Annotated in this window: 107 protein-coding genes, 2 tRNA genes and 10 pseudogenes (2 of these 119 cut by a window edge); 77 read left to right on the forward strand and 42 right to left on the reverse strand. The window is 72.7% G+C overall.

Features of this window, described 5'->3' with window-relative positions:
• Together QQK26_RS00570 and QQK26_RS00575 are read left to right on the forward strand one after the other, a co-directional pair.
• Positions 1 to 102, forward strand: partial view of a hemolysin family protein gene (locus QQK26_RS00570; RefSeq protein WP_284228974.1) — the end only. The gene continues 936 nt to the left of window position 1, outside the view; only the last 102 of its 1,038 coding nucleotides appear in the window; the start codon falls outside the window, past its left edge; the stop codon is at positions 100 to 102.
• Positions 103 to 188: 86 nt separating this feature from the next.
• Positions 189 to 1,058, forward strand: coding sequence for an ADP-dependent NAD(P)H-hydrate dehydratase (locus tag QQK26_RS00575; protein ID WP_284228976.1), 870 nt, complete (start codon positions 189 to 191; stop codon positions 1,056 to 1,058).
• A gap of 40 nt (positions 1,059 to 1,098) precedes the next feature.
• Here the strand turns inward: QQK26_RS00575 and QQK26_RS00580 are convergent, their stop codons facing one another.
• The 3 genes from QQK26_RS00580 to QQK26_RS00590 are packed head-to-tail and all read right to left on the reverse strand — an operon-like array spanning position 1,099 to position 3,549.
• Entirely contained in the window at positions 1,099 to 1,836 is a 738-nt protein-coding gene (locus QQK26_RS00580; RefSeq protein ID WP_284228977.1) for an amino acid ABC transporter ATP-binding protein, read from the reverse strand.
• A complete protein-coding gene (locus QQK26_RS00585; RefSeq protein WP_284228981.1) occupies positions 1,833 to 2,708 on the reverse strand; it encodes an amino acid ABC transporter permease in 876 nt (291 codons plus the stop codon). Before QQK26_RS00585 ends, QQK26_RS00580 begins: the two co-directional genes overlap by 4 nt.
• A 10-nt stretch (positions 2,709 to 2,718) precedes the next feature.
• Entirely contained in the window at positions 2,719 to 3,549 is an 831-nt protein-coding gene (locus tag QQK26_RS00590) for an ABC transporter substrate-binding protein (RefSeq protein ID WP_284228983.1), read from the reverse strand.
• A 114-nt stretch (positions 3,550 to 3,663) separates the two neighbouring features.
• Between QQK26_RS00590 and QQK26_RS00595 the strand changes: the two genes are divergently transcribed.
• On the forward strand, positions 3,664 to 4,944 hold the full coding sequence (locus tag QQK26_RS00595) for a hypothetical protein (protein WP_284228984.1): 1,281 nt from the start codon (positions 3,664 to 3,666) through the stop codon (positions 4,942 to 4,944).
• Between the two features lie 83 nt (positions 4,945 to 5,027).
• Positions 5,028 to 6,266 carry an MFS transporter gene (locus QQK26_RS00600; RefSeq protein ID WP_284228986.1) on the forward strand — a complete coding sequence of 413 codons (1,239 nt, stop codon included), beginning with the start codon at positions 5,028 to 5,030 and terminating at the stop codon, positions 6,264 to 6,266.
• Between the two features lie 99 nt (positions 6,267 to 6,365).
• On the opposite strand, the gene QQK26_RS00605 is transcribed toward QQK26_RS00600, so the two are convergent.
• From QQK26_RS00605 to QQK26_RS00635, 7 genes are all read right to left on the reverse strand, one after another.
• Positions 6,366 to 7,034: a response regulator transcription factor gene (locus QQK26_RS00605; RefSeq protein WP_284228992.1), complete on the reverse strand. Its 669-nt coding sequence runs from the start codon at positions 7,032 to 7,034 to the stop codon at positions 6,366 to 6,368.
• 40 nt (positions 7,035 to 7,074) lie between these two features.
• Entirely contained in the window at positions 7,075 to 8,310 is a 1,236-nt protein-coding gene (locus QQK26_RS00610; protein WP_284228994.1) for a hypothetical protein, read from the reverse strand.
• The gene (locus tag QQK26_RS00615) at positions 8,307 to 9,473 is read right to left on the reverse strand and encodes a sensor histidine kinase (protein WP_284228996.1); all 1,167 of its coding nucleotides are present in this window, start codon (positions 9,471 to 9,473) and stop codon (positions 8,307 to 8,309) included. Before QQK26_RS00615 ends, QQK26_RS00610 begins: the two co-directional genes overlap by 4 nt.
• Positions 9,474 to 9,522: 49 nt before the next feature.
• Positions 9,523 to 10,155 (reverse strand): helix-turn-helix transcriptional regulator, encoded by a 633-nt coding sequence (locus QQK26_RS00620; RefSeq protein WP_284228997.1) that lies wholly within the window; start codon positions 10,153 to 10,155, stop codon positions 9,523 to 9,525.
• A gap of 64 nt (positions 10,156 to 10,219) precedes the next feature.
• On the reverse strand, positions 10,220 to 11,422 hold the full coding sequence (metX, locus tag QQK26_RS00625; protein ID WP_284228999.1) for a homoserine O-acetyltransferase MetX: 1,203 nt from the start codon (positions 11,420 to 11,422) through the stop codon (positions 10,220 to 10,222).
• A gap of 76 nt (positions 11,423 to 11,498) precedes the next feature.
• Entirely contained in the window at positions 11,499 to 12,821 is a 1,323-nt protein-coding gene (locus QQK26_RS00630; protein WP_284229001.1) for a bifunctional o-acetylhomoserine/o-acetylserine sulfhydrylase, read from the reverse strand.
• A 158-nt stretch (positions 12,822 to 12,979) separates the two neighbouring features.
• A complete protein-coding gene (locus QQK26_RS00635; protein WP_284229003.1) occupies positions 12,980 to 14,080 on the reverse strand; it encodes an acyltransferase family protein in 1,101 nt (366 codons plus the stop codon).
• Positions 14,081 to 14,155: 75 nt separating this feature from the next.
• Between QQK26_RS00635 and QQK26_RS00640 the strand changes: the two genes are divergently transcribed.
• The 5 genes from QQK26_RS00640 (at position 14,156) to QQK26_RS00660 (ending at position 17,664) form a co-directional block, all read left to right on the forward strand.
• Positions 14,156 to 14,932 (forward strand): SDR family NAD(P)-dependent oxidoreductase, encoded by a 777-nt coding sequence (locus QQK26_RS00640; protein WP_284229005.1) that lies wholly within the window; start codon positions 14,156 to 14,158, stop codon positions 14,930 to 14,932.
• A 58-nt stretch (positions 14,933 to 14,990) separates the two neighbouring features.
• Complete coding sequence (locus QQK26_RS00645) at positions 14,991 to 15,464, forward strand: phosphoribosyltransferase (protein ID WP_284229008.1); 474 nt, start codon at positions 14,991 to 14,993, stop codon at positions 15,462 to 15,464.
• Positions 15,465 to 15,471: 7 nt separating this feature from the next.
• The gene (locus QQK26_RS00650) at positions 15,472 to 16,146 is read left to right on the forward strand and encodes a uracil-DNA glycosylase (RefSeq protein WP_284229010.1); all 675 of its coding nucleotides are present in this window, start codon (positions 15,472 to 15,474) and stop codon (positions 16,144 to 16,146) included.
• Positions 16,147 to 16,162: 16 nt separating this feature from the next.
• Positions 16,163 to 16,816, forward strand: a complete 654-nt coding sequence (locus tag QQK26_RS00655; protein ID WP_284229012.1) for a GNAT family N-acetyltransferase — start codon at positions 16,163 to 16,165, stop codon at positions 16,814 to 16,816.
• A 71-nt stretch (positions 16,817 to 16,887) separates the two neighbouring features.
• On the forward strand, positions 16,888 to 17,664 hold the full coding sequence (locus QQK26_RS00660; RefSeq protein ID WP_284229014.1) for a hypothetical protein: 777 nt from the start codon (positions 16,888 to 16,890) through the stop codon (positions 17,662 to 17,664).
• Positions 17,665 to 17,688: 24 nt separating this feature from the next.
• Here the strand turns inward: QQK26_RS00660 and QQK26_RS00665 are convergent, their stop codons facing one another.
• Complete coding sequence (locus tag QQK26_RS00665) at positions 17,689 to 17,904, reverse strand: hypothetical protein (protein ID WP_284229016.1); 216 nt, start codon at positions 17,902 to 17,904, stop codon at positions 17,689 to 17,691.
• A 92-nt stretch (positions 17,905 to 17,996) separates the two neighbouring features.
• On the opposite strand from QQK26_RS00665, the pseudogene QQK26_RS00670 reads away from it, so the two are divergent.
• Positions 17,997 to 19,425: pseudogene (locus QQK26_RS00670) on the forward strand (amidase).
• Positions 19,426 to 19,432: 7 nt separating this feature from the next.
• Here QQK26_RS00670 and QQK26_RS00675 read toward each other — a convergent pair.
• The gene (locus tag QQK26_RS00675) at positions 19,433 to 20,239 is read right to left on the reverse strand and encodes an arginase family protein (protein ID WP_284229017.1); all 807 of its coding nucleotides are present in this window, start codon (positions 20,237 to 20,239) and stop codon (positions 19,433 to 19,435) included.
• 68 nt (positions 20,240 to 20,307) lie between these two features.
• Between QQK26_RS00675 and QQK26_RS00680 the strand changes: the two genes are divergently transcribed.
• Positions 20,308 to 20,667, forward strand: a complete 360-nt coding sequence (locus QQK26_RS00680) for an SIP domain-containing protein (protein WP_284229019.1) — start codon at positions 20,308 to 20,310, stop codon at positions 20,665 to 20,667.
• Between the two features lie 4 nt (positions 20,668 to 20,671).
• Here the strand turns inward: QQK26_RS00680 and QQK26_RS00685 are convergent, their stop codons facing one another.
• From QQK26_RS00685 to QQK26_RS00695, 3 genes are all read right to left on the reverse strand, one after another.
• Positions 20,672 to 21,466 (reverse strand): crotonase/enoyl-CoA hydratase family protein, encoded by a 795-nt coding sequence (locus QQK26_RS00685; protein WP_284229021.1) that lies wholly within the window; start codon positions 21,464 to 21,466, stop codon positions 20,672 to 20,674.
• A gap of 113 nt (positions 21,467 to 21,579) precedes the next feature.
• Positions 21,580 to 22,284 (reverse strand): hypothetical protein, encoded by a 705-nt coding sequence (locus QQK26_RS00690; protein WP_284229023.1) that lies wholly within the window; start codon positions 22,282 to 22,284, stop codon positions 21,580 to 21,582.
• A complete protein-coding gene (locus tag QQK26_RS00695; RefSeq protein WP_284229024.1) occupies positions 22,281 to 22,865 on the reverse strand; it encodes a SigE family RNA polymerase sigma factor in 585 nt (194 codons plus the stop codon). The genes QQK26_RS00690 and QQK26_RS00695 overlap by 4 nt, the downstream gene beginning before the upstream one ends.
• Before the next feature lie 111 nt (positions 22,866 to 22,976).
• On the opposite strand from QQK26_RS00695, the gene QQK26_RS00700 reads away from it, so the two are divergent.
• Both QQK26_RS00700 and QQK26_RS00705 read left to right on the forward strand, forming a co-directional pair.
• Positions 22,977 to 24,413, forward strand: a complete 1,437-nt coding sequence (locus tag QQK26_RS00700; RefSeq protein ID WP_284229026.1) for a sugar porter family MFS transporter — start codon at positions 22,977 to 22,979, stop codon at positions 24,411 to 24,413.
• Positions 24,414 to 24,442: 29 nt separating this feature from the next.
• Complete coding sequence (locus QQK26_RS00705) at positions 24,443 to 25,258, forward strand: CPBP family intramembrane glutamic endopeptidase (protein WP_284229028.1); 816 nt, start codon at positions 24,443 to 24,445, stop codon at positions 25,256 to 25,258.
• Positions 25,259 to 25,318: 60 nt separating this feature from the next.
• Here the strand turns inward: QQK26_RS00705 and QQK26_RS00710 are convergent.
• Together QQK26_RS00710 and QQK26_RS00715 are read right to left on the reverse strand one after the other, a co-directional pair.
• A tRNA-Arg gene (locus QQK26_RS00710) sits at positions 25,319 to 25,390 on the reverse strand.
• Positions 25,391 to 25,433: 43 nt separating this feature from the next.
• Entirely contained in the window at positions 25,434 to 26,063 is a 630-nt protein-coding gene (locus QQK26_RS00715; RefSeq protein ID WP_284229030.1) for a hypothetical protein, read from the reverse strand.
• 70 nt (positions 26,064 to 26,133) lie between these two features.
• On the opposite strand from QQK26_RS00715, the pseudogene QQK26_RS00720 reads away from it, so the two are divergent.
• The 25 genes and pseudogenes from QQK26_RS00720 (at position 26,134) to QQK26_RS00840 (ending at position 49,408) form a co-directional block, all read left to right on the forward strand.
• Positions 26,134 to 27,797: pseudogene (locus QQK26_RS00720) on the forward strand (arginine--tRNA ligase).
• The gene (locus QQK26_RS00725) at positions 27,794 to 28,573 is read left to right on the forward strand and encodes an LmeA family phospholipid-binding protein (protein ID WP_284229032.1); all 780 of its coding nucleotides are present in this window, start codon (positions 27,794 to 27,796) and stop codon (positions 28,571 to 28,573) included. Before QQK26_RS00720 ends, QQK26_RS00725 begins: the two are co-directional and overlap by 4 nt.
• 21 nt (positions 28,574 to 28,594) lie before the next feature.
• The gene (gene lysA, locus QQK26_RS00730) at positions 28,595 to 29,998 is read left to right on the forward strand and encodes a diaminopimelate decarboxylase (RefSeq protein ID WP_284229034.1); all 1,404 of its coding nucleotides are present in this window, start codon (positions 28,595 to 28,597) and stop codon (positions 29,996 to 29,998) included.
• Between the two features lie 59 nt (positions 29,999 to 30,057).
• Positions 30,058 to 31,340: pseudogene (locus QQK26_RS00735) on the forward strand (homoserine dehydrogenase).
• A gap of 2 nt (positions 31,341 to 31,342) precedes the next feature.
• Positions 31,343 to 32,421, forward strand: a pseudogene (thrC, locus tag QQK26_RS00740) (threonine synthase).
• Entirely contained in the window at positions 32,418 to 33,353 is a 936-nt protein-coding gene (gene thrB, locus QQK26_RS00745; RefSeq protein ID WP_284229036.1) for a homoserine kinase, read from the forward strand. Before thrC ends, thrB begins: the two are co-directional and overlap by 4 nt.
• Positions 33,354 to 33,533: 180 nt before the next feature.
• The gene (gene rho, locus QQK26_RS00750) at positions 33,534 to 35,558 is read left to right on the forward strand and encodes a transcription termination factor Rho (protein WP_284229038.1); all 2,025 of its coding nucleotides are present in this window, start codon (positions 33,534 to 33,536) and stop codon (positions 35,556 to 35,558) included.
• 2 nt (positions 35,559 to 35,560) lie between these two features.
• A complete protein-coding gene (prfA, locus tag QQK26_RS00755; RefSeq protein WP_284229044.1) occupies positions 35,561 to 36,640 on the forward strand; it encodes a peptide chain release factor 1 in 1,080 nt (359 codons plus the stop codon).
• Positions 36,637 to 37,497 (forward strand): peptide chain release factor N(5)-glutamine methyltransferase, encoded by an 861-nt coding sequence (prmC, locus tag QQK26_RS00760; protein ID WP_284229046.1) that lies wholly within the window; start codon positions 36,637 to 36,639, stop codon positions 37,495 to 37,497. The genes prfA and prmC overlap by 4 nt, the downstream gene beginning before the upstream one ends.
• Positions 37,498 to 37,726: 229 nt before the next feature.
• A complete protein-coding gene (locus tag QQK26_RS00765; protein ID WP_284229048.1) occupies positions 37,727 to 37,978 on the forward strand; it encodes a hypothetical protein in 252 nt (83 codons plus the stop codon).
• Positions 37,975 to 38,412: a hypothetical protein gene (locus QQK26_RS00770; protein WP_284229050.1), complete on the forward strand. Its 438-nt coding sequence runs from the start codon at positions 37,975 to 37,977 to the stop codon at positions 38,410 to 38,412. Before QQK26_RS00765 ends, QQK26_RS00770 begins: the two co-directional genes overlap by 4 nt.
• A complete protein-coding gene (locus tag QQK26_RS00775; protein ID WP_284229052.1) occupies positions 38,409 to 38,711 on the forward strand; it encodes a transcriptional regulator in 303 nt (100 codons plus the stop codon). The genes QQK26_RS00770 and QQK26_RS00775 overlap by 4 nt, the downstream gene beginning before the upstream one ends.
• Positions 38,712 to 38,774: 63 nt before the next feature.
• Positions 38,775 to 39,458, forward strand: a complete 684-nt coding sequence (locus tag QQK26_RS00780; RefSeq protein WP_284229054.1) for an L-threonylcarbamoyladenylate synthase — start codon at positions 38,775 to 38,777, stop codon at positions 39,456 to 39,458.
• Positions 39,458 to 40,636, forward strand: a complete 1,179-nt coding sequence (locus QQK26_RS00785; RefSeq protein ID WP_284229056.1) for an MraY family glycosyltransferase — start codon at positions 39,458 to 39,460, stop codon at positions 40,634 to 40,636. The genes QQK26_RS00780 and QQK26_RS00785 overlap by 1 nt, the downstream gene beginning before the upstream one ends.
• Complete coding sequence (locus QQK26_RS00790; RefSeq protein ID WP_284229059.1) at positions 40,633 to 41,079, forward strand: Cg1360 family ATP-synthase-associated protein; 447 nt, start codon at positions 40,633 to 40,635, stop codon at positions 41,077 to 41,079. Before QQK26_RS00785 ends, QQK26_RS00790 begins: the two co-directional genes overlap by 4 nt.
• Positions 41,080 to 41,237: 158 nt before the next feature.
• Complete coding sequence (atpB, locus tag QQK26_RS00795; RefSeq protein ID WP_431307971.1) at positions 41,238 to 42,071, forward strand: F0F1 ATP synthase subunit A; 834 nt, start codon at positions 41,238 to 41,240, stop codon at positions 42,069 to 42,071.
• Positions 42,072 to 42,120: 49 nt separating this feature from the next.
• The gene (atpE, locus tag QQK26_RS00800) at positions 42,121 to 42,342 is read left to right on the forward strand and encodes an ATP synthase F0 subunit C (protein ID WP_284229063.1); all 222 of its coding nucleotides are present in this window, start codon (positions 42,121 to 42,123) and stop codon (positions 42,340 to 42,342) included.
• 14 nt (positions 42,343 to 42,356) lie between these two features.
• A complete protein-coding gene (locus QQK26_RS00805; protein WP_284229065.1) occupies positions 42,357 to 42,905 on the forward strand; it encodes a F0F1 ATP synthase subunit B in 549 nt (182 codons plus the stop codon).
• 2 nt (positions 42,906 to 42,907) lie between these two features.
• A complete protein-coding gene (locus QQK26_RS00810; RefSeq protein WP_284229067.1) occupies positions 42,908 to 43,702 on the forward strand; it encodes a F0F1 ATP synthase subunit delta in 795 nt (264 codons plus the stop codon).
• 52 nt (positions 43,703 to 43,754) lie between these two features.
• Complete coding sequence (atpA, locus tag QQK26_RS00815; RefSeq protein ID WP_284229070.1) at positions 43,755 to 45,380, forward strand: F0F1 ATP synthase subunit alpha; 1,626 nt, start codon at positions 43,755 to 43,757, stop codon at positions 45,378 to 45,380.
• A gap of 94 nt (positions 45,381 to 45,474) precedes the next feature.
• Positions 45,475 to 46,374 carry a F0F1 ATP synthase subunit gamma gene (locus QQK26_RS00820; protein WP_284229072.1) on the forward strand — a complete coding sequence of 300 codons (900 nt, stop codon included), beginning with the start codon at positions 45,475 to 45,477 and terminating at the stop codon, positions 46,372 to 46,374.
• Positions 46,375 to 46,397: 23 nt separating this feature from the next.
• Positions 46,398 to 47,861 carry a F0F1 ATP synthase subunit beta gene (gene atpD / locus QQK26_RS00825; protein ID WP_284229074.1) on the forward strand — a complete coding sequence of 488 codons (1,464 nt, stop codon included), beginning with the start codon at positions 46,398 to 46,400 and terminating at the stop codon, positions 47,859 to 47,861.
• A gap of 2 nt (positions 47,862 to 47,863) precedes the next feature.
• Entirely contained in the window at positions 47,864 to 48,124 is a 261-nt protein-coding gene (locus QQK26_RS00830; RefSeq protein ID WP_284229076.1) for a F0F1 ATP synthase subunit epsilon, read from the forward strand.
• A gap of 16 nt (positions 48,125 to 48,140) precedes the next feature.
• The gene (locus tag QQK26_RS00835) at positions 48,141 to 48,656 is read left to right on the forward strand and encodes a P-loop nucleotide/nucleoside kinase family protein (RefSeq protein ID WP_284229078.1); all 516 of its coding nucleotides are present in this window, start codon (positions 48,141 to 48,143) and stop codon (positions 48,654 to 48,656) included.
• Positions 48,653 to 49,408 (forward strand): YaaA family protein, encoded by a 756-nt coding sequence (locus tag QQK26_RS00840; protein WP_348519974.1) that lies wholly within the window; start codon positions 48,653 to 48,655, stop codon positions 49,406 to 49,408. Before QQK26_RS00835 ends, QQK26_RS00840 begins: the two co-directional genes overlap by 4 nt.
• A gap of 354 nt (positions 49,409 to 49,762) precedes the next feature.
• On the opposite strand, the gene rsmD is transcribed toward QQK26_RS00840, so the two are convergent.
• Positions 49,763 to 50,329: a 16S rRNA (guanine(966)-N(2))-methyltransferase RsmD gene (gene rsmD / locus QQK26_RS00845; protein WP_284229080.1), complete on the reverse strand. Its 567-nt coding sequence runs from the start codon at positions 50,327 to 50,329 to the stop codon at positions 49,763 to 49,765.
• A gap of 210 nt (positions 50,330 to 50,539) precedes the next feature.
• Between rsmD and QQK26_RS00850 the strand changes: the two are divergent.
• The 4 genes and pseudogenes from QQK26_RS00850 to QQK26_RS00865 all read left to right on the forward strand — a co-directional run bounded on the left by QQK26_RS00850 (position 50,540) and on the right by QQK26_RS00865 (position 55,090).
• Positions 50,540 to 52,725 (forward strand): annotated as a pseudogene (locus tag QQK26_RS00850) (ATP-dependent DNA helicase RecG).
• A 111-nt stretch (positions 52,726 to 52,836) separates the two neighbouring features.
• A complete protein-coding gene (gene coaD / locus QQK26_RS00855; protein WP_284229083.1) occupies positions 52,837 to 53,313 on the forward strand; it encodes a pantetheine-phosphate adenylyltransferase in 477 nt (158 codons plus the stop codon).
• Between the two features lie 29 nt (positions 53,314 to 53,342).
• Positions 53,343 to 54,314 carry a TIGR03557 family F420-dependent LLM class oxidoreductase gene (locus QQK26_RS00860; protein ID WP_284234372.1) on the forward strand — a complete coding sequence of 324 codons (972 nt, stop codon included), beginning with the start codon at positions 53,343 to 53,345 and terminating at the stop codon, positions 54,312 to 54,314.
• Positions 54,311 to 55,090 (forward strand): coenzyme F420-0:L-glutamate ligase, encoded by a 780-nt coding sequence (locus QQK26_RS00865; protein ID WP_284229085.1) that lies wholly within the window; start codon positions 54,311 to 54,313, stop codon positions 55,088 to 55,090. Before QQK26_RS00860 ends, QQK26_RS00865 begins: the two co-directional genes overlap by 4 nt.
• Positions 55,091 to 55,572: 482 nt before the next feature.
• On the opposite strand, the gene QQK26_RS00870 is transcribed toward QQK26_RS00865, so the two are convergent.
• The gene (locus QQK26_RS00870; protein ID WP_284229087.1) at positions 55,573 to 56,997 is read right to left on the reverse strand and encodes a dihydrolipoyl dehydrogenase family protein; all 1,425 of its coding nucleotides are present in this window, start codon (positions 56,995 to 56,997) and stop codon (positions 55,573 to 55,575) included.
• Between the two features lie 104 nt (positions 56,998 to 57,101).
• Here QQK26_RS00870 and QQK26_RS00875 point away from each other — a divergent pair, with 104 nt between their 5' ends.
• From QQK26_RS00875 to QQK26_RS00895, 5 genes are all read left to right on the forward strand, one after another.
• Positions 57,102 to 57,923 carry an ABC transporter ATP-binding protein gene (locus tag QQK26_RS00875; protein ID WP_284229089.1) on the forward strand — a complete coding sequence of 274 codons (822 nt, stop codon included), beginning with the start codon at positions 57,102 to 57,104 and terminating at the stop codon, positions 57,921 to 57,923.
• Positions 57,920 to 58,600, forward strand: a complete 681-nt coding sequence (locus QQK26_RS00880; protein WP_284229090.1) for an ABC transporter permease — start codon at positions 57,920 to 57,922, stop codon at positions 58,598 to 58,600. Before QQK26_RS00875 ends, QQK26_RS00880 begins: the two co-directional genes overlap by 4 nt.
• Positions 58,597 to 59,295: an ABC transporter permease gene (locus tag QQK26_RS00885; RefSeq protein WP_284229092.1), complete on the forward strand. Its 699-nt coding sequence runs from the start codon at positions 58,597 to 58,599 to the stop codon at positions 59,293 to 59,295. Before QQK26_RS00880 ends, QQK26_RS00885 begins: the two co-directional genes overlap by 4 nt.
• A gap of 37 nt (positions 59,296 to 59,332) precedes the next feature.
• Positions 59,333 to 60,241, forward strand: a complete 909-nt coding sequence (locus tag QQK26_RS00890) for an ABC transporter substrate-binding protein (RefSeq protein WP_284229094.1) — start codon at positions 59,333 to 59,335, stop codon at positions 60,239 to 60,241.
• A 68-nt stretch (positions 60,242 to 60,309) separates the two neighbouring features.
• Positions 60,310 to 60,930 carry a glycosyltransferase family protein gene (locus QQK26_RS00895; RefSeq protein ID WP_284229099.1) on the forward strand — a complete coding sequence of 207 codons (621 nt, stop codon included), beginning with the start codon at positions 60,310 to 60,312 and terminating at the stop codon, positions 60,928 to 60,930.
• Here QQK26_RS00895 and cofD read toward each other — a convergent pair.
• From cofD to QQK26_RS00915, 4 genes and pseudogenes are all read right to left on the reverse strand, one after another.
• A complete protein-coding gene (cofD, locus tag QQK26_RS00900; protein WP_284229101.1) occupies positions 60,874 to 61,815 on the reverse strand; it encodes a 2-phospho-L-lactate transferase in 942 nt (313 codons plus the stop codon). The genes QQK26_RS00895 and cofD overlap by 57 nt on opposite strands.
• A gap of 346 nt (positions 61,816 to 62,161) precedes the next feature.
• Positions 62,162 to 62,602: pseudogene (locus QQK26_RS00905) on the reverse strand (ABC transporter ATP-binding protein); the annotation flags it as partial.
• Positions 62,599 to 63,621, reverse strand: coding sequence for an iron chelate uptake ABC transporter family permease subunit (locus QQK26_RS00910; RefSeq protein WP_284229103.1), 1,023 nt, complete (start codon positions 63,619 to 63,621; stop codon positions 62,599 to 62,601). The gene QQK26_RS00910 and the pseudogene QQK26_RS00905, both read right to left, overlap by 4 nt.
• Positions 63,622 to 63,632: 11 nt before the next feature.
• Entirely contained in the window at positions 63,633 to 64,589 is a 957-nt protein-coding gene (locus QQK26_RS00915) for a putative F420-0 ABC transporter substrate-binding protein (protein ID WP_284229104.1), read from the reverse strand.
• Between the two features lie 385 nt (positions 64,590 to 64,974).
• On the opposite strand from QQK26_RS00915, the pseudogene QQK26_RS00920 reads away from it, so the two are divergent.
• From QQK26_RS00920 to mutM, 4 genes and pseudogenes are all read left to right on the forward strand, one after another.
• A pseudogene (locus QQK26_RS00920) lies at positions 64,975 to 65,214 on the forward strand (YceD family protein); the annotation flags it as partial.
• 299 nt (positions 65,215 to 65,513) lie between these two features.
• Positions 65,514 to 65,633 (forward strand): annotated as a pseudogene (gene rpmF, locus QQK26_RS00925) (50S ribosomal protein L32); the annotation flags it as partial.
• Positions 65,634 to 65,750: 117 nt separating this feature from the next.
• Entirely contained in the window at positions 65,751 to 66,449 is a 699-nt protein-coding gene (rnc, locus tag QQK26_RS00930; RefSeq protein WP_284234374.1) for a ribonuclease III, read from the forward strand.
• Between the two features lie 3 nt (positions 66,450 to 66,452).
• The gene (gene mutM, locus QQK26_RS00935) at positions 66,453 to 67,574 is read left to right on the forward strand and encodes a bifunctional DNA-formamidopyrimidine glycosylase/DNA-(apurinic or apyrimidinic site) lyase (RefSeq protein WP_284229107.1); all 1,122 of its coding nucleotides are present in this window, start codon (positions 66,453 to 66,455) and stop codon (positions 67,572 to 67,574) included.
• Positions 67,575 to 67,590: 16 nt separating this feature from the next.
• On the opposite strand, the gene QQK26_RS00940 is transcribed toward mutM, so the two are convergent.
• The gene (locus QQK26_RS00940) at positions 67,591 to 67,989 is read right to left on the reverse strand and encodes a type II toxin-antitoxin system VapC family toxin (protein WP_284229109.1); all 399 of its coding nucleotides are present in this window, start codon (positions 67,987 to 67,989) and stop codon (positions 67,591 to 67,593) included.
• The gene (locus QQK26_RS00945; protein WP_284229111.1) at positions 67,986 to 68,267 is read right to left on the reverse strand and encodes a type II toxin-antitoxin system Phd/YefM family antitoxin; all 282 of its coding nucleotides are present in this window, start codon (positions 68,265 to 68,267) and stop codon (positions 67,986 to 67,988) included. Before QQK26_RS00945 ends, QQK26_RS00940 begins: the two co-directional genes overlap by 4 nt.
• 50 nt (positions 68,268 to 68,317) lie before the next feature.
• Between QQK26_RS00945 and QQK26_RS00950 the strand changes: the two genes are divergently transcribed.
• From QQK26_RS00950 to smc, 3 genes are all read left to right on the forward strand, one after another.
• Positions 68,318 to 71,530: a DEAD/DEAH box helicase gene (locus QQK26_RS00950; RefSeq protein WP_284229112.1), complete on the forward strand. Its 3,213-nt coding sequence runs from the start codon at positions 68,318 to 68,320 to the stop codon at positions 71,528 to 71,530.
• 255 nt (positions 71,531 to 71,785) lie between these two features.
• Positions 71,786 to 72,508 carry a hypothetical protein gene (locus QQK26_RS00955; RefSeq protein WP_284229115.1) on the forward strand — a complete coding sequence of 241 codons (723 nt, stop codon included), beginning with the start codon at positions 71,786 to 71,788 and terminating at the stop codon, positions 72,506 to 72,508.
• Positions 72,490 to 76,179: a chromosome segregation protein SMC gene (smc, locus tag QQK26_RS00960; RefSeq protein WP_284229117.1), complete on the forward strand. Its 3,690-nt coding sequence runs from the start codon at positions 72,490 to 72,492 to the stop codon at positions 76,177 to 76,179. The genes QQK26_RS00955 and smc overlap by 19 nt, the downstream gene beginning before the upstream one ends.
• Before the next feature lie 6 nt (positions 76,180 to 76,185).
• Here smc and QQK26_RS00965 read toward each other — a convergent pair whose 3' ends face one another.
• Positions 76,186 to 77,298 carry a winged helix DNA-binding domain-containing protein gene (locus tag QQK26_RS00965; RefSeq protein ID WP_284229119.1) on the reverse strand — a complete coding sequence of 371 codons (1,113 nt, stop codon included), beginning with the start codon at positions 77,296 to 77,298 and terminating at the stop codon, positions 76,186 to 76,188.
• A gap of 100 nt (positions 77,299 to 77,398) precedes the next feature.
• Positions 77,399 to 78,490, reverse strand: a complete 1,092-nt coding sequence (locus QQK26_RS00970) for a TerC family protein (protein WP_284229120.1) — start codon at positions 78,488 to 78,490, stop codon at positions 77,399 to 77,401.
• 218 nt (positions 78,491 to 78,708) lie between these two features.
• On the opposite strand from QQK26_RS00970, the gene ftsY reads away from it, so the two are divergent.
• Complete coding sequence (gene ftsY / locus QQK26_RS00975) at positions 78,709 to 79,581, forward strand: signal recognition particle-docking protein FtsY (protein WP_284229123.1); 873 nt, start codon at positions 78,709 to 78,711, stop codon at positions 79,579 to 79,581.
• Positions 79,582 to 79,592: 11 nt separating this feature from the next.
• The gene (locus tag QQK26_RS00980; protein WP_284229125.1) at positions 79,593 to 80,081 is read left to right on the forward strand and encodes a hypothetical protein; all 489 of its coding nucleotides are present in this window, start codon (positions 79,593 to 79,595) and stop codon (positions 80,079 to 80,081) included.
• Positions 80,082 to 80,144: 63 nt separating this feature from the next.
• On the opposite strand, the gene QQK26_RS00985 is transcribed toward QQK26_RS00980, so the two are convergent.
• On the reverse strand, positions 80,145 to 81,644 hold the full coding sequence (locus tag QQK26_RS00985) for an MFS transporter (protein WP_284229127.1): 1,500 nt from the start codon (positions 81,642 to 81,644) through the stop codon (positions 80,145 to 80,147).
• Positions 81,645 to 81,784: 140 nt separating this feature from the next.
• Between QQK26_RS00985 and QQK26_RS00990 the strand changes: the two genes are divergently transcribed.
• Positions 81,785 to 82,444 (forward strand): TetR/AcrR family transcriptional regulator, encoded by a 660-nt coding sequence (locus tag QQK26_RS00990; protein WP_284229129.1) that lies wholly within the window; start codon positions 81,785 to 81,787, stop codon positions 82,442 to 82,444.
• A 15-nt stretch (positions 82,445 to 82,459) separates the two neighbouring features.
• Here QQK26_RS00990 and QQK26_RS00995 read toward each other — a convergent pair whose 3' ends face one another.
• Positions 82,460 to 82,981 carry a gamma carbonic anhydrase family protein gene (locus QQK26_RS00995; RefSeq protein WP_284229131.1) on the reverse strand — a complete coding sequence of 174 codons (522 nt, stop codon included), beginning with the start codon at positions 82,979 to 82,981 and terminating at the stop codon, positions 82,460 to 82,462.
• A 60-nt stretch (positions 82,982 to 83,041) separates the two neighbouring features.
• Here QQK26_RS00995 and ffh point away from each other — a divergent pair, with 60 nt between their 5' ends.
• Positions 83,042 to 84,604 carry a signal recognition particle protein gene (ffh, locus tag QQK26_RS01000; RefSeq protein WP_284229133.1) on the forward strand — a complete coding sequence of 521 codons (1,563 nt, stop codon included), beginning with the start codon at positions 83,042 to 83,044 and terminating at the stop codon, positions 84,602 to 84,604.
• 60 nt (positions 84,605 to 84,664) lie between these two features.
• On the opposite strand, the gene QQK26_RS01005 is transcribed toward ffh, so the two are convergent.
• A complete protein-coding gene (locus tag QQK26_RS01005) occupies positions 84,665 to 86,830 on the reverse strand; it encodes a metallophosphoesterase family protein (protein WP_284229135.1) in 2,166 nt (721 codons plus the stop codon).
• 145 nt (positions 86,831 to 86,975) lie between these two features.
• Between QQK26_RS01005 and QQK26_RS01010 the strand changes: the two genes are divergently transcribed.
• Positions 86,976 to 87,755: an LLM class F420-dependent oxidoreductase gene (locus tag QQK26_RS01010; protein WP_284229137.1), complete on the forward strand. Its 780-nt coding sequence runs from the start codon at positions 86,976 to 86,978 to the stop codon at positions 87,753 to 87,755.
• 124 nt (positions 87,756 to 87,879) lie between these two features.
• Here QQK26_RS01010 and QQK26_RS01015 read toward each other — a convergent pair.
• Positions 87,880 to 89,030, reverse strand: a pseudogene (locus tag QQK26_RS01015) (glutamate--cysteine ligase).
• A gap of 223 nt (positions 89,031 to 89,253) precedes the next feature.
• Between QQK26_RS01015 and rpsP the strand changes: the two are divergent.
• From rpsP to trmD, 4 genes are read left to right on the forward strand one after another with little or no spacing between them, the layout of a single operon-like run.
• Positions 89,254 to 89,676 carry a 30S ribosomal protein S16 gene (gene rpsP / locus QQK26_RS01020; RefSeq protein WP_284229139.1) on the forward strand — a complete coding sequence of 141 codons (423 nt, stop codon included), beginning with the start codon at positions 89,254 to 89,256 and terminating at the stop codon, positions 89,674 to 89,676.
• 38 nt (positions 89,677 to 89,714) lie between these two features.
• On the forward strand, positions 89,715 to 89,951 hold the full coding sequence (locus QQK26_RS01025; protein ID WP_284229141.1) for an RNA-binding protein: 237 nt from the start codon (positions 89,715 to 89,717) through the stop codon (positions 89,949 to 89,951).
• Positions 89,944 to 90,543, forward strand: a complete 600-nt coding sequence (rimM, locus tag QQK26_RS01030) for a ribosome maturation factor RimM (protein WP_284234376.1) — start codon at positions 89,944 to 89,946, stop codon at positions 90,541 to 90,543. Before QQK26_RS01025 ends, rimM begins: the two co-directional genes overlap by 8 nt.
• A gap of 10 nt (positions 90,544 to 90,553) precedes the next feature.
• Positions 90,554 to 91,267, forward strand: a complete 714-nt coding sequence (trmD, locus tag QQK26_RS01035; protein ID WP_284229143.1) for a tRNA (guanosine(37)-N1)-methyltransferase TrmD — start codon at positions 90,554 to 90,556, stop codon at positions 91,265 to 91,267.
• A 63-nt stretch (positions 91,268 to 91,330) separates the two neighbouring features.
• Here trmD and QQK26_RS01040 read toward each other — a convergent pair whose 3' ends face one another.
• Positions 91,331 to 91,609: a DUF4031 domain-containing protein gene (locus tag QQK26_RS01040; RefSeq protein WP_284229145.1), complete on the reverse strand. Its 279-nt coding sequence runs from the start codon at positions 91,607 to 91,609 to the stop codon at positions 91,331 to 91,333.
• Positions 91,610 to 91,762: 153 nt separating this feature from the next.
• Here QQK26_RS01040 and rplU point away from each other — a divergent pair, with 153 nt between their 5' ends.
• The 9 genes from rplU to rsfS all read left to right on the forward strand — a co-directional run bounded on the left by rplU (position 91,763) and on the right by rsfS (position 99,103).
• Positions 91,763 to 92,071, forward strand: coding sequence for a 50S ribosomal protein L21 (gene rplU / locus QQK26_RS01045; protein ID WP_284229146.1), 309 nt, complete (start codon positions 91,763 to 91,765; stop codon positions 92,069 to 92,071).
• Between the two features lie 13 nt (positions 92,072 to 92,084).
• On the forward strand, positions 92,085 to 92,342 hold the full coding sequence (rpmA, locus tag QQK26_RS01050) for a 50S ribosomal protein L27 (protein WP_284229148.1): 258 nt from the start codon (positions 92,085 to 92,087) through the stop codon (positions 92,340 to 92,342).
• Between the two features lie 182 nt (positions 92,343 to 92,524).
• The gene (obgE, locus tag QQK26_RS01055; protein ID WP_284229155.1) at positions 92,525 to 94,087 is read left to right on the forward strand and encodes a GTPase ObgE; all 1,563 of its coding nucleotides are present in this window, start codon (positions 92,525 to 92,527) and stop codon (positions 94,085 to 94,087) included.
• 69 nt (positions 94,088 to 94,156) lie between these two features.
• Positions 94,157 to 94,942, forward strand: a complete 786-nt coding sequence (gene proB, locus QQK26_RS01060; protein ID WP_284234378.1) for a glutamate 5-kinase — start codon at positions 94,157 to 94,159, stop codon at positions 94,940 to 94,942.
• A 50-nt stretch (positions 94,943 to 94,992) separates the two neighbouring features.
• On the forward strand, positions 94,993 to 96,258 hold the full coding sequence (locus QQK26_RS01065; protein ID WP_284229157.1) for a glutamate-5-semialdehyde dehydrogenase: 1,266 nt from the start codon (positions 94,993 to 94,995) through the stop codon (positions 96,256 to 96,258).
• A 63-nt stretch (positions 96,259 to 96,321) separates the two neighbouring features.
• Complete coding sequence (locus QQK26_RS01070; protein WP_284229159.1) at positions 96,322 to 96,546, forward strand: hypothetical protein; 225 nt, start codon at positions 96,322 to 96,324, stop codon at positions 96,544 to 96,546.
• A 16-nt stretch (positions 96,547 to 96,562) separates the two neighbouring features.
• Positions 96,563 to 97,192 (forward strand): nicotinate-nucleotide adenylyltransferase, encoded by a 630-nt coding sequence (nadD, locus tag QQK26_RS01075; RefSeq protein ID WP_284229161.1) that lies wholly within the window; start codon positions 96,563 to 96,565, stop codon positions 97,190 to 97,192.
• 392 nt (positions 97,193 to 97,584) lie between these two features.
• Positions 97,585 to 98,700 carry a hypothetical protein gene (locus QQK26_RS01080; protein ID WP_284229163.1) on the forward strand — a complete coding sequence of 372 codons (1,116 nt, stop codon included), beginning with the start codon at positions 97,585 to 97,587 and terminating at the stop codon, positions 98,698 to 98,700.
• A 19-nt stretch (positions 98,701 to 98,719) separates the two neighbouring features.
• Positions 98,720 to 99,103 carry a ribosome silencing factor gene (gene rsfS / locus QQK26_RS01085; RefSeq protein ID WP_284229165.1) on the forward strand — a complete coding sequence of 128 codons (384 nt, stop codon included), beginning with the start codon at positions 98,720 to 98,722 and terminating at the stop codon, positions 99,101 to 99,103.
• Between the two features lie 56 nt (positions 99,104 to 99,159).
• On the opposite strand, the gene QQK26_RS01090 is transcribed toward rsfS, so the two are convergent.
• Positions 99,160 to 100,785, reverse strand: a complete 1,626-nt coding sequence (locus tag QQK26_RS01090; protein ID WP_284229167.1) for a PH domain-containing protein — start codon at positions 100,783 to 100,785, stop codon at positions 99,160 to 99,162.
• A gap of 79 nt (positions 100,786 to 100,864) precedes the next feature.
• The gene (locus QQK26_RS01095) at positions 100,865 to 101,350 is read right to left on the reverse strand and encodes a PH domain-containing protein (protein WP_284229169.1); all 486 of its coding nucleotides are present in this window, start codon (positions 101,348 to 101,350) and stop codon (positions 100,865 to 100,867) included.
• A gap of 138 nt (positions 101,351 to 101,488) precedes the next feature.
• Here QQK26_RS01095 and QQK26_RS01100 point away from each other — a divergent pair.
• Positions 101,489 to 101,564, forward strand: a tRNA-Ala gene (locus QQK26_RS01100).
• Positions 101,565 to 101,621: 57 nt separating this feature from the next.
• Here the strand turns inward: QQK26_RS01100 and bioB are convergent.
• Both bioB and QQK26_RS01110 read right to left on the reverse strand, forming a co-directional pair.
• Entirely contained in the window at positions 101,622 to 102,692 is a 1,071-nt protein-coding gene (gene bioB / locus QQK26_RS01105; RefSeq protein WP_431307972.1) for a biotin synthase BioB, read from the reverse strand.
• Positions 102,689 to 103,246, reverse strand: coding sequence for a biotin transporter BioY (locus QQK26_RS01110; RefSeq protein WP_488798485.1), 558 nt, complete (start codon positions 103,244 to 103,246; stop codon positions 102,689 to 102,691). Before QQK26_RS01110 ends, bioB begins: the two co-directional genes overlap by 4 nt.
• A 236-nt stretch (positions 103,247 to 103,482) precedes the next feature.
• Between QQK26_RS01110 and QQK26_RS01115 the strand changes: the two genes are divergently transcribed.
• A complete protein-coding gene (locus QQK26_RS01115; protein WP_431308023.1) occupies positions 103,483 to 103,995 on the forward strand; it encodes a TetR/AcrR family transcriptional regulator C-terminal domain-containing protein in 513 nt (170 codons plus the stop codon).
• Entirely contained in the window at positions 103,992 to 104,225 is a 234-nt protein-coding gene (locus tag QQK26_RS01120; RefSeq protein ID WP_284229175.1) for an alpha/beta fold hydrolase, read from the forward strand. Before QQK26_RS01115 ends, QQK26_RS01120 begins: the two co-directional genes overlap by 4 nt.
• An 8-nt stretch (positions 104,226 to 104,233) precedes the next feature.
• On the opposite strand, the gene QQK26_RS01125 is transcribed toward QQK26_RS01120, so the two are convergent.
• The 4 genes and pseudogenes from QQK26_RS01125 to QQK26_RS01140 form a co-directional block, all read right to left on the reverse strand.
• A complete protein-coding gene (locus QQK26_RS01125) occupies positions 104,234 to 104,509 on the reverse strand; it encodes a hypothetical protein (RefSeq protein WP_284229177.1) in 276 nt (91 codons plus the stop codon).
• A gap of 94 nt (positions 104,510 to 104,603) precedes the next feature.
• The gene (locus tag QQK26_RS01130; protein WP_284229179.1) at positions 104,604 to 105,305 is read right to left on the reverse strand and encodes an SOS response-associated peptidase; all 702 of its coding nucleotides are present in this window, start codon (positions 105,303 to 105,305) and stop codon (positions 104,604 to 104,606) included.
• 5 nt (positions 105,306 to 105,310) lie between these two features.
• Positions 105,311 to 106,374: pseudogene (locus QQK26_RS01135) on the reverse strand (NADH:flavin oxidoreductase/NADH oxidase).
• A gap of 124 nt (positions 106,375 to 106,498) precedes the next feature.
• Positions 106,499 to 106,702, reverse strand: a complete 204-nt coding sequence (locus QQK26_RS01140; protein ID WP_284229181.1) for a cold-shock protein — start codon at positions 106,700 to 106,702, stop codon at positions 106,499 to 106,501.
• 362 nt (positions 106,703 to 107,064) lie between these two features.
• On the opposite strand from QQK26_RS01140, the gene QQK26_RS01145 reads away from it, so the two are divergent.
• Positions 107,065 to 108,432, forward strand: a complete 1,368-nt coding sequence (locus QQK26_RS01145) for an MFS transporter (protein WP_284229183.1) — start codon at positions 107,065 to 107,067, stop codon at positions 108,430 to 108,432.
• A gap of 3 nt (positions 108,433 to 108,435) precedes the next feature.
• Here the strand turns inward: QQK26_RS01145 and QQK26_RS01150 are convergent, their stop codons facing one another.
• Positions 108,436 to 109,041 carry a hypothetical protein gene (locus QQK26_RS01150; RefSeq protein WP_284229185.1) on the reverse strand — a complete coding sequence of 202 codons (606 nt, stop codon included), beginning with the start codon at positions 109,039 to 109,041 and terminating at the stop codon, positions 108,436 to 108,438.
• A 180-nt stretch (positions 109,042 to 109,221) separates the two neighbouring features.
• Positions 109,222 to 109,641 carry a DUF3592 domain-containing protein gene (locus QQK26_RS01155; protein WP_284229187.1) on the reverse strand — a complete coding sequence of 140 codons (420 nt, stop codon included), beginning with the start codon at positions 109,639 to 109,641 and terminating at the stop codon, positions 109,222 to 109,224.
• A gap of 92 nt (positions 109,642 to 109,733) precedes the next feature.
• Between QQK26_RS01155 and QQK26_RS01160 the strand changes: the two genes are divergently transcribed.
• Positions 109,734 to 110,857 carry the 5' portion of a DUF7059 domain-containing protein gene (locus QQK26_RS01160; RefSeq protein WP_284229189.1) on the forward strand. The gene runs 421 nt beyond the window's last position, so 1,124 of the gene's 1,545 nt are visible here — the first part of the coding sequence; the start codon lies at positions 109,734 to 109,736; its stop codon lies off the right edge, out of view.

The raw sequence follows: 110,857 nt of genomic DNA on the forward strand, positions 1-110,857 counted from the left end.
CGCGTCTTCGATCAGGAGGGCACGACCACGGGCGTCATCTTCCTCGAGGACGTGCTCGAGGAGCTCGTCGGCGAGGTGCAGGACGCCACCCGCCGTCGCTGAGCGGAGCGAGCGGCGGCGAGCGGATGCGGCCTGGACGCGGCCGGGGAGCAGGCGCGCCGCATCCGCTCGCTCGCTAGCGTGAGCGCATGAGCAGCGCCGACGTGACCGTGCCCTTCCGCAGCTGGAGCGCCGAGCGCGCGGCCGCGTGGATCCGCGTGCCCGCGCGGGACGACCACAAGTACACGCGCGGCGTGCTGGGCGTGGTGAGCGGGTCGCGCCGCTACCCGGGCGCCGCGGTGCTCGGCGTCGAGGCGGCGCTGCACACGGGCCTCGGCATGGTGCGCTACCTCGGCCCTCGCACGGTCGGCGACGCGGTGCTGGCGCGGAGGCCCGAGGCGGTCACGAGCGACGGCCGCGTCCAGGCGTGGCTGCTCGGCTCGGGGCAGGACCCCGCGGACCGCGGCAAGGCGACCGCCAGGCGTCTCGACGCGGCCATCGCCGACGGCCGCCCGCTCGTCGTCGACGCCGGCGCGCTCGACCTGCTGCCGCGCGCATCCGCCCCCGTCGTCATGACGCCGCACCACGGCGAGCTCTCGGCGCTGCTCGGCAGCCGCGGCATCGACGCCCCGCGCGAGGCCATCGACGCCGACCCGGACGGCTGGGCGCGCGCGGCCGCCCGCGAGCTGGGGGCCGCGGTGCTGCTCAAGGGGCCGGTCACCTGGGCCGCGGCACCGGGCGGCGAGCTGCTGCGCATCGCGGGCGGTCCGGCCTGGCTCGGCACGGCTGGTGCCGGCGACGCCCTGGCCGGGGTGCTCGGCGCGCTGCTCGCCGGGCACGGCGACCGGGTGCTCGACGACCCCACCGCGCTCGCGCCGATCGCGGCGACCGCCTCCTGGGTGCACACCCGCGCGGCCGAGCTGGCGAGCGCGGCGAACGGCGGCGGTCCCTTCACGATCCTCGGCCTGGTGGAGCGGCTGCCGCACGCGGTCGGCGAGCTCGCCGCGCTCGGCCGCTGAGCAGCGGCGAGCGCCCCCGGCGGTGCGCCGCGCTCGCTCGCTAGCCCAGGAAGCGCGCCAGGAAGGCGCACGTGCGCTCCTCGCGCGGCGCCGCGAAGACCTCGGCGGGCGGGCCCTGCTCGACGATCACGCCGCCGTCGAGGAAGACCACGCGGTGCGCGACGTCGCGCGCGAAGGCCATCTCGTGGGTGGCCATGAGGATCGTGGTGCCGCCCTCGGCGAGGGTGCGCACGAGGTCGAGCACCTCGCCGACGAGCTCCGGGTCGAGGGCGCTGGTGATCTCGTCGAGCAGCAGCAGCTCCGGCTCGGTCGCGAGCGCCCGCGCGATGGCGACGCGCTGCTGCTGGCCGCCGGAGAGCCGATCGGGGAAGTCGTCGGCCTTGTGCGCCAGCCCCACGCGGTCGAGCAGCTCGAGCCCGCGGGACTTCGCCCGGGCGCGCGGCACGCGGTGCACGTGCCGCGCGGCGAGCGTCACGTTGTCGATCACACTGAGGTGCGGGAACAGGTTGAACTGCTGGAACACCGTGCCGATGCGCGAGCGGATGCGGTCCGCATCCGTCCGGGGATCGGCGATGTCGTCGCCGCGCAGCTCGATGACGCCGTCGTCGATCGTTTCCAGGAGGTTGACGGTGCGCAGCAGGGTCGACTTGCCCGATCCGCTCGCGCCGATGAGCGCGACCACCTCGTGCGCGTGCAGCTCGAGGTCGATGCCGCGCAGCACCTCGTGCTCGCCGAAGGACTTGCGCAGGCCGGTGAGGCGCAGCAGGGGCGCGCTCATACGACCGCCCCCATCTGCTCGCGGCGGCGCACCCGCGCCGTGTACCAGTCCGTCAGCCGCACGGTCGGGATCGCCAGCAGCACGAAGAGCACGCCGGCCACGACGTACGGGGTGAAGTTGAAGCTCGCCGCGGTGGCGATCTGCGCGCTGCGCACCGCGTCGACGGCGCCGAGCACGGAGATCAGCCCGACGTCCTTCTGGAGGGCGACGAAGTCGTTCATGAGCGCCGGGGTCACCTTGCGCACGGCCTGCGGGATCACGACGAGGCGCAGGGTCTTCGCGTGGCTGAGGCCCATCGCGCGGGCGGCGAGCCGCTGCGACGGGTGCACGGCCTCGATGCCGGCGCGGAACACCTCCGACACGTAGGCCGAGTAGGTGAGCACGAGCGCGGCCGTGCCGAGCACCTCGCCGGGGATGAAGTCGTCGGTGATGCGCAGGCCGGGGATGCCGAAGCCGACCAGGTAGAGCACCAGGATCAGCGGCACCCCGCGGAACACGTCGGTGTAGGCGGCGGCGAGGAAGCGGATGGGGAAGAACACCGGCCCGCGCAGCGTGCGCAGCAGCGCGATGGCGAGCCCGACGATCAGCACGAGCACGGAGGCGATCGCGAGCACCCGCAGGTTGAGCAGGAAGCCCTCGGCGACGGCCGGGAACGCCCGGACCGCGTGCTCCCAGCTGAAGAAGGTCTCCTGCACGCGAGGCCAGCCCGGGGTGTTCGCGAGGGTGATCCACATGACCACGGCGAAGGCGACCGTGCTCAGCGCGGCGACGAGCACCGAGCGCTGCTGCCGCCCGCGACGGTACGCCCGGCGGCCCAGCTCGACCTCGCTGAGGTCGGCCGGGCCGCCGGGTTCGCGCAGGAGCCTGCTCACGCGCTGCAGGCTAGTTCAGGATGGGCGCGTCGGCGCCGTCGGTCAGCCACTCCTGCACGAGCGCGTCGAGGGTGCCGTCGGCGCGCAGCGCGTCGACCGCGGCGGTGACCTCGGCGGTCAGCGGGCTGTCCTTCTCCAGCACGAAGCCCCAGCCCTCGCTCTCGTCGGCCGTGCCGTCGAGCTGGCCGATGAGCACGCCGCCCTCGACCTGCACGCTCGAGACGAACAGCGCCGTCGGCAGGTCGACGACGATCGCGTCGACCTGGCCGTTCTGCAGCGCCAGCACGAGGTCGTCGTTGCTGTTGAAGACGAGCGCGTCGCTGGACGGGTCGACGACCTCGTTCAGCGCGGTCAGGCTCGAGGTGCCGGTCATCGCGCCGAGGCGCACGTCCCGCAGGTCGGCGAGGCTGCTCGCGTCCGCCGCGGGCGAGCCCTCGATGGACACGACGGCCTGGTTGGCGTTGTAGTACGAGCTCGAGAAGTCGACGGCCTCGGCGCGCTCCTCGGTGATGGTGAACTGCTGCAGGTTGAGGTCCCAGTCCTTGGCGCCGGGCGCGATGCCCTGGTCGAAGGTGCTGCGCACCCACTCGACCTGCTCGGCGTCGTAGCCGAGCTCCTCGGCCACGGCGTAGGCCACCGCGGACTCGAAGCCCTCGCCGCTCTCGGGGGCGTCGTCGATGACGTAGGGCGGGTACGCGGGCTGGCCGGTCGCGATCGTCAGCACGTCGGCGGATCCCTCGGAGGCGCCGGGTGCGGCCTCGCCGGTGGAGCACGCGGCCAGCGCGGTGACGGCGACGGCGGCGCCGAGCAGGGCGACGGGGCGGAAGCGGTTGCGGGGCATGGCGGCTCCTCGGGATCGAGCGGTGGGCAGGGGTGCTGTGGGGTCCATGATGCCCGAGCGGATGCGCATCCGCCCCCGTTCGATGACGCCCCGTGTCGAAGTACGCTGAAGCGCATGACGACGGATGCGGGCGCGCGCACGCGCGGCGCGCTGCTCGCGTTCACGGGACGCCCCGTGCCGCTGTGGATCGCGTTCGTGCTCGTGCACCTCTGGCTCGGGGCGCTCAACCTGCGCGGGCCGGGCTGGCCGCTCGGCGACGTCGTCTCCGTCTACCCCTTCTGGGCCCAGCAGGGTCTCGAGGCGGGGTACTGGCAGGGCATCCACGCGGCGTGGGTGTACCCGATCCTGGCGATCGTGCCGATGCTGCTCAGCGTGGCCCTCGGCGCGGGCTGGGCGGCGAGCGTCTGGCTCGGCATGATGATGGCGCTGAACGCGATCGCCCTGGCGGTGCTCACCGACGCGGGGCGCTCGGCGGCCCGCATCCGCTACGGCTGGTGGTGGGTGCTCTTCCTGCTCGCCCTGGGCCCGATCGCCCTCGGCCGCATCGACGCGGTGACGGTGCCGCTCGCGATCGCGGGACTCGTGCTGCTGACGCGGCGGCCCCGCGCCGCGGCGCTGCTGCTCACGATCGGCGCGTGGGTGAAGGTGTGGCCCGGCGCCATCCTCGCCGCCGCCGTCGTGACGATGCGCGCGCGGCCGACCATGCTCTCCATGGCCGTCGGCCTCTCGGGCGCGATCGTCATCGTCTGCCTGTTCCTCGGCAGCGGCGCCAACGTGCTCGGTTTCGTCACGCAGCAGACGGGGCGCGGTCTGCAGGTCGAGGCCGTGGCGGCGCTGCCGTGGTTCTGGGCCGCGGCGCTGGACGCGCCCGGTGTGAGCATCTACTACGACACCGAGATCCTCACCAACCAGATCGCCGGGCCCGGGGTCGACGCCGTCGCGGCCGCGCTCACCCCGCTGCTCGGTGTCGTCGCCGCGGTGCTGCTCGCGCTCGGCGGGCTCGCGGTGCGGCGGGGCGCCGCAGCCCAGGCCGTGCTGCCGCCGCTCGCGATGGCGCTGGTGACGGCCTGCATCGTGTTCAACAAGGTCGGGTCGCCGCAGTTCGAGTCGTGGCTGGCGGCGCCCGTGATCGCCGCGATGCTGGCGGGCGGATGGCGGGCCGCGCGCCTGCCCGCGGCCCTCGCGCTCGCCGCGGCCGGGCTCACGCAGGTGATCTACCCGGTGCTCTACGGGTGGTTCCTGGCCGCGCATCCGCTCATGGCCCTCGCGGCGACGCTGCGCGACGGCCTGCTCGTCGCGCTGCTCGTGCACGGCGTGCACGGCGTCGTGCGCGAGTTGCGCAACCCGGCCGCCGCACCCGTCGGCGCCCGCAGGACGGCACCGGTCGCGCGGTAGCATCGAGGGGTGGCCGTCGCCGGCCCGACTCAGCGCGGAGCAGTCCTCCCCACCCCCTCGCACCGTCTCCAGGAAGCCGCTCCATGTCGCTCTCGCCAGCCCGCGTCCGTCTCGCGCTCATCGCCCTCGCCCTCGGCGGTTTCGGCATCGGCTCGACCGAGTTCGTCGTGATGGGCCTGCTCTCCAACATCTCCGCCGACCTGCTGCCGGAGCTGTGGGCGAGCGACCCCGAGGCCGCGATCGGCCGCAGCGGCCTGCTCATCTCGGCCTACGCGCTCGGCGTCGTCGTCGGCGCGCCCCTCATCGCCGCGCTCGCGGCGCGGATGCCGCGCAAACGGCTGCTGCTCATCCTGCTGGTGGCCTTCACGCTCGGCAACCTCGCCTCGGCGCTGCTGCCGACGTTCGAGTGGGTGCTCGCGGCCCGCTTCGTGGCGGCCCTGCCGCACGGCGCCTACTTCGGCGTCGCATCGCTCGTCGCCGCGAACCTGCTCGGTCCGGGCAAGCGCGGCCAGGGCATCGCCTTCGTGCTCGGCGGACTCACCATCGCCACGCTCGCGGGCGTGCCGCTCATCACCGCGGTCGGCCAGGCTGCCGGCTGGCGCGCCGCCTACCTCTTCGTCACCGCGATCTTCGCGCTCACCGTGGTCGCCGTCGCGCTCGCCGTGCCCGCGCAGCCCGGCAACCCGAACGCCAGCGTCGCGAGCGAGCTGAGCCTCTTCAAGCGCAGCGCCGTCTGGCTGACGCTCGCCATGGGTGCCATCGGCTTCGGCGGCTTCTTCGCCGTCTACAGCTACGTCGACCCGCTCACGACCGAAGTCGCGGGTCTGCCGCTGTCGGCCGTGCCGCTGCTGCTCATCGTGATCGGCGCCGGCATGACCATCGGCAACTTCGTCGGCGGATGGGCGGCCGACCAGAACCTGCGGCTCACGATGTACACCGGCTTCGGCCTGCTGCTCGCCTCGCTGCTCGGCACCGCGCTGTTCGCGTCCTCGCCGATCGCGCTCGGCGTCTGCCTCTTCCTCGTCGGTGCCGCGTCCTCCGGTCTCTCGCCCACGATCCAGACGCGGCTGCTCGACGTGGCCGGCGAGAGCCAGACCCTCGCCTCGGCGCTCAACCACGCCTCGCTCAACCTCGGCAACAGCCTGGGCGCCTACCTCGGCGGCGTCGTCATCACCGCCGGGCTCGGCTACGCCTCGACGGCGTGGGTCGGCATCGCGCTCGGCGGCATCGGCCTGATCATCGCGGTCTACGCCCTGCAGCTCCACCGCACGGCGAAGATCGAGCACACGCAGCCGATCGCGTGGAGCCCGCCGGCGGGCTGACCGCATCCGCTCGTCCCGCCGCGGGGCGGGCACCCCCGAGGGCGCGCGGCCGTCGTCGTCAAGTCCGCCGCTGCGGACGAGCGCGGGAGCGGCGGCGTGCTAGAACGTGCGCGGCGCGGCCTGCTCGACGAGGATGCCGTCCTGGATGGCGCGCTTGCGCAGCGCCACCTTGGTGCCGACGTCGATGCCGGCCACGCGGTACTTCTCGCGGATGCGCTTGAGGTAGCTCTTCGCGGTCTCCTCCGAGATCGAGAGCTGGAAGGCCACGGCCTTCACGGGCTCGCCGGCGCCGTAGAGCGCCATCACGCGGCGCTCCTGCGCGCTGAGCTTCGGTGCGCCGCCGACCTCGCCGGCGTTGATCGCCAGGTCGAGCTCGGCCGAGATGTAGGACTCGCCGCGGGCCGCGAGGCGGATGGCCTCGACGATCATGTCGGCGTCCTCGCTCTTGACGATGTAGCCGAGGGCGCCGGCGGCGAGGGCGTCGCGCACGACGTTCGCCTCCGAGTAGGTGCTCATCAGCACCGTCTTCACGCCCGTCGTCTTCAGCGTCGAGATCTTCAGCGAGACCGGGATGTTGTCCTTGAGGTCGAGGTCGAGCAGCACGACGTCGACGGGGAAGTTCTCGTGGGTCAGGAGGGCGGGCCAGGTGTCGACCGCCGCGACCATCTCGATGTCGGCGGCGGCGCCGCGGATCCACTCGGTGAGCGCGCCGAGGAGCATCTTGTGGTCGTCGACGAGGGCGATGCGGATGGGAGTGGTGTCGGTCACGTTCGCTGTCCTCGGATCTCGGTAACGGTCGTCGTCAATGTTAGGGCTCCGCCGGGTCGGCCACCCAGCAGTCGATCTCGACACGCAGGACCTGCTGCCGCACGGAGTCGCGGAAGGTGCCGACCTTGCTGAGCTCGTCCCAGGTGGCGGGGTCGACGCCGCCGCGGCTGGAGTCCTCCACCTCGACGACGATCGGCACGAGCCTGCCGTTCGCGGCATCCGCGTCCTGCGGGCGCACGGGGCCGAGCGTGATCGAGATGCCGGAGCGCTGCAGTTCGCTGGAGAGCAGCCAGACGGCGGTGAGCAGCCCATCGCGCTGGTGCTGGTCGAGCAGGCCGGCGAGCGTGTGCGGGTCGCTCAGCCGCACGGTCGGCCCCAGCACCTCCGACTCGCTGACCGCGTGGTAGAGCCAGGTCTGCTTGCGGCCGTCGAGCAGGTGCAGGCGCAGCTCGGTCGCGATCGTCGCCGCGCGGGAGGCGCTGGCCGGGTCGAGCGGCAGCGGGCGACGTCCGTCGGCGACGGACTCGAGCATCTCCTCGGCCGCCGCGTCGAGCCGGGCGAGCTCCTCGGACGCCAGCATGCCGAAGGCCAGTCGCGGGCCGGCGATGGTCGACTGCACGAGCACGCGGTCGAGCGCCCGCTGCACGATGGCGCGGAAGCCGCCGACGACGACCAGCCCGATCACGGCCGGCAGGCAGGCGAGGCAGAGCGCGATGAGCTGCGCGGGCAGGGTCGCGGTCGTCAGCGGCGTCGTGGCGAGGATCGCGCCGAGCAGCACGGCGCCCAGCACGGCGACCGCGATGACGATCTCGCGCCGGCTGCGCTGCGCGATGGTGAGCAGCAGCGCGAACCCCGCGCCGATGGAGGCGCTGGCGTAGCCGCCGAGGTCCTCCACCGACCAGATGGAGACGAGGTCGAGCAGCACGGCCGTGCCGAGGGCCACGAGGAAGAAGACGAAGAGCCCGTTCGGCAGCCGCTCGCCGTTGTAGCTGACGATCACCGCGAGGGTCGCCTCGGCGAAGAGCAGCACGGCCCAGGCGGCGGCGGCCAGGAGGGGCAGCGGATGCGCGCTCCAGTTGGCGACGAGCACCGCGACCCCGAAGACCACCTGCAGACCGCAGATGATCGCCGCGAGCACGATGGGGGAGGCGCTGCCGACGCCGGCGCTGTGCACGCGGCGCGCGGCGATGGTGCTGCGGGTGCGCACGCGCCGCCGTCCGACGCCGGTGCGGCCCCCGACGCCGGTGAGGGTGGACTCGTCGATGCCGAGGCTCATGGTTTGGGGACCTCCAGGACCACCGTGGTGCCGCTGCCGGGGGCGGAGAACAGCCGCGAGCTGCCGCCGACCTCGCGCAGCCGGGCCACGACCGACTCCTTCAACCCGAGCCGGCCCTCGTCGACGAGGTTCTGGTCGAAGCCCACGCCCTGGTCCATGATCATGGCCCGCACGACGTGCTCGTCGTCGCTGATCGTCACGTGCGCCTCGGGCACGCCGGCGTGCCGGCGCACGTTCTCGAGGCATTCGCTGATGGCGCGCAGGAAGGCGTCGAGCACATCCGCCGGCAGCAGCAGACGGCCGGAGCCGTGCCAGTTGACCTGCAGGCCCATGCGGCCGAACCGCTGCTTCACGGACTCCAGCGTGTGGCCGAGCGGGGTCTCGTCGACGGGCTCCGCCGGGTTCAGGACCGTCACCGCCGAGTCCGGGACCGAGCCGGTCTTCAGCTGACGCAGCAGGCGGGCGTCGTCGCCGGCCTGGCTGCGCATCGCCTCGGCGTTCACGCCGTGCCCCGAGTGGGCGAGCAGGGTGAGGCTCGCCAGCACCGTGTCGTGCAGCAGACGGGCGTTCTGCCGGCGCTGGGCCTCGCGCTCGCTCGCCTGCCGCTCGGCGCGGTAGGCGCGGCCGATGCTCTCGATGCGCCCGGTGATGCGGGTGAGGCTGACCCGCAGCCAGTAGCCCAGGATGGCGAACATCAGCCATCCGAGACCGACCGCGACGGAGTAGGGCGTCAGCAGCGCCGAACCACCGGTGAGCAGCTCGACGAGGACCACGCTCGAGGCGGTGGCCGAGACGAGCAGCACGGCGCGGACGGCGCCGGCGGCGAGCACCAGCGCGAAGGCGGGCATGGCCCCTCCGGCGAGTGCGGCCACCGCGACCGCCACCCCCTCGGCGAGCGGCAGGGGCTCGAGCAGCAGCAGCGCGACGAGCACGAGCGTGCCGCCGACGAGGCCGACGATGGGCCAGGCGATCGAGCCGCTGCGCTCGACGGCGAGCAGCGCCAGGGCGAGCAGCAGCCAGCCGGGACCGGTGGCGACCCAGGTGGTGGGCTGGACGCCACCGCCGAGCAGCAGGCAGAGCAGCGCGATGATCGTGCTCGCGAGTCCGACGAAGCGCACCGATCGCTGCGCCAGACGGTCGCGCTCCTTCCCCATGAGCTCCATAGGGGCCTCAGCCTAGCGTCGGCGGGCGACCGGATCAGGGCCGCGCCGGTCAGTCCGGGGCGAGCCAGCCCTGCTTGATGCCGTGGCGGCGCAGCTCGATCTTCGTGCCGAGCTGCAGGCCGGCGGCGCGGTACTTGCGACGGGCGCGCTTGATGTACGACTTGACGGTCTCCTCCGTCGTCGACATCTCCGACGCCGCCTCGCGGATCGTCAGACCCGAGGCGAAGAGGCGCAGAGCCTCCTGCTCGCGCGCCCCGAGGGTGGGCTCGCCGGTGCGGGTCGGCGGGTCCGTCTCGAGCCCGGAGGTCGCGGTGCGGCCGGTCCCGGCGACGGACGCGACCGCCGCGACGAGGTCGTCCGCGCCGTCGAAGCGGGTCACCACGGCGTTGGCGCCGGCGTCCGTGGTGGCCTGCAGCCAGGCGGGATCGCGGCGCGGGCTGATGGCCACGATGGGGAGACCGCGTTCGGCGAGCGCGCTCACGCCGTCGAGCCCCCAGGTCACGTCGCCGGCGCCGAGCTCGACGACGACGACGTCGGGACGCGAGCGCATGCGGCGCTCCAGGTCGCGCCAGTCGAAGGCCGTCGCGACGACGTCGACCTCGGTCGAGCCGGCGCGCACCATGGCGACCAGCCCGTCGAGCGACAGCCTGCTGCCGCTCATCACCGCTACATCGATGGTCATCTCCACGCTCCTTGGGGAGTGTACTGCCCGGCTCGGACCGCCTCGGACCCCCGAAGGGGCTCGCTCAGCTGGCGAGCAGCCTCCGCAGCTGCTCGCCGACGAGCGCCTCCTCGATGAGGAAGCCGTCGTGGCCGTACTCCGACGAGATGACGACGGGGCTGCGCCCGTCGAGGCCGTTGGGCAGGTGCGACGCCAGCAGCTCCTGGTCGGACGGTGGGAACAGCCGGTCGCTGTCGATCGCGAGCACCAGGCTGCGGGCCGTGACCCGGCTCAGGGCGGACGCGAGGCCGCCGCGGTCGCGGCCGACGTCGTGCGAGTTCATCGCCTCCAGCAGCACCAGATAGCTGTTCGCATCGAAGCGACGGGTGAACTTGTTGCCGTGGAAGTCGAGGTAGCTCTCCACCGCGAACCGGCCCTCGCCGCCGTAGGGCGAGACCGCGCTCTGCCAGCTGCGGCTGAACCTGCCGCCCAGCTCGGCGGCGGAACGGTAGCTGAGCAGCGCCATCCGGCGGGCGAGCGCGAGGCCGCGGTGCGGGCCCTCGCCGTCCGGCAGGTCGTAGTAGTCGCCGCCGCGGAAGGCGGGGTCCATCCGCACGGCCTCCGACTGCGTCGTATTGGCGGCGATCTGGTCGGCGCCCGTGAGCGCGGCGGAGGCCAGCACGCCGAGGCGCTCGACGCGGTCGGGGTGCGTGGCCGCCCACTCGACGGCCTGCATCCCTCCGGCGGATCCGCCGATGACGGCCGCCCAGCGGTCGATGCCCAGCCGATCGCTCAGCGCCGCCTGCGCGGCGACCTGGTCGCGCACGGTGAGGTACGGGAACCGCGAGCCCCACTCGGTGCCGTCGGGCGCGAGCGAGCTGGGGCCCGTGGAGCCCTGGCAGCCGCCGAGCATGTTGCTGCAGACGACGAACCAGCGGTCGGTGTCGATCGCCTTGCCCGGGCCGACGATGCCCTGCCACCAGCCCGCCGTGGCGTGCCCGGGTCCCGCGGCGCCGAGCACGTGGCTGTCGCCGGTGAGCGCGTGCACGATGAGCACGGCGTTGTCGCGCGCCTCGTCGAGCGTGCCCCAGGTCTCGTAGGCGATGCGGGTGCCCGGCAGCTCGCCGTGCTCGAGCCGCAGGGTGCCGAGGCTCGCGAATCGCCGCTCGCCCTCGGGGTCCCCGATGCGCCACGCGCCGCTCGCGGCCGGCTTGCCGAGCAGCGAGCGGCGGTTCGCCTCGGTGATGATGCCGCTGGGGACGCTGTCCTCGGGTGTCTGCCAGTCCATGTCCCCTCCATTCTGGCGGAGACGGACGAGGGCCCGCGCGTGCGTTACGCGCGGGCCCTCGCCGGACGGGGACGGCTCAGACGGTCACTGCCGAGAGCGCTCGCGCCGCGGCGAGACCCGCCGCGAGATCGGCCTTCAGGTCCTCGACGTTCTCGAGGCCCACCGACAGGCGCACCAGGCCGGGCGTGACGCCGGCGGTGAGCTGCTGCTCCGGGGTGAGCTGCGAGTGGGTGGTCGAGGCGGGGTGGATGACGAGGCTGCGCACGTCGCCGATGTTCGCCAGGTGGCTGAAGAGGTCGAGGCCGTTCACGAAGGCCCGGCCCGCGCCGACACCGCCCTTGAGCTCGAAGCTGAGCACGGCGCCGACGCCCTTCGGCGCGTAGCGGTTCGCCGCGGCGTACCAGGGGCTGGACGGCAGACCCGAGTAGTTGACGTCGGCCACGTCAGACTGCGCCTCGAGCCACTCGGCGATCTCCTGCGCGTTCTGCACGTGGCGCTCCACGCGCAGCGAGAGCGTCTCGATGCCCTGGATGAGCGAGAACGCGCTGTCCGGCGAGATGGACGCGCCGAGGTCGCGCAGCAGCTGCACGCGGGCCTTGATGACGTACGCGATGCCGTCGCCGAGCGCGCCCGTGTAGCTGACCCCGTGGTAGGACGGGTCCGGCTCGGTGAGCCCCGGGAAGCGGTCGGCGTGCTGCGACCACGGGAACGTACCGCCGTCGACGATGACGCCGCCGATGACCGTGCCGTGACCGCCGAGGAACTTGGTGGCGGAGTGCACCACGATGTCCGCGCCGTGCTCGAACGGGCGGATGAGGTACGGCGTCGCGATCGTGTTGTCGACGATGAGCGGCACGCCCGCCTCGTGCGCGACGTCGGCGACCGCGGCGATGTCGAGGATGTTGATCTTCGGGTTGCCGACCGTCTCGCCGAAGAACAGCTTCGTGTTCGGGCGCACCGCACGGCGCCACTCGTCGACGTCGTCCTGGTTCTCGACGAAGGTCGTCTCGATGCCGAGCCTCGCGAGGGTGTACTTGAACAGGTTGTAGGTGCCGCCGTAGATCGACGAGCTGGAGACGATGTGGTCGCCGGCCTGCGCGATGTTGAGGATCGCGTAGGTCTCCGCCGCCTGGCCCGAGGCGACCAGCAGCGCGGCGGTGCCGCCCTCGAGGGCGGCGACCCGCTCCTCGACGACCGCCTGGGTGGGGTTCTGGATGCGCGTGTAGATGTTGCCGAACTCCGCCAGCGCGAAGAGGTTCTGCGCGTGATCGGCGTCGTCGAAGACGTAGGAGGTCGTCTTGTAGATCGGCGTCGCCCGGGCCTTCGTGACCGGGTCGGGCTGGGCGCCGCTGTGGATCTGCTTCGTCTCGAAGCGCCACTCCGTCGTGTTGTCGCTCATGCTGGCTCCCTCGGGTGCTCTGGCCGTCTCGGGTGGATCCGGCGCGGTCTGGTCTCGCGTGCTCGGCACGCTGTCCCTCGCGCCGCGCTGCGAGCCTAGGCAGACGCATCCCGCCGGGCAATCCGGGCGACATCACGCGTCATGCGCGGCGTCGCGGGTCAATCCTCCCGGGGACCGGCGCCGCTCGTCGGTCGGGCGCGCGGGGCGCCGCCGCGCGGCGGCAGCCCGTCCGCGAAGAGCCAGCTCGGCCGGGGTTCGATGAGCGGCCGCACCAGCCGCGCGACGGGCTCGGTCGCCAGCGCGGCGGAGAGCGCGAGGCAGAAGGCGACCACCGGCAGCACCCACCACTGCGCGGCGGCGTCGGACTGCAGGAATCCGCTCTCCCGGATCGGGTAGAGCACGAAGGAGTGCAGCAGGTACACGACCATGGTGCGCCGCCCCAGGGCGGTGGTCCAGTTGCGGCCGCGCGGCAGCAGCACCAGGAAGGCGGCCGACAGCAGCACGGCCAGCGCCATGAGCCCGAGACGCACGAAGCCCGCCCACCAGACGTCCTCGCCGAGCCCGTGGTAGCTCTCGCTGTAGAAGAACCAGAAACGCAGGTCGACGTCGCGGAACGTGTCGCGGTGCGCGATCACGATCGCCGTCCACGCCGCGAGCACGATGCCGGCGAGGATGCGGATGAGGGTCGAGCCGGTCGGCCTGCGCAGCCATTCGTCCACGAGGGCGCCCTCCCGCAGCTTCCAGCCGAGCACGAAGAACGGGAGGATGCCGATCGCCCGCGAGAGCGAGAACGTCGAGTCGACGTTGGCGAAGTAGCCGACGCCCACGGAGAGCACCACCGAGATGAGCAGCGGCCAGCGCAGCAGCGCGAGGTACGGCAGCACGAGGCGGAAGATCGCGAGCGCGAGCAGGAACCACAGCGTCCACGAGGGCTGGGACGGGTTGAACTCGCTGCTGCCCTCCACCAGGAACTGCACCAGGGTCCAGATCGACTCCATGATCACGTACGGCAGCACGATGTCGGTGAGCACCCGGCGCATCGCCTTCACGCTCGGCGGACCGGCCTTCGAGAAGTAGCCGCTGATGATGGCGAACGCCGGCATGTGGAAGGCGTAGATCACGAGGTACAGCACGAGGGCGCCGTCGAAGTCGGCGATGAGACGCTGCACGCCGTGCCCGATCACGACGAGCGTCACGCAGGCGAAGCGCGCGTTGTCCCAGAACGGCACGCGCTGCGTCTGGCTGGCGGCGGCGGTCATCTCGTTAGGGTGGCAGACAGCTGGTGGAGGGCGTGGCGCTTCCGGGCGCGCGTCGAGTGAGCGGATGGAGCGGGAATGGTTCTTCGGCGTGCGGTCGTGACGGGTGCGAGCTCGGGCATCGGCGAGGCGACGGTGCGGCTGCTGCGCGAGCGCGGCTGGGAGGTGCTCGGCGTCGCGCGGCGCGCGGAGCGGCTGGCGGCGCTCGCCGAGGAGACCGGTGCCGAGGTGCTCGCCGCCGACCTGACGGTCGCGGCCGATGTCGCCGCGCTGCGCGAGCGGGTCGAGGCGTGGGGGCCGATCACGACGCTCGTCAACAACGCCGGCGGGGCGAAGGGATCGGACCGGGTCGAGGACGGCGACGTCGACGAGTGGCGCTGGATGTACGAGATCAACGTGATCGCGCTGCAGCAGGTCACCGCGGCGCTGCTGCCGTCGCTGCGCGCCGGAGCGCGCGAGGCGGGGCACGCCGACGTGCTCAACCTCACCTCGACGGCCGGCTACTTCCCGTACGCCGGCGGCGGCGGCTACAACGCCGCGAAGTTCGCGGCCCGGGCGGTCACCGGGGCGCTGCGGCTCGAGCTGGGCGGCGAGCCGATCCGCGTCGTGGAGGTTGCGCCGGGCATGGTGCGCACCGAGGAGTTCTCGCTCACCCGCTTCGACGGCGACCGCGACAGGGCCGATGCGGTCTACGAGGGCGTCGAGCATCCGCTGCTCGCCGAGGACGTCGCCGAGGCCATCGTGCACGCCGTCGAGCTGCCCGGCCACGTGAGCAACGACCTGCTCATCGTCAAGCCGGTGGCGCAGGCCGCGATCCACCAGGTGCACCGCGATGGCCTGCGGGTCAAGGACTGACCGGCCGCCGCCGGTAGATTGAGCGGATGCACGAGCAGGCGACGACGGGACGACGGGCATGAGCGAGGAGCGGGAGGTGCTCGGCTGGGAGGAGTTCGCGGACGCCTCGCGGGGTCTGGCGGAGCAGGTGCTGCGCAGCGGCTTCGCCCCGGACGTGGTCGTGGCGATCGCCCGCGGCGGGCTGCTGCTCAGCGGCTCGATCGCCTACGCGCTCGGCACCAAGAGCTGCGGATCGATCAACGTCGAGTTCTACACCGACGTCGAGGCGACGCTGCCGGAGCCCGTGCTGCTGCCGCCGCTGCTCGACGCGCCGTCGTTGAAGGGGCAGCGGGTGCTGCTCGTGGACGACGTGAGCGACTCCGGCCGCACCCTCAAGATGGTCGTCGGCCTCATCGAGGGCATGGGGGCCGAGGTGCGCTCGGTCACCCTGTACTCGAAGCCCGGCACCGTGCTCGAGCCCGACTTCGTCTGGAGGCGCACCGACCGGTGGATCGTCTTCCCGTGGTCGGCGCTGCCGCCCGTCGCCGTCTGACGTCCGCGTGAGTCCGCAGCCGCTCTCCGAGCTCATCGACCCGGGCTGGGCGCGAGCGCTCGAGCCGGTCGCCGGCACGATCGCCGAGCTCGGCGAGTTCCTGCGCGCCGAGACCGCTGCCGGGCGCGGCTACCTGCCCGCCGGCTCGCTCGTGCTGCGCGCATTCACGTACCCGCTCGACGCGGTGCGGGTGCTCATCGTCGGGCAGGACCCGTACCCGACGCCGGGCCACGCGATCGGGCTCTCCTTCGCGGTGGAGCCGCACGTGCGACCGATCCCGCGCAGCCTGCAGAACATCTACCGGGAGCTGCAGAGCGATCTCGGCGTCACCCCGCCCGCGCACGGCGACCTCGGCCGCTGGAGCGAGCAGGGCGTCATGCTGCTCAACCGGGTGCTCACCGTGCAGCCGGGCGAGGCCGGATCGCATCGCAAGCGCGGTTGGGAGGCGGTGACCGAGCGGGCCATCGAGGCGCTCGTCGAGCGCGACGAGCCGCTCGTCGCCATCCTCTGGGGGGCGGATGCGGCCAAGCTGAAGCCGCTGCTGCAGGACGTGCCCGTCGTGGAGTCCGCGCATCCGAGCCCCCTCTCCGCCAGCCGCGGCTTCTTCGGGTCGCGGCCCTTCAGCCGGGCCAACGCCCTGCTCGAGGAGCTCGGCGACGACGGCATCGACTGGCGGCTCTGATGCTCGAGGAGGAGCCGTGCTAGAGGAGGAGTACGCGCCCCGCCGACGCCTGCCCCGGCACCTGCGGCCGAAGCCGATCCCGGAGCCGGGCTTCGCCTTCTCGCTGCGCGAGGCGCGGGCTGCCGACCTGCCGCACGTGCGCGAGATCTTCGGCCACTACGTCGAGAACTCGGCGATCACGCTGGCCGAGAAGCCCAAGACGCTGCAGGAGTGGCGGCGCACCTTCGCCTCCCTGCAGCGGCTCGGGCTGCCCTTCCTCGTCGCCGAGTCGCCGTCGCAGCAGATCATCGGCTTCGCGCTCGGCGAGCCGTGGCAGCAGCGCGCGGGCGGCCGCTACACGGTCGAGGTCTCGATCTACCTGCGTCCCGCCTCGACCGGCAAGGGGCTCGGCAGGGCCCTGCTCGCCGAGCTCGTCACCCGCTGCCGCGCCGCGGGCGTGCGCGAGATGCTCGCCGTCATCGCCGACCGCCGGGCGGAGGGGTCGATCCGACTGCACGAGCGCGCCGGCTTCGCAGAGATCGGGCGGATGGGGCGCGTCGGCTTCAAGTTCGACCGCTGGCTCGGCACGGTGCTGCTGCAGAAGCGGCTGTCGGAGGCGGACGGCCCCGGTCCCGAGCGCTCCGGCCTCGCGCGCCTGCTGGGCCGCGCGCGACGCCCCAGGCGCGGCTGACGTCGCACGCGCGGGTCGCACGCTCGCGCCATGCGGCTGATGCAGCACGTGAACGACTGGGCGGTACGCGGATGCGTACCGCCCAGTCGTTCACGTGCTGCCCTGCGCTGTTCGAGCGCGGCCGTGCCGACGAGCAGGAACGCCAGGCCGACGATCGCGATCATCGTGCCGGGCGCCCGCCAGCGGAAGAACACGCTCGCCATGGCCGCGCCGAAGGTGAACACCAGCAGGTGCAGGCAGACGTGGAACACGAACCTCCCGAGCGCGTCGACGTCGTGCAGCATGAGCGAGGTGAACATGCGGGTGCCCACCCGCCAGCCGCCCGTCAGCTCCTCGACCGCTCCGAGCGCGGTGTAGAGCGCGCTGTTGACGAGCGAGATGCCGAGGAAGACGACCCCGGTGCCGAGCAGGAACTCCCGGCGGGTCACGCTGAGGCCGAGCGCGAAGGGCAGCGCCGGGTTGATGGTCTGGATGGCGATCACGCCCAGGTACCAGAACATGGCCTGACCCGCCCCGGAGAACTGCACCCCCTCGGTGAAGCCGTCGTCGCCGATCGCGACGCCGGCCGCCCTCGCGAGGATGAGCGAGATCGCGATCGAGATCAGCAGCGCGGCGCCCGTGACGATCCACGGCACGAAGAGGTCGTTCCAGCCGTCGACGAGGTGCAGGCGCACCACGCCGAGCACGCGGGAGCGGCGGACGGGCCGTGCGCTCGAGAGGGTGGCGGCGGTCATCACGCCACCTCCTTCCGGTCCGCGCCCGACGTGCTGCGCACGACGAGCTCCTGCAGGCTGACGGGGAGAGGCCGAGTCCGGCGCGGGCGGCCATCTCGCGGTCCTCGCCGGTGAGCTCGCCGCGCACGGTGACGACGCTCAGGCCGCCGAGACCGGATCGGTGCAGCACGTCGCGGCCGGCGACGAAGCCGTCCACCGCATCCGCTCGTCCGGCCACTGTGGTGGCGGCGCGACGGGCGTTCTCGGCCTCGTCGTCGATGAGGTGAGCGGCGCGCGGGCGGCGAGGCCCACGATGACGCCGACGTTCTCGATCTGCTCGGCGAGCTGCACGAAGATCGGCTTGCCCTCATCCACGGATGCTCCTGGTCCACCTGTCCGGTTGACGGGTTCATCAGTGATGTCATGGACCAACCAGGACCGGGGTGAGAAGTCAATAGGCTCGACGCATGTTCGAACTGCATCACCTCAGCGCCAACGAGCAGTGGGACTGGCTGCACCGGGGCGAGCTCGATCCGGTCGACCTCGTCGAGCACTACCTGCGCCGGATCGAACGGCTCGACCCCGAGCTCGGCGCCTTCGCGACCGTCACCCCGGAGCTGGCGCTCGCACGGGCGCGCCGGCTGCGCGACGCCGGCATCGGCAGCACGATCCTCTGGGGCCTGCCCTTCGCCGACAAGGACCTCACGCCGCGCGCGGGCGTGCCGATGGGCGGCGGATCGCGCCTGCTCGACGGCTACGTGCCCGAGGAGAGCGGACCGCTCGCCCAGGTGCTCGACGACGCGGGGGCGATCAGCCTCGGCAAGACCGCGGTGCCCGAGTTCGGCTTCCCCTCCTACACCGAGCCGCTCGCCGGGAGGCCCGCCCGCAACCCCTACGACCCCTCGACGGGGGCCGGGGGTCGAGCGGCGGCGCCGCCGTCGCCGTCGCGGCAGGCATGCTGCCGTTCGCCCCCGGCTCGGACGGCGGGGGATCGGTGCGCATCCCCGCCGCCGTGACCGGCCTGGTCGGCCTCAAACCCAGCCGCGGCCTCGTGCCCGTCGGCACCGGCATGGACTCCCCGGGCGGGCTCGTCGTGCCCGGTCCGCTCGCGCGGTCGGTGGCGGATGCGGCACTGCTGCTGGAGGGCATGCTCGGTCGCGTGAACGGCCGCATCCCGCATCCGTTCGCCGTGCGCGCGCCGGAGTGGGACGGCGGCAGCCTCCTCGGCGCCGCCGTGCGCGGCGAGGGCCGCTTCAACCTCGGCGTCATGACGACGACGCCCTGGGACGAGTTCACCGACATCGTGATCGCGCCGGAGGCCGCGCAGCGCTCGAGCGGGGCGTGGCCGAACTGGCGGCCCTCGGCCACGGTGTCGAGGAGCTCGCCCTCGAACCCTCGCCCGAGTACGCCCCGGCGTTCCGGGTGCTCTGGCAGGCGGGCGCGGCGGGGCTGCCGGCCGAGGGCGACGAGCAGCTCGCGCTGCTCGAGCCGCTCACACGGTGGCTGGTCGGCCGCGGCCGCGCGCTCGGCGCCCGGGAGCTCGCGGCGGCGCTCACGACGCTCGCGGCGTTCGAGCGCAGCGTCATCCGCCAGTTCACCCACGTCGATGCCGTGATCACGCCGTCGCTCGCCATGACGCCCCGCCCGCTCGGCTGGTACGACCCGGACGACGCGGAGGAGAACTTCGCGCAGCAGGTGCGCTACACGCCGTTCACCTCGTTCCTCAACGTGACCGGGTTGCCCGCGATCACCCTTCCGGTGGATGTGACGGATGCGGGTCAGCCGATGGGCGTGCAGCTGATCGGCCGCCCGGGCGGCGAGGCGACGCTGCTCGCGATCGGCGCGCAGCTGGAGCGGCGCCTGCGCTGGCAGCGCCGGCATCCGCCGCAGTGGTGAGTAGCCGCTAAGCCGGCTTCGCGAGCGCGCCGATGAGGCGGAGGATCGTCGCGAGATCCCCGGACATGTCGGCGCCCGGCGCGTCGTCCGGCGCGAAGCCGGCGATGCTGGCGCCGACGAGCGGCAGCGCCGACCGGGCCTCGCGCACGGTGGTGAGCAGCTGCTCGACGGACCAGCCGAAGGGCACCGTCGAGTGGGCCGCGTCGAAGGCCCCGGGGTCGAGCACGTCGAGGTCGACGTGCAGGTGCAGCGCGTCGGCGTTCGTGGCCAGCAGCGCCTCGGCGATGCCGGCCGGGTCGTCCTGCACCCGCACACCGGCCTCGGCGAGGAAGGACTCCTCGGCGGCGCTGGCGTCGCGGACGCCGGCGAGCACGATGCTCGAGCCGTGCAGCACGCCGTCGTCGACGAGGTGGCGCAGCACCATGCCGGTGTAGGCGCCGCTGGGGGAGGACTCGGCCGACTCGGCGTCCGGATGCGCGTCGAGCCAGAGCAGGGCGACGCGTCGGGTCTGCGCCGCGTGCTCGACCGGTGCGTACGCGACGCCGCAGTCGCCGCCGATGACGATCGGGGTGCCGCCGCGCTCGTTCTCGACCTCGGCGAGCGCCGCGGTCAGCCGCTCGCGCACGAGCCGGATGGTGCTGAGCCGTCGGATGCGGGTGCCTTCCGCATCGCCCGCTTCGAGCGGCACGTCGACGGCGGCGGTCGCGGACGCCGGCAGGTCGCCGCGGATGGCCTCGGCGCCGGTGGCCAGCCGCATGGCGCGACTCGATCCGGAGCCCTGCCACTGCGGCACGACGAGGAATCGCGCGCTCATGGGATCAGTCTGGCACGGGTGCCGGAAAGCGGCCGCGGGCTGAGGTTAGGCGTGCCTATACTGTTCGCATGTCCCACCCCGCGATCGCCTGGAACCCCGGCAGCGCCGAGCGCATCCTCATCGCGGCGGGCGCGGACCAGCTCGACCAGGTCGAGGAGCTGCTCGCGGGCCTGCCCCTGTGCACGCGAGGTCAGGTCTTCATCGAGGCCGAGCGCGACCTCGAGATTACCCGCCTCATCGCCCCGGGCCGCGTCTCGGTGCACTGGCTCTCCCGCGAGCGCCGTCACGGCGCGGCGAAGGGCGAGATGCTCGACCGCGCGGTCGAGGCCTGGCTCGGCGAGATGCTGACCGGTTCCGGCACGGAGCCGAGCATCTACGCGTGGATCGCCCGAGAGGGCGCCGCGCGCCTGCTCGACGCGCGCGCCTGAGCGTTCAGCGCCCCACGTAACGGGCGCGCTCCCGCCTGAGGAAGGCCTCGACGCCGATCCGCGCGTCCTCGGTGGACATCAGCGCCGCGAGCTCGCCGGACAGCGCCGCGGCCGCGGTCCGCTCGCCCTCCTCGACGGCGATCCGGGCGTTGCGCAGGGTCGCCTGCACGGCCAGCGGGGCCTGCTCGGCGATGCGGCGGGCCAGCTCGAGGGCGCGCGGCAGCGGGTCGCCCTCCACCACCTCCTGCACAAGGCCGAGGCGCAGCGCCTCGTCGGCGTCGAACTCGTCGCCGGTCAGCATCCAGCGCATCGCGCCGCCCCAGCCGGCGCGGGCCGGCAAGCGCAGCGTCGCGCCGCCGAACGGCAGGATCGCGCGGGCCACCTCGAGCTGGGCGAAGCGGGTGCCCCGCGACGCGATCGCGATCTCGCTCGCCAGCGCCAGCTCGATCGAGAGGGTGAAACTGACGCCCTTGAGCGCCACCACGACCGGCTTGCGGCAGCGCTCGCCGCGCACGCCCCACGGGTCCAGCCCGTCCTCGGGCACCGCGTCGAGACCGTCCGGTCCGACCCTCGGGCCGATGTCCGCCAGGTCGAGGCCGGCGCTGAAGTGCTCGCCGTGGGCGTGCACCACGCCGACGCGCAGGTCCGCGTCCCGGTCGAGCAGCCCGTACGCGGCGGCGAGCTCGCGCAGCATCCGCAGATCGGCTGCGTTGCGCTTCTCCGGTCGGTCGAGGCCGATCAGCAGCACCGCACCGTCACGCTCCACGGTCACCCGCGGCCGTTCCTCGTCCACGCTCATCCGCACCTCCTCGTGCCCAGCCGTCGTCCTCGGGAGTCTGCCACGAGCGGATGCGCCGTGCTCGTCGTCCCGCGCGCGCCCGGCGCAAGCAGGGGACGAGCGGATGCGCGCCCTCAGCGCAGCTCGATCGGCGCGGGGGAGGAGCGCACGGTGCTCGGCTCGCCCGACTCGGCGAAGAGCTGCACGGTCACGACGGCGTCGTAGTCGCCCGGCGCCGGCGGGCCGTCGCCGCAACCGATCAGCGCGCCCTGGACGTCGATCTCCGTCGTGCCGCCGGCGTCGAGGTCGACGCTGCGCGCAGCGTCCGTGCCGAGGAGCGCCGCCACGACGCGATCGCCGTCGAGCAGCGCGATGGAGGTCACGAGCACCTCGCCGCGCAGGGTGCCGTCGAGGCTGCCGATCGACACGCTCGCGCCTCCGCCGCGGTCCAGGTCGGCGGGCGCGGCGATCTCCACGCCGCGTGTCTCGGCGGCGGCCGCGTCGGGCAGCGCGCAGGCGTCGCCCTCGCGCACCTGCGGCTGCGACGGCGCGGACTCCGCATCGGTCGAGAACGTGCCGCCATCGGTCGCGGGCTCCTCGGAGAGCACGGCCGTGTCGGACGCCCCCGGGCCGCCGTTGCCGGGCAGCAGCACGCCGACGAGCCCGGCCCCGGAAGCGATCAGCGCCACCGCGAGCGCGCCGCCCGCGATCGCGAGCCGTGGCTTCCGGCGTCGGCGCGAGCCGCGCAGCACGGCCTCCACGTCGACGCCGCGCCGACCGGGCTCGGACGCCTCGTGCAGGGCGGCGCGCAGCCGGTCCCGTTGCGGATCCTCTGTCATCGCCGTCGTCCTTCCACCGGGCCGAGCACGTCGCCGAGCTTGGCGAGCCCGTCGCTGAGGTACCGCTTCACCGCGCCGGAGCTGATGCCGAGCGTCGCAGCGACGCGGTCGACCGTGAGGTCCTCGTAGTAGCGCAGCACCACGCAGGCGCGCTCGCGCGGGCTGAGCCGCACCAGGGCGCGCCGCACCTCCAGGCGGGTGTCGACCGCGCCGTCGCTCGCGGGCACGCTGTCCGGTTCGGCGGCGAGGTGCGCGACCTTGCGCCACCGGCCGCTGCCCCGCCACTGGTCGAGGCAGCGGTTGAGGATGGCGCGGCGCACGTAGGCCTCGGCCTTCTCGACCCCGTGCCCGTTGCGCAGGCGTCCGAACGTGGCGACCAGCGCATCCTGCATCAGGTCGGCGCCGTCCTCCGGATCGCCGCAGAGCAGCGTCGCGTACCGCAGCAGCGCGTCGCCGCGGTGCTCGACCAGATCGGCCACGACCCGCTCCCACTCGGCGGTCCGGGGCGCGATGGAGTCCGCCCCCGCGGGGCTCCCGCCGCGTCGCGCCTCCACGGACGACCACACTGCCACGCTGCTCATGACCTCCGCGATGCCGCAGCGGCGCGTCGCGTCGGGGTGCTGCCTGGACGCGGCCGCAAAGTCGTCCCGTCCTCGTCAGCGGGCGCCGGGGCCAGGTCTACCGTTGGCTGAGTGAACGCGCAGAAGACCTCCAGCAGTACGAACCGCAAGGTCGTCGGGCTCGCCATCGCGGGTGCCGTCGGCGGCTTCCTCTTCGGCTTCGACTCCTCGGTCATCAACGGGGCGGTCGACGCGATCGAGGGACAGTTCGCGCTCAGCGACTTCCTCACCGGCTTCGCCGTCGCCAGCGCCCTCCTCGGTTGCGCCGTGGGCGCCTGGATCGCGGGCGGCGTCGCCGATCGCTGGGGCCGCATCCCCACCATGCTCGTCGGCGCGTTCCTCTTCCTGATCAGCGCGATCGGATGCGGTTTCGCCTTCGCCGTGTGGGACCTCATCCTCTGGCGCGTGATCGGCGGTTTCGGCATCGGCATCGCGTCGGTGATCGCCCCCGCCTACATCGCGGAGATCTCGCCGCGTCAACTGCGCGGCCGGCTCGGCTCGCTGCAGCAGCTGGCGATCACGATCGGCATCTTCACCGCCCTCCTCTCCGACGCCCTCTTCGCGGAGGCCGCCGGCGGTGCGGCGAACGAGCTGTGGTTCGGCCTCGAGGCGTGGCGCTGGATGTTCCTCGCCGGCGCGGTGCCCGCGGTGGTCTACGGCGTCATCGCCCTGAGGCTGCCGGAGTCGCCGCGATTCCTGGTGCGCAAGGGCAAGGAGGACGACGCCCGCCGCATCCTCACCTCCATCACGCCGCCGGACGAGGTCGAGCGCTCCTACAAGGAGATCCACGAGGCCATCGCGGCCGACGAGGCGGCCAAGGAGCACGGTACGGTGCGCGGACCATGGCTCGGGCTGAAGCCGATCGTCTGGGTCGGCATCGCGCTCAGCGTGTTCCAGCAGTTCGTCGGCATCAACGTGATTTTCTACTACTCCACGACCCTGTGGCGCTCCGTCGGCTTCGAGGAGAGCGACTCCTTCACCATCTCGGTGATCACTTCGGTCACGAACATCGTCGTCACCCTCATCGCCATCGCGCTCATCGACCGCATCGGCCGCAAGCCGATCCTGCTCGTCGGCTCGGCCGGCATGGCGCTCTCGCTCGCCACCATGGCCGTCGCGTTCTCGCAGGCCGTGCAGGTCGACGGCGAGCCGAGCCTGCCCGGCTCGTGGGGCCCGATCGCGCTCGTCGCGGCGAACGTCTTCGTCGTCGCCTTCGGCGCCAGCTGGGGCCCGGTGGTCTGGGTGCTGCTCGGCGAGATCTTCCCGAACCGCATCCGCGCCCGCGCTCTCGGCATCGCCGCGGCCGCACAGTGGCTGGCGAACTTCGCGATCACCGTCAGCTTCCCGCCCATGAGCGAGGCCTCGCTGGTGCTCACCTACGGCATGTACGCGCTCTTCGCCGCGCTGTCGTTCCTGTTCGTGTTCAGGGTCGTGCCCGAGACGAACGGCATGTCGCTCGAGCAGGCCGAGACCCTCTTCACCCGCAAGGGCGCCGCGAAGCGCGGCTGATGCGCGAGCTCGCGACCTAGGATCGCTGCGTGCCGCCCACCGAGACGACCGCCCCGACCAGGACGCCGCTCGCGCTGGTCCCCTCCGTACTGCTGGCGCTCTCGGCGCTCGCCCTCTTCGGCTTCCTGCAGCCGCTCGTCGGCTACCCGCTGCTCGCCGCCGCGCTGATCTCGGGCTTCCTGGTCGGCCGGGAGCTCGGCAGGGATCTCCTGCTCATCGGGGTCGGCATCGCCATCGTCTCGACCACCTCCGTCGAGGCCGACGTGTCGTGGCCGAGCTTCATCCGCATCGGCGCCGTGCTCGGCGCTGCAGTGCTCGTGCCGCTCCTCATCGACCGCTTCGTCTACCGCCGGCGGGCCATCGCGTTCCCGTGGCGCAGCCGCGAGCGGAAGACCCGCGGCGAGATCGCGTACCTGATCGCCGTGCCGGTGCTGGGCTGGCTGATCCTGCCGTTCTACTTCATCCGCTCGGGCGCCTACGAGAACTGGCCGCACATCACCGACCTGTCGGAGCTCGGCCGCTTCTTCGTGGGCGTCAACGCGGTCGGCACCTGGGACGAGCTGTTCTTCATCTGCACGTGCTTCGCGCTGCTGCGCCGGCACCTGCCCGACTGGCAGGCCAACCTCGTGCAGGCCGTGATCTTCGTCTCGTTCCTGTGGGAGCTCGGCTACCGCTCATGGGGCCCGCTGCTTACATTCCCCTTCGCGCTGCTGCAGGGCTACCTGTTCTCGAAGACCCGCTCGCTCGGCTACGTGCTGGCCGTGCACCTGCTCTTCGACGCGATCGTGTTCCTCGCGATCGTGCACGCGCACAACCGCGACTGGTTCCCGGTCTTCCTCTACTGATCGGATGCGGCGGGAACGCCGAAGGGCCCGTCAGCGGTGCCGACGGGCCCTTCGCAGTCGTGCCCCCGGAGGGATTCGAACCCCGACCTACGGTACCGGAAACCGGCGCTCTATCCCCTGAGCTACGGAGGCGGACTGGGCAACACTACCACCGCGGCGGTGCCGCCGACGCCGCTCAGGCGGCGGGCAGCCCGTCGACCGCCGAGCGCACGATCTGCTCGGCCTCGCCCGGCTCGACGAAGGCCGTCGAGGTCGCGACGACGCGGTACGGGCCGCTGAAGACCTGCGCCTCGCCGACGCCGTCGACCACCGTGAAGTACCCCTCGGCTCCGAAGGTCGGCACCGCGGTGCTCGACGCCTGCAGCGCCTCGTGCCGGTCGACGATCTCGCCGTCGCTGAGCTGCGAGACGCCGACCTCGATCGTGATGCCGCTGGTGAGGTTGACCCACTGGCAGCTGATGCCCTGCTCGGCGACGACCTCGGCCTGTGCGCTGCCGGCGGCCGGGGTCCAGTCGTCCTGGCGGCCGAAGTTCGGGTTGTAGGCGTACATCTCGTCGAGGGTCAGCACCTCGTCGCAGCCGAACGCGACCGGGGTGCCGTCGGGCTCCGGCGCCTCGGAGGCGCTCGCGCTCGGCGCGGGGCTGCTCGACGGTGCTTCGGCGCTGGGGCTCGGCGCCGCGGCGCTCTCGCTGGGCTCAGGCTCCCCCGACGCGGGCGTGCAGCCCGCCAGCAGCAGCCCGGCGGTGGCTGCGACGGCACCGATCGTGACGAGGCGGGATGAGCGGATGCGGGGCGGGCGCGACATGGTCAGGACTCTATCCGCTGCGTCGCTCCCCATCGGGCGCCGAGCGCGGCGGCGGCTAGGATCGTCCCCCGTGACCCCCGAAGAACTCGCCGCCCGTCTGCACGCCATCGTCCTCGGGATCGTCGAGCGACGCGGCCTCGGCGAGACCGTGGCGGTCGCCCCGGACGACATCACCCTCGAGCGCCCCCGCAACCGCGAGCACGGCGACTGGGCGAGCAACGCCGCCATGAAGCTGGCCAAGAAGGTCGGTGCGAACCCGCGCGAGCTCGCGGCCGAGATCGTCGAGGGCGTGCGCGCCATCGACGGTGTGAGCGCGGTCGACATCGCCGGTCCCGGCTTCATCAACATCACCCTCGACGCGGCAGCCGCCGGCGCTCTGGCGAAGGCGATCGTCGAGGCGGGGAGTCCTACGGCTCGAACGACGCCCTGGCCGGCCAGAGCATCAACCTCGAGTTCGTCTCCGCCAACCCGACCGGCCCGCTGCACATCGGCCACACCCGCTGGGCCGCGCTCGGCGACGCCCTCGCCCGGGTGCTGAGGGCGTCCGGAGCGGATCTGCGCAGCGAGTTCTACATCAACGACGCGGGCGCGCAGATGGACGTCTTCGGTGCGAGCGTGCTCGCGGCGGCGAAGGGCGAGCCGACCCCCGAGGGCGGCTACCCGGGCGAGTACGTGCAGCAGCTCGGCCGTCGCGCCCTCGAGGCCCGCCCGAACCTGCTCGAGCTGCCCGAGCACGAGGCGCTCGCCGAGGCGCGCGAGCTGGGCTACGCGTTCCAGCTCGAGGAGATCAAGGCCTCCCTCGAGCGCTTCGCCGTGCACTTCGACATCTGGTTCTCGGAGCGCGTGCTGCACACGAAGGACGCGGACGGATCGAGCGACGTCGACCGCGCCGTCGAGCGGCTGCGCGCGCAGGGCCACGTGTTCGACGAGGACGACGCGGTGTGGGTGCGCACGACCGACTTCGGCGACGACAAGGACCGCGTGATCAAGCGCGGCAACGGCGTGTACACCTACTTCGCCGCCGACGCGGCCTACTACCTCTCGAAGAGCGACCGCGGCTTCGCCAAGAAGATCTACCTGCTGGGCGCCGACCACCACGGCTACGTGCACCGGCTCAAGGCGATCGCCGGGGCGGCCGGCGAGGACCCGCAGCGCGACATCGAGGTGCTCATCGGGCAGCTGGTGAGCATCAACGGCGCGAAGCTCTCCAAGCGCGCCGGCAACATCATCGAGCTGGACGACCTGCAGGCGTGGCTCGGCACCGACGCGCTGCGCTACTCGCTGGCCCGCTACCCTGCCGACTCGCCGCTGACCCTCGACCCCGAGATCCTGCAGCGCCGCACGAACGACAACCCGGTCTTCACCGTGCAGTACGCCCACGCCCGCACCCGCTCGGTGGCCCGCAACGCCGAGACGGCGGGCGTCGAGCGGAGCGCCTTCGAGCCCTCGCTGCTCGCGCACGAGACCGAGAGCGTGCTGCTCGGCGCGCTCGGCGAGTTCCCGCGCATCGTGGCCCAGGCGGCCGAGCTGCGCGAGCCGCACCGCGTCGCCCGCTACGTGGAGGAGCTCGCCGGCCACTACCACCGCTGGTACGACAACTGCCGCGTGACGCCGCTCGGCGACGAGCCGGTCGAGGACGTGCACCGCACCCGCCTCTGGCTCAACGACGCCACCAGCCAGGTGATCCGCAACGGCCTCGGCCTGCTCGGGGTCTCGGCGCCGGACCGGATGTGAGCACCGTCGCCGAGCAGCGTCCGCCCCGTCGCCGACGGGGCCTGTTCGTCGCGCTCGCGGCGCTCGCCCTGCTGATCGTCGCGGGCGTCGTCGCCGACCGCATCGTGCGCGGCATCGCCGAGGAGCGGGTGCGCGAGCAGGTCGGCTCCGCCGTCGGCGTGCCCGCCGACGAGGTCGAGGCGACCGTGCACGGCTTCCCGGTGCTGCTGCAGCTCGCGCAGGGACGGCTGCAGGAGGTCGACGCGACCGTGCCCGGCGCCGACCTCGGTGCCGTCAGCGGCGACCTCGAGTTCACGGCCACGGGCGTGCCGACCTCCGGCGGCGGCGCCGTCGAGGCCGTCGAGGCCCGCTTCGCGATGAGCGAGGACGACCTCGCCCGCGCGGGCGACCTCTTCGGGCTCGCCGCGATCACAGGCGTCTCGCTCGCCGAGCCGGAGGTGCGCGTCGGCGCCGAGTTCGAGGTGTTCGGCATCGCGGTCGGCGTGGCCGTGGGGCTCGAGCCGAGCGTCGAGGACGGCGCCCTCGTGGTGACGCCGTCGAGCGTCGCGCTGAACGGCGCGCAGACGACGGTGCAAGCCATCCGCGACCAGTTCGGCACCCTGCTCGACGGCGTGCTGCAGCCGCGCAGCGTCTGCCTGGCCGATCGGCTGCCCGCATCCCTCACGCTCGAGTCGGCGGAGGTCGACGGCGACCGGCTGGTGGTCGCGCTCGGCGGCTCGGAGGTGCTGCTCGACGCCGAGTCGCTCGAGTCGGGCACCGGCTCCTGCGGCGCCTGAACCCCCGATAGTCTGCTCACCATGCCCGCCAGCCCGCTCGCCCCCGCGTGGCTGTCGTTCCCCGACGACGCCAACGCCCTCGCCCCGCACATCTGGAGCCGCCGCGCCGAGCGCGACGCCTCGGGCGAGCTGACGATCGCCGGCGTGCGCGCGACCGAGCTGGCCGAGCGCTTCGGCACCCCGCTCTACGTCGTCGACGAAGCGGATGCGCGAGGCCGCGCCGAGGAGGTCCGCTCCGCCTTCGACGCCGCGTTCGCCGCCATCGGCGGCAGCGTCAAGGTCTACTACGCCGGCAAGGCGTTCCTGTGCACCGAGGTCGCCCGCTGGGCGACCTCCGCAGGCCTCAACATCGACGTCGCCAGCGGCGGCGAGCTCGCGGTCGCACTGGCCGCGGGCACCGACCCGGCCCGCATCGGCCTGCACGGCAACAACAAATCGCTGCGCGAGATCGATCGCGCCGTGCGGGAGGGCGTCGGCGCCATCATCCTCGACTCGCTCGTCGAGATCGAGCGCGTCGCCGAGGCGGCCGAGCGGCACGGCCGCGTGCAGGCCGTGCGCCTGCGCGTCAACAGCGGCGTGCACGCCAGCACCCACGAGTTCCTGGCCACGGCGCGGGAGGACCAGAAGTTCGGCATCCCGCTCGCGGAGGTGCCCCAGACGGTGGCCCGCATCCGCGCGCACGCGAGCCTGCGCTTCCTGGGCCTGCACTCGCACATCGGCTCGCAGATCTTCGAGGCGGGCGGCTTCGGCGAGGCGGCCGAGCGCCTGCTGCGCGTGCACGCCGTGCTGCTGGCCGGCGGCGAGGTGCCGGAGCTCAACCTCGGCGGCGGCTTCGGCATCGCCTACGTCGAGCACGAGCGGCCGCTGCCCATCGCCGAGATCGCCCAGCGGATGGCCGCGACGGTCGCCGAGCACTGCGCCGCGCTGGGCGTGCCCGTGCCGGTCGTCGCCATCGAGCCGGGCCGCGCGATCATCGGGCCGTCGACCGCGACCCTCTACGAGGTGGGCACCATCAAGCCGGTGCTGGTCACCGACGGCGACGAGCCGGCCGTGCGCACCTACGTCAGCGTCGACGGGGGGATGAGCGACAACGTGCGCCCCTCGCTCTACGGCGCCGACTACACCGTGCGCCTCGCCAACCGCGCCTCCGACGCGGAGCCCGCCCTCATCCGCCTCGCCGGCAAGCACTGCGAGAGCGGCGACATCGTCGTGCACGCCGACTACCTGCCCGGCGACGTCGCACCCGGCGACCTGGTCGCCGTGCCGGCGACCGGTGCCTACTGCTGGGCGCTGTCGAGCAACTACAACTACCTGGCTCGGCCGGCCGTCGTCGCCGTGCGCGACGGCGCGGCCCGCGTGATCGTGCGCGGCGAGACCGAGGACGACCTCCTCGCCCGCGACGCCGGCCTGCACCCCGTCGCCTGAGCGGCGCCCCGAGACTCCCACCCCTGACCGCTCCGCACCCTGAGAACGGATCGCACCACATGATCGAGTACCGCACACTCCGTGTCGCCCTGCTGGGCGCCGGCTCCGTCGGCAGCCAGGTGGCCGCCCAGCTGATCGCCCGCGCCGACGAGCTCGCCTCCCGTGCCGGCGCGGGCATCGAGCTCGCCGGCATCGCCGTGCGCGACCTCGACGCCCCCCGCGATGCGGACCTGCCGCGCGAGCTGCTGACCACCGACCCGCACGAGCTGATCCTCTCCTCCGACATCGTCGTCGAGCTCATGGGCGGCATCGAGTCGGCCCGCACCCTCATCCTCGAGGCGCTCGGCACCGGCGCGGACGTGGTCACCGCCAACAAGGCGCTCCTGGCGGCGCACGGTCCGGAGCTCTTCGCCGCGGCCGAGCAAGTGGGGGCGCAGCTGCACTACGAGGCGGCCGTCGCGGGCGCGATCCCGATCATCCGCCCGCTGCGCGACAGCCTCGCCGGCGACCGGGTGCAGCGGATCCTCGGCATCGTCAACGGCACCACGAACTACATCCTCGACGAGATGCACACCAAGGGCCTCGGGCTCGAGGACGCGCTCGCGGTCGCGACCGAGCTCGGCTACGCCGAGGCCGACCCGACCGCCGACATCGAGGGCCACGACGCCGCCGCGAAGGCGGCGATCCTCGCGGGCCTCGCCTTCCACACCACCGTGCCGCTCGAGAGCGTGCACTGCGAGGGCATCACCGCGGTCACGGCCGAGCAGATCGAGTCGGCGAAGCAGGCCGGGTACGTCGTCAAGCTGCTCGCCATCTGCGAGCAGCTCGACTCGGGCGTCTCCGCCCGCGTGCACCCGGCCCTCGTGCCGGCCGCGCATCCGCTCGCCAGCGTGCACGGCGCGAACAACGCCGTCTTCGTGCAGGCCGAGGCGGCGGGCGACCTCATGTTCTACGGCGCGGGCGCGGGGGCATCCAGACCGCCAGCGCGGTGCTGGGCGACATCGTCTCGGTCGCGCGGCGGCACGTCGCCGGCGGGCCGGGCGTCGCGGAGTCGACCGGCTCGCCCGTGGGCATCGCGCCCTTCGGCAGCATCCAGACCCGCTACCAGGTCTCGCTCGAGGTCGAGGACCGGCCGGGCGTGCTGGCTGCGGTCGCCGGGGTCTTCAACGAGCAGGGCGTCTCGGTCGAGACCGTGCTGCAGTCGAGCTCCGCCAGCGCCGCTACGCTGGTGATCGTCACGCACCTCGCGCCCGAGTCCGCACTCGCCGGCACCGTCGAGGCCCTGCGTTCGAACGACGTCGTCCGCGACGTCACCAGCGTTCTGAGAGTCGAGGGACTGTGAGCATGGCCCACCAGTGGCGCGGAGTCATCCGCGAGTACGCCGATCGTCTTGACGTGACGGAGGCGACCCCGATCGTCACCCTGGGCGAGGGCGGCACGCCGCTCATCCCGGCCCGCGCGCTCTCCGAGCGCACCGGCGCGGAGGTCTGGATCAAGTACGAGGGGATGAACCCCACCGGCTCGTTCAAGGACCGCGGCATGACCATGGCGATCACCAAGGCCGTCGAGCACGGCGCCAAGGCCGTCATCTGCGCCTCGACCGGCAACACGAGCGCCTCGGCCGCGGCCTACGCGACCCACGCCGGCATCACCGCCGCCGTGCTCGTGCCCGAGGGCAAGATCGCGATGGGCAAGCTCAGCCAGGCGATCGCGCACAATGCGCAGCTGCTGCAGGTGCAGGGCAACTTCGACGACTGCCTCGACCTCGCCCGCGACCTCTCGGCGAACTACCCCGTGCACCTGGTCAACTCGGTCAACAACGACCGCATCGAGGGCCAGAAGACGGGCGCCTTCGAGGTCGTCGACGTGCTCGGCGACGCCCCGGACTTCCACTTCCTGCCCGTCGGCAACGCGGGCAACTACACGGCCTACTCCCGCGGCTACCGCGAGGACGCCGAGGCGGGGCGCAGCACGAAGCGTCCGCGCATGTTCGGCTTCCAGGCCGCCGGCAGCGCCCCCATCGTGCTCGGCGAGCCGGTCAAGCACCCCGAGACCATCGCGAGCGCGATCCGCATCGGCAACCCCGCCAGCTGGGAGCTCGCGCTCACGGCCCGCGACGAGACCCGCGGCTACTTCGGCGCGATCGACGACGACGGTATCCTCGCCGCGCACCGCCTGCTCTCGGCCGAGGTCGGCGTCTTCGTCGAGCCCGCGAGCGCCATCGGCGTCGCCGGCCTGCTCGAGCGCGCCGAGGCGGGGAGATCCCCAAGGGCTCCCGCGTCGTGATCACGGTCACCGGCCACGGTCTCAAGGATCCGCAGTGGGCGCTGCGCAACCCCGAGGGCACCGGAGACGTGCAGCCGACCGTCGTGCCCGTCGATGCGGCGTCCGTCGCCGAGGTGCTCGGGCTCCAGGCCGGATGACCGCGCTGCTGGGCCGCGCCGTGCACGTCACGGTGCCGGCGACGAGCGCGAACCTGGGTCCCGGCTTCGACAGCCTCGGTCTCGCCCTCGCGCTGCACGACGAGCTCGAGGTGCGGGTGCGCGAGCAGCCCGGCGCCTCGGTCGAGGTGCGGGGCGTCGGCGAGGGCGAGGTGCCGACCGATGCCACCAACCTGATCGTCCGCTCGATCGCGCACGCCTTCGCCTGGGCGGGGCAGGCGCTGCCGGGTCTCGACCTGGTCGCGCACAACCGCATCCTGCACGGTCGGGGGCTCGGCTCGTCCGGGGCCGCCATCGTCTCCGGCGTCATGGCGGCCAAGGGACTGCTCGACGGGGTCGTCGAGCTCTCCGCGAGCGACCTGCTGCGGATCGCGACCGAGCTCGAGGGCCACCCCGACAACGTCGCCCCCGCCCTCTTCGGCGGCCTGACCATCGCGTGGACCGGTCCCGAGGGTCCGGGCCACACGAAGCTCAACGTGCACCCCGGCGTCTCGCCGCTGGTCTGCTCGCCGGGGTACGCCGTCTCGACCGAGCTCGCCCGCAGCCTGCAACCGCTCACCGTGCCCCACGCGGATGCGGCGTTCAACGTCTCGCGCTCGGCGCTGCTCATCGCGGCGCTCACGCAGAGCCCGCAGCTGCTGCACGCCGCTACCGAGGACCGGCTGCACCAGGGCTACCGCGCGAGCGCGATGCCCGAGACGGCGAGGCTCGTGCTGGCCCTGCGCGGTGCCGGCCACGCCGCGGTTGTCTCCGGCGCCGGCCCGTCGCTGCTCGTGCTCTGCAGCTCGCCCGCGGAGCGCCTCGCGGCGGCGGCGATCGTCGACGCGCAGGCTGACACGCCCTGGCAGAAGCTCATGCCGGCCGTGGATGTCAAGGGTGCTACAGTGGTGCCGCACCGGGTCGATCCCGACTAACCCGAAAGCCCTCCAGTGCTACGGAGGGTTGCGGTCCAGGTTCCCCGGTGGTCATCCAACATCATCGCTCCCGCATCTCCGGTGAGCTCCGGGGTCCAGTAGCACGATCTTCCTCCTCGGCTGCCGAATGCGGGGGTCCCACCTGACGCGCCGTCGCGCGCGTGAGGCGAAAGGAACTTCGTGACTGATCTCGATGTCCGTGCAGAGAACCCGGACTCCGTCGCCGACCTGGCCGCCCTCCGTCTGCCCGAGCTGCGCGCCCTCGCGTCGCAGCTGGGCCTGACCGAGACCGCCAAGCTGCGCAAGGGCGACCTCGTCGCCGCCATCGCCGCCGCCCAGCAGGGCGCCGCCGCCGAGCCGGAAGCCGCCGCGGCCGAGGCTCCCGCTGCCGAATCCGCTGCGGACGACGCCGCCGAGGCGCCGGCCACCGAAGCACCGGCCACCGAGGCACCGGCCACCGCTCCCGAGGCACCGGCCGAGGAGACCGCGGCCGCCCCGCGCCGTCGCGCGTCGCGCCGCGTCTCGAGCTCGGGCGGCGAGCCCCCGCGTTCGGCGGCCGCCCACGTCAACGCCGACAGCGTCCCCGGCGAGACCGGCAGCGTCGTCGACGCCCCGGCCCCGCAGGCGCAGGCCGACGAGGTGCCTGCCGGCGAGCAGGAGGGCGCCGAGAAGCCCGCCGCCGGAGAGCGCGGCACCGAGCAGCTCGTCACGGGGCAGGACTCGGCCGAGCAGAGCAGCGCGAGCACCGGCTCCGAGCAGACCCAGCAGGACCGCCCGTCCCGCCGTAGCCGCGGCCGTGGGCGCGGTCGCGGGCGCGACCAGCAGCAGGGCGAGGCCCAGCAGGGCGACGCCGCCGAGCAGCGCGAGCAGAAGCCCGAGGCGCAGGGCGAGCAGAAGGCCGAGGAGACCGAGGCCAAGCCGCAGCAGCAGCGCCAGAACGGCGGCGACGGCGACTCCAACCGCGAGGGCGGCCGGCGCAGCCGCAACCGCGACCGCAAGCGCGGCCGCGGCCAGGGCGAGGGCGACGAGCCCGAGGTGACCGAGGACGACGTGCTGATCCCGGTCGCCGGCATCCTCGACGTGCTCGACAACTACGCCTTCGTGCGCACCACCGGCTACCTGCCCGGTCCGAGCGACGTGTACGTCTCCCTCGGCCAGGTCAAGAAGTACGACCTGCGCAAGGGCGACGCCGTCATCGGCGCCATCCGCCAGCCCCAGGGCGGCGACCAGGGCGGTCGCCAGAAGTACAACGCGCTCGTGCAGATCGACTCGATCAACGGCCAGAGCGTCGAGGAGGCGGGCAAGCGCGTCGAGTTCGGCAAGCTCACCCCGCTCTACCCCCAGGAGCGCCTGCGCCTCGAGACGGCCCCCGAGAAGCTCTCGACCCGCATCATCGACCTCGTCGCGCCCATCGGCAAGGGCCAGCGCGGCCTCATCGTCTCGCCGCCCAAGGCCGGCAAGACGCTCGTGCTGCAGGCCATCGCGAACGCGATCGCCAAGAACAACCCCGAGGCCCACCTCATGGTCGTGCTCGTCGACGAGCGCCCCGAGGAGGTCACCGACATGGAGCGCTCGGTCAAGGGCGAGGTCATCGCCTCGACCTTCGACCGCCCCGCCGAGGACCACACCACGGTCGCCGAGCTCGCCATCGAGCGCGCCAAGCGACTCGTCGAGCTGGGCCACGACGTCGTCGTGCTGCTCGACTCGATCACCCGCCTGGGCCGCGCCTACAACGTGACGGCGCCGGCCTCCGGACGCATCCTCTCCGGCGGCGTCGACTCGGCCGCGCTCTACCCGCCGAAGCGCTTCTTCGGCGCGGCGCGCAACATCGAGGACGGCGGCTCGCTCACCATCATCGCCACCGCGCTCGTCGAGACCGGTTCGAAGATGGACGAGGTGATCTTCGAGGAGTTCAAGGGCACCGGCAACATGGAGCTGCGCCTCAGCCGCCACCTCGCCGACAAGCGCATCTTCCCCGCCGTCGACGTGAGCGCCTCCGGCACCCGCCGCGAGGAGATGCTGCTTGCCGCCGACGAGGTCAAGGTCACCTGGAAGCTGCGCCGCGCCCTCGCCGGGCTCGAGCAGCAGCAGGCGCTCGAGGTCGTGCTCGGCAAGCTCAAGGAGACGCAGTCGAACGTCGAGTTCCTCGTGCAGATCCAGAAGTCGCTGCCGCAGGCAGGCGGCCACAGCCGCAGCGAGGGCTGAGCGTGTTCGAGTCGGTGGCGGTGCTGCTGGCCGAGCACGACGACCTGCAGCAGCAGCTCGCCGACCCGGCGCTGCACGCCGACGCCGGCCGCGCCAAGCGGGTCAACCTCCGCTACGCCGAGCTCAACCAGATCGTCGCCGCGCACACCTCCTGGGTGCAGCTCGGCGACGATCTGGAGGCCGCGCGCGAGCTCGCCCGCGAGGACGAGGCCTTCGCCGAGGAGGTCCCCGAGCTCGAGGAGCAGCTGCGCCTCGCGCAGGAGAAGCTCCGTCGCCTGCTCATCCCGCGCGACCCGGACGACGGTCGCGACGTGATCATGGAGATCAAGGGCGGCGAGGGCGGCGCCGAGAGCGCGCTCTTCGCCGCCGACCTCCTGCGCATGTACGTGCACTACGCCGAGTCGAAGGGTTGGAAGACCGAGCTCCTCGAGCGCACCGAGAGCGATCTCGGCGGCTATAAGGACGTGCAGGTCGCGATCAAGTCGAACGCCTCCGAGCCCTCGCAGGGCGTCTGGGCGCACCTCAAGTACGAGGGCGGCGTGCACCGCGTGCAGCGCGTGCCGGCCACCGAGTCGCAGGGGCGCATCCACACCTCGACCACGGGCGTGCTCGTGTTCCCCGAGGTCGACGAGCCCGAGGAGGTCGCGATCAGCCAGAACGACCTCAAGATCGACGTGTTCCGCTCCTCCGGTCCTGGCGGCCAGAGCGTCAACACGACCGACTCGGCGGTGCGCATCACCCACCTGCCGACCGGCATCGTCGTGTCGATGCAGAACGAGAAGAGCCAGCTGCAGAACCGCGAGGCGGCGATGCGCGTGCTGCGCGCCCGCATCCTCGCGAAGCAGCAGGAGGAGCTCGACGCGGTCGCCTCGGACGCCCGCAAGTCGCAGATCCGCGGCATGGACCGCTCGGAGCGCATCCGCACCTACAACTTCCCCGAGAACCGCATCGCCGACCATCGCACCGGCTACAAGTCCTACGACCTCGACCGGGTCATGGACGGCGCGATCGACGCGGTCATCGACTCCTGCATCCGAGCGGATGAGGACGCGAGGCTCGCCCAGATCGGCGACTCGGAGTGAGCGAGGCGGTGGCCACGCTGTGCGATCGCGCGGCCGCGGCCCTCGCCGCCGCGGGCGTGCCCGATCCCGAGGTGGATGCGGAACTGCTGCTCGCGCACGTGCTCGGCACCAGCCGCGGCGGCGTGCAGGCGCGGCTCGTCACCGGGGGAGCGGCGCCCGACGGCGCCGCCGACGCGCTCGCCCCGCTCGTCGAGCGGCGCAGTGCCAGGGAGCCGCTGCAGCACATCCTCGGCGTCGCCGCGTTCCGGCACCTCGAGCTCGAGGTGGGCCCCGGCGTCTTCGTGCCGCGGCCCGAGACCGAGACCCTCGCGCAGCTCGCCATCGACGCCGCCCTCGCCGCCGCGGGGCCCAGCCCGCGCGTCGTCGACCTCTGCACCGGCAGCGGCGCCGTGGCGCTCTCCATCGGCACCGAGGTGCCGCAGGCGGAGGTCGCGGCCGTCGAGCTGTCGCCGGAGGCGTTCGTCTGGGCCCGTCGCAACCGGGACCGCGCCGGCGCAGAGAACGTGCGGATGGTGTTCGGGGACCTCGCCGAGGCGCTGCCGGAGTGGGACGGCACGGTCGACGTCGTCGTGTCGAACCCGCCGTACATCCCCGTCGGCGCCATCCCGCGCGATCCCGAGGTGCGCCTCTTCGACCCCGCCCTCGCGCTGTACGGCGGCGCCGACGGCCTCGACGTCGTGCGCGCCCTCTCCCGGCGAGCGCTCGACCTGCTGCATCCCGGCGGCTACCTCGTCATCGAGCACGGCGAACTGCAGGGAGCCGAGATCCGCGATCTGCTGACGGCGGACGGATGGAGCGCCGCCGCGACCCAGCGCGACCTCCTGGGCCGCGACCGCTTCACGAGCGCGCTGCGCTGAGCTCGCTGCTGCGCCGCCGCCCCTGCGGCGCGGTGCCGCACGGTGCGGCGCCCGTAGCCGTGCTCGGGTGCCGGTCGCGTCTCCGCTTCGGGGCGCCTCGACGACAACGGGGCATGCGCGCGCACGCCCCTCGTCGCCGAAGCGCCCCATCGTGGAGGGGGAGTCCGGAGCCGGGGAGAGGGAGACGTGCCGCGGCATCCGCGAAAGTACTTGCCATTATGGAAAGTACATGCCAGAGTGGAACCACTTCCACTCGACGCAACGGAACGAGGACGCCATGAACGGCAGTACGCGACGCAGAACCGCCATCGGCAGCATCATCGGCACCTGGGTGCTGGGCGCGACCATCTTCGCGGTGCTCCTGCTGCTGCACGGCCCGACCCCGCCCGTCGTCATCGCGATGAGCACCGGCACGGCCGCGCTGGTCGCCGCGACGACCGCGGGCGCCATCGCGCTGCGTGGCGAGCGGGTCGCGCGATGAGCGCCGAGCGCGAGGACCTCGCGGCCCAGCTCGCGGCCGCCGACGCCGCGCAGGGTGCCGGCGGCGGGCTCGCCGCCGCCGACCGGCGCCGCACCCGGGTGCTCGGGGCGACGATCGGTCTCTCAACGGCGGCTCTGCTCCTGCTCACGGTCTACGTGCCGGTCGACGTCAGCCTCGTCGGCTGGGTTGCCGGCATGGTCGGCTACGGGATCGTGCTCGCCGTGGTCATCACCTGGTACACGCGGACGCGGCGGGCGGTCGCCCGGGGCTTCTCCCTGCAGTACGGGCTCGGCCTCGGCGGCACCATGCTGCTCTACATGCTCGGCATCGTCTCCTCGACGGCAGTCGAGGCGCGCGACTGGTGGATCTGGGTGCCGGCGGCCGTGCTCGTCGCGCTGCCGAGCACCCTCATCCCGAGCGGGGCGCGCCGATGACCGAGGCGCAGCACCCGCGGCATGCGCTCGACGATCAGCTGACCGCCCCCATCCGGCTCAGCATCATGGCTGCGCTCGACAAGCTGGACGAGGTCGACTTCGCCGCGCTGCGGGACGCCATCGAGCTGAGCGACTCGGTGCTCAGCAAGCAGCTGGCCCAGCTCGAGACCGCCGGCTACGTGTCGCTGCGCAAGGGCTACGTGGGCAAGCGCCCGCGCACCTGGGCCAGCGCGACGAAGGCAGGCCGCTCGGCGCTCGCCGCCCACCTGGCGGCGCTGCGCGCCCTCACGGGGCTCTGACGGGGCTCTGGCCGGGCGGGCCGCAGCAGTCCCGCATCCGCTCCGGGCTACCATGGGCTGGACATGCCCTCCATCCACGACGCCTCCTCGCCGGAGGATCTGCTCTCCGGCGCCCGGCTCGCCCGCACCGCTCTCGGGCGCGGCGAGCTCGTCGTGCTCCCCACCGACACGGTCTACGGGGTGGCCGCCGACGCCTTCCAGCCGGCGGCGGTGCAGCGCCTGCTCGACGCCAAGGGGCGGGGCCGTCAATCGCCGCCGCCGGTGCTCGTGCCCGACTTCGCCACGATGGACGCCCTCGCCGAGACGGTGCCGGATGCGGCCCGCAAGCTCGCCGAGGCCTTCTGGCCCGGAGGGCTCACCCTGGTGCTGCCCGCCCGCGCCTCGCTGAGCTGGGACCTGGGGGAGACCCGCGGCACCGTCGCGCTGCGGATGCCCGACCACGCCGTCGCCCGCGAGCTGCTCGCCGCGACCGGTCCGCTCGCCGTCTCCTCGGCGAACCTCACGGGCCAGCCGGCGGCGCGCACCGCGCAGCGGGCGCAGGAGATGCTCGGCGATTCGGTCGCCGTGTACCTCGACGCGGGCGAGGTCGGCGCCGATGCCGTGCCCGGTCGCGACAACGGCTCCACCATCGTCGACGCCACCGCGCTGCCCGACGGGCCGCTGCGCATCCTGCGCCAGGGCGTCATCCCGCTCGTGCAGCTCGAGGCCGTGCTCGACGGCGCGGCGCGGTTCGAGAGCGGCGTCTAGTGTTCTACGTCCTCACCGCGCTCGTCGCGGCCGGCACCGCGTTCGTCTTCAGCATCGTCATCTGGAAGCTCGCGCTCAAGTACCGCCTCCATCCCGCGGTCCGCGAGCGCGACGTGCACACGCAGCCGACGCCGCGCCTCGGCGGCATCGCGATGTTCATCGGCGTGCTCGTCGCGTTCGCCTTCGCCTCGCAGGTGCCCTGGTTCGATCTCGTCTTCGCCGATCCCGGGCCCATCCTCGCGATCCTCGGCTCGGCGCTCATCATCGTGCTGGTCGGCGTCGCCGACGACATCTGGGACCTCGACTGGATGACCAAGCTGGCCGCCCAGATCATCGCCGCGGGCCTGCTCGCCTGGCAGGGGGTGGCCATCGTGTCACTGCCCATCGGCGGCGTCGCCGTCGGCAGCTCGACCATGTCGCTGATCGGCACGATCCTCGTCGTGGTCGTCGTCATGAACGCGGTCAACTTCATCGACGGCCTCGATGGGCTGGTGGCCGGCGTCGTCATCATCGGCAACGGCGTCTTCTTCCTCTACACCTTCGTGCTCACGCGGGTGATCGGCGAGGCCGAGTACTTCAACCTCTCCGCGCTCATCAGCGTCATCCTGGTCGGCGCGTGCCTCGGCTTCCTGCCGCTCAACTGGCATCCGGCGAAGATGTTCATGGGGGATGCGGGCGCCCTGCTGTCGGGTCTGCTCATGGCCGCATCCGCCATCTCCGTCACCGGCCAGATCAGCGTGCCGGCGGTCGTCGCCGAGCGCACGCTGCTGCTGCCGGCCTTTATCCCCGTGGTGCTGCCGCTCGCGATCCTCATCCTGCCGCTGCTCGACTTCTCGCTCGCGGTGCTGCGCCGCCTGCGCGCCGGCAAGTCGCCGTTCGCGGCGGACCGCATGCACATCCACCACCGCCTGCTCGACCTCGGTCACAGCCACTTCCACGCGGTGCTGCTGTTCTACGGCTGGACCGCCGTCGTCTCCGTCGGCTGCCTGCTGTTCCTCTTCCTCGACTGGCGGCTCGCGCTGACGCTGATCGGCCTCGGCATCGCGGCCTGCACGGTCGTGACCGTCGCCCCGGTCGCCGCCAACCACCGCCGCCGCATCGCCGAGGAGCGCGCCGCGGCCCTCGCGCCCGCCGGCGCCTCCCCAGCGCCCCCGAACCCCGCCCAGGAGCACCCGTGAACGCCAGCATCGTCTTCCGCCGAGCCCTCGTGCTCTCCCTCGTCCTCGCCGCCGTCATCGCGGTCGTCGGCGGGGTGGTCTCCGGTCTGATCGTGGGCCAGGACGGAGTGATCAGCGTGCTGATCGGCACGGCGATGGCGGTCGTCTTCGCCGGCGTCACGGTCGTCAGCCTCATCGTGGCGATCAAGTACGACATCACCGTGTTCTTCGGCATCATCATGGGCGCGTGGCTGCTCAAGGCGGTGCTGTTCATCGTCGTGCTGGTGCTCCTGCGCGATGCCGCCTTCATCCACGACTGGAGCCTCTTCCTGTCGATCGTCGCCGCAGTCGTGGGCACGCTGGTGATCGACGCCGTCGTCGTCGCCAAGGGCCGCCTCGGCTACGTCAGCGATGTGGAGCTGCCGGGCGCGCCGAGCAGTGACAAGACCGACCATCAGGCCTGATCGAGCGGATGCGGTGAGGTGCATTCCTGCACCCACTGCAACATGCCCCGCTGATTCGACGTGACGTCGAACCCGCTGGTACTGTTGACCCGATTGCGTCGCGGCCGTTGCCGCCTGGCGGATCGCACCACAATCCCAACGCTCATGTGCCGTCGCACATGCCCCGATCACAGGAGAGAGCGCTGCACGCCGACACCGTGACCCTGGCCGCTGGCGAAGGGGGCGAGTTCCACGCTCCCGGCATCGGAGAGTTCCTCGGGCTCCCCGAGCTCTTCTTCGCAGGAACCCCGTTCGCGATCGACCGCATCGTCATGGTGCGCATCATCGCCATCGCACTGATGCTGCTGCTCTTCTGGCTCGGTCTGCGCCGTGCCAGGCGCGTGCCCGGCCGCGGCCAGAGCATCGCGGAACTCGCGCTCGACTTCGTGAACGTCCAGATCGCCGATCAGGTGCTGGGCGAGAAGCACGGCAAGCGGTTCCTCCCGCTGCTTGCGGCGATCTTCTTCGGCGTCTTCGCCATGAACATCACCGGCATCATCCCCGGCGCGAACATCGCGGGCACGGCCCTCATCGGCATGCCGCTGCTGCTCGGTCTCGTCGCCTACGTGGTCTTCATCTACGCCGGCATCAAGGAGCACGGCGCCGGCGGCTTCTTCCGCGGTCAGCTGTTCCCCTCGGGCGTGCCGTGGCCGATCTACATCATCCTGACGCCGGTCGAGTTCATCAACATCTTCATCGTGCGCCCGCTCTCGCTCGCGCTGCGACTGCTGCTGAACATGATGGTCGGCCACCTCCTTCTGGTGCTCTGCTTCTCGGCGACGCACTTCTTCCTCTTCAGCGCGGACGGCTTCTTCAAGCTGTTCAGCATCGGCACCCTCGCGGGCGGGTTCATCTTCACGCTCTTCGAGATGCTGGTCGCCGTGCTGCAGGCGTACATCTTCACCCTCCTGACGGCTGTCTACATCCAGCAGTCCGTCTCCCACGAGCACTGATCCAAGGCTCGGGCACCCGCCCGGTCCTCCCTACGGAAGGAAACCCACAGTGGACATCGCAGGCATCACCGGCAACATCGCCACCGTCGGCTACGGCCTCGCCGCCATCGGCCCCGGCATCGGTGTCGGAATCGTCGCCGGCAAGACCGTCGAGGCCATGGCCCGTCAGCCCGAGCTGGCCGGTCGTCTCCAGACCACCATGTTCCTCGGTATCGCCTTCGCGGAGCTCCTCGGCTTCATCGGCGTCGCCACCTTCTTCATCTTCCAGTAAGGGCGGGACCCCATATGGTCAGCATGATCCTTGCGGCTGAGGAGGGCGCGGTCACGAACCCGTTCCTCCCCGCCGACTACGACATCATCTGGTCTGCGGTCGTCTTCGTCGTCATCGCCGCCTTCTTCGGGTTCTACGCGATCCCGAAGTTCCGCAAGATCCTCGACGACCGCGCCGCGGTCATCGAGGGCGGGATCGCCAAGGCGGAGAACGCGCAGGCCGAGGCCGCGGCCCAGCTCGAGAAGTACAACCAGCTTCTCGCCGAGGGACGCGCCGAGGCTGCGGAGATCCGCGAGAAGTCGCGCGCCGAGGGCGCCGCGATCCTCGCGGAGCTCAAGGAGCAGGCGCAGGCCGAGTCGGCCCGCATCCTCGCCAACGCGCAGACCCAGATCGAGGCCGAGCGTCAGGCCGCCCTCGTCTCCCTGCGCGCCGAGGTGGGCACCCTCGCGATCGATCTCGCCTCGCGCGTGGTCGGCGAGACCCTGACCGACGACAAGAAGGCCGCCGGCCTCGTGGACCGCTTCCTCGCGGACCTCGAGACCAGCGAGTCGGCGAAGGCCTGATCGTGGGCAGCGCAACCAGGGAGGCCCTCGCGCTCTCCCGCGCGGCTCTGGCCGATGCGGGCAAGCCGAGCCTCGCCGCCGCGGAGGAGCTGCTCGCAGCCGCCCGAGCGGTGGGCGGGTCCGCGCAGCTGCGCGGACTGCTCGCCGACCCCGAGCTCGATGCGGACCGCAAGCAGGCGCTCGTCGAGAGCATCTTCGGCGCGAAGCTGGGGTCGCAGGCCAAGGGCCTGCTGCTGAGTCTCGTGGGCCGTCGCTGGTCGCGTTCGGAGGACCTGCTCGAGGGCATCGAGGAGATCGGCATCCGGGTGGCCGCGGGCTCCGCGCCCGCGCGCACGGCGGTCGACTCCGAACTGTTCGCCTTCCTGCGCGCCGTGGCCGGCGACGCCGAGCTCGAGCTCGCGCTGAGCAGCAAGCTCGGTGCTCCCGAGGCCAAGGCCGGCGTCGTCAGCGAGCTGCTCGAGGGCAAGGCGCACGCGACGACCATCGCGATCCTGCGGCACCTGGTGCAGCAGCCGCGCGGTCGCCGCATCCGTCCGCTCATCGAGGCCGCGGCCGACATCGTCGCCGACCAGGCCGGCAGCGAGGTGGCCACGGTCACCGCCGCCGCGCCGCTGAGCCCCGCGCAGCGCAAGCGGCTCGAGGAAGGCCTCACCGCCTCCCGCGGCCGCTCGTTCCGCGTGCAGGTCGTGGTCGACCCGTCGATCATCGGCGGGCTGCGCGTGCGCATCGGCGACGAGGTCGTCGACGGCACCGTGGCCAGCAGGCTCCAGGACCTCAAGCTCGCCCTCGCGAGCTGACGTTCTTCCAGACATCCCGAGGCCGTGGGCCTCGACAAGCAGAGAGACAGTGATGGCAGAGATCACGATCAGCCCGGACGAGATCCGGAGCGCGCTCAAGGACTTCGTCGGGTCCTACGAGCCCGGCAAGGCTTCCACCACCGAGGTCGGCCGCGTCACCGACGCCGGCGACGGCATCGCGCACGTCGAGGGCCTCCCCGGCGTCATGGCCAACGAGCTCATCCGCTTCGCGGACGGCACCCTCGGCCTCGCCCAGAACCTGGACGAGAACGAGATCGGCGTCATCGTGCTCGGCGAGTTCACCGGCATCGAGGAGGGCATGGAGGTGACCCGCACCGGCGAGGTCCTCTCCGTCCCCGTAGGCGAGGGCTACCTCGGTCGCGTCGTCGACCCGCTCGGCCAGCCGATCGACGGCCTCGGTGACATCGCCTCGAGCGGCCGCCGCGCCCTCGAGCTGCAGGCACCGGGCGTCATGGCGCGCAAGTCGGTGCACGAGCCGATGCAGACGGGCATCAAGGCGATCGACGCCATGATCCCGATCGGCCGCGGCCAGCGTCAGCTGATCATCGGCGACCGCCAGACCGGCAAGACGGCCATCGCGATCGACACGATCATCAACCAGAAGGCCAACTGGGAGTCGGGCGACGTCGACAAGCAGGTCCGCTGCATCTACGTCGCGATCGGCCAGAAGGGCTCGACCATCGCCTCGGTGAAAGGCGCGCTCGAGGACGCCGGAGCGATGGAGTACACCACCATCGTCGCGGCCCCCGCTTCCGACCCGGCCGGCTTCAAGTACCTCGCGCCCTACACCGGTTCGGCCATCGGCCAGCAGTGGATGTACGAGGGCAAGCACGTCCTGATCATCTTCGACGACCTGTCGAAGCAGGCCGAGGCCTATCGCGCCGTATCGCTCCTCCTGCGCCGTCCGCCGGGACGCGAGGCCTACCCGGGCGACGTGTTCTACCTGCACTCCCGTCTGCTGGAGCGTTGCGCCAAGCTCTCGGACGAGCTCGGCGCCGGCTCGATGACCGGCCTGCCGATCATCGAGACCAAGGCGAACGACGTCTCGGCGTACATCCCGACCAACGTGATCTCGATCACCGACGGCCAGATCTTCCTTCAGTCCGACCTCTTCAACGCCAACCAGCGTCCTGCGGTCGACGTGGGCATCTCGGTCTCGCGCGTCGGCGGCGACGCCCAGGTGAAGTCGATCAAGAAGGTCTCCGGCACGCTCAAGCTCGAGCTCGCGCAGTACCGCTCGCTCGAGGCCTTCGCGATGTTCGCGTCGGACCTCGACCAGGCCAGCCGCCGTCAGCTCGCCCGAGGCGCCCGCCTCACCGAGCTGCTGAAGCAGCCGCAGTACTCGCCGTTCCCGGTGGAGGAGCAGGTCGTCTCGATCTGGGCCGGCACCAACGGCAAGCTCGACGAGATCCCCGTCGAGGACGTGCTGCGCTTCGAGGCCGAGCTGATCGACTACCTCAAGCGCAACACCGAGGTGCTCGACAACCTGCGCAAGACCAACGTGCTGGACGACGACACCCTGGCGGCGCTCAAGGCCGGCACGGACGCCTTCCTCAAGGAGTTCCAGCCGGGTTCGGCCGCTCCCGTCGACACGGCCGCCGAGGCCGCGGACGAGTCGGACGTGAACCAGGCACAGATCGTCAAGGGCCGCCGCTAAGGCGGTCCCTCGGGGAGGCCCGCACGGGCCTCCCCGCGATCCGGCCGCTCGCAGCGGCCACGACCCAGACCAGAGCTAGACAGAAGGAAACGACATGGGAGCCCAGCTTCGGGTCTACCGGCAGAAGATCCGCTCTGCCCAGACCACCAAGAAGATCACCCGTGCCATGGAGCTGATCGCGGCGTCGCGCATCCAGAAGGCGCAGCAGCGCGTCGCGGCCTCGGCGCCGTACACGCGTGCGGTGACCCGTGCGGTCTCCGCGGTCGCGACCTTCTCGAACGTCGACCACGTGCTCACCACCGAGGCGGAGAAGGTGGAGCGGGCCGCAGTGCTCATCCTCGCCTCCGACCGCGGCCTCGCCGGCGCGTTCAACGCGAACGTGCTCAAGGAAGCGGACCAGCTCGCCGAGCTCCTGCGCGAGCAGGGCAAGGACGTGGTGTTCTACCTGGTCGGCCGTCGTGCGCAGGGCTACTTCGCCTTCCGCCGCCGCGCCTTCGAGCAGGTCTGGACGGGCGACACCGACAACCCGGGCTTCGAGACCGCCAAGGAGATCGCCGACACGCTCGTCGCGAAGTTCCAGCAGCCGGCCTCGGAGGGCGGCGTGGACGAGATCCACGTGGTCTACAACCGCTTCGTCAACATGATCAGCCAGGTGCCCGAGGTCGTGCGGCTCCTGCCGCTCGAGGTCGTCGAGGGCGTCGAGGCGCCCGAGCAGAGCGAGCTCCTGCCGCTGTACGAGTTCGAGCCCGACGCGGAGACCGTGCTCGACGCGCTCCTGCCGGTCTACATCGAGAGCCGCATCTTCAACACGCTGCTGCAGTCCGCCGCGTCGAAGCACGCGGCTACCCAGCGTGCGATGAAGTCGGCGAGCGACAATGCCGACAAACTCATCCGCGACTACACCCGTCTGGCGAACAACGCCCGCCAGGCCGAGATCACCCAGCAGATTTCCGAGATCGTGGGCGGCGCAGACGCCCTCGTCTCGGCGAAGTAGCTCCTACGAGGAAGAGAAGACAGATGGCTACCGCTACCGCAACCAACGCCACCGAGGCTCCGGCCGCGGCCGGTGTCGGACGCATCGCCCGGGTCACCGGTCCGGTCGTCGACATCGAGTTCCCGCACGACGCGATCCCCGAGATCTACAACGCGCTGAAGACCACCGTGTCGATCGGCGACCAGACCAGCGAGCTCGTGCTCGAGGTCGCCCAGCACCTCGGTGACGACCTCGTGCGCGCGATCGCCCTGAAGCCGACGGACGGCCTCGTCCGCGGCCAGGAGGTCACCGACACGGGCTCGCCCATCTCGGTGCCCGTCGGCGACATCACCAAGGGCAAGGTCTTCAACGTCACCGGTGACGTGCTGAACCTCCCGGACGGCGAGACCATCGAGGTCACCGAGCGCTGGCCCATCCACCGCAAGCCCCCGGCATTCGACCAGCTCGAGTCGAAGACGCAGCTCTTCGAGACCGGCATCAAGTCGATCGACCTCCTCACCCCCTACGTGCAGGGCGGCAAGATCGGCCTCTTCGGCGGTGCGGGCGTCGGCAAGACCGTCCTCATCCAGGAGATGATCCAGCGCGTCGCGCAGGACCACGGCGGCGTCTCGGTGTTCGCCGGCGTCGGCGAGCGCACCCGTGAGGGCAACGACCTCATCCACGAGATGGACGAGGCCGGCGTCTTCGACAAGACCGCGCTCGTGTTCGGCCAGATGGACGAGCCGCCGGGAACGCGTCTGCGCGTCGCCCTCTCGGCCCTCACCATGGCCGAGTACTTCCGCGACGTCCAGAAGCAGGACGTGCTCCTCTTCATCGACAACATCTTCCGCTTCACGCAGGCGGGCTCGGAGGTCTCGACCCTCCTCGGCCGCATGCCGTCCGCGGTGGGCTACCAGCCGAACCTCGCCGACGAGATGGGCGTGCTGCAGGAGCGCATCACCTCGACGCGCGGTCACTCGATCACCTCGCTGCAGGCGATCTACGTGCCCGCCGACGACTACACCGACCCGGCCCCGGCGACCACCTTCGCGCACCTCGACGCGACCACCGAGCTGAGCCGCGAGATCGCGTCGAAGGGCCTCTACCCGGCCATCGACCCGCTCACGTCGACCTCGCGCATCATGGACCCCCGCTACTTGGGCGAGGACCACTACCGTGTCGCTACCACGGTCAAGCAGATCCTCCAGAAGAACAAGGAGCTGCAGGAGATCATCGCGATCCTCGGTGTCGACGAGCTCTCCGAAGAGGACAAGATCACGGTGTCGCGCGCGCGCCGCATCCAGCAGTTCCTCTCGCAGAACACCTACATGGCGAAGAAGTTCACCGGTGTCGAGGGCTCCACGGTGCCCCTGAAGGACACCATCGAGTCCTTCGACGCCATCGCCAAGGGCGAGTTCGACCACGTGGCCGAGCAGGCCTTCTTCAACGTCGGCGGCATCTCCGACGTCGAGGAGCAGTGGGCGAAGATCCAGAAGGAGAACGGCTGATCGTGGCCGAGCTCAACGTCAGCGTCGTGTCGGCCGACCACGAGGTCTGGGCGGGTACCGCCTCCTCCGTGGTCGCCCGCACGACCGAGGGTGAGATCGGCTTCCTGCCGGGTCACGAGCCCGTGCTCGCGATCCTGGGCGCAGGCCAGGTCCGCATCACGCTCCCCAGCGGCGAGAAGCTCGTCGCGAACGCCGAGGACGGCTTCGTCTCGGTCGAGCACGACACCGTCACGGTCGTCGCGCGCGCCGCGTCGCTGGTCTGACCGCAGGGATCGAACCGTGCTGATCGCCATGGCCGGCTTGCCGGGTTCCGGCAAGTCGACCCTGGCGGCGGCGATCGGCGCCGAGCTGCGCCTGCCCGTCGTCTCGGTGGACCCCATCGAGGCGGCGATCCTGCGGGCGGGCATCGACGCCGGCCAGCCCACCGGGCTGGCCGCCTATCTCGTGGCCGAGGCCGCCGTGGAGCCGATCCTGGCTTCCGGCGGCCTCGGCGTCGTTCTGGACGCGGTCAACGCCGTCGGCCCCGCCCGCGACCAGTGGGTGGGCCTCGCCGAGCGCCAGGGCCGCGGCCTGCGCTTCCTCGAGGTCCACTGCTCCGACCCGGATCTGCATCGCGAGCGCCTCGAGGCGCGTCGCCGGCTCAGTCCTCCCGCTGCCGTGCACGCGGTCGAGGAGAGCCTGGACGAATGGGCCGAGTGGGACGGGGCCGCCGCGGGCGCACCGCGTCTGCGGCTCGACAGCGTGCATCCGCTCCCGGTGCTGCTCGAGCAGTCGCTCGCATTCCTGCGAGCGTGATCCGCCTCATCCTCCCGCCCTCCGAGACCAAGCGCGAGGGCGGCGCTCCCGGCAGTGCGCTCGACCTGTCGCAGCTCGCGTTCCCGGAGCTCACGGCCGCGCGGGCCGCCGTCGTCGATGCCGCGGTCGAGCTGGCCGGCGACGCCGAGGCCACGGTCCGCGCCCTCAAGCTGGGTCCGAAGCAGGCCGATGAGGTGGCCCGCAACCGGGAGATCGCGACGTCGCCGACGATGCCCGCGCTGCACCGCTACACCGGGGTGCTCTACGACGCGCTCGATGCGCCATCGCTGCCCGAGGACGCCTGGGAGCGCGCGCGCCGGTCGGTGCTCGTGCACTCCGCGCTGCTCGGACCGGTCGGCGCCGGCGACCCCGTGCCCGCCTACCGGCTCTCGCACGACTCCCGGCTGCCGGGACTGCCGCTGAAGCGGCACTGGCGAGCGGATGCGGCGGCCGCGCTGGCGGCGCTAGGCGAGCCCGTGCTCGACCTGCGCAGCGAGGGCTACGTCGGGCTGGGACCGCTGGACGGCGTCGCGGAGTCCGCGTACCTGCGCGTGGTCGCGGAGGGGCCGGACGGCCGCCGCCGCGCCCTCAACCACTTCAACAAGCAGGGCAAGGGCCGCTTCGTGCGCCGGCTGCTGCTGGACGGTGCCGAGCCCCGCGGCCTCGACGAGCTGCTCGACTGGGCGGCCGGCGACGGCGTGCCGCTCGAGCGCACGGGGGAGCGCGAGCTCACCCTCGTCGCCGAGCACTGATCCGCACGCCCACGCGTCCGCGCCCCACCCGGCACCGCCTCCGCGCACCACCCCACACCTTCTCCGCCGCACCAGAACGAAGGAGAAACTCGCGACACGCCGCGGTCCTCGACCGTGGCTCCGGCGAGTCGCGCAGATCTCCTTCATCTCGGCGAGGTCGGTGCCTTTGGCGAGGTCGGGACCTTCGGCGAGGTCGGGGCCTTTGGCGAGGTCGGGACCTTTGGGGAGGGCAGGGCCAACGGCGAGGTCGGGGCCTTCGCTGCGGCACACCGCGCAGGCGGCGGCGCGGCATGGGCGGCGGGTTGGGGCGCGCCGGCTCGGACGGGATGACGGGCGCGGCGAGCGCCGGTCGCGTCAGGGGCGCGAGGCGAACCAGACGGTCGTGTCCCCGTAGTCGCGGCGACGCTCGAGCTCGAGCGCCTCGGGCCAGGTGGGCTCCGGGGCACGGCCCGAGCGCTCGACGAGCACGACCGCGTCCTCGGTGAGCCGCGCGGGCAGCGCCGCCAGCAGCACGGCGAGCTCGGGCTCGCCCAGCTCGTACGGCGGGTCGATGAGCACGAGGTCGAAGGCGTCGCCGCCGGTCTCGACGAACGCCTGCGCCGAGACCGCGGCCACGCGCACCTGCGAGGTCGCACCCCGCGGGGCGCGGGCGGAGACCTGCGCGGCGTTCGCCCGCGCGATCCTCGCCGCGGGCCCGTGCTTCTCGACGAGCACGACCTCGGCGGCGCCGCGGCTCAGCGCCTCGAGCCCCAGCGCTCCCGTGCCGGCGAAGAGGTCGAGCACGCGGGCGCCCTCGACGGCATCGCGCGACTCGAGGGCCGAGAAGAGCGCCTCGCGCACCCGGTCGCTGGTGGGGCGCGTGCCGGTGCGGGGGACCTGCAGCGCGAGCGATCCCGCGAAGCCGGCGATGATGCGGGTCATGGGCATCGAGCCTAGCGGCGAGCGGATGCGCGGACGCGGCGGTCCGCATCCGCTCGGGCGGCGGTGCGTCAACCTGTCGAACCGACCCGTCGGTCCGCATCCGCTCGGGCGGCGGCGCGCCCGCCCTGCTGCGCGGACGCCGGGTCCGCATCCGCTCGACGGTCCGCCCCGCCGCGCGGGCGCGTCGGGGGTGCGCGATACGCTCGACGAGTGACCTCCTCGCCGCTCGACCAGCCGCTGGCCGCGGTGCTGGGGGAGCGCACCGCGAAGGCCTTCGCGCGCGGGCTCGGCCTCGAGACCGTCGCCGACCTGCTCGGCCACTATCCGCGCCGCTACGCCAAGCGCGGCGAGCTCACCGAGCTGGGTGCGCTGCCGCCGGACGAGAACATCACCCTGGTCGCCGAGGTGCTGCAGGTGCAGGAGCGCTCCATGCGCGCGCGCCGCGGTTCCCTGCTCGAGGTGCTGATCGGCGACGGCACCGGCACGATCAGCCTCACCTTCTTCAACCAGTCCTGGCGGGCGAAGGAGCTGCGCCCCGGCGTCCGCGGCATCTTCGCCGGCAAGCTCGGCGAGTACCGCGGCGCGATGCAGCTCGCGCACCCCGACTACGAGCTGTTCGACCGCGACGAGGGCGATGGGCGCGACCCCGAGGCGGCGAAGCGCTGGGCCGAGCAGCCGATCCCGATCTACCCGGCCACCGGCACCGTGGCGAGCTGGCAGCTGCAGCGTGCCATCGCCGTCGTGCTCGACGGGCTGCCCGACCTGCCCGACCCGATCCCGGCGATCGTGCGCGAGGGCGCAAGCTGCATCCGTACCACCGCGCGCTCGAGCTCATCCACCGGCCGACGACCGAGCAGGACGCGCACGCCGCCCGGCACACCTTGAAGTTCCAGGAGGCGCTGCTGCTGCAGGCCGCGCTGCTGCAGCGCCGCGAGCAGCAGCGCGCGAGCACCGCCTACGCCCGCCGCGCGGCACCGGGCGGTCCGCTGGAGCGCTTCGACGCGGCGCTGCCGTTCCAGCTCACCGGCGACCAGCGCGCGGTGGGCGAGACGATCACCGCAGGTCTCGCCAGCGAGAGCCCGATGAACCTGCTCGTGCAGGGAGAGGTCGGCTCGGGGAAGACGCTCGTGGCGCTGCGGGCCATGCTCGCGGTCGCCGAGGACGGCGGCCAGTCGGCTCTGCTGGCACCCACCGAGGTGCTCGCCGGCCAGCACCTGCGCTCCATCGAACGAACGCTCGGCCACGAGCTGGTCGCCGAGCTGAGGCCCGTGCTGCTCACCGGGCAGCTGCCGGTCGCCGAGCGGCGCAAGGCGCTGCTGGCCATCGTCAGCGGGCAGTCGCGCATCGTCGTCGGCACGCACGCGCTGCTCGGCGACGCGGTCGAGTTCAGCGACCTGGGCCTCGTGGTCGTCGACGAGCAGCACCGCTTCGGCGTCGAGCAGCGCGAGGCGCTGCGGGCCAAGGGCGCCACGCCGCCCCACGTGCTCGTGCTCACCGCCACCCCCATCCCGCGCACCGTCGCCATGACCGTGTTCGGCGACCTCGACGTGGCCACCATCCGCGAGCTGCCGGCAGGCCGCGCCGGCATCACCAGCCACGTCGTGCCGCTCGCCGACCACCCGCAGTGGATCGCGCGGGTGTGGGAGCGGATGGGGGAGGAGCTGGCCCAGGGCCGCCAGGCCTTCGTGGTGTGCCCCGCGATCGAGGAACCCGCCGACGGCAAGGCGTCGAAGACGACCGACGACGGCACACCGCTCGAGGAGGGCAGCGCGAGCGACGCCCCGCTCGCGGCGGTCGAGACGCTGCTGCCGCAGCTGCGCGCGCAGCCGGCGTTGGCCGGCCGGCGCATCGAGGCGCTGCACGGGCGGATGAAGGGCGAGGAGAAGGATGCGATCATGCGCGCCTTCGCCGCCGGTGACATCGACGTGCTCGTCGCCACCACCGTGATCGAGGTGGGCGTCGACGTGCCGAACGCCTCGACGATGGCGGTGCTCGACGCCGAGCGCTTCGGCGTCTCGCAGCTGCACCAGCTGCGCGGCCGGGTCGGCCGCGGCGGCGTGCCGGGCCTGTGCCTGCTCGTCACCCGCGCCGAGGAGGGCACGCTCGCCCGGGAGCGCGTCGAGGCCGTCGCGGCGACGCTCGACGGCTTCGAGCTGGCGCAGGCCGACCTCGACCTGCGCCAGGAGGGCGACGTGCTCGGCAGCAACCAGTCCGGTGGCCGGTCCTCGCTGCGCATCCTCCGGGTGGCGCGCGACGGCGATCTCATCGCGGCCGCCCGTGCCTCCGCCGAGCAGCTCATCGCGGCGCCCGGCGGCATCGCCGCGCATCCGGAGCTGGCCGCCGCCCTCGAGCGCCGCCTCGACGAGAGCGCCCGCGCCTACCTCGACAAGGGCTGAGCACCCAGCGGATGCGGGGGACCGTCGTCTGCGCATCCGCTCGACGCCGCGCGGCCGGTGCCGACGCTGTGCCGTTCGGCACGACCCCGGGCCCGCGGTTACGCTGAGCCCATGAGCAGGATCGCCGTCGTCCCCGGATCCTTCGACCCCGTCACCCTCGGCCACCTCGACGTCATCGAGCGCGCGGCTCGGATCTTCGAGGAGCTGCACGTCGTCGTCGTGCACAACCCGGCCAAGACGACGCTGCTCGGTCCGGAGGAGCGCATCGCCCTCATCGAGGAGTCGGTCGCCGAGGCCGGCATCGGCGGTCGCATCCGCGTGACCGACTGGGGTTCCGGCCTGCTCGTCGACTACTGCCGGCAGGTCGGCGCCGAGGTGCTCGTCAAGGGCGTGCGCTCGCAGCTCGACGTGAGCTACGAGACCCCCATGGCGATCGTGAACCGCGACCTCGCCTCGGTCGAGACGGTCTTCCTGTTGCCGAACCCCGCCCACTCGCACGTCTCCAGCTCGCTGGTGCGCCAGGTGGCGGCGCTCGGCGGCGACATCAGCCCCTACGTGCCGCCCGCGGTCGCGCGGCACCTGGCGTGAGCACCGCCCCGCGCATCGGCTTCGCGGCGATGCTCGAGCACCTGCCGCCGGCCGAGGCGGTCGAGCTCGCGGCGGTCGCCGAGCAGCACGGCTTCAGCGGCACCATGGCCAGCGACCGCTTCCAGCCCTGGGTGCCCGCGCAGGGCGAGGCGCCCTTCGTCTGGAACGTGCTCGCCGCGATCGGGCAGCGCACGACCAGCGATCTCGGCCCCGGCTCGATCGCGCCCACCGTGCGGATGCATCCGGCCGTCGTCGCCCAGGCCAGCGCCACGCTCGCGGCCATGCACCCGCACCGCCACTGGCTGGGCCTCGGCGCGGGCGAGGCGCTCGACGACCACGTCACCGGCCAGTACTGGCCCGAGGCGCCGCAGCGCATCAACCGCCTGTTCGAGGCGATCGAGGTCATCCGCAAGCTCTTCGCGAGCGGTCTGTCGGGCCGCGACGTCAAGCACGACGGCGAGTTCTTCCGGCTCGAGACCGCGCGGCTCTGGACGATGCCCGAGACGGCCCCGCCCATCCTCGTCGCCACCGCCGGACCGGTCACGGCCAAGCGCGCCGGCCGCAGCGCCGACGGCCTCATCGCCATCGGCGCGCCGCACGAGCAGCTGGCCCGACTCGTGCAGCGCTTCGACGAGGGCGCCCGCGAGGCCGGCAAGGACCCGGCGAGCACGAGCAAGGTGCTGCAGCTGCACCTCGCGTGGGCGCCCAGCCGCGACCAGGCGCTCGCGAACGCGCTGCGGCTCTGGCCGAACGGGGCGATGAGCTTCCCGAAGGGCGACATCCGCTCGCCATTCGAGTTCGCGCAGATCGCCAGGCTCGTGCGTCCCGAGGATCTCGCCGAGCGGATGACCGTCTCCGACGACCCGGACGTGCACCGCGCCGCCATCCAGCGCGCCCTCGACCTCGGCTTCGACCGGGTCTACCTGCACAACGCCGGCCCGAACCAGCGCGAGTTCCTCGAGGTCTTCGGCCGCGAGGTGCTGCCGGGGCTGCGGCGGTGACCCGGTTGGAGGTGCGGGCGCCCGCGGGTCTCGGCGAGATCCGGGAGGGCGACGACCTGGCCCGGCTGATCGGCGACCTCGTCGCTCCGCTCGAGGCCGGCGACATCCTCGTCGTCACGAGCAAGATCGTCTCCAAGGCGGAGGGGCGGATGCGCGAGGCCGCCGACCGCGAGGCCGCCATCACCGAGGAGACCGTGCGCGTCGTCGCGACCCGCGAGCATCCCGGCGGGACCACCCGCATCGTCGAGAACCGCCTGGGCATCGTCGCCGCGGCCGCCGGCGTCGATGCGAGCAACACCCCGGACGGCACCATCCTGCTGCTGCCGCTGGACCCGGATGCAAGCGCCCGCGCGCTCGCCGCCGCTCTGCGCATCCGCTTCGGCGTCGACGTGGGCGTCGTGATCTCGGACACCCTCGGTCGGCCCTGGCGCATCGGCCAGACGGACGCGGCCATCGGCGCGGCCGGGCTGCACGTCACCGACGACCTGCGCGGCGGCGTCGACGCGCAGGGCCGCCCGCTCACCGTGACGCAGGCCGCCGTCGCCGACGAGATCGCCGCTGCGGCCGACCTGGTGAAGGGCAAGACCAGCGGATGCCCGGTCGCCGTGGTCAGCGGCCTCGGCCGCCTCGTCGGCCCGCTCGACCTGCCGGGTGCGCGCAGCCTCGTGCGCACCGGTCCGAGCGACATGTTCGCCCGCGGCAGCCGGGAGGCCTACGAGGACGGCTACGCCGACGGCCTGGCCGGGTCGAGAGGTCGCCGGGCGCCGGACACCTGACCTGCCCGCGGCGTGCAGCTCGCTCTCCCTCCCCGGCGAGCCCCACCCGCCCCCTCTCCTCTTCCTCCCGCTCTCTCCCTGCCAAAATGAAGGAGATTCCGGCGGCGCGCCGACAACCGGGGCCGGTCGGCCAGCGTGTCGCGAAGAGCTCCTTCGTTCTGGTTGCCGCGGGCTTCCTGCTCGAGCGATCGGTGGCTCCAGCGATGCCGTGACCCGCCGGCGCCTCGGCCCCAGTCCGCGGTGTGGTGACCGCGACCCGAGATGCTCGAGTTCGCGGTGCCGCGACCGCGACCCGAGATGCTCGAGTTCGCGGTGCCGCGACCGCGACCTGAGATGCTCGAGCCCGCGGTGCCGCAACCGCGACCCGAGATGAAGGTGATCCTCGCGACACACCGACAGCTGGGGCTGCCCGTCCGGCGTGTTGCACGAATCTCCTTCATTTTGGTGCGGGGTTGGTGCGGGGTCGGGGCCGGGCGCGACGGTCAGGCCGTGGGGCGCCCGTAGGTCTCGAGCAGGCGCAGCCACACCTCGCTGATGGTCGGGTACGACGGCACGGCGTGCCAGAGTCGGCTCAGCGGAACCTCGCCGACGACCGCAATCGTGGCGGAGTGCAGCAGCTCGGCGACGTCCTGGCCGACGAAGGTGGCGCCGACGACGACGCCGCGGTCCTCGTCCACGACCATGCGTGCCTTGCCGGTGTAGCCGTCCGCGTGCAGGCTCGCCCCGGCGACCGAGCCGAGGTCGTAGTCGACGACGCGGATGCGCAGCCCGGCCTCCTCCGCCTGCTCGGCGGTGCGCCCGATCGAGGCCACCTCGGGGTCGGTGAAGGTCACCTGCGGCACCGCCGCGAGGTCGGCGGTGGCGGCATGCACGCCCCAGGCGCCGGCGTCCACCTCGCCGCCGGTGGCGCGCGCCACGATGACGTCGCCGGCCGCGCGGGCCTGGTACTTGCCCTGGTGGGTGAGCAGCGAGCGGTGGTTGACGTCGCCGACCGCGTAGAGCCAGTCGCGGCCGCGCACGCGGAGGGTGTCGTCGACGTCGAGCCAGTCGCCGTCCTCGAGCCCGATGCTCGCGAGGCCGAGGTCCTTCGTGGCCGGCTCGCGGCCGGTGGCGACGAGCAGGTGCTCGGCGCGCAGCACGGTGCCGTCCTCGAGGTCGACGGCGACCGAGCCGTCGTCTTCGCGCACGGTGCTGGCGATCGCCGCGCCGGTGCGCACGTCGACGCCGCGCTCGCGCAGCGCATCCGCCACGAGCTCGCCGGCGAACGGCTCCATGCCGCCGAGCAGGCCGCCGCGGGAGAGCACGGTGACGGTGGTGCCGAGGTCCGCGTAGGCGTTCGCCATCTCCGTGCCGACCACGCCGCCGCCGATGATGATGAGCGAGCGCGGCACGTCGGTGACGCTCGTGGCCTCGCGGCTCGTCCAGGGGTCGGTCTCGGCGACGCCCTCGATCGGCGGGATCGCCGCCGTCGTGCCGGTCGCGATCGCGACGGCGTGCCGGGCCTCGATCCGCCGCACCGAGCCGTCCTCGCCGGTGATCTCCACGACGCGCTCACCGGCGATGCGACCGTGGCCGCGGGCAAGGTCGATCCCCGCGGACTGCAGCCATTCGACCTGGCCGGTGTCCTCCCATCCGCTCGTGAAGGAGCTGCGGCGGCGCAGCACGGCCGTGGCGTCGACACGCGCATCGGGGTCGGCGGCGCCGGGGACGCGCTGGGCGGCGCGCAGGGCCGAGCCGCTGCGCAGCAGCGCCTTCGAGGGCATGCACGCCCAGTAAGAGCACTCGCCCCCGACGAGCTCGCGCTCGACGATGAGCACCGAGAGCCCGCCCTGCACGGCGCGGTCGGCGACGTTCTCGCCGACGGGGCCGGCACCGATGACGATCAGGTCGTATGCAGCGTCTGTCATGGAACCCATCATCCCCCTCCACCTAAATCGAATTCTGGGCTGAGCCGGTCACTACGCTGGACCCCACCCGAAGACATGCGTCACCCGGCAGGAACGAGCTCCCCTTGATCGAATTCCGATCCGTCAGCAAGCAGTTCCCGGATGGCACGAAGGCCGTGCAGGGCTTCGACCTCACGATCCCGTCGCGGTCGACGACGGTGTTCGTCGGTTCGTCGGGCTGCGGCAAGACGACCCTGCTGCGCATGGTCAACCGCATGGTCGAGCCCAGCGCCGGCCAGATCCTCATCGACGGCGAGGACATCGCGACGACGGATGCGGTGCAGCTGCGCCGCCGGATCGGCTACGTCATGCAGAACAGCGGCCTGCTGCCGCACCGCAGCGTGCTCGACAACATCACGACGGTGCTGCGGCTGAACCGCACGCCGAAGGCGGAGGCGCGCGAGCGCGGGCTGACGCTCATGGACACCGTCGGGCTCGACCGCGCGCTCGCGAAGCGCTACCCGAGCCAGCTCTCCGGCGGCCAGCAGCAGCGCGTGGGCGTGGCCCGCGGGCTCGCGGTCGAGCCGAACATCCTGCTCATGGACGAGCCCTTCGGCGCCGTCGACCCGATCGTGCGCACCGAGCTGCAGGAGGAGCTGCTGCGGCTGCAGCGCGAGCTCGGCAAGACCGTCGTCTTCGTGACCCACGACATCGACGAGGCGTTCCTGCTCGGCGACCAGATCGTGATCCTCAAGAAGGGCGGCGTCATCGCCCAGCAGGGCACGCCCGAGGAGATCCTCGCGAACCCCGTGGACGACTTCGTCGCCGACTTCGTGGGCGCGCACCGCGGCAAGCGCTCGCTCTCGCTCAAGCAGGTCGACGGCCGCACGATCGTGGTGGACGCCGACGGCAAGCCCGCGGGCGTGCTCGCCGAGGGTGCGGCGTGAACTGGGTCCTCGACAATCTCGACCTGATCGGCAGGCTGTCGCTCGACCACCTGCGGCTCAGCGTCGTGCCCATCGTGCTCGGCTTCGTGATCGCCATCCCGCTCGGCTGGGTCGCCTGGCGGCTGCGGATCACCGGCGCCGTGCTGCTGACCCTCGCCGGTCTGCTCTACACGATCCCGTCGATCGCGCTGATCGTGGCGCTCCCGGCCATCATCGGCACCAGCCTGCTGAGCGAGTCCAACGTGACCATCGCCCTGACCCTGTACGCGGTCGCGATCATGGCGCGCTCCGTGGCGGAGGCGCTCGGGTCGGTGGACGCGGGCACCCGGCAGGCCGCCGTCGCGATGGGCTACTCCTCCTGGCGCCGGTTCTGGGGCGTGGACTTCCCGCTCGCCGGCCCGGTGCTCCTCGCGGGCCTGCGGGTCGTGGCCGTGAGCACCATCGCGCTCGTCACGGTCGGCGCGCTCGTCGGCATCGACAGCCTCGGGTACCTGTTCACCAACGGGTACCAGCGCCGTATCATCCCGGAGATCCTCGCGGGCCTCGTCGTGACGATGGCGCTCGCGCTCATCGTCGACGGACTGCTCGTGCTCATCGGCCGGGTGCTGATGCCGTGGACGCGGGGACAGCGCGCAGCCACCACGACACTGGCTCCGAAGGGGGTCGACGCCGCATGAACCTCTTCCAGGAGGCCCTCGCCTGGCTCACCTCGCCGGATCGCGCCTCGGGCACACTGCCGCTCGCCGAGGCGATCGGTCAGCACATCGGCTTCACGGCGGTCTCGGTGCTCATCGCCGCCGCCGTCGCGATCCCGCTCGGTTACCTCATCGGGCACACCGGCAGGGGCCGGGAGATCGCGGTCGGGCTCTCCGGAGCCGCGCGGGCGATCCCGAGCTTCGGCCTCATCCTGCTGCTCGTCCTCGTGCTGGGCGTCACCCGTAGCGAGGTCGGCGCCGTCATCGCCTTCGTGCTGCTCGCCATCCCCTCAATCCTCGCCGGCGCCTACGCGGGCGTGCAGGCGGTGGATCGGCGCACCGTCGACGCCGCACGGTCCATGGGGATGACGGAGTGGCAGATCCTGCTCAAGGTCGAGGCGCCGCTCGGACTGCCGCTGCTCATCGGCGGGCTGCGCAGCGCGACGCTGCAGGTCGTCGCCACCGTGACGCTCGCCGGGTACGTCAACCTGGGCGGCATCGGCTTCCACATCATCCAGGGACTCCAGCTGCGCCGCTACGAGCAGATCCTCGGCGCATCCCTCATCGTCGTCGTGCTCGCGCTCGCGCTCGACCTGCTCTTCGCGCTGATCGCACTTGCCGTGCGTCCCGGCGGCAGCAGCAGCGCACGACCGCGCCGTCGCCTCGCGACCTCCTAGACCACAGCAGCAGACCCCTACAAGAAGAGAGATCACCATGCACGCACAGCACCAGCGTCGCCTCGTCGCGGCGGGCGTCGCCACGGCGGCCGCACTCGTCCTCGCCGGATGCGCCAGCGGCGACCCGCTCGCCGAGGACGAGGGCGGCGAGAGCGCGTCCACCGACGCGATCGTCATCGGCTCGCAGGACTACTACTCGAACGAGATCATCGCCGAGATCTACGCGCAGGCGCTCGAGAACGCCGGCATTGAGGTCGAGCGCAACTTCTCGATCGGACAGCGCGAGGCGTACATGCCCTCGATCGAGAGCGGCGAGATCGACCTCTTCCCCGAGTACACGGGCAACACCCTGCAGTACTTCGACGACACCGCGTCCGTCACGGAGGCCGACGAGGTCTACGAGGCGCTCGTCGCCGCGCTGCCCGAGAGCATCACGGCGCTCGACTACTCCCAGGCCTCGGACCAGGACTCCTACAACGTCACCGCCGAGTACGCCGAGGCCAACGACCTCACCACGATCGCCGACCTCGCCAACGTCGACGGCGAGATCCGGGTGGGCGGCCCGGCGGAGCTCGAGGAGCGCGAGTACGGCCCCCGCGGCCTCGAGGAGCTCTACGGTCTGACGGTCGCCTTCGAGCCGACGGCGGCCACCACGGCCGAGGCGCTCGCCGCCGGCCAGATCGACGTCGGCAACGTCTACAGCGCCGACCCGAACATCGCCGCGCTGGGTCTGGTCACCCTCGAGGACCCCGAGGGGCTCTTCCTCGCCTCGAACGTCGTGCCGCTCGCCTCGAGCGACGTCGCCGGCGAGATCGCCGAGGTCATCGACGCGGTCAGCGCCGCGATGACGGCCGAGGACCTGGTCGCGCTCAACCAGGAGAGCGTCGACGGCGGCTCGACCGACGACATCGCAGCCGAGTGGCTCACCGCCGCGGGTCTGGTCTGATCCTCCGCATCACCGAGACGGCCCCGGGCACCCGCCCGGGGCCGTCGTCGTTGCCCCATGATGGTGCGGTGCCCCTGCCCTGGACCGTCGTCGTGCCCGTGCGGCACCCCGAGCGCGGCAAGAGCCGGCTCGGCGCCGGTGCCGCCGTGGCCCGCGCCATCGCCGTCGACACGCTCGCGGCAGCCGCGCCCGCGGCGCACCGCCTGATCCTGATGACGGATGCGGACGACTGGACCGCGGGCCTGCCCGGCGAGGTGCGCCTCCAGTGCGCGCCCGGCCTGTCCGCGGCCGTCGCGGAGGGCGTCGCCGCCGCCGGCGACGGACCCGTGGCGGTGCTGCTCGGCGATCTGCCGGCGCTGCGCACCGCGGACCTGGCGGCGGCGCTGGCGGCGGCGGAGGCGCATCCGCTCGCTCGCGTACCCGACCACGAGGGCACCGGCACGACGCTCATCACGGCGCTGCGCGGCGGCGAGCACCAACCGGCGTTCGGCGAGGACTCGAACGCCCGCCACGCCGCCGCGGGGTACGTCGAGCTGACGCTGCCCGCGTCGAGCTCCCTGCGCCGCGACGTCGACCGGGCCGCCGATCTCGCGGCGCTCGCCGAGGCCGGCCTGCTCGGCGCCGCGACCCGCTCAGCGCTGCGCGAGGGCCAGCGCGTCGCGGGCGATGGCCGCGGTCTCCTCGACTGAGGTGAACAGCAGCGGCCGCGCGATGGTCGGGATGCCCTCGGCGGTGAGCCGCCCGGCGGCGCCCGCATCGGCCGTGTCGACGAGCCAGCCGTCGAGCAGCTCGGCGCCGTAGTGCTGCGCGACCGCCGCCGCATCGGTGTCGACGCCGATGGCCTCGAGGCACGCGTCCGCCATGCCGCGCACGACCCGGCCGCCGACGATGGGGGAGAGGCCGACCACCGGCGCGGCGGTCGCGACGAGCGCTTCGCGGATGCCCGGAACCGCGAGGATCGGACCGATCGAGACGACCGGGTTCGACGGTGCCACCAGCACCGCGTCGGCGTCGGCGATCGCCGCGAGCACCCCCGGCGCGGGCGTCGCGGCGCCGATGCCGTCGAGCTCGAAGCGCTCGGCCCGCAGCCCGGCGCGGTGCCGCACCCACCACTCCTGGAAGTGCATCCGACCCTGCTCCGCGGTGTGCACGTGCGTCTCGATCGGCTGCTCGCTCATCGGCAGCAACGCGACGCCGAGGTCCCAGCGGCTCGCCAGGCGACGCACGACCTCGGCCAGGCCGACGCCCTCGGCGAGCCAGTGGCTGCGGGTGATGCAGGCACCGAGGTCGCGGTCGCCGAGGGTGAACCAGGGCCAGCCGACACCCCAGGCGGTCATCTCCTCGGCAGCCCGCTCCGCCTCATCCGCTCGCCCCCAGCCGCGCTCGGCGTCGTTGACGCCCGCGAGCGCGTAGAGGATCGAGTCGAGGTCGGGGCAGACGCGCAGGCCCGCCAGGGTCACGTCGTCGCCGGTGTTCACGACGGCGGTGATCTCGTCGCCAGGCGCTGCGGCTGCCCGCACGCCCTTCAGGAAGCGGGCGCCGCCGACGCCGCCGGCCAGCACGGTGATCCTCATGACGACTCCTCGGTGCGCGCCTCCTCGAGGGCGATGATCGGGCGGCCGGTGGACGGATGCGCGAGCACGGTGGCGCGCACCCCCACACCGGATCGATGACGGCCGGCACGAGCACCTCGGCCGGGGTGCCGGCGGCGACGAGCCGCCCGCCGTCGAGCACGACCACCGCGTCGGCGTGGGCCGCCGCGAGCGTCAGGTCGTGCAGGGCGGCCACGACGGCGACGCCTTCGGCGGCGAGCTCGCGGGCGAGCCGCAGGGTCGCGAGCTGGGCGGCCACGTCGAGGTGGTTCGTCGGCTCGTCGAGCAGCAGCAGGCGCGGCTGCTGCACCAGCGCCCGGGCGAGGTGCGCGCGCTGGCGCTGCCCGCCGCTCAGCTCGTCGAGCGGTCGCTCGGCGAGCTCGGCGGCGCCGGCGCGGGCCAGCGCCGCCTCGACGACCGCCTCGTGCCCGCTGCCGGGCGCCGCGAAGCGATCGTGGTGCGGCGTGCGGCCCAGCGCCGCCGCCTCGCGCACGGTGAGCGGCAGCTCGCTGCGGCTCTCCTGCTCGAGCAGCGCGACGAGTCTGGCCCGTTCGCGGCGGCGGTAGCCGGCGAGCGGACGCCCCAGCAGCTCGACCGAGCCGGCGCTCGGGGCGTGCAGACCCGCGAGCGAACGCACGAGCGTGGACTTGCCGGCGCCGTTGGGCCCGAGCAGGGCCGTCACGGCTCCCTCCGCGATGTCGAGGTCGACCCCGTGCAGCACCGACCGGCCGCCGAGGCGCACCGAGAGACCGCGTGCCACGGCGATCATGCGGGGTTCCTGCGGTGCAGCAGCAGTGCGACGAAGACGGGCGTGCCGAGCACGGCGGTGACGATGCCGACCGGCAGCTCCAGCGGGTCGAGCAGGGTCCGCGCCGCGGTGTCCGCCCACACCAGCACGAGCGCGCCGCTGAGGGCGGCCAGCGGCAGCAGGCGCCGGTGGCGCGCCCCCACGACCAGCCGCACGGCGTGCGGCACCACGAGCCCGACGAAGCCGATCGCCCCGCTCACCGACACCATCGCGCCCGTGAGCAGCGCCGTCGCGATCATGAGCAGCCAGCGGGTGCGCGCCACGGGCACGCCGAGCGCCGCGGCGGCGGTGTCGCCGAACGCGAAGGCGTCGAGGGTGCGCGCCGAGCGCAGCAGCGGCAGGCCCACGACGAGCAGCGCGCCCACTCCGATCGCGACCGCCGGCCATCGCGCACCGGCGAGCGACCCGAGCAGCCAGCTCACGATCTCGCGGTAGGAGTCGCCCGTCGAGGTCGCGACGATCGCCAGGCTGGTGAGCGCCGCGCCGAAGGCGCTGACCGCGACGCCGGCCAGGATCATGCGCCCGGGCTCGAGACCGCGACCGCCGGCGGAGGCGATGAGCAGCGTCAGCGCCAGCGCCGCCAGCGCGCCGGCGAACGCCGCCGCCGGCAGGAGCAGGCCGACGCCGAGCAACAGCACCCCGACCGCGCCGACCGAGGCGCCGGAGGAGAGGCCGAGCAGGTACGGGTCGGCGAGACGGTTGCGCGTCACCGCCTGCATGACCGCACCGGCGAGCGCGAGGCCGGCGCCGACCGCGGCGGCGGTCAGCACGCGCGGCAGGCGCAGATCGGTGACGATCGCGGCGTCCAGGGGGTCGAGCGTCGGCGGCGCGCCCGTGACGCGGGCGCCGACCGCATCCAGGACGTCCAGCGGATGCAGGCCCGCCGCGCCCACGACGGTCGCGGCGGCGACGCTCGCGGCCAGCACGGCGGCGAGCACGATCGCGAGGGCGACCGTGCCCGTCCTGCCCGCTGCGCGCATCCGCTCGTCCGTCAGCCGGCGCGCAGCTGCGCGACGATGCTCTCGACGGCCTCGACGTTGCGCACGCCGCCCTCGCCTGCGGCGAAGGGCACGATCGCGTAGCGCTGCTCGCGCACGGCGCGCAGCTGCGACAGGACCGGGTCGCCCTCGAGGGTCGCGATCTTGTCCGCGGCCGTGTTCCAGCTCGCGTCGACGAGCACGATCACGTCGGGGTCGGCCGCCGCGATCGCCTCCCAGCCGAGCGGGCTCCAGGTCGCGTCGACGTCGGCGGCGACGTTGGTCAGCCCGGCGGCGTCGAGCATCATCTGCGGGGCGCCGATGCCCGCGCCGACGTAGGGCGTGTCGTCGCCCGAGGACCACCAGAGGACGGAGAGGCCCCCGTCCAGCGGCTCGACGTCGGCGAGCCGCTCCTCGAGCCCCGCGACGAGGCCCTCGGCGGCGGGCTCCGCACCGAGCACGCGCCCCGCCTCAAGCAGCTGGTCGAAGAGCAGCTCGAAGGTGAGCGGGTCGGGCTGGTAGCCGGGCTCGAGGCAGGCGGAGGGAGCGACGTAGGTGGCCACGCCGAGCTCGGCCAGCTCGTCGCGCTCGCCGGCGCCGTCCGCGCTGAAGTTCGACTCCCAGCCCCCGAACACCAGATCGGGGCGCAGCTCGAGCACGCGCTCCTGGTTCGGCAGCTGCTGCGCGATGACGGGCGGCTCGAAGCCGGCGAGCGTCTCGGGCAGCGGGCCGTCCGCGAAGGCGGTGCCGACGAGGTGGTCGCCGAGGCCGAGGCTCAGCACGAGCTCGGTGGCGGTCGACTTGACGGTGACGATGCGCTCGGGCGGCGCGTCGAGCGAGACCTCGGTGCCGCAGTTGTCGACGGTCACGGCGGCGGCGCTCGGCGACGGCGCCTCGGCGTCGACGGCGGGAGAGCAGCCGGCGAGCAGCAGGGCGGCGGGCAGGAGGAGCAGGGCAGGGCGGCGGGGCACGGGGGATCCTGACGACGGATGCGGATGCGTGGTTCCGGCGAGCGCGAGCGGCTGCGGACGGCCCGGCCCGGCAGGTCCGCCGAGCGTGCGCTCCGCCGGATGCACCGGGCGGGGGAGCGGGACCGCTGCGCACAGCCTAGGGGAGCCCGGTTCGCCCAGCGCGAGCAACGGCGCCGGGCGGATGCGCGGCACGTAGACTCGCCGGGTGTCCCGCACCGCCTCCCCCTACATCGTCCCGGTCCACGACCTCATCCGCCGGCCCGGCGAGAGCCGCGAGCTCGCGCTCGAGTTCGCCGCACCCGCGCGCCTCGGCGAGGCGCTGATCGCGGTCGAGGAGGGCGCGACGATCGCGGTCGACGGGCGTCTCGACAGCATCCACGAGGGCGTGCTGGTCGCGGGCCGCGCCCGCGCGACCGCCGTCGGCGAGTGCGGGCGGTGCCTCGGCCCGGTCTCCGAGGACCTCGACGTCGATGTGACCGAGCTCTTCGCGTATCCGAGCGAGGAGGAGTTCGACTTCCACATCCACGAGGAGCAGATCGACCTCGAGGAGCTCGTGCGCGACGCGATCGTGCTCGCGCTGCCGTTCCAGCCGGTCTGCCGCCCCGACTGCCCCGGCCTCGACCCGGAGACCGGAGCCCGCCTCGAGGACCACCCCGAGCTCGCGAACCGCGAGCAGCTCGACCCCGCTGGGGCGCGCTCGCGGGGTTCCAGGTCGAGCGCGACGAGGCCGACACGGAGCGCTGAGGCGCCGGAGTCGACGGCGACCGGCTTTTCGACTATCCTTGCAAGGTCCGTCGCGCGCCGACGGGCACCACAGGCTTATTCGGCCGAATCCCCACCGCAGCGAAGGCCACGGCCTCCTGCCCGCGGTCGGTCGGAGATCACGAGTTCGTCCCCAGGGCGACGCAGAGAGAAGAGAGAACCATGGCTGTTCCCAAGCGGAAGATGTCGCGCGCCAACACCCACGCCCGCCGTTCGCAGTGGAAGGCCGTGGCGCCCAAGCTCGTCAAGACCATCGAGAACGGCAAGGTCGTCTACAGCCTGCCGCACCGCGCCAAGGTCGTCGAGGACTCCGCCGGCACCCCCTGTACCTGGAGTACAAGGGCCGCAAGGTCGCCGACATCTGATTTGGCTCCCTCCACGCGAGGAAGCGAGCGGCCCGTGAGCGGTGAACCCACCGCCCGGGCCGCTCTGCTGCGTGCGCTCGGCATCGACCTCGAGCCCGGACTGCTGGAGCAGGCGCTCACGCACCGCTCCTACGCCTACGAGCACGGCGGCATCCCCGACAACGAGCGCCTCGAGTTCCTCGGCGACTCGGTGCTCGGCCTCGCCGTCACCGAGCGCCTCTACGGCGACCACCCCGACCTCGACGAGGGCGAGCTGGCCAAGCGCCGGGCGAGCCTGGTGAGCTCGGTGGCGCTGGCCGAGGTGGCCCGCGGCATCGGCCTCGGCGAGCACCTGCGGCTCGGTCGGGGCGAGGAGCTCACCGGCGGCCGCGACAAGTCCTCGCTGCTCGCCGACACCGTCGAGGCGATCATCGGCGCCACCTACCTCGATCTCGGCGGCGCCGCCGCGACCGATCTGGTGCTGCGCCTCGTGCGTCCGCTCATGGCCGATGCCGCCCGCTTCGGCGTGGCGATGGACCCGAAGACCGCGCTGCAGGAGCTGGCCGCCCGCCTGGGCCGCCCGGCCCCGCACTACGACGTCGAGGGCACCGGGCCCGACCACGCCCGCATCTTCACGGCCACCGTGCTGCTCGGCGACGAGGCGATCGCCACGGGCACCGGCACCAGCAAGAAGGCCGCCGAGGTCGCCGCCGCGCTCGACGCGTGCGCGCTGCTCGGCCCCGCCGCCGAGTAGCCCGTGCCGGAGCTGCCCGAGGTCGAGGTCGTGCGCGCGGGCCTCGAGCCCGCCGTCACCGGCGCCCGCATCGCCGAGGTGCGCGTGCTCGAGCCGCGCTCGTTGCGCCGCCACCCCGGCCCGAGCGAGGACTTCATCGCCCGCCTGACCGGCCGGCACCTCACCGCGGCGGTCCGCCGCGGCAAGTTCCTCTGGTTCCCGATCGCGGTGCCGGGCGCGCCGGTGCCCCGGCCCTCCGCATCCGCGTCCGCACTGTCCGCGTCGGCTGCATCCGCATCCGCTCCTCCGCCCGCCGCGTTGCGAGAAATGCAGGACGACCGCACGGGTACCTCCGCTCATCCGGCGGCACCGGTGATCGACGCATCCGCTCCTCCTGCATTCCTCGCACGAGCGGATGCACGAGCGGATGCACGAGCGGATGCGGGTGCCCCCGAGGAGGCGCTCGTCGCGCACCTCGGCATGAGCGGCCAGATGCTGCTGCGCGCGCCGGACGCCCCGGCCGAGCGCCTCACGCGGGCGCAGCTGCTGCTCGAGCACCCGACCCACGGACCGCTGCGCCTCGACTTCGTGGACCAGCGCATCTTCGGTTCGCTCGCGATCGACGACCTCGTCGTCACGCGCGACGGCCGGGCCGCGGGTTTCGCAGGCGCCTCGGACGCCAGCGACCGCATCCCCGCCGCCGTCGCGCACATCGCCCGCGACCCGCTCGACCCCGCGCTCGACGAGCGCGCCGCGCTCGCCGCCCTGCGCCGAGGGTCGAGCGTGATCAAGCGCGTACTGCTCGACCAGGAGCGCCTCAGCGGCATCGGCAACATCTACGCCGACGAGTCGCTCTGGGCGGCCCGCCTGCATCCTGAACAGCCCGCCTCGACGGTGAGCGCCCGCAAGGCCCGAGAGCTGCTCGAGGCCGTGCGCGCGGTGCTGCGCAAGGCGCTGGCCGAGGGCGGCACGAGCTTCGACGCGCAGTACGTGAACGTCAACGGGCAGAGCGGGTACTTCTCGCACTCGCTCAACGCCTACGGGCAGCACGGCAAGGCCTGCCTCCGCTGCGGCGGCGTGATCATCCGCGAGCAGTTCATGAACCGCAGCTCGCACTTCTGCCCGCGGTGCCAGCGGCTGCGTTGAGCGGAGAGGACCCGTCTCAGCGGCCGGGGGCGATCACCTGCACGCCGATCGCACGAGCCGCCTCGCCGAGCCGACGGTCGTAGGTGAGGATGGCGGCTGCATCCAAGCGCAGGGCCGTCTCCAGATGCAGCGCGTCCAGCGTGCGCAGGTGTGGCCCGGGCAGCAGGCCCGCGCTCCGGTAGACGGCGCGATCCATGGAGGCCAGGGCGACCCCGTCGAGCAGTCGTGTGACATCCGCCTGGTCGAGGTCCGCCCTGACGGCGAGGCGACGGAGCTCCGTCTCGAGCAGATCGCTGGAGACCAGTTCGGCCTCGGTCTCGTCCAACCACTCCTGCACCGCGATGCTCTCGGGCTGTTCGACGAGCAGCGCGCCGAGCGCCGAGGTGTCGACGTAGACCAGGGGGCGGGGGTTCACGCCCGATCCTCCCGCAGATCGTCGAGGATCTCGGAGAGCGGCTGATCCACGGATCTCCGCCGGATGCCCAACGCGGCCCAGCCGCCGTCGCGTTTGGCGGGCCGGGTGATCGCCAGTCCTGGGCGGGGAGCATCCAATGGCACGATGCGGCCCACCGGCACTCCGCTGTTGGTGAGCACGAACGACCGACCTGCACCGACGGCTCGAAGGACGCGGCCGGATTCGTTGCGCAGCTCGCGTTGCGACAGGCGCTCCGGTATCGGCTCGATGGCAGTCATGTCCGCAGTGTAGCGCCCGTGCTACAGAGTCGAACGGGCAGGATCGGATCATGAGCACGAGCCAGCTTCCCGTCGACCTGCTGGAGTACTGGTGGGTCCTCGAGCTTTTCAGTCCGCAGAAAGTCCCGAAGCCGACGGGGCGTGCGATGCGACCTGAGGGCCGTCAGGTCGTGGAGTGGCGGCCCGGGGAAGCGCTGCCATGGCAGGTGCTGCAACCGCCGCGATCGGTGGGCAAGACGCCACGAACGTGGCGTCACACCCTGTATCTCGGCGTTTACGACGTGGAAGCGACATATCAGCGCCTTCACGAGGCATTCGCAGAGGATCGCGACGCCTACGACGAGCGTCGTGCTGGGCTGAGCGCGTGCGCAGGGGTGCTCGTCGATGGAGACGGAGTGCTCTTGTCGAACTCGGCGGTGTTGTCATCTGCGCTGTGGGCCGTCTCGAAGCTGGCCGCGGGCACGCGTCCGCGCGGGACGGGATGGGCATCCGGGTTCACGGAGGCCTCGGCGGGCCTGGCCATGGAGTTCGATGCTCTCGAGGGTGCCCGTCGCGAAGCCGCGGGCCTCGAACTGCCTCTGGCTCAGGACGAAGAGTCGTTGCAGCGGCTTCTGGTCGCCGCGCATGCTGCGGCGGGAGCCACGGGCGACAACGAATTGGCAAGTCGACGCATCGTCATCCAATCGGTCGCCGTCTCGGAGCGTCTGGACGAGGACTCGACGACCGACATGGACTTCTTGAACAGCTTTTTCCTCGACGACCTGGCCGCCGTCCACGAAGACGTCGCGACCAACGGACCCGTCGGCGCGCTGGCCGACTACCTGACCGCGGACACGGATGTTCGTGATGATGCGCGGGTTGACGTGATGACCAGTCACCACGTCGTCGACGACGCAGTCTCGATCGGTCGGTTGCCGAAGGGGCGGTGGCCGGCAGACCCCGATCATGGGTTGGCTCTGCGACAGCAGTTCGCGGTCAACCAGGCGTTGACGGATTTGCCCAGCAGGTGCGGTCTGATGGGAGTCAATGGGCCCCCGGGCACGGGGAAGACGACCATGCTGCGCGACGTCCTGGCGGGGAACGTCGTGGAGCGTGCTCGAAGGCTGGCATCACTGTCCCGTCCGGCGGACGCATTCACCCAGATCACGCACCGATGGGTCGCCGCCGACGGGTATCCACGGCGAGTGCGGCAGCTGCGGGACGACCTGACCGGGTTCGAAATGGTGGTGACGTCGGCGAACAATGCCGCGGTGGAGAACGTGTCGATCGAGATACCGTCCCGCGCTGCTGTTGCCGAGGACTGGCAGGCCGAGGCCGACTACTTCGCTGATATCGCGACGGCGACCCTGCGAGCTACCGCGAAGGTCGGTGAATCCTCGCCCGTAGAGACAGACGACTCGCTCGCGGCGTGGGGGCTGGTGGCAGCCAGGCTGGGCAACAAATCCAACCGTGGAGCGTTCAGATCCGAGTTCTGGTTCGACAAGACGAATCCGCGCACGAAGCAACGCATTCCAGGCACAGCACCACGCATGCAGTCGCGGCTGCTCCAGTGGCGTGACGGTGAGGTGCCGACGAGATCTTGGTCGGAAGCACGGGACGCGTTTCGCCAGGCCGAGCGGCGTGTTGACGAACTCATCGAGGCGCGTCGGGGTGCCGAGGACCGGCTGGCGAGGTTGGGCGACGCGCTCAGGGCCGTCGATGAGGCGGCCGAGCGCGCCACGAACCTCGAGGCCGAACTCGCGCTCGTGGCTGAAACGGAGCGGAGCCACGCCCGCGAGGTCGAGCGTTCCGCGTCCGCCATCGTGGAGGCGACGGAAGATCGTGGTCGGCACGTCGAAACCCGACCGAGTGCGCTGGAGACCCTGCTCAGCCTCGGGCGTGCGGCCCGCGAGTGGCGGGATGCTCTCGTGCCTCTCGACGCGGCTGTGCAGGAGGCCAAGCAACGCCAGCGGGCAAGCCAGGAGCGGGGGAGCCAGCTCGAGGACGCCAGAGCGGGGCTCACTGCCGAGTACACCGGCAACGAAGAGACCCGAGCCCGACTTTCGGCCGAGCTTGCCACCCTGCGGAGACACCTGGCTGCTGATCGCGACCGATACGGTGCCGCGTACCCGGGCGAGGGGTGGAGCGAACGGAAACGCGAGCTGCGGGCCCCATGGCTTGATGCTGAGATCGACGCAGCGCGTTCCGATCTGTTCCTGGCTGCGCTGAGGCTGCACGAGGACTTTCTGGCAGCCACCGCCGGGGACATGCTCGAGGGGCTTCGCGCCGCGATCGAAGTCGTCGCCGGTGCCCATCCGAGTCGCCTGGAGCCGGAGAAGGTGCGCGCGGCGTGGCAGCTGTTCTTCCTCGTCGTGCCCATGGTCTCGACGACGTTCGCGTCCTTCGGACGCATGTTCAGAGGACTGGGTCCGGGATCGTTGGGATGGGTGCTCATCGACGAAGCCGGGCAGGCCTGTCCGCAGTACGCGGTCGGAGCGATCTGGCGGTCTCGTCGTGCGATAGCCGTCGGCGACCCGCTGCAGCTGCAGCCGGTCGTGACGATCCCGGCCAAGGCACAGCGCGACATCGCCGCCGCGTATAGCGTCTCGGACCCGTGGATCCCTCCCCGTGCATCCGTGCAGACTTTGGCTGATCGTATCTCCCTGCACGGCACTGAACTACGCCATGGCGAGGAGAAGGTGTGGGTCAGCGCCCCGCTGACCGTGCACCGCCGTTGCGACGAGCCGATGTTCAGCCTGTTCAATGACATCGCCTACAACGGGATCATGGTCAGCGGCGTCACTCGCGACCCAGACCGTTTCGACGGTTCGCAGATCGAGGCGAGCCATTGGCTGGACGAGCCTGCGACGACTGGCGGCACCCATCTTCAGCGGAATGAGATCGCCCGACTGCGGCGGCACATCGAGAGACTCATAGACGAGGGAATCGCGGTTGACGACATCATCGCCATCTCGCCATTCCGAGAGATCGCCGACCACCTCGCACGACTCGACCGGGATTACCCAGGGCTCAGGGCAGGCACGATCCACACCGCGCAAGGACGTGAGGCCGACGTCGTATTCCTCGTCCTCGGCGGCGACCCCACAGCGCCCGGAGCGAAAGCGTGGGCGGCGGCCACGGTCAACCTCGTCAACGTTGCCGCCAGCCGTGCCAAGCGACGCCTCTACGTCATCGGCGACCGGTCCGCTTGGGCGAAGCACAACTACTTCGAGCAGCTTGCCGCAGCCCTCGACCAGCACTGTCGAGATCGACGAGGAGAGTGACCTGGGCATGGGACACATCACGAACTGCGAGACCGCGAAGACGTACACTTGCGTGTGCCCCTGCGGAGGAGGCACGACATGGCGCGATCCTGATCAGGGGCATCGCTACCTCTGACCCGGCAGTGCGAGCCGAGGCCATCGATTGGGCCGAGCTTCGCCGCTGGACTCGTTTGCCGGAGGCGGCACGGCTCACGACGGTCGAGGACCGAATCGCCGACCGGCCATCCCGCTGTCACGGGAATCGTCAGCGAACTGGTGATCGCCCTCGTCGAGCAGGCCCGCAGCGACGCCGCGATCGACGCCGTCGCCGCGCTGGCGCACCAGGTCTCGGCCGAGATCGGCGGCGGGTTCGAACGGCATCTCGATAGCGGCGGCCCCGACCGTCGCAGCACCCGGCACCTCTGGTGCGTCGTCCTGGCGACATGCTGCCGCCTCTACGACCGCGGGTTCGACCTCGCCGACGGGACCCTTGACGGGCGCGTCGAGAGGATCATGGAGACCCTGCGGAAAGACATCTCGACCGCCAGGGGCGAAGAGAGCCACCTACCCCTACAGGCACCGGATCGTCGCAGCGTTCGAACTCGCCGAGTACGTGTTCCGGAAGCGCTGATCAAGAAGGCGGTTCACACGGTCACGGCAGCGATCAATGAGATCGGTGAAGAGGCCGTGTTCGAGCACCTTCGCCTGATCGGCGCGATCACGTGCCCCGACCCCGATAGACACCCGGACGTCGGCAAGCACTGCTTGTGGCCCTCACTGGCCGGGCCGTTCAAGGAGATGCTCGAGGACGGCATCGCGAGCGAGATGCACACATGGTTGCGCAACGCGTACCTCGTGGTGCCCGCTCATCGAGAACGTGACCGCCGTGCGGTCCGCCCCGGAGCGCGCCACCCGGCCGATCCCCGCCGTTCCGGTAGCGTGAGCCGAAGACCACGGGCGGCTCACAGGAAGGCGGTGCGGTGCATCTCAAGAGCTTGACGCTCAAGGGCTTCAAGTCCTTCGCGCGGCCGACCACCTTCGCCTTCGAGCCCGGCGTCACCTGCGTCGTGGGGCCGAACGGCTCGGGCAAGTCGAACGTCGTCGACGGCCTCGCCTGGGTCATGGGCGAGCAGGGCGCGAAGACGCTGCGCGGCGGCAAGATGGAGGACGTCATCTTCGCGGGCACCTCGTCCCGCGGGCCGCTCGGCCGCGCCGAGGTGACGCTCACGATCGACAACGCCGACGGCGCGCTGCCGATCGAGTACAGCGAGGTGACGATCCGGCGCACGCTGTTCCGCAACGGCGGCAGCGAGTACGCGATCAACGGCGAGACCTGCCGCCTGCTCGACGTGCAGGAGCTGCTGAGCGACTCCGGCCTCGGTCGGGAGATGCACGTGATCGTCGGCCAGGGTCAGCTCGACAGCGTGCTGCAGGCCACGCCGGAGGAGCGCCGCGGCTTCATCGAGGAGGCCGCGGGCATCCTCAAGCACCGTCGCCGCAAGGAGAAGACGGTGCGCAAGCTCGAGGCGATGCAGACCAACTTCACCCGGCTGAACGACCTCGCCGGCGAGCTGCGTCGACAGCTCAAGCCGCTCGGGCAGCAGGCCGAGATCGCCCGCGAGGCCGCCTCCATCGCCGCGATCGTGCGCGACGCCCGCGCCCGCCTGCTCGCCGACGAGGTCGTCGAGCTGCGCAGTGCGCTCGACGCCTTCACCCGCGACGACAGCGAGCGGCGCAGCGAGCGCATCGTGCTGCAGGAGCAGCTCGACCGGCACAAGCTGCGCGAGCAGCGGCTCGAGCAGGCGATGGTCGGCGACGAGGTCGACGAGGCCCGTCGCGTCGCCTTCGGGCTCGAGAGCGTGCAGGAGCGGCTGCGCGGCCTGCACACGCTCGCCAACCAGCGTCTGGCGCTGCTGGGCGGCCAGGATGAGGCGCCGGATGCGGGCGTGACGGTCACGCAGGACGCCATCGACGCCGAGCGGGCCGAGATCGCGAGCATCGACGAGGCCATCGAGGATGCGGAGCGCCGGCTCCGCGAGGCGCAGTCCGGCACGCTGCGCGCCCGGTCGGCGCTCGACGCCCTCGACGAGCAGATCAGCGCCCAGAGCGCGCTGGTCTCGCAGCACGACCTCGCGCTCTCGAAGCTCTCCGGACAGGCCGACACCGCCGCGAGCCGCCTGGCCGCGGTGCGCGGCGAGGTGCTGCGCCAGCAGCACGCGCTCGACGCCGCGCTGCTGCGCCGCGAGAGCGCCGAGCGGGAGTTCGAGCAGCTCGAGGTGCAGAGCGCCCCCGAGGAGGCCGGCGACCTCGACCAGGCCTACCAGCACGCCCAGTCGGCCGTCGCCGACGCCGAGTCGCGCGCGGCGGAGCTACGCGAGCGGCTGCACGGGCTGGAGCGCGAGCGCGACGCGCTCGAGTCGCGCCGCAGCGCGCTCTCGCTGGCCTTCGGCGCGAAGGACGGCTCCAACGACCTCGTCCGGGCCGACCTGCCGGGCATCCGCGGACTCGTCGCCGATCACGTGCAGGTGCGTCCCGGCTTCGAGGCCGCGGTCGCCGCCGCACTCGGCACGCTCGCCGACGCCGTGCTCGCCGACGACCGGGACGCGGCCATCGCCGCGGTCGAACGAGCGGGGGAGCAGGACTGGGGGCGTGTCGAGCTGGTGCTCGCCGCGACCGGTCGACCGCGCCTCGCCGGGCCGGCGCTGCCGGCCGGGACGACCGCCGCATCCGACGTCGTGACCGCGCCGGACGGCGTGCACGGCATCCTCGCCCGCACCGTCATCGCCGACGACCTGGCCGCGGCGCGCACCGCCTGGGAGGGACTGCCGGCGGGGGAGGGCTGGACCTTCATCACGCTGGGCGGGGACGTGCTCACCGAGTACGCGCTGCGCGGGGGCAGCGGCGCCGAGCGCAGCCGCCTGGAGCTGGCCGCCGAGCGCGACGCCGCCGCGGCCGGGCTCGACGCCGTGCTCGGCCAGCTGATCCGCGCCGAGGAGGAGCTCGAGCAGCAGCGGGCCGTCACCCGCGCCGCGAAGGAGCGCTCGTCGGCGGCCTACGTCGAGCTGCGCGAGTTCGACGCGCAGCTCGCCGCGCACAGCCAGCAGCTCAGCCGCGGGCGAGCCCGGCTCGAGGCGGCGCAGGCCGAGTCGGACCGCCTCGGACGCTCGCTCGAGCTGGCGACGGAGCAGGTGCAGGAGGCGGAGGCCGCGCACGAGCGCGCCCGCGGCGAGCTCGAGACGCAGCGCGCCGCACCGCGCCCCATCCTCGACGTCTCCGAGCGCGACGGCCTGTCGGCCGAGCTCGAGCAGGCGCGCGAGGCCGAGGTCGAGGCCCGCCTGCAGCTCGAGACGGCCCGCGAGCGCTCCCGCGCCCAGCAGGCCCGGGTCGAGCAGCTCGTCCGCCAGCGCGCGACCGAGCGCGCCGCCGCCGAGGAGGCCGCCCGCCGAGCCGTGATCCGCCGCCGTCAGCTGCAGGCCGCCGAGGGCGTCGTCGCCGCCCTGCCCGCGGTGCTCGCGGCGACGGACCGCAGCGTCACCGAGGCCCGCGTGGCCCTGGCTGCCCGCGAGACCGAGCGCTCGGCGCGTAACGAGGAGCTGCAGGCGCTCCGCCGCGAGGAGGCCGGTCTGCGCGAGCGCCTCGCCGCGGTGCAGGAGAGCGTGCACGGCCTCGAACTGCAGATCTACGAGCGCAGGCTGCAGCTCTCGGCCCTGCTCGAGCGCGCCGGCAGCGAGCTCGGCCTCGTCGAGCAGGTGCTCGTGGCCGAGTACGGTCCGGAGCAGCCAGTGCCCGACGACCAGCGCCTCGGCGAGAGCGCCGAGGCCGCCGCGCAGGCGCAGGCCCGCCAGCGCGCCGAGCGCGCGCTGGCGCTGGAGGAGGCAGGTGAGGACGGCGACGACGCCGAGGCGTCGGAGACCGAGCCCTGGACCATCCGGCCCGAGCCGTCCGAGAAGCCGGGCCGTCCCTTCGTGCGCGACGAGCAGCGCGCCCGCCTGCGCGACGCCGAGCGCAAGCTCGCCCGTCTCGGCCGGGTCAACCCGCTCGCCCTCGAGGAGTTCGCGGCCCTCGAGCAGCGGCACGCCTTCCTCAGCGAGCAGCTCACCGACCTCGTGAACACCCGCAAGGATCTCCTGACGATCATCGAGGAGCTGGACGAGCGGATGCGCACCGTCTTCGAGAGCGCCTTCGCTGACACGCAGGCCGCGTTCGACCGCGTCTTCCCGATCCTGTTCCCGGGCGGCACCGGCAGCCTGCAGCTCACCAACCCCGACGACATGCTGCTCACCGGCATCGAGGTGGCCGTGCGCCCCGCCGGCAAGAAGATCGAGCGCCTGTCGCTGCTCTCCGGCGGCGAGCGCTCGCTCGCCGCGGTCGCGCTCATGGTGTCGATCTTCAAGGCCCGTCCGAGCCCGTTCTACATCATGGACGAGGTCGAGGCGGCGCTCGACGACGCCAACCTCGGCCGGCTGCTCAGCATCTTCGAGGACCTCCGCGCGAGCTCGCAGCTCATCGTCATCACGCACCAGAAGCGCACGATGGAGATCGCGGATGCGCTCTACGGCGTCTCGATGCGCCAGGACGGTGTGAGCGCGGTCGTGGGCCAGCGCGTCGAGGGCCGCTCGACCGTGGAGGTCGAGGCCGAGGGCGTGACCACCGGAGCCGTCACGGTCTGATCGGTCTCACGCCGACGCGACCGGCAGCTCGCGGAAGCGGGCGTAGCGGGCGAAGGCGCGAGCGGCCCCCGCAGCCTGCGGCGCGGAGAGCTCGCCGAACCCCCGCCACTCGGGCACCAGCGCGCCCTTGCGCGTGCTGCGGCCCCAGGTGCCGATCACCCGCCCGCGCGAGACGAGGATCGGCTGGAGGACGCCGTTGCCGCCGGGGATCACCGCCGCCTCGTGCTCGGCGCGGATCACCGGCGACCTGTCCTTGAAACCGAGGAGGTACTCGTCGAAGGCGGGCAGCGCGTGCACGATCGTCGGCACGTCGCCGGGCTCCGGCAGCACGCTCGGATCGAGCAGCACCTGCCCGGCGATGCCGCGGGTGCCCTCGAGCTGCGCCCGCTCGAGCCGCTCGCCGGCGAGCGCGAGCGCCTCGCGCCCCTCGGCTGCGGTGAGCCTCGTCCAGTGCAGGAAGTCCTTGAGCGTCGCGGGCCCGTGGCCGCGCACGTAGCGGACCAGCAGCTCGGCCAGCGCCTCCTCCCGGCCGAGGCGGCAGGGCTCGGGGATCCACTCCTCGTTCAGCACCAGCAGCTGCTCGCCGGTGCCGGGTGGGCCCCAGCACACCAGCCCGGTCTGCGAGGCGAACCAGATGAGGTGGTACCCGCGGCCGCCGGTCGGCTCGAGGCCGGCGTCGGCGAGGCGCTCCTGAGCCTGCGCCCGGGTCAGCGCGCCGCCGCCCCGCAGCGCGTCGTGCAGCACGTCGCGGCCGCGCTCGACCTGCGCGCGATCGAGGCCGAGGTTGGCCCAGCGCTTGTCGAGCCCGTTCGTCAGCCGCTCGGTGGTGAGCGAGAGCATCCAGCCCAGCTCCCGCGCGGGCAGCAGGTGCAGCGTGCCGCGCATCGGCCAGGCGCGCACGAGCTCGCCGGACGCCATGGCGCCGAGCACGGCCCCCTCGGTCGCCTGCTCGGCGCGCGTGCGGGCGCCGACCGCCCACAGCACCGACGCGAAGTCCTGACCCTGGAGGGCGAGCATCCGCTCGAGCACGTCGGCGGGGGAGGATGCCTGCTCGCCCGCGAGCAGCTGCGCGTGCATGCGGAAGCGCAGCAGGTCGCGTCGGGCCAGGAAGGCGCTCATCCGCTCAGTCTGCCCGCCCGCGGCGGCGACGGGGAAGGGCGGGAACGGCGACGGCGCCGCGGAACCGTGGGTTCCGCGGCGCCGTCGGGCGGAGCCTGCGTCAGCTGTGCGAGCCGGGAGTCCGGTCGTCGGCGCTCGGCGCCTGCTCGGTCGGCGCCTGCGCGGTGCGGCCCTCCACCGAGGTCGATGCGCCCTCCTGCTCGGTCTCGCCGCGCTCGAGGCGGCGCCTCGAGACGACGATGCTCGCGACCGCGGCGACGGCGATCGTGCCGGCGATGACGGTGAGCGAGAGCCAGATGGGGATCTCGGGCACGTTGTTCAGCGGCTCGCCGCCGTTGATGAACGGCAGGTTGTTCTCGTGCAGCGCGTGCAGCACGAGCTTGACGCCGATGAAGGCGAGGATGATCGACAGCGCGTGGGCGAGGTAGATGAGGCGCTCCAGCAGGCCGCCGATCAGGAAGTACAGCTGGCGCAGGCCGAGCAGCGCGAAGGCGTTGGCGGTGAAGACCAGGTACGGCTCCTGCGTGATGCCGAAGATCGCCGGGATCGAGTCGAAGGCGAAGAGGAGGTCGGTGAAGCCGATCGCCAGGATGACGAGGAACATCGGCGTGAACATCTTCTTGCCGTCGACCTTGGTGCGCAGCTTGTCGCCGTCGTAGTCCTGCGAGGTGGGGATGAAGCGGCGCAGGTTCTTGACGAGCTTGCTCTCGCCGTCCTTGTGGTGGTCCTCCTTGGAGGTCGCCTCCTTGATCTGCTGGTAGGCCAGCACGAAGAGGAAGGCGCCGAAGAGGTAGAAGACCGCGACGAACTGCTCGATGATGACCGCGCCGACGGCGATGAAGATGCCGCGCATGACGATGGCGATGACGATGCCGATCAGCAGCACCTTCTGCTGGAAGGCTCGCGGCACGGCGAAGCTCGTCATGATGAGCAGGAAGACGAAGAGGTTGTCGACCGACAGCGCCTTCTCGGTGAGCCAGCCGGCCATGTACTCGCCGCCGAACTGCCAGCCGCTGGCGACGCCAACGCCGACGCCGAAGATCACGGCGAAGGCGATGTAGATCGCGGACCAGATCGCCGACTCCTTGAGGGTCGGCTCGTGCGGCTTGCGCACGTGACCGACGAAGTCGAAGACGATCATGCCGATGACGAGCGCGATGGTCGCGCCCCACACCCACAGGGGGACGTTCATGGATTCCTCCAGCACAGAGTCGAGTGCTGAAGGTCTCTTCCACCCGGATGGACGGGCCGCCGCCCCGGGCCCGGATCGATCCGGACCGTACTGACGAGGTCGGCGTGATGGGAATACTCCCCTTCGCGCATCACATGCTAACGGAGCCGGCGATGCCGTCATTCCCCGCTCCGGGTGCCCGTCCAGCCTCCGCCCGCCCGACGACTAGCATCGGAGGCATGGCCGATCGCTCCTGGTCCCTCGCGAGCCGCCTGCGGGGGATGTTCACCAAGCCCACCATCGACGAGACGACGTGGGAGGACCTCGAGGACGAGCTGCTGCGCGCCGACTTCGGCCCCGACATCACCGAGCAGCTCGTCGACCACCTGCGCGCGCAGGTCGAGCGCTTCCGCACGACCGATCCGAAGGACCTGCAGCGGATGCTCCGCGAGACGCTCGAGGAGCGGCTCGCCAAGCACGACCCCACCCTGCGCCTCACCGACCGCCCCGCCGTGGTGCTGGTGGTCGGCGTCAACGGCGTCGGCAAGACCACCACGATCGGCAAGTTCGCCAAGTTCCTCGCCGGCTACCGGCGCAGCGTCGTCGTCGGCGCCGCGGACACGTTCCGCGCCGCGGCGGTCGAGCAGCTCGCCACCTGGGCCGAGCGCGCCGGCGCCACGGTCGTGCGCCCCGAGCAGCAGGGCCAGGATCCGGCCGCGGTGGCCTACCAGACCGTCGAGCTGGCCAAGCGCGAGCACTTCGACGTCGCCATCGTCGACACGGCCGGCCGCCTGCAGAACAAGAACGGGCTCATGCACGAGCTCGACAAGATCCGGCGGGTGATCCAGAAGCAGGCGCCCATCGCCGAAGTGCTGCTCGTGCTCGACGCGACCACCGGGCAGAACGGCCTGGCGCAAGCGGAGGCCTTCATCGAGCACGCCGGGGTGACCGGCCTGGTCGTCACGAAGCTCGACGGCTCGGCCAAGGGCGGCTTCGTGCTGGCGGTGCAGGAGCGCACCGGCATCCCGATCAAGCTGCTCGGCCAGGGCGAGGGCATCGGCGACCTGACCGGCTTCACCCCGCACGCCTTCGCGGCCCAGCTGGTCGGCTGAGGGCGACGGGCATGGAGCACGAGTACTTCGGCTGGATCGAGGTCGAGGACGGCCGTCTGTCCTGGGGCGAGACGCTCGAGTCGGGCGACCAGCCCGTCGACGTCCGCCTCGCGGGCCCGGCGAAGGTCGCCGAGGAGGCGCTGGAGCTGGCCGCGAGCGTGGTCCGCGGCCTCGAGGCGCTCGACGCCAACCTGCGCGAGGTCTTCGTGGGCGAAGTGGCGAGCGACGGCAGCGGCACCGTCCGCTTCCTCGACGCCCACCTCGACGAGCTGGTGCGGTTCCGCCCGCAGCTGCTCGGGCAGGACTCGGGCGACATCGCGATCGACGTCATCCGCTCGCTGCAGCTGCTCAGCGTCACCGTGCTGCCGTCGGGCACGGGCGAGGACGACCCCTTCGTGGTCGCCGCCTACGCGCTCGACCCCGACGAGGCCGAGCTGGCGCTGGTGGTCAGGCTCGACGCCACGCTGCAGCCGCTCGGCACCGACGTCGAGCCGCTGTAGCCCGGCTGACGACGATGGGCGCCCCGGACCTCGCTCCGGGGCGCCCCTCCGTCGTCCTCCACGTCAGTGCGCGACGGTCGGCACCGAGCCGCTCGGAGCGTTCGGCTGCACGGCGGCGAGCCGCGCCTGGCGCTCCCGGTGCGGGCGGATGAGCGCGATGGCCGCGACCGAGACGAGCAGCATCGCGCCCGCCGACACCGTGAAGGCGGTGTGGTACGCCGTCATGAGCGCCTCGGCGGAGGCGGACGGGTCGCCGGCCGCATCGCTCATGCCGCGGTCGAGCGCATCCGCGAAGATCGTCGACAGCAGGGCCGTGCCGATCGCCCCGCCGATCTGCTGTCCCGTGTTGACCGTCGCCGAGGCGACGCCCGCATCCTGCCTCGCCACGCCCGTGGTCGCGGTGTTCATCGCCGATGAGAAGATCAGGCCCATGCCGAGGCCGATGACGATGAGCGCCGGCAGCACGACGGCCGCGTAGGTGCTGTCGGCCTCGGTGCGCAGCAGGAGCAGCAGGCCGGCGGCGCCGAGCATCCCGCCGGCTCCGATGAGCAGCTTCGGGCCGACCCGTGGCAGCAGGCGCCCGCCGATCTGCGTCGCCGAGAGCATGATCGACGCCGGCATGGGCAGGAAGGCGAGTCCGGTCTGCAGCGCCCCGAAGCCCAGCGTGCCCTGCAGGTAGTAGGTGAGGAACAGGAAGATGCCGAACATGCCGATGCTGCTCATCGAGATGGCGAGCAGCGCGCCGCCCCGGTCGCGGTCGAGCACGATGCGCAACGGCAGCAGCGGCTGGGCCACGCGGCGCTCGATGAGCACGAAGGCGACGACGAGCAGTGCGCCGCCGACGAGCAGCCCGATGGCCAGCGGCGAGTCCCAGCCGTCCGTCTCGGCCGCGGAGAAGCCCCAGACGATGCCGACCAGGCCGGCGGTGATGGTGACGACGCCGGCGACGTCGATCCGCGGACGCTGCGCGCGCGGCGGCGTCCTGAGCAGCACCGCGCCGCCGATCACGCCGACGACGGCGAAGACGACGTTGACGAAGAGGCACCAGCGCCACGAGGAGTACTCGGTGAGCAGCCCTCCGAGCAGCATGCCGACCGCGGCGCCCGATCCGGCGATGGAGCCGAAGATGCCGAAGGCGCGCCCGCGCTCCCGGGGATCGATGAAGGTCGTGGTGAGCATGCCGAGCGCCGAGGGGGCGAGCAGCGCGCCGAACACGCCCTGCAGCGCGCGGGCGGCGACGAGCACCTCGAAGCTCTCGGCGAAGCCGCCGAGCACCGAGGCGAGGGCGAAGCCGACGAGCCCGATGATGAAGGTGTTCTTGCGCCCGAAGAGGTCGCCGAGGCGCCCGCCGAGCAGCAGCAGCGAGCCGAAGGCCAGCGCGTAGGCGGTGATGACCCACTGGCGCTGCTCGTCGGCGAAGCCGAGCGCCTGCTGCGCCGAGGGCAGCGCGATGTTCACGATGGTCGCGTCGAGCACGACCATGAGCTGCGCGATCGCGATGATCGCGAGGCCGAGCCAGCGGTGGTCCTTCCGCCCGGGAGCGGCGGATGCGGGTGAGGTCATGAGGTCCTCCAACGGGAGCGGATGATGCGGGGCGCCCGGAGGGCCGATGCGCGGGACGCGTCAGCGCCCGGAGGGAGCCTACCCCTAAACGGATGCGCAGTATCCGGTTATTCCCGGCGTCGTTCGCTACCGTCGTCCCCATGGACCCGAGCGCCGCCGATCACGATGCGGAGCGTCCGCTGCGGGCGGACGCCGCCCGGAACCGCACCCTCATCCTCGATACCGCCCGCCGCGTCTTCGCCGATCGGGGGATCGGCGCGACGCTCAACGACGTGGCGCGCGAGGCCGGCGTCGGGGTCGGCACCGTGTACCGGCGCTTCGCCGACAAGGAGGCGCTGCTCGCCGCGCTGCGCGCCGACAAGTTCACGGCGCTGCGGGCGCTGGCCGCCGCGGCGCTGCGGGTCGACGATCCTCGCGAGGCGCTGCGCGGCTACCTGCACGAGGTCATCGCGCTGCGGGTGCGCGACCGGCTCATCAACGAGGTCGTCGCCGCCAGCCCCCACGACCACGAGGCGCTCCGAGCGGAGCGCGAGCGGCTCTCCGAGGACGTCGAGCGCGTGATCGCCCGAGCGCGGGACGTCGGGGCCGTGCGCGAGGGGTTCGCCGCCCGTGACGTGCCCGTGCTCACCCTGATGGTGGGTGCCCTCGCGGACCGGTCGGCGTCGGTGGATCCTGAGGCGTGGCGGCGCTACGCGTCGCTGCTCGTCGATGCCGTCTGCCCGACCGAGGAGCCGATGCCGATGCCCGGAGGTCCCTTCGGCGAGCACCAGCTGCCCCTGGTCATGCACCCGCGACCGTAGCCGGCGTCCGCGGGCTCACAGCGCGCGGTGCGCCCGGGTCAGCTCGCGGTAGGTCGCGGCGTTGCGGCGGATGTGCTCCAGCTCGTCCTCCGTCAGCCCGCGGCGCACCTTCGCCGGCACGCCCGCGACGAGCGAGCCCGGCGGCACGACGGTCCCCTCGAGCACCACGGCACCCGCGGCGACGAGCGAGCCCGTCCCGATCACCGCGCCGTTCAGCACGGTCGCGCTCATGCCGATCAGCACGTCGTCCTCGATCGTGCAGCCGTGCAGCACCGCGCGGTGCCCGACGCTCACGCCGCGGCCGATCACCGCGGGGCTGCCCGGGTCGGCGTGCACGACGACGCCGTCCTGAAGGTTGCTGCCCTCGCCGAGCACGATCTCGTCGCGGTCGCCGCGCAGCACCGCGCCGTAGTAGACGCTCGAGCCGGCCGTCAGGCGCACCCGCCCGATGAGCGTCGCGTTCGGGGCGGCCCACGCGTCGGGATCGATCTCGGGGGAGCGTCCGTCGAAGGGCAGGATGAGCGCGGCACCGGTCATGCCGTCACGCTAGACCGGCCGGCGGCCCGGCGCAGCCCCCGCCGGTAGACTGCTCGGATCATGGCGACCTTCGGCACCCTCAGCGACCGCCTGGCGGATACGTTCAAGAACCTCCGTACGCGCGGCAAGCTCACCGCATCCGACGTCGACGGCACGGTCCGCGAGATCCGGCGGGCGCTGCTCGACGCGGACGTCGCGCTCGAGGTCGTCAAGACCTTCACCGGCGCGGTGCGCGAGCGGGCGCTCGGCGACGAGGTCAACAGGGCGCTGAACCCGGCGCAGCAGGTCGTGCAGATCGTCAACGAGGAGCTCATCGGCATCCTCGGCGGCCAGCAGCGCCGCCTCGAGTTCGCCAAGAACCCGCCCACGGTCATCATGCTCGCCGGCCTCCAGGGCGCGGGCAAGACCACGCTCGCGGGCAAGCTCGCGCTGCACCTCAAGGGCGAGGGCCACACGCCGATCCTCGTCGCGAGCGACCTCCAGCGCCCCAACGCCGTCAACCAGCTGCAGGTCGTGGCCGAGCAGGCCGGCGTCGCCGTGTTCGCTCCGGAGCCCGGCAACGGCGTCGGCGACCCCGTCAAGGTCGCCAAGGACGGCGTCGCCTACGCGAAGCAGAAGCAGCACGACATCGTCATCGTCGACACCGCCGGCCGCCTCGGCGTCGACGCGGACCTCATGAAGCAGGCCTCCGACATCCGCAGGGCCGTGAACCCCGACGAGGTGCTCTTCGTCATCGACGCCATGATCGGTCAGGACGCGGTCGCCACGGCGCGCGCCTTCCAGGAGGGCGTCGACTTCACCGGCGTCGTGCTCTCCAAGCTCGACGGCGACGCACGAGGCGGTGCCGCGCTCTCGGTGGCCAGCGTCACGGGCCGGCCGATCATCTTCGCCTCCACGGGCGAGAAGCTCACCGAGTTCGAGCCCTTCCACCCCGACCGCATGGCGAGCCGCATCCTCGACCTCGGCGACATCCTCACCCTCATCGAGCAGGCGCAGGGCGCCTTCGACGAGGAGGAGGCGCGCAAGGTCGCCGAGAAGTTCGCGACCGACAGCTTCACCCTCGACGACTTCCTGCAGCAGATGCAGCAGCTCAAGAAGATGGGCTCGCTGAAGGGCATGCTCGGCATGCTGCCCGGCGCGCGCGGCATGCGCGACCAGCTCGACAACTTCGACGAGCGCGAGATCGTGCGCACCGAGGCGATCATCCAGTCGATGACGCCGGCCGAGCGCCGCACGCCCAAGCTGCTCAACGGCTCGCGCCGCGTGCGCATCGCCAAGGGCTCGGGCATGACGGTCACCGATGTCAACCAGCTCGTGCAGCGCTTCGAGCAGGCCAGCAAGATGATGAAGACGGTCGCCAAGGGCGGCGTGCCGCAGATCCCCGGCATGGGCCCGATCCCCGGCGGTGCCGGCGGTCGCAGCCGCAAGGCGGTCAAGGGCAAGGGCAAGTCCGGCTCGAAGTCGGGCAACCCCGCGAAGCGGGCCGCCGAGAACGCGGCGCTCGCCGCGGGCCCCGCGCCCGCGAGCTCCGGCGGCTCGTCCTTCGGCCTGGGTCGGGGCGGCGCCGAGCCGAGCGCCGACGACATGGCGACGATCCAGCGGATGCTCGGCGGCAAGGGCTGAGCGGAGCGCACGTCGAGGAGGGGGCCGGCATCGCCGGCCCCTCCGTCGTTCCCGGACCGCTCAGCCCGCGCGCCGCCGCCGCATGACGAGCAGCGCCGCGCCCGCGGCGACGAGCAGCGCGGCCCCGGCGGCCCAGAGGCCTGCGGTGGGGGAGACGCCGGTCTCCTCGAGGCGCCCGGCGCGATCCGTCGCCGCCCCGTCGTCGCCCGCGGCCGGCGCGGTGGCCGGCGCGTCCGCATCCGGCCGCCCGCCGGCGTCCGGCGCATCGGTGCCCGGTGCATCCGTGCCCGGCTGGTCGGTGCCCGGCGTCTCGGCGCCCGGCCCGCCCGCATCCGGATCCTCCGCCTCCCGGCCCAGCGCGAAGCGGTCGATCACGGCCGGGGCGACCCCCGGCGTCCGCACGTCGAACGCGTAGCTGACGACCTCGTTCGCGCCGGTGTCGAGCACGGCGAAGACGGCCAGGTCGTTCGACTGCACGAAGGGCTCCGGCTGCCCGGTGGTCTCGTCGAGGAACGGCCGCTCGCTCGGTACGATCGGCTCGAGTCCGCCGGGGTTGCCCTGCGCGAGGTAGTCGGCGTCGTCCCACGGCGCCCCGGGCAGCGGCCGGCTCCGACCGCTGAGCGGGTGGTAGGCGCCGTAGCTGTTGCCGGTGTTCGACGTCTCGAGGTAGTTGACGCCCTGCTCCGAGCGGAAGCGGTTCCACAGGTGGCTGTGCCCGTTCAGCACGAGGTCGGTGCCCGCGCCCTCGAGCAGTGGGCTGAGGTCCTCCAGCAGCATGTTCTCCTCGGCCGGGTACTCGTAGCGCACGCCGATCAAGGCGCCGTCGGCATCCCGCTCCTCCACGCGCACCGGGTCCGTGAACTGCGGCATGACGTTGTCGCCGAGCCCCTGCGGTCCCTCGTGCAGGATCACGACCCGGAATCGCGCGTCGCGGTAGGCGTCGCCCGCGAGCTCCTCCTGCAGCCACGTGTGCTGCTCGCTGCCCACCTCGAGCGACTCGAAGACGTGCTCGCCGTAGCCCTGGGCGAGCGGATCGCCGAGGCTCGCCGACGACTCCTGGTACCGGCTCTGCGCCGTGCGCGCCGCCGGGTCGGCGTTCGCGGCGGTGCCGCGCCAGATGCGCGTCGAGTAGAGCGAGACGAGGCGGATGTCGCCGATCGTCGTCGCGTAGTAGGTCTCGCCGCCGGGACCGTCGTCGGGCAGGGTGAACATCTCCTCGTAGCTCGTGGTGCTGAACGAGTTGTCCTCGATCCACCGCTCCCGCACCAGCGGGTCTCCGGACGGGTTCACGCTCGCGGCGACCTCCTCGTAGGCGGCCTCGGCGATCTCCACCGGCACGGGCGCGTTGAAGCTCGCGCCGATCGTGGCCGCGCCGTCGACGCGCCCCTGCACCTCGTGGTTGCCGACCGCGGGGTAGAGCGGCGCGTGCTGCAGGATCTCGCCGCCGACGTACTGCTCGCCGTTGGTCGAGGCTCGGCCGCCGTTGCCCTGCAGCGCGGCGAAGAAGGCGCTGCCGCGGCTGTCGTCGAACCACTCCGAGGCGCGGTCGGGGTGGTTGACGAGGTCGCCGGCGAGGAAGACGGCATCGAGCTCCCCGAGGGTCTCCGCCGCCTTCTGCAGGTTCGCCGGCGTGTTGGCCATCGCCTGGTGGTCGCTGGTGAGGAGCACGCGCAGGTCGTCGCCGGGCCGCGGCAGCGGAGCCAGGCTGAAGGTGCCCGAGGCGCCGAGGGCGCCGTCGTCGATCGACACCACGCGGTAGGGCTCGCGCTCGCCCGGCTCGAGGCCCTCGACCAGGGCCTCGTGCCGCCACACCTCCCGGGCGACCACGCCGTCCTCCGCCGCGGGCCGGTCGGCCAGGTTCGACTGGTGGTCCTCGGCGAGCCGCGAGAACCGGGCGCTGGTCGCCGTCACGACCCGCACACCCGGCGTCGGCACGCCCTCCGCCGCGGCACGGGTGCCCGCCTCGTCGAGCGCCGCGACCCCGTCGCCGACCAGCACGACGCTGCGGTCGCCCTCGAACGCCGTGTTCCACACGACATGCACCTCGTCGTCGCCGGGCAGCTGCAGGAACGGGTCGCTCAGCAGCGGCAGCGCTCCGATCGGATCGGTGGACGGGGCTTCGTCGGCCGAGGCCGGCGCGACGGCGAGCGTCGCGCCGACGATGGCGCAGCCCGCCAGCGCGGCGGCGGCGAGCGGTCGGGATCGGGGAGCGGTTCGGGCGGGCATGACGTCCTCTCGGGGGTTCCTGCGGCGGGCCGTCGACCCGCCCTCCGAGGCTTCCGGGAGCGGATGAGCGCGGCTCGGCGCGGCCGTGAACGTCCGATGAACGAGCGCCCCTTCCGGGGCTCCGCCGCGTCCATAGGCTCGGGGCATGACCACTCGTCGCATCCGCCTGGGCGTCCAGGTGCAGCCGCAGCACGCCACCTATCCGAAGATCCGAGCGACGGTGCTCGAGCTCGAGCAGCTCGGCGTCGACGTGCTCTTCAACTGGGACCACTTCTTCCCGCTCTCGGGCGAGCCCGACGGCCTGCACTTCGAGTCGTGGACCGAGTTGGCCTCGTGGGCCGAGCTGACCAGCGACGTCGAGATCGGCGCCCTCGTCAACTGCAACAGCTATCGGGGCGCCGATCTGCAGGCCGACATGGCCCGCACGATCGACCACATCTCCGACGGTCGCTTCATCTTCGGCACCGGCTCGGGCTGGTTCCAGCGCGACTACGACGAGTACGGCTACGAGTTCGGCACGGTCGGCGGCCGCCCGGACGCGCTCGCCGAGGCGCTGCCGCGCATCGAGGCGCGCTGGCCGAAGCTCAACCCGCCGCCCACGCGCGACATCCCCGTCCTCATCGGCGGCGGCGGCGAGAAGAAGACGCTGCGCCTCGTCGCGAAGCACGCCGACATCTGGCATTCCTTCACCCCGCCGGAGGACCTGGGCCGCAAGCTCGGCATCCTGCGCGAGCACGGCGAGGCCGTCGGGCGCGACATCGGCGAGATCGAGCTCTCGAACGAGCTGCGCGACCGCACCGAGGCGCAGGCCGAGTCGCTGCTCGAGCAGGGCACGACGCTCTTCACCCTCGGCATCAGCGGACCCGACTACGACCTCGCGCCGGTGAAGCGATGGCTCGCCTGGCGCGACTCGCGCAACGGCTGAGCGGTCGCTCGGTCCGGTCCGTTCGAGCGGATGCGCGCGAGGCGCGCCGACGGGCGCGGCCGACCACGCGCGCCGGGTGCACGGACGGGCGGATGCGGGCCCACCGCATCCGCTCGTCTCATCGTCAGGCGGGCGTACCCGCCCGCAGCTCGGCCGCGAGCGCGCCGACGACCGCGCGCGCGTCGCCGTCGCGGCTCTGGGCGACCCGCAGCTGCCGCTGGTAGCTGGCGCCGCGCTCGAGGATGATGCGCACGTCGTCGAGCTCGGCATCGCAGCCGAGGCGATCGGCGATGGGCCGCAGCGTCTCGAGCAGCTCAGCGAGGTCGTCGGTCATGAGCCGCTCGTCCCCGGCCGCGTTGCGGATGAGGATCGTCTCCATGCCGTACCGCGCCGCCCGCCACTTGTTCTCGCGGGTGAACCACGGCGGCAGCACGTCGAGCCGCTCGCCCCGGTCGAGCCGCTCGGAGAGGTGCTCGACGAGGCACTGCACGAGCGCCGTGAGCACGGCCACCTCCCGCAGGGTCGGCGATCCGTCGCAGATGCGCACCTCGAGGGTGCCCCAGCCGGGGAGGGGCGCAGATCCCAGCGCAGCTCGGAGTGGTGCTCGATCACCCCGGTGTGCCGCAGGTCGCCGACGACCCGCTCGTAGGCGGCCCAGTCCTCGAGCGGGTAGGGCAGTCCCGCCGTCGGCAGCTGCTGGTAGACGAGCGCGCGGTTCGACGCGTAGCCCGTGTCGTCGCCCTCCCAGAACGGGCTCGAGGCGCTGAGCGCCTGCAGGTGCGGGAAGTAGGTCAGCAGCGCGTTCATGATCGGCAGCACCTTGTCGCGCCGCTCGATGCCCACGTGCACGTGCACGCCCCAGATCGTCATCTGGCGCCCCCACCAGCGCGCCCGGTCGACCAGCGTGGCGTAACGCTCCCTGGCCGTGACCTCCTGGTCGGCCCAGCGGCTGAAGGGGTGCGTGCCCGAGCCGATCGGGTCGATGCCGAGCGGATGCGAGGCGGCCAGCACCGCGTCGAGGCCGGCCCCGAGGTCGGCCACCGCCGAGCCCACGCGCTCGTGCGCGCCGGAGACGAGCTCGACCGTGTTGGTGAGGAACTCGCGGTGCAGGTTCGGGCCGTTCGGATGGGCGGGGAGCCGCGCGGCGGCGAGCACGTCGTCGGCGAGCGGCACCAGCTCGCCGGAACCGCGGTCGACCAGCGCGAGCTCCCACTCGACGCCGACGCTGGAGCGCGGCGATCGCGCGAAGTCGATGCTCGCCGGCTGCGCGCCCATGTCGGCCCTCCCGCGGGTCCGCCGTTCGCACCCTCACCGGATCTTGGCACGCTGCCGCCCGGTGATTTCCCGGCGCGCAGGAAATCTGACAGAATGACCCTCTGGAACCCGACGGACGACCCTCTATCCTCCGCTGGGATTCCCCCTCAGAGCTTCATGTCGAGTGTGCCCCCACGCGCACGGCCGGCAGTTCGCACTTCTACGACTCATTTCAGGAGCAATTGTGGCCGTCAAGATCCGCCTCAAGCGCCTCGGTAAGATCCGGGCGCCCTACTACCGCATCGTCGTCGCCGACTCGCGCACCAAGCGCGATGGTCGCGTGATCGAGGAGATCGGCAAGTACCACCCCACCGAGGAGCCCTCGTTCATCGAGGTCGACTCCGACCGCGCGCAGTACTGGCTCTCCGTCGGCGCGCAGCCGACCGAGCAGGTCGCCGCGATCCTCAAGCTCACGGGCGACTGGGGCAAGTTCAAGGGCGACGCCGACGCGGTCAGCACCGTCAAGGTCGCCGAGCCGAAGGCGCCGTTCGAGGCCGACAGCGCCAAGAAGCCGGTGCTCAAGCCCAAGACCGAGAAGGCTCCCGCCAAGGAGGAGGCCGCCGAGGCGCCCGCCGCCGAGGCCGAGTCGACCGAGGCCGCCGAGTAATCTCGGCGCCCGGCAACAACAGCAGTAAAGGACGAACCGTGCTCGCAGCCGCTCTCGAACACCTGGTCAAGGGGATCGTGGATCACCCGGACGAGGTCGATGTCGTGGCCAAGGGCTCGTCCCGCGGCGAGGTCCTCGAGGTGCGCGTGCACCCCGAGGACCTCGGTCGCGTGATCGGCCGCGCCGGCCGCACGGCCAAGGCGCTCCGCACGCTCGTCTCCGCGCTCGCCGACGGCAAGCGCGTTCGCGTGGACGTGGTGGACACCGATTCCTGAGACGCCGGACCCCGCACGCACCCAGCTCCGGGTGGGGCGACTCCTGAAGGCCCACGGCCTCAAGGGCGCCATCAAGGTGGAGCTGTACACCGACGAGCCCGAGCGCCGCTTCGCGAAGGGCTCGGTCTTCTCCCTGCAGGTGCCCGCGTCGCACGCGTGGCACGGCAGGAGCATCACCCTGCGCGAGCTGCGCTGGTACAACGAGAGCCCGGTCGCCTTCTTCGAGGGCGTCGACGACCGCACCGCGGCGGAGGGCCTCATCAAGGCGATCCTCTGGGTCGAGCAGGCCACGGCCGAGCTCCCCGTCGAGGACGACGCCTGGTACGACCACCAGCTGGTGGGCCTCACCGCGCTGCGCGACGGTGAGAAGGTCGGCGTCGTCGCGCAGGTCGTGCACCTGCCCGCCCAGGACCTCCTGGGCATCAAGACCCTCTCGGGCGAGGAGGTGCTCGTGCCCTTCGTCAAGGCGATCGTGCCGAGCGTCGACCTCGCCGCGGGCACGCTCGTGGTGACCCCGCCCGCCGGGCTCTTCGAGGAGCTGCCGGACGACGACGTCGCCGCTCCCGAGGGCGACGCCGCGCCCTCCTCCTAGGCTGGACGCCATGCGGCTCGACCTCGTCACGATCTTCCCCGCGTTCTTCGAGGCGCTCGACGTCTCACTGCTCGGGAAGGCCCGTCAGAAGGGCCTCATCGACAGCCGCGTGCACGATCTGCGCGACTTCACGACCGACCGGCACCGCACGGTCGACGACACGCCCTACGGTGGCGGCGCGGGCATGGTCATGCGACCGGAGCCGTGGGGCCTCGCGCTCGACGCCATCCTCGATGGCGACGACTCCGCATCCGACCCCGTCGTGATCTTCCCGTCGCCGGCGGGGGAGCGCTTCACCCAGGCGATCGCGCGCGAGCTCGCGCAGGAGCAGCAGCTCGTCTTCGCCTGCGGCCGCTACGAGGGCATCGACCACCGGGTCGTCGAGCACGCCGAGGGCCGCGGCCGGGTGCGGCTGCTGAGCCTCGGCGACTACGTGCTCAACGGCGGCGAGGTGGCCTCGCTCGCCATGATCGAGGCCATCGGCCGCCTCGTGCCGGGCGTGGTCGGCAACCCCGAGAGCCTGATCGAGGAGAGCCACGAGGACGGCCTGCTCGAGTACCCGAGCTACACCAAGCCCGCCGAGTGGCGCGGCCACGAGGTGCCGCCGGTGCTGCTGAGCGGCAACCACGGCGCCATCGCGGCCTGGCGGCGCGAGCAGCAGCTCGAGCGCACGCGCCGCGTGCGGCCCGACCTGCTGCCGCCTGAGGAGCTCGCCGGCGCCTGAGCGCCGCTCGTCGCCTCCGCTGGCGGCGCCCGCCGCTGCCGCAGCGGCGTCGAGCGGATGCGGTCAGCGCCCCCGCGCGCGCCGCTCGCGCTCGGTGACGCGCAGCCCGCTGCGGATGAGGCGCCGCGTCAGCTCGTTCGCGGTCACCGGCGACGCCCCCGCGGCCACGAGCTCGTCGTAGCGCGAGGCGGGCACGTCGTAGTGGTCGAGATCGAAGCTGCGCGGCGGCAGGCCGAGCCGACGGGCGAAGGCGTGCAGCTCCTCGAGGGAGGCGTCGCTCACGAGGTGCGACCAGAGCGTGTCGTGCGCGGGCCAGAGCGGCGGATCCAGCAGCACGGTCATGGCATCATGGTAGGTGCGTCGGCATCCGAAGCCTGGCGCGCGACGAGAATTGACCGACCCGGCGTCAGCCGGTATGCTCTCACTTTGGTGTGCGCTGGGCCGAGCTCGCGCAAGACGCCAACGTCTTCTTTGTCTATCGAGTAAGGGTTTCACGTGGTTTACGCAATCGTGCGCGCCGGCGGCCGCCAGGAGAAGGTCGAGGTCGGCACGATCCTGACCATCGACCGCATCAAGTCCGACGAGCAGGGCAACATCACGCTGGCGCCCGTGCTCCTCGTCGACGGCGACAAGATCACGAGCGACGCCACGTCGCTCGCGAAGGTCACCGTGACCGCCGAGGTCCTGAACGACCTCCGCGGCCCGAAGATCGTCATCCAGAAGTTCAAGAACAAGACCGGTTACAAGAAGCGCCAGGGCTTCCGCGCGGACCTCACGCGCGTCAAGGTCACCGGCATCAAGTAAGGGCGGCACTGACATGGCACACAAGAAGGGCGCAAGCTCCACCCGCAACGGTCGCGACTCGAACGCGCAGCGCCTCGGCGTCAAGCGCTTCGGCGGCCAGGTCGTCTCGGCCGGCGAGATCCTCGTCCGTCAGCGCGGCACCCACTTCCACCCCGGCGCCAACGTCGGCCGCGGTGGCGACGACACCCTCTTCGCCCTCGCCGCCGGCGCGGTCGAGTTCGGCAGCAAGGGCGGCCGCAAGGTCGTCAACATCGTCGCCGCTGCTTCCTGAGACGCAGCGCAGCGAGCGGAGGCGGGCTTCGGCCCGCCTTCGCCGTTTCCGCGGGCTGATCGCGCCGATCCGCCCGCTCCCGCGAGACCAGCTCTCGCGAACCGGACCCGCCCGCTGAGGCGCGTCCGCATCCGCTCGGCCGTCCGCCGACGCGGACCGGCAGCACGAGAGGAGCACGGAGCATGGCGACCTTCGTCGACCAGGTGACCCTGCACCTCCGCGCAGGCCACGGCGGCCACGGCTGCGTGTCGGTCAAGCGCGAGAAGTTCAAGCCCCTCGCGGGCCCCGACGGCGGCAACGGCGGCCACGGCGGCGACATCGTGCTGCTCGCCGACCCGCAGGTCACGACGCTGCTGAACTACCACCGCGCCCCGCACCGCTCGAGCGACAACGGCGGCCCCGGCATGGGCGACCACCGCGCCGGCTACAACGGCGAGGAGCTCGTGCTCTCGGTGCCGGTGGGCACCGTGGTGAAGAGCAGCGACGGCGACGAGCTCATCGACCTCACCGAGGCCGGAACCCGCTACGTCATCGCCCCCGGCGGTCAGGGCGGCCTGGGCAACGCGGCCCTCGCCACCACCAAGCGCAAGGCCCCAGGCTTCGCGCTGCTCGGCGTGCCCGGGTGGGAGGGCGACGTCCTCCTCGAGCTCAAGACCGTCGCCGACGTGGCCCTCGTGGGCTACCCGAGCGCCGGCAAGTCGAGCCTGGTTGCCGCCATGAGCGCCGCGAAGCCGAAGATCGCCGACTACCCCTTCACGACCCTGCACCCGAACCTCGGGGTTGTCGACATCGAGTCCAGCCGCTTCACCATCGCCGACGTGCCCGGGCTGATCGAGGGCGCCAGCGAGGGCAAGGGGCTCGGCCTCGAGTTCCTGCGCCACGTCGAGCGCTGCAGCGCCCTGCTGCACGTGCTCGACTGCGCCACCCTCGAGCCGGGCCGCGACCCGCTCAGCGACCTCGACGTGATCCTCGGGGAGCTCGGCGCGTATCCGGTGCCCGAGGGCCAGACCCCGCTGCTCGAGCGCCCCCAGCTCGTCGCGCTCAACAAGATCGACGTGCTCGAGGCGCGCGAGCTCGCTGAGTTCGTCAAGGCCGACCTCGAGGGCCGCGGCTACCGCGTGTTCCTCATCTCGACCGTCGCCCGCGAGGGCCTGCGCGAGCTGGCCTTCGCGCTCTCCGCGCTCGTCGAGCAGGACCGCGCCGAGCGCGCCGCCGCGCCGGTCCCGCAGCGCATCGTGCTGCGGCCGAAGGGCGTCGGCGAGAAGGACCACCGCATCGTGGTCGAGGGCGGCAGCTACGGCAACATCTACCGGGTGCTCGGCGAGAAGCCGCAGCGGTGGGTCGCGCAGACCGATTTCACCAACGACGAGGCCGTCGGCTTCCTCGCCGACCGTCTCGCGAAGCTCGGCGTCGAGGACGACCTCTTCAAGGCGGGTGCGGTCGCCGGCTCCACCGTCGTGATCGGCCCGGGCGAGGGCATCGTCTTCGACTGGGAGCCGACGCTCACCTCCGCCGCCGAGCTGCTCACCGGCCCGCGCGGCACGGACGACCGCATCGGCGACCGCACCCGGCGCACCAGCAAGGACCGCCGCGAGGCCTACCAGGAGCGGATGGACGCCAAGGAGGCGGCCCGCGCCGAACTGCGCGCCGAGCGCGAGGCCGGTCTGTGGCGCGAGGATGCGGACGCCGACGCGGAGAACCTGCGCATCGCGCGCCAGGAGCGCCGCTTCGGCGAGGACGACTAGACGGGACCGGAGCGGATGAGCGATCAGGGTGCCGAGGCGCAGCGCACCGGCAGGGCGGCGCCGTCCGCGATGCTGCGATCGCGTGCCGAGGTGCCGACGGCGCGGCGCATCGTCGTCAAGGTCGGCTCGTCCTCCATCTCGGGCCCGAACGCCGGCCAGATCGCTCCGCTCGTCGACGCCCTCGCCGCGGCGCACGCCCGGGGCGCCGAGGTCATCCTGGTCTCCTCGGGGGCGATCGCCACCGGCATCCCCTTCCTGCAGCTGGATGCGCGCCCCACCGACCTCGCCACGCAGCAGGCCGCGGCCGCGGTCGGGCAGAACGTGCTCGTCTACCGGTACCAGGAGAGCCTCGACCGCTACGGCATCGTGGCCGGCCAGGTGCTGCTGACCGCCGGCGACCTCGAGCAGCCGATCTCGCGCGGCAACGCGATGCGGGCCATGGAGCGCCTGCTGGGCCTGCGCATCCTGCCCATCGTCAACGAGAACGACACGGTCGCGACCCACGAGATCCGTTTCGGCGACAACGACCGGCTGGCGGCGCTCGTGAGCCGGCTCGTGCGCGCCGACCTGCTCGTGCTGCTCAGCGACATCGACGCGCTCTACACCGCGCCTCCCGGCGAGCCGGGCGCCCGCCCCATCGCCGAGGTGCCCGCCGACGACGACCTCTCGGGCGTGCGGATCGGCGACATCGGCGCCGCCGGCGTCGGCACGGGCGGCGCGGCCACCAAGATCGCCGCCGCCAAGCTCGCCGCCGACGACGGCACCGCGGTGCTGCTCACCTCCACCGCGCAGGTCGCCCAGGCGCTCTCGGGCGAGCGGGTCGGCACCTGGTTCGAGGCGACGCCCCGCAGCTGAGGCCACGGCTGCGCCGGTGCCGGCAGCCGACGCGGTCGTAGGATGAGCGCATGCCCGACCGCGCCGCCGCCCCGACCCTGCAGGACAAGCTGGCCGCCGCGAAGCACGCCTCGACGGCGCTCGCCACCGCGACGACCGAGCAGAAGCACGCCGCCCTCCGTGCCATCGCCGAGGCGGTGCGCACCGGCGCCGACCGCATCCTGCCGGCCAACGAGCTCGACTTGGCGAACGGCCGCGAGAACGCCATCGGCGCCGGTCTGCTCGATCGGCTGCGCCTCGACCAGCCGCGTCTGGACGCGCTGGCCGAGGCGGTGGAGGTCGTCGTCGGCCTCGTCGACCCCGTCGGCGAGGTCGTGCGCGGGCGCTCCCTGCCGAACGGCCTGCAGATCAGCCAGGTGCGCGTGCCCTTCGGCGTCATCGGCGCGATCTACGAGGCGCGACCGAACGTGACCATCGACATCGCCGCGCTCGCGATCAAGAGCGGCAACGCCGTGGTGCTGCGCGGCGGCAGCGCCGCGGCCCACAGCAACGGCGCCCTCGTCGCGCTGCTGCGCGAGGCGCTCGAGTCCGCCGGGCTTCCGGCCGATGCCGTGCAGACCATCGACGAGTTCGGCCGCGAGGGTGCCACCGAGCTCATGCGGGCGCGCGGCCTCGTCGACGTGCTCATCCCGCGCGGCAGCGCTCAGCTCATCCAGACGGTCGTGCGCGAATCCACCGTGCCGGTCATCGAGACCGGCGCGGGCGTGGTGCACATCTACCTCGACGAGAGCGCCGACGAGGCCATGTCGGTCGACATCGTGCGCAACGCCAAGGTGCAGCGCCCCAGCGTCTGCAACGCGGTGGAGACCGTGCTGGTGCACGCGGGCGCCGCCGACCGCCTGCTCGGCCCCGTGCTCACCGCGCTGCGGGAGGCGCAGGTCACCATCCACGCGGACGAGCGCGCCATCGGCGTCGTGCCCGGCGCGCTCCCGGTCACCGAGGAGGAGTACGCCACGGAGCACATGGCGCTCGAGCTCTCCGTGCGCGTGGTTGACTCCTTGGACGAGGCGATCGCCCACATCCGCTCCTATTCGACCGCGCACACGGAGTCGATCATCACGGGCGACCTCGGCAACGCCGAGCGCTTCCTGCGCGAGGTCGACTCCGCGGTCGTCATGGTGAACGCGTCGACGCGCTTCACCGACGGCGGCGAGTTCGGTTTCGGCGCCGAGGTCGGCATCTCCACGCAGAAGCTGCACGCGCGCGGGCCGATGGGACTGCCCGAGCTAACCAGCACCAAGTGGATCGTGCGCGGGCAGGGGCAGGTGCGCGGCTGAGCGCAGCCGCGCGACTACACTGGTGGGCGGCCCGAGCCCCCGCAGTCCGAACGGAGCACCACCATGTCGCTGATCACGACGATCGCCGCCGCCGCCGAAGCCGAGCACGAGCTCGCCCCGCTGTGGATGCCCGCCCCGATGTTCGGCGTGGTCATGGCCGGGATCCTGCTGGTGCTGGGACTCGTCACCTACAGCTACCGCGACGTCGCGAACCGCCACAGCCACAAGACGGGCGGCGGCGACCACGACGGCCACGGCCACGGCGACGGTCACGGTCACGGTCACTGACCCCGGCCCCGACGGCATGATCGCGCCGACCGGCCGCGTCGAGGGCATCGACGGCGCTCGCAGGGCGCCGCGCATCGGCGTGATGGGCGGCACCTTCGACCCCATCCACCACGGCCACCTCGTCGCGGCGAGCGAGGTCGCGCAGCACTTCGACCTCGACGAGGTCGTCTTCGTGCCCACCGGCCAGCCCTCGCACAAGCAGGCCGCATCGCCGGCAGAGCATCGCTATCTCATGACGGTCATCGCGACCGCCTCCAACCCGCGCTTCTCGGTCAGCCGTGTCGACATCGACCGCGACGGCCCCACCTACACGATCGACACGCTGCGCGACCTGCACGCCGAGCGCCCCGATGCCGAGCTCTTCTTCATCAGCGGCGCGGATGCGGTGGCGCAGATCCTCGGCTGGAAGGATTCCGACGAGCTCTGGTCGCTGGCGAGCTTCGTCGCTGTGAGTCGCCCAGGGCATCCGAGCCGGGTTTCCGCTCTCGAGGGCGCCGACGTAAGCTGGCTCGAAGTCCCCGCGCTGTCCATCTCCTCGACGGACTGCCGTGCCCGCGTCGAACGAGGGCACCCGGTCTGGTACCTCGTGCCCGACGGCGTCGTCCAGTACATCTCGAAGCACCACCTCTATCGGAGACCGGTATGACCCAGTGGAACGACCAGGCACCGCTCTCGCGGCGCCAGGCGCGTGAACGTGAGCGTCACGGAGACGGCTCCCTGCCCGCGTCCGCCGTCTCGGCCGCGTCGCCCGTCGAGCCGGAGCCCTCGATCACGTCGCCGTTCGGCTCGGCAGCCGGGCCCGGAGCGGCGCGTCCCGCCAGCGCCGGGCAGCCCGGCAGCGCCGTGGACGGATCGGGCGAGCGCAGCCGGGGTCGTCGGGCCTCCGGTGCATCGGTCGACGGCGCTGCCGCCGCCCCCGGCCCCGCCTCGGTGGCGAGCGCTGCCGAGCCCGGTCTGCGTCGACGCGATGCGCGCTCGCGGGGCACCGCTCCGGCGACCCCGTCGCGCGATGCCGCAGCCAGGGCGCCCGAGCCCTCCGTGAGCGAGCCTGCCGTTCCTCCCGTCGTCTCGGCGTTCACCGCGGCCTCGGCGGCCGAGCCGGGGAGCCGGCGCGCCCGTCGTGCGGCGGAGCAGGCGCGAACCGAGCCGCAGGCGCCGTCCGTCGCCATCACCGATTCGCAGTGGGCCGCGGTGACCCAGCGCGGATCCGCCGCGGAGCCCGGCGATCGGCCCGCGCCGTCGTTCTGGTCCGACGCGTCGACCCGGACGGCAGGCCCGCAGCCGGCACCCGAGTGGGCGCCGCCGGCCGCACTGCCCGAGGTGCGCTCGGCCTCAGAGCCCGGCGATCGGACGCCCGAGCCCATCGCCGCGCCGCCGGCCGTCGTGCCCGGTCCGCCCGAGGCCGGCTCGGATGAGCCGGCCGAGGAGCAGGGGTCGGGTGAGGCCGCAGCGGCGACCGATCCGACGAGTCCCGCAGCATCCGACGCACCGGAGCCGGCCGTGCGCCGTCGTGGCACGTGGCAGGCTCCCGAGCAGCCCGCCGAGCAGCAGCACACCACGGCGCCGCAGCCGTTCGGGCGTCGCAGCGAGCCCGTCGCCGCCCCCTCCGAGGAGCGGCCGGTGCCGCCCGCTGCGGAGACGATCGTCCCGCCCGTCGGTCCCGGCGTCGGTCACTGGAGCCGCCAGTCGCAGAGCGAGGACGACACGCAGAGCGGCACCGGCGCGATCGGCCGCGGCATGGGTTTCGCCAGCCCGCTGAACTCCACGAACTCCCTGGTGCTCCCCTCGATCCCGGAACCGGGCGGCAACCTCACCGGCCCGCTCGGCGGCTCCGGCGAGGTGCTGCTGACCGGGTCCATGGAGCTGCCGCGCTCGCTCGGCAGCTCCGGCGCCGATCCGCGCCGCTACGACACCTCCGAGGTCGACCGGCTGTTCGAGACGGGCGACTACGAGGAGGTCTCGACCGACTCGACGCCGGTGCTCGCCGCGCGCGCCATCAGCTCGCACAGCGCGACCCGCGGCCTCGTCGCCGCCCAGAGGCCGCGGGGCAGCCAGCAGTTCCCGACCGCACTCGCCATCGGCGCCGGAGTCGCGGCGGTCGTCGTCGTCGGGCTCTTCGTCGTCATGGTGGTCACCGGCGTCTTCACCAACTGAACCCACGAGCAAGGATTCCATGACCGCCTCCGCCAACGCCCTCGAGCAGCTGCAGATCGCCGCACTCGCCGCCGACGAGAAGCAGGGCGACGACCTCGTCGCCCTCGACGTCTCGGGGCCCCTGCCCCTGACCGACGTCTTCCTGCTCGTCACCGGCCGCAACGAGCGCAACGTGCTCTCGATCGCCGGCGAGATCGAGGACAAGCTGATCGCCGCGGGTCACAAGCCCCTGCGCCGCGAGGGCCGCTCCGAGGGCCGCTGGGTGCTGCTCGACTTCGGCGACATCGTGATCCACGTGTTCCACGAGGAGGAGCGCACCTACTACTCCCTCGAGCGCCTCTGGAAGGACTGCCCGGTCCTCCCGATCGAGCTGCCGGAGCGCGCGGGCAGCGCCTCCGAGTAGCCGGCCTTCGAGGCGACGCCCCAGCCCGCAGCACGCGGGACGGGGCGTCGCCGCGTTCAGCGGGCCGCGGCGTCGTGGTCTGTGACGAGGTACCGTTCCGGGTCCTCCGCGAACTGCGGCCCGCCCAGCACGGTGGCGAGCCGCGCCGCCGTGCCGAGATCGACGTCGACGACCGTGTAGTGCTTCTCGCCGGCGCCCGTGGTGGCGACGACGGAGGCCAGACCGAGCCTGCGCTGCAGCATCGACTGCTTCACGTGGGCGCCGCTGATGCCGCGCAGCTGCACGACGTCGGTGCGCCGCCAGAAGAAACCGCGGCGCGCGGTCAGCGAGCCGTCCTGGATGCGGTGCCCGAGCGTCCGCCCGTTCGCGATCGCGGCGGGGACGAGCAGCACGGCGAGCACCGCGGGCGCGAGCAGCAGCCACGGGGTCCACTGCCAGAACCACCAGGCGGCTCCGAGCGCCGCCGCGAGCAGCAGGTTCCGGAGCTGGTAGCGCACGACGATGCGACGTCGTGCGGACGCCGGATGCGCCTCGAGCCAGCCCGGCGCCAGCCGTTCCGGGGCCAGCACGTCCTCGTCGAGCAGCTCCCGGGCGAGTGCGGCGGAGGCGGTGCGGGTGGTCGTCGGCGTCATCGCGCCCGACTCGCTCATCTGCTGCGCAGCGCTGATGCCGGTCACCACGGGGGCGAGGGTCGCGCCCCGCAGCAGCCGCGTGGTCAGCGCCTCCGACAGCGTGACGCCCCGCAGCCGCTCGGGGTCGATGGTCAGCGACCGGGTCGTGAGCAGGCCGCGGCGCACGAGGTAGCGCCCCTCGGGCTCGTGCACGAGCCGGTAGCCCCACCACGCCTCGACGAACTGCAGCGAGCCGCCGATCGCGCCGATGAGCAGCACGGCGAGAACGAGCGCGCCCACCCAGACGACGGGCGGCACGGAGCCGATGACCGCTCCGAAGAACCAGTCGAACCACGTGTCGGGGTCGATGCCGACGAGCGGGCCGAACTGGAAGGCGGAGCCGAGCAGCACGGTCGGCACGAGGAGCGTCCAGGTGCTCAGCAGGCGGAAGCGCAGCCAGCCCCAGTCCATCCGGAGCACGGTGCGCTCCGCCTGCTGTTCGACGGCCTGGGCGGGGCCGTCCGCTCCGACCGCCACCGAGTCCGCATCGGGAGCGTCGGCTCCGCCCGCGAGCGCATCCGCTCGTCCGGTGGAGAGTTCGTCCTGCGTCGCCTCGGCGGACGGTGGGACGGCCTCGCCGCGGGCCTCGGCGGCCCGTCGGGCTCCGGCGAGCAGCTCCGCGCGCAGCTGCGCGGCCTCGTGCGCTCGGATCGCGTCGAGCGTCAGCGCGCCGGCCCCGCTCTCGACCTGCTGCCCGGTGCCGATCGTCAGCAGCGCGAGCGAGAAGATGCGCAGCACCGGCTTCGCCGAGATGTCGACGGTGCGGATGCGGTGCAGCGGGATCCGCTGCACGGTGCGCACCGCGATGCCCGCGGTCACCTGCAGCTCGCCGGCGACGATGCGGTAGCGGAAACGCAGGTAGCGCAGCACGTAGCCGACGGGGCCGAGCAGGCTGAGCGCGCCGATGCCGAGCGCGATCAGCGAGCCGGTGCCGGTGTCGCCGAGCAGGAAGTACGCGAGGGCTGCCGGGATGAGGCCGAGCACCGCGCGGATGAGCGCAGCCGGCACCATGCGCAGCGAGAGCCGGCGCCAGGGCGTCGGGTCCTCGGCGGCGACCTCCTCGAGGGAGCCCGGGGAGCGGCCTGCTCGCTCACGTCGCGTCGCCCACGGTGTGCTCGGTCGCCTCGGTGAGCTCGGCGACGAGGCGCTCGGCCAGCTCGTGGTCGAGGCCCTCGATGACGATGTCGCCGTAGGCGGAGGCGGTGGTCACCTTCACCTGCGCGAGCCCCAGCAGCTGGTGCAGCGGGTTCCGCTTGGCCTTGACCGACTGGATGCGCGAGAGCGGGGCGACGCTCCACTCGCGGCTGATCCATCCGCTCTTCGCGTAGACGGCCGTGCCGCTGGCCTCCCAGCGGTGCACCCGGTAGCGCACGAACGGCGAGACCAGCACGACGACCAGCTCGATCGTGCCCAGCACCGCGGCGGCCAGCAGGAACCAGAAGCGGATGGGCTCCCAGACGACGGCCGGCACGATGAGCACCGCCATGGTCATCACGAATCCCAGGGCACCGTTGATCAACCAGTACCAGCGGGCTCTCGGATCGATGCGGTGCCTCGGTGCACGCGGTTCCTCCATGTGAGCTCCCTCCCTCGCCTGGGGGTCAGCTTAGCCAAGCCGGATGCACGGACGTCGGAGGTGGTCATCGGCGCCCGGATTCTGTAGTACGCTTGTCGAGTTGCCGGAACGGCCGAGAGGTCGGAACGCAGCACGTGAGGGCCTGTGGCGCAGTTGGTAGCGCACCTGCATGGCATGCAGGGGGTCAGGGGTTCGAATCCCCTCAGGTCCACCATCACCCAGAAGAGCCGCCCGGCAGGGCGGCTCTTCTGCGTTGTGCCGGCGTCCCGGCTCAGGCGTTCGGCGTCAGCGCGGTGCCCGCGCCGCGACGCCGCGTGTGGGGCGGGGTCGAGTGCGCCCGCTCCTCCCGCTCCTCCCGCGGCTCCCGCTGCTCTGCGACGAAACCGTTGTCCCGGATGAGCTCGAGGTCGGCGGAGGCGGCCTGGCCCTCCGCGGTGAGGTAGTCGCCGAGGAAGATCGAGTTGGCCACGTGCAGGGCGAGGCCCTGCAGGCTGCGCAGGTGCAGTTCGCGGCCGCCGGCCAGTCGGATCTCCGTACTCGGGCAGACGAGGCGGGCGAGCGCCACGATCCGCAGGCACTGCGCCGGGGTCAGGTCCCAGCGCCCCTCCATCGGCGTGCCGTCGAAGGGCACGAGGAAGTTGATCGGGATGGATTCCGAGCCGAGCGCCCTGAGCGCGAAGAGCGCCTCGACGATCTGCTCATCCGTTTCCCCCATCCCCACGATGAGGCCGCTGCACGGCGAGACGCCGGCCTGCTTCGCCTTCGCGATCGTCGCAACCCGGTCCTCGTAGCGGTGCGTGGTGACGATCTCGTCGTGGAGCGACTCGGCCGTGTTGATGTTGTGGTTGTAGGCGTCGATGCCGGCTTCGGCCAGCCGCTCGGCCTGCCCCTCGCGCAGCAGGCCGAGGCAGGCGCACAGCTCCACATCCGGGTGCTGCTGCTTGAGCTCGGAGGCGATGGCCGAGACGCGCTCGATGTCGCGGCGCATCGGACCGCGGCCGCTGGCGACCAGGCACACCCGGGCCGCCCCGCCGCCGATGCCCGCCTCGGCCTGGCGGACCGCCTCCGCCGGTTCCAGCCAGCTGTACCGCAGGATCGGCGCCGTCGCTCCGAGCGCCTGGGAGCAGTAGGAGCAGTTCTCCTGGCACAGACCCGACTTGAGGTTCACCAGGTAGTTCAGCTTCACGCGGTTGCCGAAGTGCTTGCGCCGGAGCGCGCCGGCTGCGGCGACCAGATCGAGCAGCTCCGAGTCGGGTGCTCGGAGGATCGCGACGGCCGCGGAGGCGTCGTCGAGGATCGCGCCGTCATCGATCTCCCGGGCGAGTGCGCGGTAGTCCGTCAACGTCCGCCCCCGTCGGTGCTCGCCTCGATCCTGCCGACCAGCCGCCATGCCGAGGGCAGCAGCGCGGCCAGCGCGAGCACCTTGAGGGCGTCGCCGATGAGGAACGGGTACACGCCGAGCGCCAGGGCCTCGCCCAGGTCGACGCCGAGCGAAAGGGCCAGCCACGGCACGCCGCAGGCGTAGAGCACGAGGCTGCCGAGGGCGCCGAGGGCGAGCGTCGACACGACGCGCCGGTCCGCCCCGCGGCGGGCGAGCTGGCCGGCGACGAAGGCGGCGACGACGAAGCCGACGACGTAGCCGAAGGTCGGGAAGCCGACGCCGGACTGGCCGTTGGCGAAGATCGGTGCGCCGAATGCGCCGAGCCCGAGGTACAGCGCCGCGCTGAGCGCGCCGCGCAGCGGGCCGAGGGAGGCGCCGGTGACGAGCACCGCGAGCGTGGACAGCGCGATCGGCACCGGGGTGAAGGGCAGGGGAGGACGACGAAGGCGCTGAGGGTGATGAACGCGGTGCCACCGGCGACCAGGACGGCATCGCGTACGATGCCGGCCCGCCACAGGTCGGCGAGGTAGAGCGGCGGGCGGGCTGCGAGAGTGTGAGCGGACACGGGGGAGCCTTCCTGAGGGGTGTTCGGTGAACGGCGTTCAGTGAACGGTGTTCAGGAGGGTAGCAGGGCGGCTGCCGACGCGTGCCCAGGTAGCATCGGTGGGATGCAGAGCCCGAGGCTGTCGAGGGGGAGGTGGCCCGCGCGGCCCTGCGCATCCTCGACGAACTGGGTCTGCCCGACCTGACCATGCGCCGCCTCGCCGCCGATCTCGGGGTGCAGCCGAGCGCGCTGTACTGGCACTATCCGAACAAGCAGACCCTGCTCGCGGAGCTCGCCGATCGCATCGTGCATCGCGGTGCCGCCGAGCAGTCCACGGCGGGATGGGACGAGCGCGTCCGGCAGGAGGCCCTCGCCCTCCGCGGTGCGCTGCTGGCCTACCGGGACAGCGCCGAGATCGTCTCCAGCTCGCTCGCGCTGGGCCTCGGCGAGAATCCCGCGCACCGGCGACTGCGCGGCGCGTTCGAGGGCGGCCCGTTCGACCCCGCGACGGTCGCGAGCGCGGCGGCGACCATGCTGCACTTCGTGCTCGGGCACGTGTCGCTGGAGCAGCAGCGCTCGCACTACGACCGGCTGGGCGCGCTCGAGGGCCGGACGGTGCCGCTCGAGGCGAGCGAGGGGGACTTCCTGTTCGGGGTCGACACGATCATCGCCGGGCTGCGACAGCGGGCTGCATCCGCAGCGGAGGCGCTCGGCGGATGAGCGAGGGGAGGGTCGGCATCGTGCTGCTGCACGGGCTCGGGCAGGGCCCGGAGTCCCGGAACGCCGTGCGCGCACTGCTGCCCGCGAACCTCGGCGCCGCTCGGCAGCTCGCGAGCGGCATCGGCGGTGCCGAGCTGCGGATCGTCCCCGGCGTCGGGCACGAATGGAACGTGCGGCAGCCGGAGCGCTTCGCCGCCGAGCTGGAGCGGTTCCTGGCCGCACGGCGCTGAGCGCCTGCTCAGTCGAAGGCGCGCAGCAGGTGCCAGGCCCCGTCGCCGGCCTGGCGCACCTCGAACATCAGCGTCTCGCCGCGCGCGCTGGTGGCCTGCAGCCGCCATCCCGTCCAGGGCTCGACGGGATGCGTGAGCGCGGGGTGCCAGAGGTCCTCGGGGCGCGATCCGATGCGCGTCGGCACGTCGCTGGCCCTCCAGCGCTCGCCGCGCCACACGAGCCGCACCGGCACCTCGTCGACGAGCCACAGGGCGACGATGTCGGGTTCGATGAGCGTGGTCATGGCGGCCTCCTGCGGGACGGATGTTCGAACGAATGTTCGAATGCAGGAAGAGTATGTCGAAAGCCTCCGACATGCCAAGTCTGTGGAGGAGGACTCAGCGGATGGGATCCAGCACGCGCGGATCGTGACGGATGGACGGGTCGGCGACCCGGTTGATCCGCCGGTCCACGGCATGGCTCGTGATGCCCGCGGCGACCTCCACCGCGCTCGCGCCGATCAGACCGGTCATGGCGGCGGCGTCCTCGAGACGGCCGGGTGCGAGCCAGGCCTCCCGCGCATCCGCCGTCAGGAAGACGGGCATGCGCTCGTGCACCGCGCCCGCGCCGTCGACGGCCTCGCAGGTGAGCACGGCCGCCGTGAGCAGCCACGAGCCGTCGTCCTGCCGCACGTGCTCCGCGATCGCCGCGGCGACGAGCAGCCCGTCGCCGTGCACCCAGTACGGCTGCTTGCCGCCGTCCTCCTCGAGCCACTCGAAGTAGCCGCTCATCGGCACGACGCAGCGGCGCTCGGCGAAGGCCCTGCGGAAGGTCGGCTTCTCGGCCGCGGTCTCGAGGCGCGCGTTGATGAGCGGACGCGCGGGACCCTTCTTCCACGCCGTGCGCAGCCCCCAGCGCGCCAGCGCGATCTCGCGGCGCAGGCCGCCTTCGGCGACGCGGTCGCGCACGATCGGGATCTCGTCGGTGGGAGCGATGCTGAGGGTCGCCGGCCAGTCGGCGAGCGCCTCGATGCCGTGCTCGGCGACGAAGGCCTCGAGCAGCTCGTTCATGTCGCCGTCGATCGCGAAGCGCCCGCACATGCGCCTCAGCCCCGCGCGCGCAGGTACGGCACCGGCCAGGCGTGCTCGGCGCCGAGCTCGGCGGCCGCGCGGCGCGGGAAGCTCGGCTCGCGCAGCAGCTGGCGGCCGAGCAGCACCACGTCGGCCGAGCCGTCGTCGAGCACGGACTGCGCCTGCGCGGCGGTGTCGATCAGGCCGACCGCGGCCACGGGGATGGAGACCGCCTCGCGCACCGCGTGCGCGAACGGCACCTGGTACCCCGGCCCGAGCGCGATGGACTGCTCCGGGTCGAGGCCGCCCGTCGAGACGTCCAGCAGGTCCACGCCGCGCTGCTCGAGCAGGCGCGCGAGGCGCACGGTCTGCGGCAGATCCCATCCGCCCTCCACCCAGTCGGTGGCCGACAGGCGCACGAGCACCGGCATCGACTCCGGCACGGCCGCACGCACCGCGTCGACCACCTCGAGCGTCAGGCGGGCGCGCGCCTCGAAGGAGCCGCCCCATCCGTCCTCGCGGTGGTTCGAGCGGGGGAGAGGAACTGGTGCAGCAGGTAGCCGTGCGCCGCGTGCACCTCGACCGCGTCGAAGCCCGCGTCGACCGCGTGGCGCGCCGCCCGCGCGAAGTCGTCGACGACCGAGCGGATGCCCGCCTCATCGAGTGCGTCCGGTGCGTCGTAGCGCCCGAAGGCGAGCGGCGAGGGCGCGACGGTCGGCCAGCCGCCGTCCTCGTGCGGCACGCTGCCGCGGCCGAGGTGCGGCGGTGCGGTCGACGCCTTGCGGCCGGCGTGGGCGAGCTGCACCGCGATCGAGGCACCCTGGGTGTGCGCGAAGGCGGTGATGCGCCGCCAGGCCGCGACCTGCTCGCCGCGCCAGAGCCCGACGTCGGCGGGGGAGATGCGGCCCTCGGGCGAGACCGCGGTGGCCTCGGCGATGACCAGTCCGGCGCCTCCCGTCGCGAGCCCGCCGAGGTGCACGAGGTGCCAGTCCGTCGGCACGCCGTCCGGCCCGGCCGAGTACTGGCACATCGGCGGCGCCCAGAGTCGGTTGGCGAGCTCGAGTCCGCGCAGGCGGATGGGTGCGAAGAGCGAGGTCATGGTGGTGGCCAACGTCGTGCCGTCCGGTGCGATTCCCGGGAACGCCGAAGGGCCCCGCCGAGTGGACGTCGCGGTCCGGCCGGCAGGGCCCTTCGTGGTGATCAGACGATCAACCGCTCTGCGTTCAGAGCGGGCGGATGTTCTCCGCCTGCGGGCCCTTCGGGCCCTGGTTGATGTCGAACTCGACCTTCTGGTTCTCCTCGAGCGAGCGGTAGCCGCGCGAGTCGATGGCCGAGTAGTGGGCGAAGACGTCGGCGCCGCCGTCGTCCGGAGCGATGAATCCGAAGCCCTTTTCGGCGTTGAACCACTTGACGATTCCGGTGGTCATGCTGTGTTCCTTACTGTCGTGCCGCCCGCGAGGCGCGGTTGGCGAGGTTGTGTGTCGGGTCGGTCTGACTGGGTGCCGCCCGGCGGCTCGGGCGCTGCGATGATCGCGGCGCGGCACGGAGGGGCCAGGGCGGAGGGGAAAACGGCGGCTGCTGGAGAGAGGTCCTCGTGGGGTCCGTGTGCAATGGACCCCGCCTTGAAAGCGGAACCGGCTTCGTGGAGATCCCCCGTGAACTGCACGATCACACGGCTCCCCGAGACCGGGCTCGGTGCGCTCAGCCTAGCGGTTGAGCGTTCGTGCGCAAGGGGCAGCCGGCGGATGACGATCTGCATCGTCGTTCATCGCGGGTCTATCGTCGCCCCGTGACCTCCGTGCAGCGCCTCGTGCTCGTCATCGCCGTGCTCGGCTCCTTCGTCGCCTTCCTCGACGGCAGCATCGTCTCGGTGGCCCTGCCGGCCATCCGGGAGGAGCTCGGCGGCGGGCTCGCGGCCCAGCAGTGGGTCATCGATGGCTACCTGCTCAGCCTCAGCGCCCTCATCCTGCTCGCCGGCTCGCTCAGCGACCTGCTGGGCCGCCGCAGGGTGCTCGCGCTGGGCCTCTGGGGGTTCGGCGCGGCCAGCGTGCTCATCGCCGTCGCGCCGTCCATCGAGCTGCTCGTCGCGGGCAGGGTGCTGCAGGGCGTGGCCGGTGCGCTGCTCGTGCCGAGCTCGCTCGCCCTCATCACGCAGACGTTCTCGGGGCCCGCGCAGGCGGCCGCGATCGGGCAGTGGACCGCCTGGACCAGTGGCGCCTTCATCGCCGGGCCGCTGCTCGGCGGGCTCTTCGTCGACCTCGGCTCGTGGCGCTGGGCCTTCGCCGTCAACGTGCTGCCGATCGCGGCGACGCTGCTCGCGCTCGCCCGCCTGCGGCGCCTCGACGCGGCGGAGGAGCGGATGCGGGGCGTCCGCATCGACTGGGCCGGCGCCGTCCTCGGAGCGGTGGGCCTGGGCGCGACGGTGGTGGCGCTCATCGAGCAGGGCTCGCTCGGGTGGACGCATCCGCTCGTCCTGATCCCGCTGGTCGTCGGCGTGCTCGCGCTGGTCGGCTTCGTCGTGCGGCAGGCGACGGCCGCGCAGCCGATGGTGCCGCTCGAGCTGTTCCGCAGCCGCAACGTCGCGGCCGGCAACCTCGCCACGCTGTTCGTCTACGGCGCGCTCGGCATCGGCACGCTCATCGTGGCGCTCTACCTGCAGGAGGTCGGCGGCTGGTCGGCCACGCTCGCCGGGCTCGCGATCCTGCCGGTGACGGTGCTCAACATCGCGCTGGCCCCCGTCGCCGGGCGCCTGCACGGGCGCTACGGGCCGCGCTGGTTCATGGCCGGCGGTCCCGCCCTCGCGGCGGCCGGCTTCCTGCTCATGACCGGTGCGGGGGAGCGCCCGGACTACTGGCTCGGCCTGCTGCCGGGGCTGGTGCTCTTCGGCATCGGTCTCGGGCTCACGGTGACGCCGCTGACGGCGGCGGTGCTCGGCGGGGCCCCGGCCGGGCGCTCCGGCATCGTCTCGGCGGTGAACAACGCGGTCGCCCGGGTGGCGGGGCTGATCACCGTGGCGCTGCTCGGCGTGATCGCCGGCGCCGAGGTGTTCGACGCGGACGGGTTCCGGCGCACCGCGCTGGCGACGGCGGCGCTGCTGGCCGTCGGCGCGGTCGTCTCGGCGGTCGGCATCGAGAACCCGAGGCGCACGAGGGCCTGAGGGCTACTCCGCGGCCTCGGGTGCGGTGAGCTCGACCTCCCAGGCCTCGGACTCGATGGGGTTGTCGTCCACGCCGAGCAGGGGCGGCCGGGTGTAGCGCAGCACGGCGGCTGCGGGGTCGGTCGGGTCGACGGGCTCCGCGGTGGCGCCCTCCGGGGCGCCGATGCGGAACGCCGTCCATCCGGTCACGGTCTGCTCCACGCCCGCGCCCTCCGCGGGCAGCACGACGTAGCCGGCGGCGACCATCGCCGCATCCGCCTCCGGCAGCTGCACGCCGATCGGCGCGGAGAGGTCGTCCGGGTCCTGCACACCGGTGGCCGCGGGCGGGTTCGCGAAGGAGAGCATCGCCGGCGTCACGGAGGTGCGGTAGACGGCGCCGCCGGTGAGGCTGAGCTCGACGAGCACGATCTCGCCGCCCTGGCCGAGGTCCTCGGCGCCCGGGATGGTCGCGTCGCGCACGATGCGGGTCGCCGTGACGACGTGCTCCATCGTGTCGTCGTCGATGACGCCCTCGACGGCGACGGCGCCCTCGGGCTCGCGGCTGCCCGGCTCGATGACCTCGGCGGAGGGGAGCTCGAGACGGTCGGCTCGGGCGCGGCGTCGGTGCACGCGCTCAGCGCACCGACGGCGATCAGCGCGAGCAGGATGGCGGCGGGGCGACGGCGCATGCGGGACGGGCTCTCTCGGGACGGTTCCGGTCGGCGGAGGGCGCGACCTGGCCGAAGCTTACGGCCCGCCCGGCGCGGGAGCCTGAGGGTGCCGGGTCAGGCCCGCAGGCCCGGGAGGGGCTCAGGCCGGCAGGCCCAGGAAGAACGACGCGACGGAGCTGAGCGCGCCGAACCCCAGCAGCACGAGCCCCAGCCGGCGCATCGGGCGCCACAGCACCCGCGGATGCACCAGGCGACCGCGCTCCGGCCGAGCCGGCCGGTAGTGCACCGTCACGGCGTCGCCGGGCTCGAGACCGCGATCGATGCCGTGCGGGTCGTGGTCGTCGCGGATCCCGCCGTCCTCGTCGAGCCAGCGCAGCATCGGCCCGTGCTCCTCGGCGTCGTGCTCCGGCGCGTCGACGACGACGCCCTCGGCCGTGGCCCAGCGGCTCAGCGCCCCGCCGAGCAGCAGTCCCATGAGGAACAGGAGCACGCCGATGCTCGCACCCGCCCAGCCGAGCACCTCGGTGACGAGCGCGGCCACGAGCAGGGGATCGTCCATCCCGGTCATCGTAGCGTCGCGGGCGCGTCTCCCCGCGGGCCGATGGCCCGGCGATCAGGGGCGGGGCGAGCGGATGCGGTTGAATGGGGGCGATGCCCACCGCGCCGATCGACCGCCTCCGCTCCGACCTCACCGACGCCGGATTCACGGTGCAGCAGCTCGACGGCCTCTGGCCCGACGCGGCCGCCGACGCGCTGCGCCGCGGCCACCCGAGCAGCGCCCGCCGGGCCCTCGGACGCCTCGAGCGCAGTCCCCGTACCACCCTCGCCGCCCTGTTCCTGCTCGGCGACCCGGTGCCCGCGGCCGACGCCGCCGCCGCGCTGCCGGCGCTCGGCATCGACGGCGCCGTCGAGCTCGGACTGCTGCGCGTCGCGGACGGCAGCGCCGCCGCGGCGCTCGACCTGCAGCCCTACGCCTTCCGCGACCGGCACGGCGAGGGCCACTGGTGGCTGCTCTCCGATCTCGGCGAGCGGATGCGCGGCGGCGAGCCCCTGCCCGAGGACCACGTGCTCGGCATCGGCGGGGCGACGCTGACGCTCAGCGGCCTCATCCCGCCGGCCCGCCCCGACGGTGGACGCTTCGCCGCAGCGCTGGACCTGGGCACCGGATGCGGCATCCAGGCGCTGCACGCGGCACGGCACGCCGACCGCGTGGTCGCCACGGACATCTCGCACCGCGCGCTGCGCCTCGCCGAGCTCAACGCGCGGCTCAACGGGGTGGTCACGATCGAGTTCCGTCACGGCGACCTCCTCGATCCGGTCGCGGGCGAGCGCTTCGACCTCGTCGTCTCCAACCCGCCCTTCGTCATCACCCCGCGCGTCGACGGGGTGCCCGCCTACGAGTACCGCGACGGCGGCCGCGTCGGCGACGCGCTGGTCGAGGAGGTCGTGCGCGGCATCGCCGGCGTGCTCGCACCCGGCGGCGTCGCGCAGCTGCTCGGCAACTGGGAGCACCGCTGGGGCGCCGACGGCCTCGACCGCGCGGCCGGCTGGGCCCGCGAGGCTGGCCTCGGGCACTGGATCGTCGAGCGGGAGCGGCAGGACCCGGCCCTCTACGCCGAGACCTGGATTCGCGACGGCGGGACCCGCCCCGGCACGCCCGCGTTCGCATCGCTGCTCGATGCGTGGCTCGACGACTTCGAGGCCCGCGGCGTGCTCGGCGTGGGCTTCGGCTACATGCTGCTCACCGCCGACCCGGGACTCGCGCGCTCCGAGCG

The organism is Arenivirga flava, assembly GCF_030161575.1.
Lineage (GTDB): Bacteria > Actinomycetota > Actinomycetes > Actinomycetales > Microbacteriaceae > Arenivirga > Arenivirga flava.

Excerpts from the sequence above, each read along its gene's own strand:
- QQK26_RS00945 (WP_284229111.1), bottom strand. The coding sequence starts at position 68,267 with ATGACTGCCATCGAGCCGATACCGGAGCGCCTGTCGCAACGCGAGCTG.
- nadD (WP_284229161.1), top strand. The coding sequence starts at position 96,563 with ATGATCGCGCCGACCGGCCGCGTCGAGGGCATCGACGGCGCTCGCAGG.
- QQK26_RS00990 (WP_284229129.1), top strand. The coding sequence starts at position 81,785 with ATGGACCCGAGCGCCGCCGATCACGATGCGGAGCGTCCGCTGCGGGCG.
- QQK26_RS01120 (WP_284229175.1), top strand. The coding sequence starts at position 103,992 with ATGAGCGAGGGGAGGGTCGGCATCGTGCTGCTGCACGGGCTCGGGCAG.
- QQK26_RS01065 (WP_284229157.1), top strand. The coding sequence starts at position 94,993 with ATGCCCGACCGCGCCGCCGCCCCGACCCTGCAGGACAAGCTGGCCGCC.
- atpB (WP_431307971.1), top strand. The coding sequence starts at position 41,238 with ATGCCCCGATCACAGGAGAGAGCGCTGCACGCCGACACCGTGACCCTG.
- ftsY (WP_284229123.1), top strand. The coding sequence starts at position 78,709 with ATGGCCGATCGCTCCTGGTCCCTCGCGAGCCGCCTGCGGGGGATGTTC.
- QQK26_RS00970 (WP_284229120.1), bottom strand. The coding sequence starts at position 78,490 with ATGAACGTCCCCCTGTGGGTGTGGGGCGCGACCATCGCGCTCGTCATC.
- QQK26_RS00695 (WP_284229024.1), bottom strand. The coding sequence starts at position 22,865 with ATGAGCAGCGTGGCAGTGTGGTCGTCCGTGGAGGCGCGACGCGGCGGG.
- QQK26_RS01140 (WP_284229181.1), bottom strand. The coding sequence starts at position 106,702 with ATGACCACCGGAATCGTCAAGTGGTTCAACGCCGAAAAGGGCTTCGGA.
- QQK26_RS00805 (WP_284229065.1), top strand. The coding sequence starts at position 42,357 with ATGGTCAGCATGATCCTTGCGGCTGAGGAGGGCGCGGTCACGAACCCG.
- lysA (WP_284229034.1), top strand. The coding sequence starts at position 28,595 with ATGCCCGCCAGCCCGCTCGCCCCCGCGTGGCTGTCGTTCCCCGACGAC.
- QQK26_RS00575 (WP_284228976.1), top strand. The coding sequence starts at position 189 with ATGAGCAGCGCCGACGTGACCGTGCCCTTCCGCAGCTGGAGCGCCGAG.
- coaD (WP_284229083.1), top strand. The coding sequence starts at position 52,837 with ATGAGCAGGATCGCCGTCGTCCCCGGATCCTTCGACCCCGTCACCCTC.
- QQK26_RS00620 (WP_284228997.1), bottom strand. The coding sequence starts at position 10,155 with ATGACCATCGATGTAGCGGTGATGAGCGGCAGCAGGCTGTCGCTCGAC.
- QQK26_RS01090 (WP_284229167.1), bottom strand. The coding sequence starts at position 100,785 with ATGGTGCCGGCTGCGCTCATCCGCGCGGTGCTCGGCCTCATCCCGGCA.
- proB (WP_284234378.1), top strand. The coding sequence starts at position 94,157 with ATGCTGCGATCGCGTGCCGAGGTGCCGACGGCGCGGCGCATCGTCGTC.
- QQK26_RS00660 (WP_284229014.1), top strand. The coding sequence starts at position 16,888 with ATGCGTACCGCCCAGTCGTTCACGTGCTGCCCTGCGCTGTTCGAGCGC.
- rpmA (WP_284229148.1), top strand. The coding sequence starts at position 92,085 with ATGGCACACAAGAAGGGCGCAAGCTCCACCCGCAACGGTCGCGACTCG.
- QQK26_RS00770 (WP_284229050.1), top strand. The coding sequence starts at position 37,975 with ATGAGCGCCGAGCGCGAGGACCTCGCGGCCCAGCTCGCGGCCGCCGAC.
- QQK26_RS00860 (WP_284234372.1), top strand. The coding sequence starts at position 53,343 with ATGCTCGAGCACCTGCCGCCGGCCGAGGCGGTCGAGCTCGCGGCGGTC.
- QQK26_RS00580 (WP_284228977.1), bottom strand. The coding sequence starts at position 1,836 with ATGAGCGCGCCCCTGCTGCGCCTCACCGGCCTGCGCAAGTCCTTCGGC.
- QQK26_RS00820 (WP_284229072.1), top strand. The coding sequence starts at position 45,475 with ATGGGAGCCCAGCTTCGGGTCTACCGGCAGAAGATCCGCTCTGCCCAG.
- QQK26_RS00890 (WP_284229094.1), top strand. The coding sequence starts at position 59,333 with ATGCACGCACAGCACCAGCGTCGCCTCGTCGCGGCGGGCGTCGCCACG.
- atpD (WP_284229074.1), top strand. The coding sequence starts at position 46,398 with ATGGCTACCGCTACCGCAACCAACGCCACCGAGGCTCCGGCCGCGGCC.
- atpA (WP_284229070.1), top strand. The coding sequence starts at position 43,755 with ATGGCAGAGATCACGATCAGCCCGGACGAGATCCGGAGCGCGCTCAAG.
- QQK26_RS01010 (WP_284229137.1), top strand. The coding sequence starts at position 86,976 with ATGACCACTCGTCGCATCCGCCTGGGCGTCCAGGTGCAGCCGCAGCAC.
- trmD (WP_284229143.1), top strand. The coding sequence starts at position 90,554 with ATGCGGCTCGACCTCGTCACGATCTTCCCCGCGTTCTTCGAGGCGCTC.
- QQK26_RS00765 (WP_284229048.1), top strand. The coding sequence starts at position 37,727 with ATGCCAGAGTGGAACCACTTCCACTCGACGCAACGGAACGAGGACGCC.
- ffh (WP_284229133.1), top strand. The coding sequence starts at position 83,042 with ATGGCGACCTTCGGCACCCTCAGCGACCGCCTGGCGGATACGTTCAAG.
- rsmD (WP_284229080.1), bottom strand. The coding sequence starts at position 50,329 with ATGACCCGCATCATCGCCGGCTTCGCGGGATCGCTCGCGCTGCAGGTC.
- QQK26_RS00590 (WP_284228983.1), bottom strand. The coding sequence starts at position 3,549 with ATGCCCCGCAACCGCTTCCGCCCCGTCGCCCTGCTCGGCGCCGCCGTC.
- QQK26_RS01095 (WP_284229169.1), bottom strand. The coding sequence starts at position 101,350 with ATGGAGGAACCGCGTGCACCGAGGCACCGCATCGATCCGAGAGCCCGC.
- QQK26_RS00680 (WP_284229019.1), top strand. The coding sequence starts at position 20,308 with ATGTCCCACCCCGCGATCGCCTGGAACCCCGGCAGCGCCGAGCGCATC.
- QQK26_RS01130 (WP_284229179.1), bottom strand. The coding sequence starts at position 105,305 with ATGTGCGGGCGCTTCGCGATCGACGGCGACATGAACGAGCTGCTCGAG.
- QQK26_RS00645 (WP_284229008.1), top strand. The coding sequence starts at position 14,991 with ATGAGCGAGGAGCGGGAGGTGCTCGGCTGGGAGGAGTTCGCGGACGCC.
- QQK26_RS00870 (WP_284229087.1), bottom strand. The coding sequence starts at position 56,997 with ATGACAGACGCTGCATACGACCTGATCGTCATCGGTGCCGGCCCCGTC.
- rsfS (WP_284229165.1), top strand. The coding sequence starts at position 98,720 with ATGACCGCCTCCGCCAACGCCCTCGAGCAGCTGCAGATCGCCGCACTC.
- QQK26_RS00985 (WP_284229127.1), bottom strand. The coding sequence starts at position 81,644 with ATGACCTCACCCGCATCCGCCGCTCCCGGGCGGAAGGACCACCGCTGG.
- QQK26_RS00950 (WP_284229112.1), top strand. The coding sequence starts at position 68,318 with ATGAGCACGAGCCAGCTTCCCGTCGACCTGCTGGAGTACTGGTGGGTC.
- metX (WP_284228999.1), bottom strand. The coding sequence starts at position 11,422 with ATGGACTGGCAGACACCCGAGGACAGCGTCCCCAGCGGCATCATCACC.
- QQK26_RS00630 (WP_284229001.1), bottom strand. The coding sequence starts at position 12,821 with ATGAGCGACAACACGACGGAGTGGCGCTTCGAGACGAAGCAGATCCAC.
- QQK26_RS00775 (WP_284229052.1), top strand. The coding sequence starts at position 38,409 with ATGACCGAGGCGCAGCACCCGCGGCATGCGCTCGACGATCAGCTGACC.
- QQK26_RS00640 (WP_284229005.1), top strand. The coding sequence starts at position 14,156 with ATGGTTCTTCGGCGTGCGGTCGTGACGGGTGCGAGCTCGGGCATCGGC.
- QQK26_RS00610 (WP_284228994.1), bottom strand. The coding sequence starts at position 8,310 with ATGAGCCTCGGCATCGACGAGTCCACCCTCACCGGCGTCGGGGGCCGC.
- QQK26_RS00615 (WP_284228996.1), bottom strand. The coding sequence starts at position 9,473 with ATGGAGCTCATGGGGAAGGAGCGCGACCGTCTGGCGCAGCGATCGGTG.
- QQK26_RS00965 (WP_284229119.1), bottom strand. The coding sequence starts at position 77,298 with ATGAGCGCCTTCCTGGCCCGACGCGACCTGCTGCGCTTCCGCATGCAC.
- QQK26_RS00595 (WP_284228984.1), top strand. The coding sequence starts at position 3,664 with ATGACGACGGATGCGGGCGCGCGCACGCGCGGCGCGCTGCTCGCGTTC.
- QQK26_RS01155 (WP_284229187.1), bottom strand. The coding sequence starts at position 109,641 with ATGGACGATCCCCTGCTCGTGGCCGCGCTCGTCACCGAGGTGCTCGGC.
- QQK26_RS01115 (WP_431308023.1), top strand. The coding sequence starts at position 103,483 with ATGCGCCGCCTCGCCGCCGATCTCGGGGTGCAGCCGAGCGCGCTGTAC.
- QQK26_RS00780 (WP_284229054.1), top strand. The coding sequence starts at position 38,775 with ATGCCCTCCATCCACGACGCCTCCTCGCCGGAGGATCTGCTCTCCGGC.
- obgE (WP_284229155.1), top strand. The coding sequence starts at position 92,525 with ATGGCGACCTTCGTCGACCAGGTGACCCTGCACCTCCGCGCAGGCCAC.
- QQK26_RS00885 (WP_284229092.1), top strand. The coding sequence starts at position 58,597 with ATGAACCTCTTCCAGGAGGCCCTCGCCTGGCTCACCTCGCCGGATCGC.
- QQK26_RS00995 (WP_284229131.1), bottom strand. The coding sequence starts at position 82,981 with ATGACCGGTGCCGCGCTCATCCTGCCCTTCGACGGACGCTCCCCCGAG.
- QQK26_RS00635 (WP_284229003.1), bottom strand. The coding sequence starts at position 14,080 with ATGACCGCCGCCGCCAGCCAGACGCAGCGCGTGCCGTTCTGGGACAAC.
- QQK26_RS01005 (WP_284229135.1), bottom strand. The coding sequence starts at position 86,830 with ATGCCCGCCCGAACCGCTCCCCGATCCCGACCGCTCGCCGCCGCCGCG.
- QQK26_RS00715 (WP_284229030.1), bottom strand. The coding sequence starts at position 26,063 with ATGTCGCGCCCGCCCCGCATCCGCTCATCCCGCCTCGTCACGATCGGT.
- QQK26_RS00690 (WP_284229023.1), bottom strand. The coding sequence starts at position 22,284 with ATGACAGAGGATCCGCAACGGGACCGGCTGCGCGCCGCCCTGCACGAG.
- QQK26_RS01070 (WP_284229159.1), top strand. The coding sequence starts at position 96,322 with ATGTCGCTGATCACGACGATCGCCGCCGCCGCCGAAGCCGAGCACGAG.
- QQK26_RS00600 (WP_284228986.1), top strand. The coding sequence starts at position 5,028 with ATGTCGCTCTCGCCAGCCCGCGTCCGTCTCGCGCTCATCGCCCTCGCC.
- QQK26_RS01040 (WP_284229145.1), bottom strand. The coding sequence starts at position 91,609 with ATGACCGTGCTGCTGGATCCGCCGCTCTGGCCCGCGCACGACACGCTC.
- cofD (WP_284229101.1), bottom strand. The coding sequence starts at position 61,815 with ATGAGGATCACCGTGCTGGCCGGCGGCGTCGGCGGCGCCCGCTTCCTG.
- QQK26_RS00675 (WP_284229017.1), bottom strand. The coding sequence starts at position 20,239 with ATGAGCGCGCGATTCCTCGTCGTGCCGCAGTGGCAGGGCTCCGGATCG.
- QQK26_RS01125 (WP_284229177.1), bottom strand. The coding sequence starts at position 104,509 with ATGACCACGCTCATCGAACCCGACATCGTCGCCCTGTGGCTCGTCGAC.
- QQK26_RS00910 (WP_284229103.1), bottom strand. The coding sequence starts at position 63,621 with ATGCGCGCAGCGGGCAGGACGGGCACGGTCGCCCTCGCGATCGTGCTC.
- thrB (WP_284229036.1), top strand. The coding sequence starts at position 32,418 with ATGACCGCGCTGCTGGGCCGCGCCGTGCACGTCACGGTGCCGGCGACG.
- QQK26_RS00980 (WP_284229125.1), top strand. The coding sequence starts at position 79,593 with ATGGAGCACGAGTACTTCGGCTGGATCGAGGTCGAGGACGGCCGTCTG.
- QQK26_RS00685 (WP_284229021.1), bottom strand. The coding sequence starts at position 21,466 with ATGAGCGTGGACGAGGAACGGCCGCGGGTGACCGTGGAGCGTGACGGT.